Genomic DNA, 112,553 nt, shown 5'->3' with positions numbered 1-112,553 from the left:
GTTCCATGCGACGCGCATCTAGAAAACGTTCCACGCTGGCGAACCGGGCGATTGCCGCATCGGCCGCTCTGATCCTGGGCGGGGGTGGACTGCTCGCGGTGAATGTCTACGCATCCGCAGGTGAAGGCTGGTCCGACCCCGAACCGGCTCAATCCGGTCAGATCAAGGCCGCCGGTCAGCAGATGTCGACCATCGACTGTCCGGAGGTGGCGAACGGCCTGCCTCAGGAGATCCCCGATTCGGCACGCCAGGAAGTCGACCGGGAGCTGGCGGCTCTCGACTCCCAGATCACGGAGGCCTACCAGCGATTCGCCGATTCGAAGGAGCAGATCGCCCAGGACCCGAATCTCGCGCAGAACGCCATCCTCGGCCCGCTGAAGGACAAGCGGCTGGCCTCCATCGGCCGGATCGTCATCTCCATCGACCGTGCGGCCGAACGTCCCGAGGGCCTTGAGGGCCTGGCACCCTGCACGCTGCGCGCCGACGACAACGGAGGGGTCGGCGAAGACGGACAGGGTGACGCAGGCCAGGGCGACAACGCAGGTCAGGACGGTGACCAGGGCGGCGACCAAGCCGGCGACCAGGCCGGCGACCAAGGCGGCGACCAAGGCGGCGACCAGGCCGGTGACCAGGGCGGTGACCAGGGCGACGGCAACGCGGACGGCGAGCAGGACGGCGGCCAGGACAACGGAAACAACGGCAACGGCGGCCAGGCCGGCAACGGCCCCAACGCCGCCGACTTCGTCGACATCCAGTCCGTACAGCCGAACGTCCAGCAGCCCCGCAAACTGCGCGGCGCTTCCCGCGGCGAGTTCACCACCAACTGCGGGACGAACGAGAACGGGAAGTTCAACCCGGACAACGTCATCGTCGCCCCGGGTGTGAGCAACGGCGCGCACCACATGCACGACTACGTCGGCAACCAGGCCAACGACGCCTTCGCCAGCGACGACGACCTGGCCCGTGGCCAGACCACCTGCCAGAACCAGGGCGACAAGTCGACCTACTACTGGCCCGTCCTGCGTCTCCAGAACGGCCAGAACGAGAACGACGCCAATGCCGACGGCGGAGGCAAGGACAGCAACGTGGGAGAGATCCAGACTCCCACCGAGGTCACGCTGAAATTCGTCGGAAGCCCCGTCGGCAAGGTGACCGCGATGCCGCGCTTCCTGCGCATCATCACCGGTGACGCCAAGGCGTTCACCAACGGTGACGCCAATGCCAACGCGTCGTGGAGCTGCACCGGATTCGAGGACCGCCAGCTCAAGGACAAGTACCCGATCTGTCCGGAGGGCAGCCAGGTCGTCCGTACCTTCAACTTCCAGAGCTGCTGGGACGGACAGAACACCGACAGCGCCAATCACCGCACCCACGTGGCGTTCGCCCAGGAGAACGGTGCCTGCCCGAACGGATTCCGTGCGATCCCGCAGCTCGTGCAGCGGATCGTGTACGACGTCCCGCCCGGCCCGGGCTTCGCCGTCGACTCGTTCCCCGAGCAGCTCCACAAGCCGGGCACCGACCACGGCGACTTCATCAACGTCTTCAACAACCGGCTGATGAACAAGGTGGTGGCCTGTGTGAACGAGGGACGCCGCTGCACCTGATCCCTCCTGAGGGCGGCCGCCCCACCGGCCGCCCTCTCCGTCTGCGCGGTCAGCTCCCGTGACCGGAGTGCTTTTCCTCGTTCCCCCCACTGCCGCTCTCCCCGGAGTGGTGCGAGGAAGTCTCCACCGTCCCGCCGAGCCGGCCGCGCAGTGCTGTGACCACCTTCTGGTCGCCCACCGCGACCCACTTCCTGCCGACCAGGTACGACCCGCCGTAGTCCTTGGCCTCGTTGATCCACTCGCGCTGTCCGCGATCGGTCGCGAAGGTGGCCAGCACGTAGCGGCCGTCGCCGGTCTTGCAGTTCGCCTGGCGGAGCTCCTTCGCGTCCGTCTGGATGTTCGGCTCGCACTCCACCTTCCCGGCGAGCTGCTCCAGGCTGCCCTTCGCCGTTTCCGGCACCGGCTTCTCGTCGTCACCGCCCGCGCCGCAGGCCGTGGCGAGCAGGGCCAGAACGGCTATGGCGGAGGCTGCGTTTGCTGTACGTCGGCGTTGGTTGCGCATGCGCCCATCGTGCCCCGTTGGGCCACACGGTGGGGCGGATACGAACACATCGCACGCCCCGTTGCCGCGCCCCCTCCCCGTCATTAACGTGCGCCCGGTATGCCCCTGCCGTCCAGGTGCCCACCGGTCGACGCGCACGTGTCGACGCGCATGTGTCGACCCGTGCCGTGCCGTCCCGCCGTTCCGCGCCGTCCCGCCGTCCCCACCGAGGAGCGCCCACCGATGACCGACCGTCTGTCGCGCCGCACGCTGCTGGGCACCGCCGGAGCCATTGGCGTCGGAGCCGCGGTGGGCGGGCACACCTCAGCCATGGCCGCATCCCGCCCCCGCGCCACCGAGCCCATCGCGCCCTCCGAGCCCACCGCAGCCGCCCGCGCCGCCCTGGAGCGACTGCTCCCGGACCACGCCGGCCAGTTCCACCTCACCGCCCTCGACGCCGGTGGTCCCGACCGCTTCCGCGTCGACGGCGCCACCGACCGTATCGAGGTCGCCGGCACGAGTCCCGCAGCCGCGCTGACCGGCGTCCACTGGTACCTCAAGTACGTTTGCGGAGCGCACATCTCCTGGTCCGGCACCCAGCTCGGGCTCCCCCGGCGGCTCCCCGCGCCCGCCGCGCCCCTGGAACGCTCGGCCACCGTCCCGCACCGGTTCGCGTTCAACGACACCCACGACGGTTACACCGCGCCGTACGCCGACTGGCCGCGCTGGGAGCGGATGATCGACGTACTCGCCCTGCACGGCTGCAACGAGGTCCTGGTGACGACCGGCCAGGAGGCCGTCTACCACCGCCTCCTCAAGGACTTCGGCTACTCCGACACCGAGGCCCGGACCTGGCTGCCCGCGCCGTCCCACCAGCCGTGGTGGCTGCTCCAGAACATGAGCGCGTACGGCGGCCCGCTCTCCCCGGAGCTCATCGCGAAACGCGCCGCTCTGGGCCGGCGGATCACCGACCGCATGCGCGAGCTCGGCATGACACCGGTCCTCCCCGGATACTTCGGCACCGTCCCCGACGGCTTCGCCGCCCGCAACCCCGGCGCCCGCACCGTCCCGCAGGGCACCTGGCTGGGCCTGCGCCGCCCCGACTGGCTCGACCCGCGCACCACCTCGTTCGGCGAGGTGGCGTCGTCCTTCTACCGGCACCAGGACGAACTCTTCGGCCCCGTGCGGCACTTCAAGATGGACCTCCTCCACGAGGGCGGCTCGGCGGGCGACGTGCCGGTGGCGGAGGCCGCCCGCGCCGTCGAGACCGCCCTGCGGGCCTCGCGCCCGGGCGCCACCTGGGTGATCCTCGGCTGGCAGGCGAACCCGCGCCGCGAACTGCTCGACGCGCTCGACAAGAAGCACCTGCTCGTCGTGGACGGCCTGTCCGACCACGACGCCGTCACCGACCGCGAGAAGGACTGGGACGGCGCCCCGTACGCCTTCGGCACCATCCACAACTTCGGCGGCCGGACGACGATCGGCGCCAAGACGCACGCGTGGACCGAGCGTTTCACGGCCTGGCGCGACCGGCCGGGGTCCGCCCTCGTCGGCACCGCCTACATGCCGGAGGCCGCCGAGCGGGACCCGGCGGCACTGGAGCTGTTCTCGGAGCTGGCGTGGCGCCGGGAGGCGGTGGACCGGACACGGTGGTTCGAGGGGTACGCCGACCTGCGCTACGGGGGCCGGGACGCGGACGCGCGCGCCGCGTTCGCCGTGCTGCGCGAGACGGCGTACCGCACCACCAGCCGCGACGGCCGCCCGCACGACTCGCTCTTCGCGGCCCGCCCCGGGCTGACCGCGTCCTCCGGCACGGAGTACTCGGCGCACCGGCCCGCCTTCGACCCGGCGGAGTTCGACAAGGCGTTCGGCGCGCTGCTCGGCGTACGGGAACCGCTGCGCCGCTCGGACGCGTACCGCTACGACCTCACCGACCTGGGCCGCCAGGCACTCGCCCACCGCTCCTGGCAGCTGCTGCCGCAGCTCAGGTCGGCGTACGGGCGCGGTGACCTGGCCGCCTTCCGCGCGCTCGCCGCGCTGTGGCTCAAGCTGATGCGGCTGAGCGAGGACATGGCGGGGTCGCACCGGGCGTTCCTGCTCGGGCCGTGGCTGGAGGACGCGAAGCGCATGGCGTCCTCGCCGGCGGAGTCGGAGCAGCTGGAGCGGACGGCACGCGTCCTGATCACGACCTGGGCCGGCCGCTCGGCAGCGGACGGCGGGCGCCTCGCCAACTACGCCAACCGCGACTGGCAGGGCCTCATCGGCGACTTCCACCTGCCCCAGTGGCGGGCGTACCTGGAGGAGCTGGAGGACGCGCTGGCGGCGGACCGCGCGCCGAAGACCTTCGACTGGTACGCCGTCGAGGAGGCGTGGACGCGCGGGCGCACGGCGTATCCGCTGCGCCCGCCGAACGACGCGTACCGCACGGCCCGGCGCGTCCACGACGTGCTGGCCCGCGCCCCCTACCAGGGCGCGGTCACGGTCACCGCCGCCCCGGCCGCCCTGCCGCCCGGCGGCTCCGCGCTGCTCACCGCCGCCTTCCGCAACATGAACGGTCTGCGGGCGACCGGCCGTGTGGACTTCGCGCTCGCGGGCGTGGAGGCACGGCCGGAGGGACCGGAGTCGCTGGCGTCCGTGCCGGCGGCGGGCTCGGGGACGGCGTCGTGGCGTGCGAAGGCCCCCGCCGGACCGCCGGCCGCTCCGCTCACGCCGCTGCCGTACGAGCTGAGCACGTCGTACGGTCCCGAGGGCGAGCCACGGGTCACCTCCGTCCAGCGGGGCAGCCTGTACGTCGCCGGGCCGCTGGGCGCGGGCTGGCGGACGTACACGAACAACGGGGCCGTCTTCGGGCGGCTGGAGGACCGGTACGGGATCAACGGCGGCGGCGACGACCTGTGGAAGGCCACCGCGCAGTTCGGGGCGCTCTACCGGCAGGGGGCCCTGCGGGACGGGGGCGGTGTCGTGGTGCGGGTGGACGCGCAGGAGGTGACGGGCGCGTGGGCGCGGGCGGGCCTCGTGGTCCGCGACAGCCTCGGTACGCCGGGCGCCCCCGGGTTCCTCAACCTCGCGGTGACCCCGGCGAACGGTGTGGTGCTGTCGTACGACACGAACGGCGACGGCACGCTCGACACCTACCGGCGCGTCACCGGCGTCGGGGCCCCGGTGACGCTGCGGCTCTCGCGGGCCGCTGACCGGTACACGGGCGAGTACTCGGCGGACGACGGGGTGACGTGGCGGACGGTTGCCACGGTCGCGGTGCGGGGCGCGGCGGAGGGCGCCCAGGACGCCGGGATGTTCATGAGCGCGGCGCACGGCGGGAGCGGGGCGCGGGGGACGGTGGAGTTCAGCGGGTGGGGCACGTCCTGAGCGGTGCCGGGGCCGGCACTGGGATCTGAGGGCTGGGGGCCGGGAGCCGGGGAACCTCCCCCGGTTTCCGGAAGGGGCGGGCAGCGGACGGCGCCGCAGGCGGACCCGCACTCGCACGGCGTGCCCGCGAGGTGACCATCCGACGATTCGCTCGTTTTGCTGAACGTGCGCCCACAGGATGTTGTCATCAGCCGCCCTGTCACCGACCCCATCGATGTCGAGCAGGCCGAGGCCGCGCTCGTCGAACACTATCCGCGGCTCGTGCGGCTGGCGTACCTCGTGCTGCCGCCGCGGCTCGGCCGCAACCGGCGCGTGCTGACCGCCCATTCGCTCGCGCAGCGCTCGCTGCCGCGCGGCCGCACCCCCGGAGTCGCCGCCGGCCTCCCCCTGCCGCGCCGCGCCGGTGGCGCGTCGGCCGATCCGGGTTACGCGTACGTCCGCCAGCGGGTGCTGCGCCAGGCGCTGGAGGCCGGGCTGCCGCTGCGCCGCCGGGCCTGGCCGAAGCGGGCGCAGCTGCCGCCGCTGCTGCCGCAGGTGTGGGGGCTGCGGCTGTTCCCGCGCTCCGGCGGAGCCGACGAACTCGCCCTGGACCAGCGCCTTTCCGCGCTCAGCGGACCCGGCCGGGCGGCGTACGTACTGCGCGGCCTCGAGCGTATGCAGGACCCGGAGGTGGTGCAGACGCTCGCCGCCGCGGGTGCCGCCGACCCGCAGGCGGCGCTGGCCGAGGCGGACGGGGTCGAGGCGCCGGGCGGGGTGAGCGCGGCGGCGCTGCTGGGGTCCGGGGAGTTCGACCCGTGCTCCCTCCAGGCCCGGCCCACCGACCTGATGCGGCGCAGGCAGCACGCGAAGGCCGCGCTCGCCGCGACCGCCGCCGTGGTGGTGTGCGGGGCGCTGCTCGGCCTGCCGGGCGAGGGCTGGGGGCCGGACGGCGCCGCCGCGCCGGCCTACGTCCGCAACCCGGCCGCCGAGCGGGCCCTCGACCCGTCGAAGACCGTCCGGGTGGCCGCCGAGGTGTGGAAGCGGTCGTCCCGTACCGACTTCTCCGTCTGGCCGGCCCGCGGCAACCTCACCGACGACAACGCTCTGCTGCGCCGCGCCCTCGCCGTGTGGGCCAGGCCCGGCCCGTCGGTGCAGACCTCCGCGACCCCCGCCACGCCGGTGGGCCCGCCGATGGGCTCTCCGCACATGCTCTTCGCGGGCGATGTGGACCGGGCGCGCGTGGTGCTGCTGTACGACGGCCTGCGGGTGGTCCGGTACGCCGAGCCGCGCGACGGGGCGGCGGGCGCGGCGCTCGACTTCGCGCGCGTGGACGGCGCGGACGCGGCGGCGGCGAACGCGCTGGTGGTGGGCCGCACCGACGGCAACGTCCGGTACCTCACCGCTCCCTGGGTGCGCGAGGCGTCCGTACGGGATCTCCTCGATCCCACCGGGACCCCCGTGGCGCTGAAGCGCACGGCGGACGGGGTGACGGACCCGCTGACGAGCCCCGCGCAGGCCCGTGACTGCCGTTCCTGGGACGCGCTCGAACTGCGGGACGACGCGGGCCCGCGCCTGATGACCGACCTCGGTGAACTGGCACCCGCCCGGCTGACGTCGGGCCCGCCGTCGGCGCCGCGCGATGTGAGCGGACCGGAGGAGCGGGCGCGCTGGGCCCGTACGGCGTGCCTGCTGCCCGCCGTGCGTTCGCACGGCGTGCGCACCGTGAACTCCTGGACGTACGCCCAGCAGCCCCTCCCCGAGGGCAACGGCACCGCCGTCTGGCTGTGCACCCGCGCCGAGACGTGGCGCGGCACGGGCAGCCGGGTGCTGGCCCAGTTCCAGGCGCCGTCCGCGAAGCGGGGCGCACCGGGAGCGATCGCGGCGCGCGCCGAGCACTCGCCGGCGTGCGGGGTGCGCGATCCGCGGGTGCTGGCCGGGGTGCTGTGGAAGTCGAGGGGCGGGAACTGGTACGTGCTCGCCGCCGGAAGCGGCCAGTTCACGTCGGTCACCACCTCGGGCGGCGTGGAGGGTACGGCCCGCGGCAACCTGCTGGCGGTACCGGCGAAGGCGGGCGTACAGGCGGACCTGGAGGGACGGGTGGTGAGCGGGGAACGGGTGGGAGCGCTGAGGTAGGCGGACCCCGGCGGTACCGGACACCCGGCGGTACGGACACCCCCGGCGGTACCGGACACCGACCGGACGGCCGACGCGCTCGGGCGGCCCACGCGCCGGACCGCCCGCCGGAGAAACCCGTCGCACGACCCTGTTGCCAAGGTCGTACCCGTCAGTACATTGACGCCATGTCTAATACGCAGCAGGGTCCCGCACCGGCCGCGATCGCGTCCGAGCGGACGCCGCTCAAGGCCCGCGACGTCTCCTTCGAGTGGGACGGCACGCCTCTCCACTGGGTCCCGGGCGACCCGTTCACCACGCACACCATCAACGTGCTGCACCTGCTGCTCCCGGCGGGCGAGCGCTGGTTCGTGCACGTCTACAAGCAGGTGCTGCCGTACATCCGCGACGACCGCCTGCGCGAGGACGTCATCGGCTTCATCGGCCAGGAAGCCATGCACTCCCAGGCCCACGACGATGTACTCCCGCACCTGAAGGAGCTCGGGCTCGACCCGACGCCGTACACCGCGCAGGTCGACTGGCTCTTCGAGAAACTCCTCGGCGACCGCACCCTGCCGCCCGGCAGGGCCCGCAGGTGGTGGCTGATGGAGCGGGTCGCGATCATCGCCGCCATCGAGCACTACACCGCGTTCCTCGGTGACTGGGTGCTCAACGCGGACGAGCTGGACCGGCGCGGCGCCGACCCCACGATGCTCGATCTGCTGCGCTGGCACGGCGCGGAGGAGGTCGAGCACCGGTCCGTCGCCTTCGAACTCTTCATGCACGTCGACGGCGGCTACCGGCGCCGCGTGCGGACCTGGGCGACCGCCTTCACCGCGCTGGTCTTCCTCTGGCAGCGCGGTACGCGTTTCTTCATGGAGAACGACCCGACCCTCCTCGAAGGCAGGGCCACCCTCACCGACCTCGTACGGCGCGGCCGGCAGGGCGTGCTGCCCGCGACCGGGGACATCGTCCGCTCCGTCCCCCGCTACCTCAGCCGTACGTACCACCCCTCCCAGGAAGCCAGCACGGCCCAGGCCCTGGCCTACCTAGCGAACTCCCCTGCCGCCACCGGCCGGACCGCCACCACCGGAGGTGCCTGAGATGCCCCGCGTACGCACGATCGCCCTCGCCGCCGGTGCCGCCCTGCTGGCCCGGCGGGCCCTGCGCCGCCGCATCCGGCGCTCCCCGCTCTGGCCGATGCCCGCCCTGGAGAACCCCGTCTCCGGCGCCCGCGCCTCCCGCTCCCCCTCCGCCCTGCGCCTGCTCGTCACCGGCCGCAGCGCACCGGCCGAGGGCGTCGTCGAGCTGCACCTGGAGGCCCTCGACACGGCCGACCTCCCGGCCTGGGACCCCGGCGCGCACGTCGACCTGGTGCTGCCCTCCGGCCAGGTACGCCAGTACTCGCTGTGCGGCGACCCGGCCGACCGGAGCACGTACACCCTCGCCACCCGGCTCGTCGAGGACGGCCGGGGCGGCTCCCGCGAAGTGCACGAGCAGCTCCACGAGGGCTCGGAGGTGGAGATACGCGGCCCCCGCAACCGCTTCCCGCTGACCGGCGCCGCCTCCTACGTCTTCGTCGCCGGCGGCATCGGCATCACGCCCGTCCTGCCGATGCTGCGCGCCGCCGAGGCCGCCGGTGCGGACTGGAAGCTCCTCTACGGAGGCCGCAGCCGCGCCTCGATGCCGTACCTCGGGGAGATCGAGAAGCTGGCCGGGCCGGAGCGCGTGACGATCGTCGCCGAGGACGAGGACGGCCTGCCCGACGTACCGGCCGCCCTCGCGGGCATCGCCGGGGGCACGGCCGTCTACTGCTGCGGCCCCGAGCCGCTGATGGCCGCCGTGACCGCGGCCGTCCCCGCCGGATGCACCCTCCACCTGGAGCGCTTCGCCCCGGGTGCGTCCGCCGCCGGCGGTGCCTTCGAGGTGGAACTGCGGCGCACCGGCCGCACCGTGAGCGTCCCGGCGGGCGGTACGGTCCTGGCGGCGGTCCGCCCCGAGGTCCCGGACGTCTCGTACTCCTGCGAGCAGGGCTTCTGCGGTACGTGCCAACAGCGCGTCCTGGAGGGCGAGATCGATCACCGCGACGAGCTGCTGACGGACTCGGAGCGCGACGACTCCATGCTGATCTGTGTCTCGCGGGCGTACGGGGACCGGCTGGTGCTGGATCTGTAGCGGGCGGTGGCGGTTACGCTGCTCGTATGACGACCGGGGTGCGCCGAAGAATGGGCGTCGAGGAACGCAGGCAGCAGCTGATCAGTGTCGCGCTGGAGCTGTTCAGCCACCGCTCGCCCGAAGACGTGTCGATCGACGAGATAGCGGCCGCCGCGGGCATCTCGCGGCCGCTCGTGTACCACTACTTCCCCGGCAAGCAGAGTCTGTACGAGGCCGCGCTGCGGCGGGCGGCCGACGAGCTCGCCGGGCGGTTCGTCGAGCCGCGCGAAGGGCCGCTGGGCGTACGCCTGTTGCGCGTGATGGGGCGGTTCTTCGACTTCGTCGACGACCACGGGCCCGGTTTCTCCGCGCTGATGCGCGGCGGCCCGGCCGTCGGTTCGTCGACGACGAACGCCATGATCGACGAGGTGCGCCAGGCCGCGTACGAGCAGATCCTCGCGCACCTCGGCATCACCGACCCCCCGGCCCGGCTCGCGATGGTCGTGCGGTCGTGGGTGTCGCTCGCCGAGTCGACGGCGCTGATCTGGCTGGACGGGCGGGAGATCCCGCGCGCCGAGCTGGAGTTGCAGCTGGTGCACGACTTCGCGGCGCTGGCGGCCGTCAGCGCCGCGTACGACGAGGAGATGGCCCGCATCCTGCTGGACATCCTCGCGCTGGAGCCGGCCGACGGGCTGTTCGCCGATCTGATCGTGCGGCTGGCCGCGCTGACGCCGGGGGCGGCGGCGGAGGCCGTGCCCGGTCAGCGGCCCGTGTCGCCGTAGTGGACGGTGACGTCCTTGAAGCCGAGTGAGTGCAGCAGGCCCTGGAGCATGCTGGTGGTGTTCTTCTCGGCGCGGGCGGTCAGCTCGCTCTCCTCGGCGGCCTCCCCGATGTGACGTGCGGCGAGGCGGTTGACGGCGCGCTCGTCGGCCGGGTTGTCGGAGAAGAGGTCCCCGAGCCGGTCGAGCAGGCCGCGCTCCTTGGACACGGCGTACGAACGGTCCGGGTCCAGGGCCGGCTTGCCGAGCCGCGCGTGCGGCAGGCGCAGGGTGGCGGCGGTGCGGTCCTCGTTCACGGTGACCTGCCCCTCGCCCACCTTGCCGAGGTCGACGTACGCGCCCACCGTGCCGGCGCCCACGAACAGTGTGCGGGTGCCGCGCACGGCGTCCGGGAGGACCTTGGCGTCCTTCTCCAGGTCGACGACGACCTGGAAGTTGCCGGACGCCGCCTCGTAACGGCTCATGTCCTGGATGGACTTCAGGAGGGCGGGGCCGGACCGGTCGTGGGTCTCCTCGCCGAAGAAGTCGTCGAAGCCCGGCAGCAGACTGAGCCTGGTGCCGGCGAACAGCAGCGCCACCACGACCGCGAGCACGCCCGCGACCTTGGCCCAGCCGGGCAGGCCGGTGCGGCGCGGGGGCTTGCCGGGCCGCCGCTGTGCGGCGTCGGTGAGAGTCATGGGGTACGGATTCCCCCGTACCCCTTGGTCACTCAGCGCTTGACGTACGACGCCTCCAGGTCCCGTACTTCGGCGGACAGGTGCGGCTCCGCCGTCCCGTCGGCGGGCCGGACGTACTGGGCGACGAGGTCGAGGGCGGCGGCCGAGAGCTTCGCCTTCACCTCGGGTGTCCGGCCGGGCAGGAGGGCGATGCCTATGTGCACGAGGGCGTGGCCGGTGGCCTCGTCGGCGACCACGGTGTCGTCGGTGCGGCGAAAGCGCGTCTTGCAGGCGGCGAGCCGGGTGTCGACGATGTCGGCGACGAGCGGGTGGAGGGCGAGCGCGAAGCCGCGGCGGTCGAAGGCGTCCGCAAGGGAGTCGGAGTAGTCGACGGTGATCTGCGGCATGGCACACACTCCAGGTGGGGGCGCTCAGGTGCTGTCCCGGCCACCTTTACGGTGATCGGCATGACGACACAAGTGCACTTCCGGATGGCGGACGCCGGGGCCGGTGCCGACCTCGCCCGTCTCGTCAACCTCTACGACGGGGCCGCCCGATGGATGCGGAGCCGGGGCATCGAGCAGTGGCAGCCGGGCGGGAAGGACGAGGAACACTTCCGGCTGCGGATCAAGGAAGGGGAGGTGTGGCTGGCGGAGGCGGGCGGGGTGACGGTCGGGGCGTTCGAGCTGTGGTGGGACGACGAGCCCGCCTGGGGGGCCCGGCCGCCGGTCGCCGGGTACATACACCGCCTGATGAACGACCTCACGGCCGCGCCCCCGGGGCTCGGCCGTGTGATGCTCGCCCAGGCGGAGCGGCGGATCGCGGAGGCCGGGCGGGAACTGGCCCGGCTCGACTGCCTGACGTCGAATCCGCGGCTGCGGACGTACTACGAGGCCGCGGGCTACCGGGTGGTGGGCGAGCAGCCGGCCAAGGCCGGCGGGCCCGGCGGAGCTTCTTACGGGGTGACACTGCTGGAGCGGCGGCTCTGACTCCGGGCCCCGGCCCCCGCACGGGCCGGGGGCAGACCCCCGGCCCGTGCAGGCGCTCGTTACTCCTTGGTGAAGACGGCGACCGACCTGGCCGGAACCGTGAAGGTGCCGGTGGCCGGGTCGTACGCCGACTTCCTGACCGTCGCGTCCGCGCCCGCCGCCTGCACCGGGTGCAGGGCGTACGGCGTGTCCGCGAGGCCGGTGACCTGCTGCTTCTGCTGCGACGGGGTCGCGTTGAAGACCACGACCAGGTCGCCGGCGCGCATGGTGATCACGCCGGGTGTCTCCTCCTTGCCCGACAGGGGGAAGGAGACCGCCTTCTGCACCTGGTCCGCCGACGCGAGACTGAAGGTCTTCTCCGTCGTACGGATCTTCAGCAGGTCCTGGTACGCCGCCGCCGCGCCCTCGATGCCCCCGCAGTCCGGGGTCAGCGCCGGCGCCGTCAGCAGGGGCCTGGAGAAGGACCACTTGCTCTTGTTGTCGGCGGCGGGCGGCAGGCCCCGGCCGAAGCCGTTGCCGTCGCGGCAGTCCCAGTGGATCGCGTTGTACCAGTCGCCGCTGTCGTACGAGTTGCGGTCGAGCGACTTGGACCGGAGCAGGTCCGTGCCCGACTGGGACAGCGCCGGTCCCTGCGAGAGCGCCGCCGTCGCCATGGCCAGGACCTGCATGCGCGCACGGTCGCCCGCCGGGGTGGCGCGCGGCAGCTTGAAGGCGAGGGCGTCGTAGAGCGTCTCGTTGTCGTGGGCGTCGGCGTAGGCGAGGGCGTCGCCGGGGGCCTCCGCGTAACCGGCGGGTGAGCCGTTGTAGTCGACCTCGGAGCCCTTGACCGTACGTCCGGCGGTGTCGGTGAAGGTGTACGCCGCCAGGTTGCCCGTCAGGCCCACCTTGATCAGGTCCTGGTAGTGCAGGAGGCGGGCCTTCTGCTCGGCCTCGGTGCCGTTCGCCGCCGAGGAGTTGGGGTCGGTGTAGAGGCCGGAGGCGAAGCCCTGCACGCCCGGGTCCTCGTCGAAGGGCCCGCCGCCGCGCACCGCGTCACGGGCGCGGTCGGAGAAGGTGGCGATGCCCGTGCCGGCCATGTTCTTCTGGGTGGCCTGCTCGAAGCGGGCGTCGTCGGCGATCTCGCCGAAGTTCCAGCCCTCGCCGTACAGGACGATCTTCTTGCCGTCGACGCCGTCGCGGGCCACGGTCAGCTCGTCCAGCGCCTCGCGGACGGCCAGCATGTTCGCCTTCGGGTGGTGGCCCATGAGGTCGAAGCGGAAACCGTCGACCTTGTAGTCCTTGGCCCAGGTGACGACGGAGTCCACGACGAGCTTGCCCATCATGGCGTTCTCGGGCGCGGTGTTGGCGCAGCAGGTGGAGGTGGCCACGCTGCCGTCGGCCAGCAGCCGCTGGTAATAGCCCGGGACGATCTTGTCGAGTACGGACTTGTCCGCCTGGCCGGAGGCGACCGTGTGGTTGTAGACGACGTCCATGACCGTGCGCAGGCCGGAGTCGTTCAGGCCCTTGACCATGTGCCGGAACTCGACCGTGCGGCGGGTGCCGTCGGGGTCACTGGCGTACGAGCCCTCGGGGACGGTGTAGTGCAGCGGGTCGTAGCCCCAGTTGTACGCGTCCTTCGCCGCCGCCTTGGCGACGCACGCCTGCTGCTCCTCGGAGTCGGGCGCGTACACGGCGAGGTCGCAGGCGGGGCGCTGCTGGTCGGTCTTCTTCTCGGGAATGGTGCCGATGTCGAAGACGGGGAGGAGGTGGACGTAGGAGGTGCCGGCCTTCGCCAGCTTGTCGAGGTGCTTCATGCCCTTCGAGCCGCGGTCGGTGAAGGCGAGGTACTCCCCCGGGTGCTTCGCGGTGCGGTCGGCGACGGAGAAGTCCCTGACGTGCAGCTCCTGGATCTGCGCGTCGCGCAGCGGGGTCGCGGCCGGCTTCTTGAGCGTCGACCAGCCCTTGGGGGCCAGCTTCGGGTCGGTCAGGTCGACGACGAGGCTGCGGGCCGAGTCGGCGGTCAGCGCGGTGGAGTAGGGGTCGGTGACCTTGTTGGTGACGACCTTCTGGACGCTGGGCGCCCAGACCTTCACGGCGTACCGGTACGGCTTGCCCGTCCAGGACGCGGTGCCCGTGACGGACCAGACGCCGGTGCGGTCGTCGCGCCGCATGGGGACGGTGCGGCCGTCGAGTTCGAGGGCGACGTGCTGGGCGGTGGGGGCCCAGAGGGAGAGGGTGGGACGGCCCTTGCGGAAGACGGGGCCGAGGGACGCCTTGGTGGCCCCGGCGCTGTAGGTGTCGTCCAGTACGCCGGGCAGCTGCACGCCGGTGGCGGCGAGCAGGGCGCCGTTCGCGGCCCGCTGGGTGGCGATGATCTGGCCGCGCAGGGACTCGCGGACGCGGTCCCGGTCGCGCGGGTCGACGGTGAACGCCGGGTGGTCCTTGAGGTGAGGGTACTTCGCCTTCTGCGCGTCGGTGAGGGCGGCGGGGGTGAGCCGCAGCCAGCGCCCCTCGTCGGAGAGGGCCCCGTCGACGACGGAGATGCCGCCGCCACGGGCGTACACGAGCTGCTGGCTGGTGGCCTCGGTGGCCTTGACCTTCCAGACGACCGTGTCCTTGTCGATCCACTGCGCCTCGGCCTTGGTGAGGTCGAGCGAGGCCGCCCCGGCGCTCTGCGGCAGCAGGTACTTCGGCTGCCCCGCCAGCATCCACACCTCGTGCCCGAAGGTGGCGAGGTCGAGGGACTGGTCGCTGGGCAGGTCCTTCTCGTCGCCCTTGTGCAGGATGTAGCTGAGCGAGGTGGCACCGGCTGCGAGCGGGACCTCGTAGGTCACGCCGTACGCGTCCTTCTTCACCGGCATCAGCGGCTTCGACCAGTCGGTGGTTTCCTTCGCGCCGGCCCAGGTGTGCAGCCCCCAGCCGTCGTAGTCGCCGTCGGCGCGCTGGTAGTGGAGCACGGCCACGGACTTGTCCTGGGGCGGATAGGCACCTTCCGGCGCCTTGGTGGCCTGGCCGTCCTTGCCCTGCTCGATCCAGACCTCGCCGGTCTTCCCGAGGTCTACGGTGCGCTGCGGGCCGTCGGCCGTGCCGTTCTTCTCGACGGTGTACTCGAAGGACGAGGCACCCGGGGCGAGCTTGATCCACGCGAAGGCGCCGTAGGCGTCGCGGCCGGTGAAGGCGGCGGTCTTGTCGCCGGACCTGAGCTGCTGTCCGTCGTAGTCGCCGTCGGCGCGCTTGTAGTGGACGACGGCGTAATCGCGCTCGACGGCCGTCGGCGTACCAGGCGCGGGGGCCTGGCCGGCCGTCGTCGAGGCGAGCGCACTCGCGGTGCGGCCGGCGCGGTCGACGACGACCGCCTTGTAGCGCAGGGCGGTTCCCGCCGCGATGTCCCGGCCGAGGTACTGGGTGACCTTGTAGGGAGCGTGGTCGGCGGAGCCGAGCGTGCGCCACTTGCCGTTGCCCGTCTGGGCGGCGAAGACGACACGGTTCAGCTGCCCGCCGTCGACGTCCGCGCTGATCTCGACGGTGCCGGTGGCGCCCGCAGCCGGGGCCTTGAGGGTGAGCGCCGGCTCGGCCGCCGGAGCGGGGAGCGGCTGGGCGGCCCGCAGGACGACGGACGAGAGCGCGGGCACGGTGACGGTCAGCTTCCGGCCGGCGTCACTGCGTACCGCTTCGGAAGTGCCGTACAGCGCACGGAAACCGGTGTCCGCCGTGCCCACCGTCAGCTCGACGGTCTTCGGTGCGGGTCCGTTGTTGGCGGCGACGACGTACTCGGTGCCGCGCTCGGCGTCCGTACGGGAGAAGGCGTAGACGGAGTCTTCCGCGAGCAGTTGCCGCTGTACGCCGTCGCGCAGGGCGGGGTGGTCCTTCGTCAGCTTCGAGAGCTCGGCGATGGACGTGTACAGGGGGTGGGTGGTGTCGTACGCGTCGGAGGCGTGCGTACGGTCCGTGCCGAGCTGGTCGTCGTCGAGGTAGTCGGCCGTCTTCGACGCGAAGAGTGTCTGACGGGCGTCCTTGTCGCCGCCCGCGCCGGTGAAGCCCTGCTCGTCGCCGTAGTAGACGACCGGGTTGCCGCGCGAGAGGAACATCAGCTCGTTGGCGAGGCGGGCGCGCTTGAGCAGCTCGGCGTCACCGGCCTTCGGGTTGTCCTGCTTGAGGAACGTCCCGATGCGGCCCATGTCGTGGTTGCCGGTGAAGGAGACCTGCTCGTACGCGTTGGCCTTGTCGGTGGTGTAGCGGTAGTCCTCGCCGAAGACCTTGGCGAGCCGGCCGGCCGGCGCGCCCTGGGAGGCGTACGCGCGGGTCGCGTCCTGGAGCGGGAAGTCGAGGGTGGAGTCGAGGCGGCCCCGCGTGACGTAGGGCGAGGTGACCTCGGTGTCGGCGGAGTACACCTCGCCGAACATGAAGAAGTCGTCGCGTCCCCGCTTCTTCGCGTACGCGTCGAGGGCGGTGGCCCACTGGGTCCAGAAGTCCAGGTCGACGTGCTTGACGGTGTCGATGCGGAAGCCGTCGATGTCGAAGTCGCGGACCCACTTCCGGTAGATATCCGCCATGCCGTCGACGACCTCGGGACGCTCGGTCCACAGGTCGTCGAGCCCGGCGAAGTCGCCGTACTCGGAGCTTTCGCCCGCGAAGGTCGAGTCGCCCCGGTTGTGGTACATCGCCGGGTCGTTGAGCCAGGCCGGGACCTTCTTCTCGGCCGTGGCCCGCTGGGGCGTGTACGGGAAGGCGTCGGCGTCGGTGGCGGGGACGCCCTCGCGGTCGTCGAAGGGCCGGCCGGACCTGTCGAGGTAGGGGTACGCGCCCTTGGGACGGTAGCCGTACTTCTTCTCGGCGTAGTCGACGGTGTCGGCGGTGTGGTTGGTGATGACGTCGAAGAAGACCTTCATGCCCTTGGCATGGGCCTTGTCGATCAGGGTCTCCAGGTCGGCGTTGGTTCCGAAGTGGGGGTCGACCTGGGTGAAGTCGGTGATCCAGTAGCCGTGGTAGCCGGCGGAGGCGTCCTTGCCGGTGCCCTGCACGGGCTTGTTCTTGAAGATCGGCGCCATCCAGATGGAGGTGGTGCCGAGGTTCTTGATGTAGTCGAGCTTCCGGGTGAGGCCCTTGAGGTCGCCGCCCTGGTAGAAGCCCTTGTCGGTGGGGTCGTAGCCCGTTTCGAGGCGTGAGCCGGTGAGCCCGCCCCTGTCGTTCGACGCGTCGCCGTTCGCGAACCGGTCGGGCAGTACGAAGTAGAACTGCTCCCGGGTCAGGTCGTGCCGCGCGGGCTCGGCGGCGAGCGCCTTGTCCGACGGCGGGGCGGGCGGCTTCGCGGCGGCGGCCGGTACGGCGGGCGCGAGCGCGGCGCACAGCGCCACGCTCACGACGCCGACGGCCGCTCTTCGCAGGGGCGGGCGTATCACAGCGAGAACTCCTCGGATGTGCGGAGAGTGCGGGGAGGGGAGACGGGCGGGCGGTCAGCTGCGCCAGGTGTCGTTCAGCGTGACCTTGCCGCTCGCGGGGACGGTCGCCGTACGGTTGGCGCCGCTTTCCCAGGTGACGTTGCCGGAGGCGTCCTTGCGGATGTACTTGTACTCGAAGGACGTGCCGGCGGGCATGGAGACGTCGAGCTTCCACACCGGGTAGGCCGCCGGGTCGAGCTTGAGCGCGCCGGCGGTGTTCCAGTTGCCGAGTGCGGACTGGTTGCCGGTGACGTAGATGTTCTGGCCGACGGTGGTCGTGGCGTTGACGTTGAAGGAGGCGCCGGCGGAGACCGGCACCGGGTCGGTGCCGCCACTGCCGCACGTCCTGGCGTTCACGTGGAGTGCGACGGCGGTGTTGGCACCGAGGGTGGCCGTGAACTGGCCGGAGCCGTTGACCGTCACGGCGGTGTTGTGCTGGACGTTGCAGTAGGTGCCGGCGGCGAGCGAGGTCTGGAAGGTGCGGGTCAGCGAGGAACCCTCGTGGTTGATCGCGACGTACGCCTTGTCGCCGCGCCCGAACGCGATCTGGTCACCGCCGTTGTCCCACCAGTTCGTGACGCCCTGACCGCGCGCCACGTTCCGGAAGCCGACCATGCTCTTGATCTCGTTCCAGTCGTGCTGGCACTTCCACCCGTCGCTGTAACAGGCGTTCACGGTTCCGCCGTTGGGCGGTCCCGCGTCGTGGGCGGAGAACTCGTAGCCGGAGTGGACGTCCGGGGCGCCGTACGGCCAGGCGAGCATGAACACGCTGGCGAGCGTGTAGTTGGCGCCGTCCTTGTAGTTCAGGGTGTCGCCGCCGCGCTCGGTGTCGTGGTTGTCCACGAAGACCGCGGACCTGCCGCTCTCCATGAAGCCCCAGCCCTCGCCGTAGTTCTTGAGGTTGGCGAGGTTCTCGTTGTTGAAGACCTGCTTGAGGCCCCGGCCGTACCGGAACTCCTGCACGTCGCCCGAGCCCAGGTACTCGCCCGGGGAGACCGCCTCCCCGGCTCCGTGGATGGCCTCGTGCTTCCAGTACACGCCGGGGTTGTTCAGCCGCGTCTTGATGTTCGCGAGGTCGGCGGCCGGCATGTGCTTGGCCGCGTCGATGCGGAAGCCGTCGACGCCGAGCGAGAGCAGGTCGTTCAGGTAGGCCGCGATCCGGCCGCGCACGTAGTCCTCGCCGGTGTCCAGGTCGGCGAGCCCGACGAGCTCGCAGTTCTGTACGTTGCCCCGGTCGCCGTAGTTGGTGATGTTCGACCGGCAGTCGTCCATGTCCGCGCCCGCGTAGGTGCCGGGGTAGTTGTACTTCTCGTACGACGAGCCGCCGGTACCGGTGCCGTTGCCGGCCGCCATGTGGTTGATGACGCTGTCGGCGATGACCTTCACGCCCGCCGCGTGGCAGGCGCTGACCATGTTCGCGAACGCGGCGCGGTCACCGAGCCGTCCCGCGATCTTGTAGCTCACGGGCTGGTACGAGGTCCACCACTGGCCGCCCTGGATGTGCTCCTGCGGAGGGGATACCTGGACGAAGCCGTAACCGGCCGGTCCGAGGGTCCGCGTGCACTCCTTGGCGACCGAGTCGAACTTCCACTCGAAGAGGACGGCGGTGACGTCCTTGGTCCCGGGCGGTGCGGCCTGGGCGGACCCGGCGGGGCCGGCCAGTGCGCCGACGCCGGCCGTGAGGGCTAGGGCGAGCGCGGCAGAGAGAGGTCTGCGAGCCATTCTTTCCTCCTGCATGGGGGGAGGTGCGGGTGCGACGGTGCAGCCTCGCGCGGCAACGCGCCTTGCCCTCAAGGCTTGAATGTTCTTGCAGCAATAGTTGAAAACCTGCTGCGGGGCAGACCGTACGAGCCCTCACCTGCGGGGTCAACCCTTGTGACACACTCCGCTAACCTGCGGGAAATCCACCGGATTTCTTCTTGCAAGCTCTTTCGCAAGCAATTGCGAAGCTGCTACGTTCTCCTCGACTCCGGCTCGGCCGGCCGGGGGTCCCGGCAGGTCCGGGCCCCACGCGCCCGACCGGCCGGGTCGGGTACGACAGGGGGACCCCCCGGACCGTCGATTCCCCGCGGCCCTACCTGGGCAGGCCCGGGGTTCCCCTGCCGCCCCACCCCTCGCCGGCGGGCTCCGCTACGCGCGCTTCTGCGCCGTCGAGTCCCGGACCACCAGCTCCGGCTGGAACACGTACTCCGTGCGCTGGACCGGATTCCCGCCCAGCTCCTCCAGCAGCGCGCCCACCGCCGCGGTCGCCATCGCCTGCACCGGCTGGCGCACCGTGGTCAGCGGCGGATTGGTGAACGCGATCAGCTGCGAGTCGTCGAAGCCCACCACCGAGACGTCGTCCGGGACCGCCAGGCCGCGCTCGCGCACCGCCCGCACTACGCCGAGCGCCATCATGTCGCTGCCGCAGACGATGCCCGTACACCCCTTGTCGAGCAGCGCCCCGGCCGCGACCTGGCCGCCCTCGACGCTGAACAGGGTGTGCTGGACGAGCAGTTCGGCCTCGTCCCGCGGCGTGCGCAGGGCGCTGCCGAGCGCGTCGACGAAGCCTTCGCGTTTGCGCCGGGACGGCACGTACCGCTGCGGGCCGACCGCCAGGCCGATCCGCTCGTGGCCCAGCTCGGCGAGGTGGCCGACGGCCATCCGCATCGCGGCGTGGTCGTCCGGTGAGACGAACGGCGCGCTGATCGCCTCGTTGTAGCCGTTGATGAGCACGAATGGGACCCCGCGCGCCGCCAGGTCGGCGTAGCGCGCGGGGTCGGTCGAGAGGTCGGCGTGCAGCCCGGAGAGGAAGACGATGCCGCCGACCCCGCGCTCCACGAGCTGCTCGACGAGTTCGTCCTCGGTGACTCCGCCCGGCAGCTGGGTGCAGAGCACCGGCGTGTAGCCGTGGCCCGCCAGGACCTGCTCGACGACCTGGGCGAACGCCGGGAAGATCGGGTTGGTCAGCTCGGGCGTCACCAGCCCGATCAGCCCCGCGCTGCGGCGCCGCAGCCGCACGGGGCGTTCGTATCCGAGGACGTCGAGCGCCGCGAGCACCCGCTGACGCGTGGTGTCCGCGACGCCCGGCTTGCCGTTCAGGACCCGGCTCACGGTGGCCTCACTGACGGAGGCGTGCTCCGCGATGTGCGCCAGCCGCGGCGCGGGGACGGTCACACCGTCCACCACACCGTGGTGTCGGCGGGCAGGTCGAAGTCGCCGTCGGTGTACGTGACTTCGCCGCTGGCGAGCAGGATGCGGCCGGGAGCGGGGAGGCGTATCGGCGCACCCGTGGTGTTGACCGTGCAGACGAAGCCCTCGCGCGCGAAGGCCACCACTCCCTGCGGCGCGTCCAGCCAGGCCACGTCCGTGCCGGCTCCCAGGCCGGGGTGGTCGCGGCGTACGGCCAGCGCCGAGCGGTACAGCTCCAGGGTCGAGCCCGGGTCGCCGGTCTGCGTCTCGACGCTCAGCTCGCCCCAGCCGGCCGGCTGCGGCAGCCAGCTGCCGCCCGTACCGAAGCCGTAGGACGGCCCCCCGGCCGTCCACGGGATCGGCACGCGGCACCCGTCGCGGAAGCCGTCCTGGCCCTCGGCGCGGAAGAAGGACGGGTCCTGGCGGGCCTCGTCGGGCAGGTCGGTGACGTCGGGGAGCCCGAGCTCCTCGCCCTGGTAGACGTACGCCGAGCCGGGCAGCGCCAGCATCAGCAGCGTCGCCGCGCGGGCCCGGCGCAGACCGAGCCCGCGGTCGCCGGGGGTGCGGATCTGGGTGCCGAGACCGGGCGGGTTGGCGAACCGGGTCGCGTGCCGCGTCACGTCGTGGTTGGACAGCACCCAGGTGGCGGGCGCGTCGACCGGCCGCATCGCGGCGAGCGACAGGTCGATGACCTCGCGCAGCGCGGCCGCGTCCCACTCCGTGCCGAGGTACTGGAAGTTGAACGCCTGGTGCAGTTCGTCGGGGCGCACGTAGTTCGCCGTACGCTCCACCGTCGGGGTCCACGCCTCGGCCACGCCGATGCGCTCGCCGGGGTACTCGTCGAGGATCTGCCGCCAGGAGCGGTAGATCTCGTGGACGCCGTCCTGGTCGAAGAACGGCATGACGTCGTTGCCGAGCAGCTTGAGCTGGTCGTGGCTGCCGAGGTCCGGCAGACCTTCGGCCTTGACCAGGCCGTGCGCCACGTCGATGCGGAAGCCGTCGACGCCCATGTCGAGCCAGAAGCGCAGGATGGAGCGGAACTCGTCGGCGACGGCCGGGTGTTCCCAGTTGAAGTCGGGCTGCTCGGGCGCGAAAAGGTGCAGGTACCAGTCGCCGGGCGTGCCGTCCGGGTTCACCGTACGGGTCCAGGCGGGCCCGCCGAAGATGGACTCCCAGTCGTTCGGCGGGAGTTCGCCGTCCGTGCCCTTGCCGGGCCGGAAGTGGTAGCGCTCGCGCAGCGCGGAGCCGGGGCCCTCCTTGAGGGCGCGCTTGAACCACTCGTGCTGGTCGGAGGAGTGGTTGGGCACCAGGTCGACGATGATGCGCAGGCCCAGGTCGTGGGCGTCGCGGATCAGGGCGTCGGCGTCGAGGAGGGTGCCGAACATGGGGTCGATGGCCCGGTAGTCGGCGACGTCGTAGCCGGCGTCGGCCTGCGGGGAGGCGTAGAAGGGGCTGAGCCAGACAGCGTCGACGCCGAGGTCCCGCAGGTACGGCAGGCGGCGGCGTACTCCTTCGAGATCGCCCATGCCGTCGCCGTTGCCGTCGGCGAAGCTGCGCGGATAGACCTGGTAGATCACCGCGTCGCGCCACCAGCCGGTGCGCTCGTTGCCGAAGGCGGCGGCACTGGTGGGGGCGGTGGGAGCAGCGAGGTGCTGGGTCATGTCGTCCCTGGAAGTCATGGGGTGGGAGCGGCGCCGGGTCCTCGGTGCGGGTCCGGCGCCGCCGGCGTAAAGGAAGAGAGCGCTAGCCCTTGACGGCTCCCGCGGACACACCGGTCACCAGGTGGCGCTGGGCGAAGAGGAACACCAGCGCGGCCGGGATGGCGATGAGTACGGAGGCGGCGGCCATCGGGCCCCACTGGGCGCCGTACTGGTTGACGAACTTCTGGAGGCCGCCCGCGAGGGTCAGGTTCTCGTCGCCGACCATGAAGGCGGAGGCGTACGCCACTTCGCCCCAGGCGGTGACGAAGGAGTAGAACGCCGTCACCGCGATGCCGGGCTTGGCGAGCGGCAGGATGAGCCGCCAGAAGGTGCCGAACGGGGTGAGGCCGTCGACCTGGCCCGATTCGTCGATCTCGCGCGGGATGGTGTCGAAGAAGCCCTTCATCATCCAGGCGCAGAACGGCACGGCGATCGTGAGGTATGTGATCACGAGGCCGACCGGCTGGTTGAGCAGGCCCATGCTCGACATGATGTTGTAGATCGGCACGATCAGGACCGCGACCGGGAACATCTGCGTGATGAGCAGGGTCCACATCAGACCGCGCTTGCCGGGGAAGCGGAAGCGGCTCACGGCGTAACCGGTGGTGGCGGCGATGAAGACGCCGAGGACCGTGGTCAGGCCGGCGACGAGCAGCGAGTTCGCGAACCAGGTGAGGAACGGGGTGTCGTTCAGCAGGTTCGTGTAGTTGGTGAGCGTCGTGTCCTTGAAGAAGTCGGTGCTGGTCGCGTACGCCGGCGGCTTGAGCGAGGTCAGCAGGACCCACAGGACGGGGAACACGGCGATCACGGACGCCACGACGAGCGTGGCGTGCAGGCCGACCGAGGCCAGCGGGGAACGCCGGCCGCGCAGCGGGGCGTTCGCCGGGGCGAGGACCGCGGCGACCTTGGAGCCCGGGGTGGGGGTGGCGGTGTCGGTGCTCACCAGACATCTCCCTGCTTGCGGAGCACTCGCCGGTAGACCGCGGCGAAGAGCATCAGGAGGATCAGGATCAGTACGCCCCAGGTGGACGACTGCGCGAAGTCGCGGGGGCTGATCTCGAAGGAGAACTTGAACGCCTGGGTGACCAGGATCTGGGTGGCTTCGCCGGGTCCGCCGCGGGTGAGCAGGAAGATCACCGGGAACATGTTGAAGGTCCAGATCGTGCTCAGCAGGATCACGGTGGCGCTGACCGGGCGCAGTCCGGGCAGGGTGATGTGCCGGAAGCGCTGCCAGGCGTTGGCGCCGTCCATCTCGGCGGCCTCGTACTGGGCGCTGTCGATGGACTGGAGGCCGCCGAGGAGGGCGACCATCATGAACGGCACGCCGAGCCAGACGTTGACGGCGATGACCGAGATCTTCGCCATCGTCGGGTCGTTGAGCCACGGCACCGCGTCGATGCCGCCGCCGGCCAGGATCCGGTTCAGGAAGCCGCGGTCCTCGTTGTAGAGGAAGCGCCAGGCGAAGACGGAGACGAAGCCGGGGATGGCCCAGGGCAGGATCAGCATCATCCGGTAGAACGAGCGGCCCGCGATCCGCCGGTTGAGGATGTTCGCGAGGCCGAGGCCCAGCAGGAACGTGACGCTGACGCAGGAGACCGTCCACACCAGTGTCCAGCCGAGGGTGCCGAGGAACTGGTCACCGGTGAGCGCGTCGGCGTAGTTGTCGAGACCCACGAACTCGTACGTCGCGGGCATCTGGTTGACGCCGATGCTGCGTTCGACGTTGCGCTCGTTGGCGTCGGTCATCGACAGGTAGATGCCGCGGAACAGCGGATACCCGATGATCACGCCGATCACGATCACCACGGGGGCGACCATGGTCCAGGCGTACCAGTGGGTCGAGAGCGATCGCCGGAACGTGACCATGCCCCTGCCCTTGTCCGGATTTCTGCCAGCACCGCGGCCGGGGCCGCGGGCGACGTCGTCGCCCGCGGCCTCCGCCACCGACTGGCTGGTGTGGACAGCCATCAGTCGGCCTGCCTTCCTGTTACTTCCAGCCCTTGAGGAGCTTGCGGTACTGGTCGCCAGTGGTCTTGGCGCCCTTTTCCGGGGTCGTCTGGCCGGTGAGGACCTTGGTGTACTCGGTCACCAGCGGCGCGAAGAGGCTGCCGGTCTCCGGGATCCAGGGGCGCTCGACGGCCTTGTCGACGACCGGCTTGAAGAAGCCGACGATCTGGTTGTCCGAGACGCCCGGCTGGGAGTAGACCGCGGTACGAGTGGGGAGCAGGCTCAGCTCCTTGGCGACCAGCGCCTGGCTCTCGGCGGAGGTCATGTACTCGCTGAAGGCGTACGAGGCTTCCAGGTTCTTGGAGCCCGCGTAGACGGCGAGGTTGTGGCCGCCCTGCGGGGCGCCCTGGCCCTTGCTGCCGGCCGGGACGGTGGTGATGCCCAGGTTGGCCTTGTCCTTGAACTCCTTGCCGGCGAAGGTGTCGGCGACGGCCCACGGGCCGTTGATCATCATCGCGACCTTGCCGTCCTTGAACGCCGACTGCATGTTCTCCCAGCCGTCGGTGGCGTCCGTCTTGGCGGCCCCGGAGTCGACCAGGTCCTTCACGACCTTCAGGGCCTTGACGCCGGGCTCCTGGTCGACCGTGACGCTCTTGCTCTTGGCGTCGACCAGGTCGCCGCCCTCGCCGTACAGGAAGGAGAGGAACCAGTACGCGTCGTCGCCGCGCAGGTAGAGGCCGGTCTTGCCGGTCTTGTCCTTGATCTTCTTCGAGACGGTCTTCAGCTCGGCGATGGTCTTGGGCACCTCGACACCGGCGTCCTTGAAGATCTTCTCGTTGTAGAAGAGACCCATGGAGTCGATGACCTGCGGCACCGCGTACGTCTTGCCCTTGTACTTCGTGCTGGCCGCGGCCTGCGCCAGGAAGTCCTTGTCGTTCTTCAGGGCGGCCGTGCCGTCGAGCGGGGCGAGGTAGCCGAGGTCCGCGAACTCGGGGGTCCAGGCGACCTCGGAGCGGATCACGTCGGGGGCGCCGGAGCCGGACTGGGCGGCGTTCTTGAACTTGTTCTGCGCCTCACCGAACGGAACGTTGACGTACTTGACGTCGACGTCCGGGTGCTTCTTCTCAAAGCCTTCCGCCAGCTTCTTGAAGACCTTGTCCTCGCTGCCGACGGTGGAGGTGTCCCACCAGGTGACGGTGCCGGACAGCTTGCCCGAAGCCTTCTTGCCACCGGTTTCACCGCTGTCTCCGCCGCATGCGGTCGCCGCGAGCGCCAGGGTCGCGACCAGGGCGGTGGCCGTTATGCCACGTCGCATCTGAACTCCTTCAACTGCCGAACCGCTCCGTCGCGGCGCCGGGTCGTCGAGGAACGTAACAAGGATGCAAGGAGTCCGAAAGAGCTTGCGAAGATTTTCCGCAAGAGCAGCCGATCGTTACATCGGCGTGTCCTCACGGTTGCCGTCGAGCCCCTTGTCAGAGGGGGCGCACACGGCATATCGGGCTTGCGCGGGCACCTGCAAGCACTACCGCAAGGTCTTGCAGGGCTGTTACTTTCAAGGTGCACCAGCGTTGATCTCGTAGACAGACCAAGGACCGGCCCGCCCCCGTATACGAGAGGGATCTTCATGACGCAGGAGCTCGCACCCACCCGGACGGCACCGGAGCGCGGCTGGTGGCGCGACGCCGTCATCTACCAGGTGTACGTGCGCTCCTTCGCAGACAGCGACGGCGACGGCATCGGCGACCTGCGCGGCATCCGCGAGCGGCTCCCCCACGTGGCGGCCCTCGGCGCCGACGCGGTCTGGCTGACCCCCTTCTACGCGTCGCCGCAGGCCGACGGCGGGTACGACGTGGCCGACTACCGCACCGTCGACCCGCTCTTCGGCTCCCTCGACGACGCCGCGGAGCTGATCAACGCGGCGCACGACCTGAACCTGCGCGTGATCGTCGACATCGTCCCGAACCACACCTCCGACCAGCACGCGTGGTTCCGCGCCGCCCTGGCCGACCAGCAGGGCGGCCCGGCCCGCGAGCGCTACCACTTCCATCCCGGCAGGGGCGCGGCCGGGGAACTGCCACCGAACGACTGGGAGTCGGTCTTCGGCGGCCCGGCCTGGACCCGCACCCCGGACGGCGACTGGTACCTGCATCTCTTCGCGCCCGAGCAGCCCGACCTGAACTGGCACAGCCCCGAGGTGCACGAGGAGTTCGACTCGATCCTGCGTTTCTGGCTGGGCCTGGGCGTCGACGGTTTCCGTGTCGACGTCGCCCACGGCATGGTCAAGGCCGAGGGGCTGCCCGACATCGGCGCCCGGGAGCAGGCCAAGATGATCGGCTCCCAGGTCCTGCCGTTCTTCGACCAGGACGGCGTGCACGACATCCACCGCTCCTGGCGCCGGCTGCTGGACTCGTACGACGGTGAACGCATCGGCGTCGCGGAGGCGTGGGCCCCCTCCCCCGAGCGGCTCGCCCTGTACGTACGCCCCGACGAGCTGCACCAGGCGTTCAACTTCCAGTTCCTGAACTGTCCGTGGGACGCGCAGGCGATGCGCGCCGTGATCGAGACGTCACTCGCCGCGACCACCCTCGTCGGTGCCCCCACCACCTGGGTCCTGTCCAACCACGACGTGGTCCGCCACCTCACCCGCTACGGCGGCGGTGACGAGACCCTGGGGCTGCGGCGTGCCCGCGCCGCCGCGCTGCTGATGCTGGCGCTGCCGGGTTCGGCGTACCTCTACCAGGGCGAGGAGCTGGGCCTGCCGGAGGTCACGGACCTGCCCGACGAGGTCCGCCAGGACCCGTCCTTCTTCCGCACCGACGGCCAGGACGGCCTGCGCGACGGATCGAGGGTGCCGATGCCCTGGTCGGGCGACGTGCCGCCGTTCGGTTTCTCGCCCGACGGCGCGGCCCCGTCCTGGCTGCCGCAGCCCGACGCCTGGAAGTCGCTCACGGTGGAGGCCCAGACCGGGGACCCGCACTCCACCCTGGAGCTCTACCGCTCGGCGCTCGCCCTGCGCCGCGAGCTGCCGGGCCTGGGCGACGGGCCGATGACCTGGGAGCAGCCTCCCGGCGGCTATCCGGACGGGCTGCTCATGTTCAGCCGCCCCGGCTTCGTCTGCACCCTCAACACCACGCCCAGGCCCGCCGAACTCCCCACCCCCGGTCGCCTGCTGATCGCCTCCGAGGCGCCCGCCGAGGACGGCGCCACCGTCACCCTCCCGGCCGATTCGTGCGCTTGGTGGGCAATCTGACATGCGCCCGGTACAGTCCACTCCCATGACCGCACGGCTTGCCGACATCGCAGCCCAGGCGGGGGTCAGTGAAGCGACGGTCAGCCGCGTACTCAACGGCAAGCCCGGGGTAGCCGCGGCCACCCGCGAATCCGTACTTGCCGCGCTCGACGTCCTCGGATACGAGCGCCCCGTACGCCTGCGCCGGCGCAGCGCCGGACTGGTCGGCCTCATAACCCCCGAGCTCGAGAACCCGATCTTCCCGGCCCTGGCCCAGGTCATCGGCCAGGGTCTGACGCGTCAGGGCTACACGCCGGTCCTCGCGACCCAAACCCCCGGCGGCTCGACGGAGGACGAACTCACCGAGATGCTCGTGGACCGCGGGGTCTCCGGCATCATCTTCGTCTCCGGGCTCCACGCGGACACCACGGCGGACATGCAGCGCTACGAGCAGCTGCGCGCCCAGGGTGTCCCCTTCGTCCTGGTCAACGGCTTCTCGCCAAAGGTCCAGGCGCCCTTCATCTCCCCCGACGACCGCGCGGCGATGCGGCTCGCGGTCACGCACCTGGCGTCGCTGGGCCACACCTGTATCGGCCTGGCCGTCGGCCCGAAGCGGTTCGTTCCCGTACTCCGCAAGATCGAGGGTTTCCGCGCCGCGATGCAGGAGCGGCTCGGCCTCGGTCCCGAGCAGGCGGAGGAGCTGATCCAGCACTCGCTCTACACGCTGGAGGGCGGCCAGGCCGCCGCCTCGGCCCTGATCGAGCGGGGCTGCACGGCGGTCGTCTGCGCCAGCGACATGATGGCGCTCGGAGCGATCCGCGCCGCCCGCCGCCTGGGTCTCGACGTACCGCGCGACATCTCGGTGGTCGGCTTCGACGATTCGCCCCTCATAGCGTTCACGGACCCTCCGCTGACGACCATCAGGCAGCCGGTGACGGCGATGGGGCAGGCCGCGGTCCGTACGCTCCTCGAAGAGGTCGGCGGCACACCGGCACCGCACAGCGAGTTCGTCTTCATGCCCGAGTTGGTAGTACGCGGTTCAACCGCATCGGGCCCCCGCCCGTAGCGCGCAGCACGTGCATGCGTCACCCGACCGGAGGATGATCGGAAGGGTGGTGCTCATCTGGCAGACTCTCTCCCCATGGGTGACGCGACCGTGAAGACTTTGGAAGGCCGGACGGCCACCGACCCCTCACCCGTCGTGGACGAGGAGCAACAGGAGCAGCCTTCCGCACGGTCCGCTGCTCTGAGGAGGCTGCGCTCCCCGCGCCACCCGCGCATCTGGTTCGAGATCCTGCTGATCGCGGTCAGTTACTGGACGTACTCCCTCATCCGCAACGCGGTGCCGGAGCAGAAGGCCGCGGCCCTGCGCAACGCGGACTGGATCTGGCGGGCCGAGCAGAGCCTGGGCGTCGCCTTCGAGGAGACGGTCAACCGTGCCGTGAACTCGGTGACATGGCTGATCGTGTCGATGAACTACTACTACGCGACGCTGCACTTCGTCGTCACGATCGGTGTGCTGGTCTGGCTGTTCCGCTGCCATCCCGGCCGCTACGCCGCGACCCGCCTCGTCCTCTTCGCGACTACGGGAATCGCCCTGCTCGGCTACTACCTGTATCCTCTGGCGCCGCCGCGCCTGATGAACGGGCACGGCTTCATCGACACGGTCCTGGTGCACCAGACCTGGGGCTCGATGGCGTCCGGCAACTTCAAGAACATGTCGAACCAGTACGCCGCGATGCCCTCCATGCACATCGGCTGGTCCCTGTGGTGCGGCGTGACGATCTTCGCCCTGGCCTCCGTGCCCTGGGTGAAGGTCCTCGGCCTGCTCTACCCGACGGCGACCCTGGTGGTCATCGTCGCCACAGCCAACCACTTCTGGCTGGACGCGGTGGGCGGCCTGGTCTGCCTCGCCTTCGGCTACACCCTCAGCCGCACCTGGTACGGCTCGCTGCCGCACCGCCTCCCGAAGCTGGTCGCCGAGGACGCGTCCCGGCCCCGGACGGGCCGCCGCCGGGTGTGGCCGGCCAGGATGTAGTCCGGGGCCCATAGGACCACCGCACTCCGGACGGGCTTGATGCGCACCCGCGCCCCCGTCCGGTAGCGCGTATCGCGGCGCCTACCCGCCGTAGAACAGCTCCTCGGCCACCGCCCGCGCCCGACGCGTCGTGCGCCGGTAGTCGTCGAGCATGTCTCCGACATGGCCCGCCTCGTACCCCAGGTACCGCGCGACCGCACCCAGCTCGCGCCCGTCCGAGGGAAACGTGTCGCCCGGCCTCCCCCGTACCAGCATCACCGCGTTGCGCACCCGCGTCGCCAGTACCCACGCCTCGTCGAGGACCGCCGCGTCGTCCGCCGTCACCAGGTCCGCGGCGACCGCCGCCGCCAGCGCCTCACGGGTGCGGGTGGTGCGCAGGCCGGGAACCTGGGAGCCGTGCCGCATCTGCACCAGTTGCACGGTCCACTCGACGTCGCTCAGCCCGCCCCGCCCCAGCTTCGCGTGCAGGGTCGGGTCCGCGCCGCGCGGCATCCGCTCCGACTCCATGCGCGCCTTGAGCCGCCGGATCTCGCGCACCGCGTCGTCACCGAGCCCCGCCTTCGGGTATCGCAGCGGATCGACGAGCTCGACGAACCGCCGCCCGAGGTCCACGTCCCCGGCCATCGGCTCCGCGCGGAGCAGGGCCTGGCTCTCCCACACCAGCGACCACCGCCGGTAGTACGCCGCGTAGGAGGGGAGCGTACGCACCATCGGCCCGCTCTTGCCCTCCGGCCGCAGGTCCGCGTCGATCAGCAAAGGCGGGTCCGAGGTGGGCAGTTGGAGCAGCCGCCGCATCTCCGCCACCACCGTGTTCGCCGCCCGAGCGGCCTCCTGCTCGTCCGCCCCCTCGCGCGGCTCGTGCACGAACAGGACGTCGGCGTCGGACCCGTAACTCAGCTCGTGGCCGCCGAAGCGCCCCATCCCGATCACCGCGAACCGCGTCGGCAGCGTGTCCCCCCAGCGCTCGCGCACGGCGGCCCGCAGCGCCCCGGCCAGCGTGGCGGCGGTCAGGTCGGTCAGCGCGTTGCCGACCCGGTCCACGAGGGCGCCGGGGTCCTCCTCGGCCGGGCTCTCCTCGGTTCCGTACGATCCGATGATGTCGCCCGCGGCGGTACGGAACAGCTCCCGCCGCCGCACCCCGCGTGCCGCCGCCACCGCCGCCTCCGCACCGTCCGCGCGCCCGACCGCGGCCAGCACCTCCTGCTCCAGATGCGCCCGCCCGCGCGGCTTCAGCCCCTCGGGGTCGCCGAGCAGCGCCACCGCCTCCGGCGCCCGCAGGAGCAGGTCGGGAGCGAGCCGCCCGGCCGACAGGACCCGCGCCAGGTTCTCCGCCGCCGCCCCCTCGTCCCGCAGCAGCCGCAGGTACCAGGGCGTCTTGCCCAGCGCGTCGGACACCTTCCGGAAGCCGAGCAGCCCGGCGTCCGGGTCGGCGGAGTCCGCGAACCAGCCCAGCAGCACGGGCAGCAGCGTCCGCTGGATGGCCGCCTTGCGCGTCACGCCGGACGCGAGCGCCTCCAGGTGGCGCAGCGCGGCGGCCGGATCGGCGTAACCCAGCGCTTCGAGCCGCTGCCCCGCCGCCTTCGGGCTGAGCCGGATCTCACCGGGCGCGAGCTGGGCCACCGCGTCGAGCAGCGGCCGGTAGAAGATCTTCTCGTGCAGCCGCCGCACCACCCCGCGTGCCGCCGCCAGGCGCGGTTCAGCTCGACGACGGGATCGGTGCGCAGCCCGAGCGAGCGGCCGAGCCGCCGCAGATCGGCCTCGTCCTGCGGCACCAGGTGCGTGCGGCGCAGCCGGTACAGCTGGATGCGGTGCTCCATGGCGCGCAGGAAGCGGTACGCCTCGTCGAGCTGCACGGCGTCCGCCCGCCCCACGTACCCGCCCGCCGAGAGCGCCTTCAGCGCGCCCAGCGTCGAGCCCTGGTGCAGCGTCGCGTCGCTGCGCCCGTGCACCAGTTGCAGGAGCTGTACGGCGAACTCGACGTCCCGCAGCCCGCCGGGCCCGAGCTTCAGTTCGCGGTCGATCTGCGCCGCCGGGATGTTGTCGACGACGCGGCGGCGCATCTTCTGTACGTCGGGGACGAAGTTCTCGCGCTCGGCGGCCTGCCACACGAGGGGCGAGACGGCGGCGACGTACGCCTCGCCCAGCGCCAGGTCGCCCGCGACCGCCCGCGCCTTGAGCAGCGCCTGGAACTCCCACGTCTTGGCCCACCGCTGGTAGTACGCGAGGTGGCTGGAGAGCGTCCGTACCAGCGGCCCGTTGCGCCCCTCGGGCCGCAGATTCGCGTCGACCGGCCAGATCGTGCCCTCGATGTTCGTCTCCGAGCAGATCCGCATGAGGTGGGAGGCGAGCCGGGTGGCGGCGCGCAGCGCCTTGTCCTCGTCGGCCCCCTGCCCGCCCTGCGCCCCCTGCTTCTGCGGCCCGTCCGCCGCCTCGGCCACGAAGATCACGTCCACGTCGGAGACGTAGTTCAGCTCGTGGCCGCCGCACTTGCCCATCGCGACCACCGCGAGCCGGCACATGGCGGCGTCCTCCGGAGCGGCCGCGCGGGCGATTCCGAGTGCGGCGCGCAGGGTCGCCGTGGCCAGGTCGGCCAGTTCGGCCGCCGCCTGCGCGACGTCGGTCGTACCGCACACGTCGCGGGCCGCGATCGACAGCAGGCAGCGACGGTAGGCGACCCGCAGCGACACCGCGTCGTCGGCGCCGGCGAGGCACCGCTCGAATTCGGCGACGCCGGGGTGGAGATCCGCCGCCTCGTAGGTGACGAGCGCGTGCCAGTCGCGCGGATGCCGCGCCAGGTGGTCGCCGAGCGCCTCCGACGCGCCGAGCACCCCGAGCAGCCGGTCACGCATGGGCTTGGCGGTGACGAGGGTGTCGAGGAAGACGCGCCGCTCGGCGACGTCCTGCGCCTCCACGAGCCGTACGAGGCCGAGGAGCGCCAGGTCGGGGTCGGCGGTCGCGCCGAGCGCGTCGAGGAGCACCGGGTCGCCCCGTACGGCCCCCAGCTCGGGGGCGTCGAGCAGCCGTTCGGCGGCGGACGGGTCCGTGAAACCGTGCCGCAGCAGCCGTGTGAAGGTACTGCTCCTGCGTCCCGGCGCCGACATTCTGCCTCCTGCTCCGGCCGTCCCACGGTCCGTACAACCGTCCGGCAAGGTCCGGCTCACGAGCCTATCCGCAGGAGCAGCGGCACGGCCTCCGGCCCGGGCCGGGACCAGGGCGGACTGTGCGAAGAACCGAGACGGACTGTGCGAAGAACTGTGACCGAGAAGGCCAGTGAGATCCGCAACATCACGGGTTTCCGGGGCCGGTGAACCGGATCCCACGTGAAACCCTCTTCACTTCTGCTCCACAGTCACGCGCGATGATCAGCGCCGTCCTGGGCGCACCCCATCCCGTAGCCACATCTCGCACACCGAAAGCACCATTCCTATGCCGCCCAGGGCCCGTAATACCTTCCGCCTGCCGCGCCGCGCTCTGCCCAGCGTCGTCCTCGCGACGTTGCTGCTGACCGTGACGGGCATCCAGCTCGCCCGTCCCGCCGTCCCACTGGCGGCCACCGGCCCCAAGGCGGCCGGGACCGTGGCGGCCGGCCCGGCGGACAGGGCGGGGAAGGACGCGACGGCGGGCCGGGCCGAGCCGGTGCGCGCCGCCGGGGAGTCGGTGTTGCAGATCGTCTCCCACCCGGACGACGACCTGTTCTTCATGAACCCCGACCTCAGCCAGTCCATACGCACCGGCCACCGCCTGACCTCGGTCTACCTGACGGCGGGCGAGGCGGACGGCGTCAACTCCTTCCGCGGCGGCGCGAACGAGGGCGTCCCGCTGCCCGCCCCCGACAAGGCGCGCTACGCGGAGGCCCGGCAGAACGGCATACGCGCCGCGTACGCCGAAATGGCCACCGGCGACCGCACCAGCCCCTGGCAGCGCTCCGCGATCCGCACGGACGGCGGCGGCTGGGCCGAGCTCGACACGCTGAAGGCACGCCCCGAGGTCAGCCTGGTCTGGGTCCAGCTGCACGAGGCGGGCGCCAGCGCCGCGAACCGGCCGCACAGCCTGCACGGCCTGTGGGACGGCCGGGTGGCGGCCCTGGAGTCGGAGCTGTCGTCGGACACCCCGGTCACGGAGAACTTCTCGTACTCCAAGGACCAGGTCGTCCGGACCATCACCGGGCTGCTGGAGCGCTTCCAGCCGACCTTCGTGCGCATGCTCGACCCGACGAACGGCCGCGAGGCCACGCCGCGCATGCTGCCCGACCACCAGGACCACATGTACGGCGCCAGGTTCGCCCAGCTGGCGCTCACCGAGTACGGCAGGTCCGGCGGCCACCCGCACTTCACCGTCCAGAACTACCTGGGCTACCTCAACGGCAGCCTGCCGCACGTACTGGACCCCGACGCCGTGCGGGAGAAGCTGCACACGCTGAAGACGTACGCCTGGACGGACTACCCCGACAACTACTGCGACGCGGAGGCCGGCTGCGGCGACCGCAAGGTGGCGGGGCGCCCGACGGGCCCCGGCTGGGTGTACGGCATCCGCCACTCGCGCAACACCAGCACCTCGTGGCTCCAGAGCGGCGCCCGCGAGGGCGAACTGTGGGCGTTCTCCGTACTGGACACGCGCCTCGCCGTCTGGCACCGCGAGCCCGGCACGAAGGCCGGCTCCCGGCCTGCGTGGACCGGCCCGACGCTGCTCGGCGGGACCGGCCTGGACAGCGGGATCACCTCCGAGAAGCTGCCCGACGGCCGAATAGCCCTCTTCGGCACCCGCACGTCCTTCGACGGTCCGGCCGGCTACCGCCGCGACGTCGTCACCGCCGTGCAGAGCGCCGTGGGCGGGCCCTTCGGCCCCTGGCAGTCCCTCGGCCTGCCGCCGGCCGCCCACGCGGCCGGCTCCCTGGACATCAGCGCCCCGGCCGTGACCGTGGACCGCGAGGGGCGCGCGACGCTCTACCTCCGCGACGGCGGCCACGCGCTCAGCTCCCGGACGCAGCTGGCCAACGGAAGCTGGACTCCCTGGCGGTCGCTGGGCGGCTCGCAGGTCTTCGGCGACCCGTCGGCGGCCGTCGACAGCACGGGCCGCGGTTACGTCTTCGCACAGACCCTCACCTCGACCGTCGTCTGGACCCAGGACGCACCCGGCTCCCCCATGCGCGGCCCCCTGCCCACAGCCCTGCCCGCGACGCCGCTGCCGCCGACCGTCCGCCCCGACGGGGACGGCGTACGCCTGTACTTCCGCAAGCCCGGCTCCGGCGCCGTCCTCGCCACCCGCTTCTCCGTCGGCGCATCCCCCGGCGCGGTGACCGCGGCGGCGCCCACGGACGCGGTCACCGACCTGGGCGGCCGGGCCGGCTTCGGTCCGGTAAGCGCCTCGGGCGGCCTGCTGGCCGCGCGCGACGGCGCGGGCCGGCTCGGCACGGCCGAGCTTCCTCCGGGGGCGGCGGGCGCACCCCGCTGGAACCGCGGCGGCTTCCTCTTCGGCGGCGCGCCTGCCGCCACCACGGACACGGCCGGCAACCCCTGGGTCGCCGGTGTGGCACTGGACGGCCGCCTGTACTGGACGGGCAGGGGTGCGTCGGCCTGGCAGCCGGTGGGCCCGGCGCCGGTCACGACCGGGCCGGCGACGGACGTCCGCTGACGTCCCGATGAGTCCGGCTCCCGCTCGCGGTCTGCCCTCGGAAGACGTAGTGAAGACGTACCGAGGCAGAACAGACCGCGAGCGAGAGGCACGCACCATGGAGCACGAAGCCCCGCGCGACACACCGCCCGACACCCCGGGGGAAGCCCCGCGCGACACACCCGAGCCGCGTACCGACCTGGACGGCCGCTACAGCGAGGAAACCGCGACGGCGACGCCCTGGTCCGACGCGGTGGCGTGGCTGGAACGGGCCGAGCTGTTCTGGCTGACGACCGTACGCCCGGACGGCCGCCCGCACGTCACCCCGCTGCTGGCCGTCTGGCAGGACAACGCGCTGCACTTCTGTACGGGCCCGGCGGAACGCAAGGCGAAGAACCTCGCCACCAATCCGCACGTCGTCCTCACCACCGGCCAGAACACCTTGCGCGAGGGCTTCGACCTGGTGGTCGAGGGCAAGGCGGTGTGGGAGAGGGACGAGGCCCGGCTGCGGCGCCTGGCGGCGGCGTACGAGGCGAAGTACGGCCCGGACTGGCACTTCGACGTCCGGGACGGGGCCTTCCAGCACGACGGCGACCGCGCGGTGGTGTTCCGCGTCGCGCCCACCGCCGCTTTCGGCTTCGGCAAGGGCGTCTACAGCCAGACCCGCTGGCTCTTCTGACCGGCGGAATCCCTCAGGCCGCGCTGCCTTCGAGCACGCGCTTCAGTGTCTCCTCGTTCGCCGGCATCTCCTTGCGCACCTGCGGCCGCACGACGAGCGCAACGAGCAGCTTCCCGATCCCGTGCGCCTCGAAGTCGACGGACAGGGTCAGCCGCGACCGCTCGCCGTCGCCGAGCGGCTCGATCCTGCCGGTCACCTCTCCTCGTACGGGCCCGTCCACACCGTGCATGTGCCAGCTCCGCGGCGCTTCCAGCGCGTCGATCCGCATGGTCGTCGACATCTCCCGACGGCCCATCCGGCGGGTGACCACCACGCGCGATCCCACGGTCAGAGGCCCTTCGTCCACCTGGCGCACGGCCACCGCGCTCTCCTGCCATTCGGGGAGGTGCGAAGGGTCGGTCACGTAGGAGAAGACGTCCTCGGGCCGCCGCGCGATGTCGATGCTTTCCGTGATCGCGGACATTTCTCCCCCTTTCTGGCGCTTCTGGGGTACCTGGTGCCCTCACCCGAATGGTCCCACCCGGCGCAGTGCCCCGCCAGGTCCGGGCCGCACCACGGCCCCACCGCACCGGCTTTGCCGCCGGAGCGCCGACCGAGCTCCGGGCCGGCACCGTGGCGGTGCCGGCCCGGAGGGTCGCTCGATCAGAAAGTACGCGCTGACCTGCGGTTACAACACCGGCAGGTTCTTGCGGAGCTCGAAGGCGGTGACCTCGGAGCGGTACTCCTCCCACTCCTGCTTCTTGTTGCGGAGGAAGAAGTCGAAGACGTGCTCGCCGAGGGTTTCGGCGACCAGTTCGCTGCGTTCCATCAGGGCGATCGCCTCGCCGAGGTTCTGCGGGAGCGGCTCGATGCCCATCGCGCGGCGCTCGGCGTCGGACAGGGCCCAGACGTCGTCGTCGGCGCCCGGCGGGAGCTCGTAGCCCTCCTCGATGCCCTTGAGGCCGGCGGCGAGCAGGACGGCGTAGGTGAGGTAGGGGTTCGCGCCCGAGTCGATCGAGCGGACCTCGACCCGCGCCGAGCCCGTCTTGCCCGGCTTGTACATCGGGACGCGGATCAGCGCGGAGCGATTGTTGTGGCCCCAGCAGATGTACGACGGGGCCTCGCCGCCGGAACCGGCCGTGCGGGTCGAGCCGCCCCAGATGCGCTTGTACGAGTTGACCCACTGGTTGGTGACGGCGGAGATCTCCGCCGCGTGCTTGAGGAGGCCGGCGATGAAGGAGCGGCCGACCTTGGAGAGCTGGTACTCCGAACCCGACTCGTAGAAGGCGTTGCGGTCGCCCTCGAAGAGGGAGAGGTGGGTGTGCATGCCGGAACCCGGGAACTCGGAGAACGGTTTCGGCATGAACGTCGCCTGGACGCCCTGTTCCAGCGCGACCTGCTTCATGACCAGGCGGAACGTCATGATGTTGTCGGCCGTCGACAGCGCGTCGGCGTAACGGAGGTCGATCTCCTGCTGGCCGGGCGCGCCCTCGTGGTGGCTGAACTCGACCGAGATGCCCATCGACTCCAGCATGGTGATCGCCTGGCGGCGGAAGTCCATGCCGACGTTCTGCGGCGTGTGGTCGAAATAGCCGGAGTTGTCGGCCGGGGTGGGCCGGGTTCCGTCCAGCGGCTTGTTCTTCAGCAGGAAGAACTCGATCTCGGGGTGGGTGTAGAAGGTGAAGCCCAGGTCCGACGTCTTGGCCAGGATGCGCTTCAGTACGTACCGGGGATCCGCGAACGACGGCGAGCCGTCCGGCATCAGGATGTCGCAGAACATCCTGGCCGTGCCGGGGGCCTCGGCCCGCCACGGAAGGATCTGGAAGGTGCTGGGGTCCGGCTTGGCGATCATGTCCGACTCATAGACGCGGGCGAAGCCCTCGATCGCGGAGCCGTCGAAGCCGATGCCCTCGTCGAACGCCTGCTCAAGCTCGGCCGGGGCCACCGCGACCGACTTCAGGAAGCCGAGTACGTCGGTGAACCACAGGCGCACGAACCGGATGTCGCGCTCCTCCAGCGTACGGAGCACAAATTCCTGCTGCTTATCCATCTGGTTTCCTACCCATCCTTGCTGGTCAAGCCGCCTGCTCCCACGCCTCGGGCGCACGTCGGGGCACTTGAGCATCCCACCACACGGTTTCCAACACATTGCGGCCCCCGGGGCCGACATCCGGGGCCGTACGGGTGAACGCCCGTGTCCCGTCTCCCCGCCGCCTCCTCCATAGTGCCCACGGCACGCCGGAGCGGCCCCGGGCTCGGGCGTCGGCGGAGGAAAATCTGCCACGGCGGCAGCAGACATGCCACACTCGTAGTGTCCGCCCCGAGCGCTACAGAAGATGGTGCAAGTGACCGCGCAGTCCCATCGGACCACCAAGGCCGACCGCTTCGACGACGACGACTTCCCCGCCTACACCATGGGCCGGGCCGCCGAGATGATCGGCACCACCCCCGCGTTCCTGCGGGCCATCGGCGAGGCGCGGCTCATCACCCCGCTGCGCTCGGAGGGCGGCCACCGCCGTTACTCCCGTTACCAGCTGCGCGTGGCCGCCCGGGCCCGCGAACTGGTCGACCAGGGCACCCCGATCGACGCCGCCTGCCGGATCGTCATCCTCGAAGACCAGCTGGAAGACGCCCTGCGTATGAACGAGCAACTCCGCGAGCAAAATATCTGACGCGGCAGCTGTAGAAATTAAAGCGGCGTGCGTGGAGGGTTTATGGCGCCACGGCGGATGTGACGAAAGCCCCCTGGCGCGTCGGCCGCACCGTGCTACTGTTGATCTCAGTTGCAGTTGTGGTTCCCAAAACTTCAAGTGCTCCCGCGGCTCATCCGCTGCGGGCGCACTTTCGTATTTCCGGTGCTTTGTTCCGGACGGGGCAATCATCGCGGCAACGCGACTCGAAGTCCGCACAGGGCGGCCTTCGGCACTGCTCCAAAGGAGAATTGACATGGCTTCTGGCACCGTGAAGTGGTTCAACGCCGAAAAGGGTTTCGGCTTCATCGAGCAGGAGGGTGGCGGCGCTGACGTCTTCGCCCACTACTCCAACATCGCCACCCAGGGCTTCCGTGAGCTTCAGGAAGGCCAGAAGGTGACCTTCGACGTCACGCAGGGCCAGAAGGGCCCGCAGGCCGAGAACATCGTTCCCGCCTGACGCTGACGCGTACTACACGGACGGGGCCCGCACCTGAGGGTGCGGGCCCCGTCTCGTTGCTTTGAATCGTTGCCCCGACTCGGTCGCCCCTCCAGCGCGTCCGACTCATGAGCGGTCGGCCACGATTCTCGTCGCCCCGCCGCCTCCGCGCTTTCTTCGCGCGGAATGCAGCCACTTCGAAGCTCCCGGCCAAAAGGCTTCCAAACCTTTTCGACCGGCTTCATTTCGGCTTTTTAATTATCGGCTCGTTCTTGCGATTCCTTGCAGCAGTAACCCACGCGGTAACCGCTGCCCGGAATTCCTCGATACGTGCCCATCGAGGAGGGTTCAGATGAACCGCGCAGCACGCTCCAACGACCGTGACCGATTTTCCCGTACCCGCGCCGGCGGCAACTTCGCCGGCCGCACCAGCGACCGCGGCGAGCGCTTCCGCCCCGCGGCGCCCAACCGCTCCTCCGGCTCGTCGGGCCGGTCCCCCCAGCGCCGTTCCTCGGCGCCGCAGGGTGAGTTCGCCCTTCCGGTCGGCACCTCGCCGGCACTGCCGGCGGTCGAGGCATTCGACGAGCTGGACATGCCCGCGGCCCTGCTGACGGCGCTCACCGCCCAGGGCGTGACCGTGCCGTTCCCCATCCAGGCCGCCACCCTGCCGAACACGCTGACCGGACGCGACGTCCTGGGCCGCGGCCGTACCGGCTCCGGCAAGACGCTCGCCTTCGGGCTGGCGCTGCTGGCCAGGACGGCCGGCAAGCGCGCCGAGCCGCGTCAGCCGCTGGCTCTGGTGCTCGTACCGACCCGTGAGCTCGCCCAGCAGGTCACCGACGCCCTGACCCCCTACGCCCGCGCCGTGCGACTGCGTGTCGCCACGGTCGTCGGCGGCATGTCGATCGGCCGCCAGGCCGGCGCCCTGCGCACCGGGGCCGAGGTCGTCGTGGCGACCCCGGGCCGGCTCAAGGACCTCATCGACCGCCGGGACTGCCGCCTGGACCAGGTGAAGATCACGGTGCTGGACGAGGCCGACCAGATGACCGACATGGGCTTCATGCCGCAGGTCACCGAGCTGCTCCAGCAGGTCGCGCCCGAGGGCCAGACGATGCTGTTCTCGGCCACCCTCGACCGCAATGTCGACAAGCTGGTCCGCAACTACCTGACCGACCCGGTGGTCCACTCGGTCGACGCCGCACAGGGCGCGGTGACGACGATGGAGCACCACCTGCTGCACGTCCACCCGGCCGACAAGCAGGCCACGGCCACCGAGATCGCCGCCCGCGACGGCAAGGTGATCATGTTCCTGGACACCAAGCACGCCGTGGACCGGCTGACCCGGGACCTGCTGGCCAGCGGCGTACGGGCGGCCGCGTTGCACGGCGGGAAGTCGCAGCCGCAGCGCACGCGCACCCTCGACCAGTTCAAGAGCGGGCATGTGACCGTACTGGTGGCGACCAACGTCGCGGCCCGCGGCATCCACGTCGACAACCTCGACCTGGTCGTCAACGTCGACCCGCCGACCGACCACAAGGACTACCTGCACCGCGGCGGCCGTACCGCCCGCGCGGGCGAGTCCGGCAGCGTCGTCACGCTGGTGCAGCCCAACCAGCGCCGTGAGATGTCCCGCCTGATGCAGGCCGCCGGCATCACCCCGCAGACCGCCCAGGTCCGCTCCGGTGACGCCGAGCTGAGCCGGATCACCGGCGCGCAGGCCCCGTCCGGCGTTCCCGTCGTCATCTCGTCGCCGGTCCGGGAGCGCCCGGCCCGCAGCGCGTCCTCGCAGCGTGGCCGCCGCAGCGCTCCGGCGCAGGCGCGCCGCCGCTCGTACGGCGGCACCGGCGCCGGCAGCAGCGCGGGCAGCAGCCGCGGCGGCGCCGCGTAAGCACAGCGGCACGGTCCGACATCCGGTGCGGGCAGGCAGTGACTTCGGTCAGTGCCTGCCCGCACTGGCGTACCGGGCCCAGGCGGGCAGTACGAACCAGCACAGGACGAACCACAGCACGAGGCCGCCGACCAGCCACATCGCGGTGGTGTCGCGTACCGCGACGCGCAGGATCAGCAGCAGGGCCGACGCCATCGTGCACAGCATCAGCACCAGGCCGACGACGGTCAGCCGCGACGCCCACCGGACGGTCTGCGGCTTGATCCGGCGGCCGGTGACCAGCCGGTGGAAGGACACGGGTCCGACGAGCGCGCCCACCGTGGCGGCGCCGAGCACCACCGTGACGACGTAGAAGTCCTTGTCGGTCGCCGACAGGTCGGTGAAACGCGGCTGGAAGACGACGGTCAGCAGGAAGCCGAAGAGGATCTGTACGCCGGTCTGCGCGACCCGAAGTTCCTGGAGCAGCTCGGCCCAGAGCCGGTCCGCCCGCTCTTCCTCGGTCTCGTGGCGGCCCCGGCGGAGGTTGGTGTCCGGTTCCCGGACCCTTCCGCCCTCGCCCGTCCCGCCGCCGTCGGTCATGGCGAGGTCCCGGGCCCGCTCTCCAGACGCAGCTGGAGCTCCTTCTCCTGGTCGCCGGAAGCCGAGCCCTCCTCCTGGACCGCGAACGCCACCGCGAGCTGCTCGCGCACCTGGTCCACCGCGCGGTAGCCGCCCTGGAGCGTGACGGTGACGGGCGCCGTCAGCCGTGCGGGGGCGGCCTGTTCCCGTACGCCGAACACGTCGTAGGTGGCGCTCCACACCATCGGACGTCCGTTCACGCCGTTGTGCAGTTCCTCGTCGGCCTCACGGTCGGACTCGAAGGCGGTGCACAGGGCGCCGAAGACGGCGTTGGCGTCCTCCTTGGAGCTGCCGGTGAGTTCGACCAGGACCTGCGTTCCGGAGTGTTCCGTGCTGTTCACTGTGGGGCTTCTTTCTCTCGTCGTCGCCGATCCCCAGGCTCACCCGGCGGGATCGCCTGCGCGACCGGAGACAGCAGCGGGTACCCGCTCGCCCGGCCGTGATGCGTCGCCGCTCCGCTACGGGTTGTCGCTCCGTGACGGTCCGTGTGCCGTCGCACCCGCTGGGTACGCGGGTGAGGGGCCGCCCGGCCCACCGGGGATTGGGGAGAGAGCACATGACGGTGGCGAAGCAGAGCGTTCTCGTACTGGACTGCGCGGAGCCCGAGGTGCTGGCGGAGTTCTACGCCGGACTGCTGGGCGGGGAGGCCCGGACCGGGACCAACCCCGACTTCGTCGAGGTCGTGGGGCATCAGGGTGTCTTCATGGCGATCCGCAGGGACCACGGTTACGCGCCGCCCAGCTGGCCGCGCCCGGAGGACTCGCAGCAGGCGCATCTGCGGATCCTGGTCGAGCGAGGTGACATGGACGAGGCGGAGCGCGAGGCCGTGAGCCTCGGCGCGCGGCCCGTGGACACGAAGGACAACAGCGGGCCGCGCGACGAGCGCGTGTACTCCGATCCGGCCGGACACTCCTTCACGCTGGCGCACCGGTTCGCTCCGCGCTGACCCCGGGCCGCGGCCGGGCCGGGCCGGGTTCAGAGTTCGCGCAGGGCCGGCAGCAGCTCCTTCTCCGCCCAGTCGATGAACGGGCGCTGGTGCTCGCCGCCGACCTGGACCAGCGCGATCTCGGTGAAGCCCGCGTCGGCGTAGGGCCGTACCGCCTCGACGAACGCCCCGACGTCCGAGCCGCAGGGAATGGACTCGGCGACGTCCTCGGGCCGTACGAACCGGGTGGCGCCGGCGAACGCGGCCGGTCCGGGCAGCTCCGCGTTGACCTTCCAGCCGCCGCCGAACCAGCGGAACTGCTCGTGCGCCCGCTCGACCGCCGCGTCCCGGTCGGTGTCGAAGCAGACCGGCAGCTGCCCGATCCGGGGCTTTCCGCCGCCGCCGTGGCGGTCGAAGGCGTCGAGGAGTTCCCCCTTGGGCTCGGTGGCGATGACGAGGTCGCCCAGACGGCCGGCGAGTTCGCAGGACCGCTCGCCGGACACGGCGATGCCGATCGGCGGAAGCGGGTCGGGCAGGTCCCACAGGCGCGCGTTCTCGACGTCGTAGTGCGTGCCGTGGTGGCTGACGTCGCCGCCGGCGAACAGCGCGCGGATGATCTCCACGGCTTCCTCCAGCATCTCCAGGCGGACGTGGGCCGCGGGCCAGCCCCCGCCGACGACGTGCTCGTTGAGGTTCTCGCCGGAACCGAGCCCCAGCCGGAACCGGCCCTCCGCCAGCAACTGCACGGTCGCGGCCTTCTGGGCGACGACGGCGGGGTGGTAGCGGACCGTGGGGCAGGTCACGTACGTCATCAGGGGAATGCGGGAGGTGGCCTGGGCCGCCGCTCCGAGCACGCTCCACGCGTACGGGGCGTGTCCCTGCTCGGCCAGCCACGGGAAGTAGTGGTCCGACGTGACGGAGAAGTCGAAACCGGCGCGCTCCGCGGCGACCACATGGTCGACCAGTTCACGGGGCCCGGCCTGCTCGGTCATCATCGTGTATCCGATTTGCACCATGAACGTCGGGTTGCCGGTCGCCCCGGCGCAAAACATCCCCGCCTGCGAGGACAACGGGTTGCGGCCCGTGTGACGTACGGAGCGCCGTCGCACACTACGATTTCCGCCCATGGGGGGACGGCGGCAATCCCGCACCGGGCGCAACAGGCGCACCACACGTCCCACGGCGCTGCTGAGCGCCGTGGCGACGCTGCTCGCCGCGCTCTTCGTCTGCCTGGGTACGGGCCCCGAGCCCCGGGATCACCACGGGACCGGCGCCCCGGCCGCGGTCGCCGCGGAAGCCGTACCGGCGGCCGTACCGCCCGGCGCGTTCGCCGGCGCACCGGCCGCCCCGCACGTCCCGGCGCCGGACGCCGCTTCCGCGCGGGACGGGTCGGCGTACATCTGCCCGTACGACTCCCGCCACTGCGGCGTCTCCCCGCACCTGTCCCCCGCCGTACTCAGCGCGCCGCCGCCGGCCACTCCGGTGGCCGCGGAGCCGCAGCACCTCCCCCCGCCGGCCGCCGCCGATCCGGTACGCGGCCCCGGGGTGCTCCCGCGGGCGCCCGGACGCCATGTCCTTCAGGTGATGCGGACGTAGCCGGGCCGCCCGCACCCGGACCCGCATCAGACCCCCCTCCCAGCAGGCGAAGGACTTACACCATGGCTTCGAACAAGACCGCCAACGCGTCGCGCAAGGCCCGAATAGAGGAGATGCGCCGCGCCGAGCAGGCCCGCGAGCGCAGGAACCGGTTCCTCGTGATCGGCATCAGTACGGCCGTCGTGGCCGGCCTGGTCGGATTCGGCTCCTACGTCTTCCTCAAGGAGTCGGAGAAGAAGGAACAGAAGGTGGCCCAGGCCAAGGCCCCCGTGACGGACGAGAAGTCCTGGGACGCCAAGAAGCTGGGACGCAACCACGTCAACAAGGACGTCTCGTACCCGATGACACCGCCGGTGGGCGGCGACCACTCCCAGGTCTGGATGAACTGCGAGGGCGACGTCTACAAGAAGGAGATCCCCAAGGTCAACGCCGTGCACTCGCTGGAGCACGGCGCGGTGTGGGTGACGTACAACGACAAGGCGTCCGACGCGGACGTCAAGAAGCTCGCCGAGAAGGTTGGCAAGACCCCGTACTCGCTGATGAGCCCGCTCAAGGACCAGTCCGGTGCGCTCATGCTCAGCGCCTGGGGCAAGCAGGTGACCGTGGACAGTGCCGCGGACCCGCGGGTCGACCAGTTCTTCACGAAGTACGTGCAGGGCCCGCAGACGCCGGAGCCCGGTGCGGCGTGCACCGGCGGACTGGCTCAGTGATGACGCGTACGTACTGGGCCGCCGTCACGGCCGTCGTGCTCGCGCTGCTTTTCGCGGCGGGGGCCGTCACGGTCGCCGCCGGGAACGGGAACGAGGACGGCGGCCGTGGCGGTTCCCCGGCGTCCCGTACGCCCGCCGAGGACTCGGCGGACGCGGGCTTCGCGCGGGACATGTCGGTGCATCACCAGCAGGCGGTGGAGATGTCGTTCATCGTGCGTGACCGCACGAAGAACGAAGAGGTGCGCAGGCTGGCGTACGACATCGCCAACACGCAGGCGAACCAGCGGGGCATGATGCTCGGCTGGCTCGACCTGTGGGGGCTGCCGAAGGTCTCCGCCGGCGAGCCGATGGCCTGGATGACGAAGCCCGGATCGGACGGCGGCCACGGCGGGCACGGGTCGCACGGGACCCACGAGGTGCGTGACGGGTCGCTGATGCCCGGCATGGCGACCAGGACCGACCTGGCGAAGCTGCGGGCGGCGGACGGCAGGCAGGCGGAGATCCTCTACCTCCGGCTGATGACGGCCCACCACAAGGGCGGCGTCACGATGGCCCAGGGGTGCGCCGACCGGTGCGAGGTCGCCGTGGAGCGGTCCCTGGCGCAGGGCATGGTCGATGCCCAGGAGTCGGAGATCGCGCTGATGGCGGACCTGCTCAAGGCGCGGGGCGCGGCCCCTCGTCCGTGACCGGGCCGGGCCGTCCGGCGGAACCGGCCCCGGCGGCCGGTCCCGCCGCCCGGACCGCCCGGACCACCGCGTCCGGGCGGTCCAGCATCACCAAGTGGCCGCAGGGCTCGGCGACTTCGAAGCGGGCGCCGAGGGTGGCCGCGAGGTCCCGCTGACGTTCGAGCCAGCGCAGCGAACCGCGTCCGCCCCTGCCGTCGGACGCCGCGAGGACCGTGACAGGGATGTCTTCGGGCAGCGGGTGGCGGTCGCGCAGGGCGAGGAGTCCGGCCGCGACCGCGCGGTAGTGGGTGTTCTCCCGCAGCGCGCCGCGCAGGACGCGGGAGGTGCGGTAGCAGCGGCGTACGAGCGGCTCGGGCGCCGGGTCGCCGCTGCCGGGGCCCCGGCCGGCCGGGTGCGCCCGCCCCGCGCGCACCACCGCGCCGCGCGCGAGCGGCCCGAGCGCGGCGGGGAGCCCGGCGGCGCAGAGCGCGGCGGCGAGTGCCCGTGTCGCGGCGGTCCGCAGGCCGGGGGCGGCGGGCACGCGCGCGTGTTCCTCGACGCTGGAGTCGACCAGCACGACCGAGGCCGTACGCGCCGGATACAGGCGGGCGAACGCCTCGGCGTGGAACCCGGCCACGGAGTGCCCGACGACGGTGACGGGGCCCCGGCCGCCCGCGCCGTCCGGGCCCAGCGCGTCGAGGATCGCGGCGATACGGTGCGCCTCGCCTTCGGCGCTGGGGGGCGTGGCGGCGGGGGCCGGGGCGCTCAGGCCGTGGCCGGGGCGGTCGAAACGGACGACCGTGCGGAAGGGCGCGAGCAGCTCCACGACGGGATCCCAGTCGAACCAGCTCATGCCGAGGCCGGCGCTCAGCACGCACACCGGGCCGCAGCCCTCCACGACCACGTGGTGCGGGGTGCCGCTGATGTTGAGGAAACTCCCGGTCGAGGTCATTCGTACAGCTTCTCGCGTGCCACTGACCACGCCAGCAGGCCGAGCCAGAGCGCCGCGAGGAGCACTTGGAGCCGCTGCCCGGCGCCCAGGAGCCAGGTGCCGTTCCCGGACTCGAACGCGGCGATGGAGGAGAGGGTCCACGCGGTGGCGGCGAGTTCGGCCGCGGCGAGGGCCGGTCCGGTACGGGCGAGGAGCGAGTGACGGCCGTGGCGGCGGGCCGCGACGGTGAGCGCCACGACGGCGACGACCGCCGCGGTCGACGCGATGCTGCTGCTCCACGCGTGCGCCGCGTGGGTGGCCGGGACGAACCCGGCCGCCTCGCGGGCCGCGCACGCCGCGTCCACGGTCGGCGCGCAGCTCAGCGGCAGCCGGGAGTCGGCGGCGGTCGCGGCGCCGAAGAGGGCGAGCGCCGCCCAGCCCGTGCGGTCCCATAGCCCGCGCGGACGGTACCTGACGAGGGCGCCGAGCGCGCCCGCCAGTACCAGCAGGCCCGCGATCAGGTCGGTGGTCCGGAAGAGGCCGCCGAACGGCCTTCCCGCAGCGGCGAGTTCGCTGACGTACGTACGCAGGGGGTCGAGGCCGGTCGCGAGGACGGCTTCCAACACCCACGCGGAGTACACGACGGCGCCAGCCGCCAGAAGGACGGCGACCGGCCGGGTACCGCGGAGAGACGCAATCGGCATAGTGGGGTGAACGCTACTTCGGGACCACGGACCGCGGCACGGCGGTGGCGGGGATGAGAGGGGACACACAGAGCGCGGCCGCCACGGGCGGCGACGCCGACGGGCCGACGCGGAGCCGGTGACCGACGGCAGCGGCCGCCGGAAGGTCCTCAGCGGCAAGCTGCTCCGCCGGCCGACGCGGCCGATCCACCGACTCACCGATCCACCAGCACATCGCGTCAGACAGACGATTAGACTGAGTCCGTGCCTCAACTACGCCTCGCTCTGAATCAGATCGACTCGACCGTCGGCGACCTGGCGGGCAACGCCGCATCGATCGTCCGCTGGACCCGGCACGCCGCCGAGCAGGGCGCCCACCTCGTGGCCTTCCCCGAAATGGCGCTCACCGGGTACCCCGTCGAGGACCTCGCGCTGCGGTCGTCCTTCGTCGAGGCGTCGCGGGAGGCCGTGCGCGCGCTCGCGGTGCGCCTCGCCGAGGAGGGCTTCGGGGAGATCCCGGTCGTCGTCGGTTATCTCGACCGCTGCGAGAAGGCCCAGCCGCGCTACGGCCAGCCGGCCGGGTCCCCGCAGGACGCCGCCGCCGTGCTGTACGGCGGCAAGGTGGCGCTCTCCTTCGCCAAGCACCACCTCCCGAACTACGGCGTCTTCGACGAGTTCCGGTACTTCGTGCCGGGCGACTCGATGCCCGTCATCCGCGTGCACGGCGTCGACGTCGCCCTCGCCATCTGCGAGGACCTCTGGCAGGACGGGGGCCGCGTGCCGGCCACCCGGTCCGCCGGGGCGGGACTGCTGGTCTCCATCAACGCCTCGCCGTACGAGGTCCACAAGGACGACAGCCGTCTCGAACTCGTGCGCAAGCGCGCCCAGGAGGCGGGCTGCACGACGGCGTACGTCGCGATGATCGGCGGCCAGGACGAACTGGTCTACGACGGCGATTCGATCGTCTGCGACAAAGACGGCGAAGTCGTCGCGCGCGCACCCCAGTTCTCGGAGGGCAGCATGCTGCTCGACCTGGACCTGCCGGCGGCGCTGCCGGTCGGACAAGCGCCGACCGGAGTCGTGGACGACGGACTGCACATCGACCGCGTGATCCTCTCCGAGGAGCCCGTGCCCTCGTACGAGCCCGAGCTGACGGGCGGTTACGCGGAGCGCCTGGAGGACGAGGAGGAGGTGTACTCGGCGCTGGTCGTGGGCCTGCGCGCGTACGCCGCCAAGAACGGTTTCGGCAAGGTCCTGGTCGGGCTCTCCGGGGGCATCGACTCGGCGCTCGTGGCGGCGATCGCGTGCGACGCGCTGGGTGCGCAGAACGTGTACGGCGTGTCCATGCCGTCGAAGTACTCCTCGGACCACTCCAAGGACGACGCGGCGGAGCTGGCGCGGCGTACCGGGCTGAACTACCGGACCGTCGCGATCGAGCCGATGTTCGACGCCTACATGGACGCGCTCGGGCTCACCGGGCTCGCCGAGGAGAACCTCCAGTCGCGGCTGCGCGGCACGACGCTGATGGCCATCTCCAACCAGGAGGGACAGATCGTGCTGGCGCCGGGCAACAAGTCCGAGCTGGCGGTGGGGTACTCGACGCTCTACGGCGACTCCGTGGGCGCGTACGGGCCGGTCAAGGACGTCTACAAGACGTGGATCTTCGCGCTGGCGAGGTGGCGGAACAGGGCGGCCGCCGAGCGGGGCCAGACGCCGCCGATCCCGGAGAACTCCATCTCCAAGCCACCGAGCGCGGAGCTTCGGCCGGGTCAGGTGGACACGGACTCGCTGCCCGACTACGAGGTCCTCGACCGGATCCTGGAGTTGTACGTCGACAAGGACCAGGGCCTGGAGGCGATCGTGGCCGCCGGCTTCGACCGGGCACTGGTCACGAAGACGCTGCGGATGGTGGACACGGCGGAGTACAAGCGCCGTCAGTACCCGCCGGGCACGAAGATCTCGGCGAAGGGCTTCGGCAAGGACCGCCGGCTGCCGATCACCAATCGGTGGCGCGAGTCGGGGTGACGGAGGGGACGGCCGACGGGGCTCCCCCGCCGGCCCTCCCCCGAGGCCGGGGTCATACCTCCGGTCCCGGGGAGACAGCCGCCGTCAGCCCACCGTGTCGCGTGCCGGTTCCCGGGACGCCGCACCCGAGGCCACCACGCGCGAGCGGGACGATCCGGGGCCCCGGTCCAGCAGGCCGGCCGTCACCGCGATGCCCAGGCCCGCCACCGCCAGCACCGCTCCCACCAGCGTCGGGGACATCCAGCCCCAGCCGGCCGCGATCGCCGTGCCGCCGAGCCACGCGCCGCCCGCGTTGGCCAGGTTGAACGCCGAGTGGTTCGAGGCCGACGCCAGCGTGGGCGCCTCCTTGGCCTTGTTCATCACCAGCATCTGGAGCGGCGTGGTGGTCATGAAGCCCACCGCGCCGAGCACCACCACGGTGACCAGCGCCGCCCACCGGACGTGCGCCGTGAAGTTGAAGGCCACGAGCACCACCGCCAGCGCGGCCAGTGAGCCGTACAGGGTGGGGCGCAGGGCGCGGTCGGTCAGCGGGCCCGCGGCGAGGGCTCCCAGCGTCATGCCGATGCCGAAGAGGGCCAGGACGACGGTGACCGAGGACTCGCCGAAGCCCATGACCTCGGTCGTCATCGAGGCCAGGTAGGAGTACACCGCGAAGACACCGGCGAAGCCGAAGACCGCGGTGAGCAGGCCGAGCAGCACCTGACGGTCGCCGAGGGTGCGCAGTTCGCGGCGTACGCTCTGCCGCGCGTCCACCGGGACGTACGGCACCAGCCGGGCCAGCGCCGCCATCGCGACCAGCCCGATCACGGCCACCACCAGGAACGTCGCGCGCCAGCCGAGGTGCTGGCCGAGCAGGGTGGCGGCCGGTACGCCGACGATGTTGGCGACCGTGAGACCGAGGAACATCGTCGCCACGGCCCGTGCCTGCCGCCCGTCCGCGACCAGTCGCGCCGCGACCACCGCGCCGACTCCGAAGAACGCGCCGTGCGGCAGCCCGGCGAGCACCCGTCCCGCCACCAGCCAGCCGAAACCGGGGGCCAGGGCGGAGGCGAGGTTGCCCACGGTGAAGAGGGCCATGAGGAGCAGCAGCATGCGCTTGCGGGGAATGCGGGAGCCGAGCGCGGTGAGCAGCGGGGCGCCGACGACCACGCCGATCGCGTACGCCGCGACCAGGTGGCCGGCGGTGGGCACCGAGGTGCCCAGGTCGTCCGCGACGTTGGGCAGCAGGCCCATCATCACGAACTCCGTGGTTCCGATGCCGAAGGCGCTGACGGCCAGGGCGAACAGGGCTATGGGCCGGGGCGGCCGGGGCATGAGGGACCTTTTCCGTGGGCGGGGCGGCGTGCTCGGGTACGGGGACGGCGCACGTGCGGTACGCCGATTAGGTTCCCGTACTGAACAAAGTCTCTCAGGTGAAGTATTCCGCCGCGTGAACGCCGGATTGCGGGCGGGCGTGCGCCGGGCTCAGATCTCCACGCGCGCCGCGATCGGCAGGTGGTCGCTGCCCGTGTCCGCCAGCGCCCACGACGACACCGGTGTGATGCCCTTCACCATGATCTGGTCGATCCGCGCCATGGGGAACGACGCCGGCCAGCTGAAGCCGAAGCCGTCGCCCGCCGCGCCCTGCGTGGACCGCATCTGCGAGGTGACGGCGTTCAGGGCCCGGTCGTTCATGGTGCCGTTCAGATCGCCGAGGAGGACGACCTTGCCGACCGGCTCGCGGGCGATCGCCTCACCCAGCGCGTCCGCGCTGTCGTCGCGCTGGCCGGCCGTGAACCCGGCGTTGACCTTGACCCGTACCGAGGGGAGGTGGGCGACGTACACCGCGACGTCGCCCGCCGGGGTCGAGACCGTCGAGCGCATCGCCCGCGTCCAGCCCATCTTGATGTCGACGGGCCCGGTGTCGCTCATGGGGTACTTGCTCCACAGGCCGACCGTGCCCTGCACCGAGTGGTACTTGTACGTGTCGGCCAGCGCGCTCTCGTACGACGGGACCTCGCTTGCCTTGAGCTCCTCCAGTGCCACCACGTCGGCGCCGGAATCGGCCAGCTTGCGGGCCGTGCCCTCGGCGTCGGGGTTGTCGGCGTTGACGTTGTGGGTGGCGACGGTGAGGTTCCCGCCGGGGCCCGCCTTGTCGGTGAGCAGGCCGCCGAAGAGATTGAGCCAGACCACGGCCGGCAGGAGCAGGGCGACGAGCGCGGTCGCCGAGCGGCGCAGCAGAGCCGCGGCCAGCAGAAGCGGAATACCCAGGCCCAGCCAGGGGAGGAAGGTTTCGGTAAGGCTGCCGAGGTTGCCGATCTTGTTGGGAATCTCCGCGTGGAAGATCATCAGCAGGGTGAGCAGGAGCGCGCAGAGCGCGAGGAGGATGCCGCGCCGCCAGATGCCGCGATCGTGACGCAGGCTTTCGAGGCGACGCCGGATCCGGGATCCGGGACGCTCAGGCCCTGAGCTGACGTTCCCCGTGTCCGTCATGTACGCCTGCGTCATTCCGCTGCCCTCACTGACTGCCTTGCCCGTGCACACCGCCGCGCCCCCGGGTCTGACCCTAGGGGATGGCCGGTGTCTTTCCCCGCCGTCGCCACACGACGGCCGTACTGCCACGAGGACGACGGTGCGGCGTGAGGGGTTCCGGTCCGGGCGCGTCACGGGACCCCTGTAACGAAACGCGCACAAACCAGCCAGTGTCCGAGGACGGCGGCGAGCCCCCACTTCCCGTGAGCACCGCCGGGATGCCACCATGGACGTGGTCCGGGGACGCCGTCAGGGCGCCTCGAGATTTCGAAGGAGCCGTTGGTCATGACGCTTCAGGCTGCCCAGAAGACTTCCGCCGACAGCAGCAAGGCGCTGTACGGCGGCAAGGGCACTCGCCGCATCACCGTCCACGACATCGCCGCCGCCAAGGAGCGCGGTGAGAAGTGGCCCATGCTCACCGCGTACGACGCGATGACCGCGTCCGTCTTCGACGAGGCCGGCATCCCGGTCATGCTCGTCGGCGACTCCATGGGCAACTGTCACCTCGGATACGAGACGACCGTGCCCGTCACGATGGACGAGATGACGCTGCTGTCCGCCGCCGTCGTACGGGGCACCAGGCGCGCCCTCATCGTCGGCGACCTGCCCTTCGGCTCGTACCAGGAAGGCCCGGTCCAGGCCCTGCGCAACGCGACCCGGCTGATCAAGGACGCGGGCGTGGGCGCGGTGAAGCTGGAGGGCGGTGAGCGCTCGCACGCCCAGACCGAGCTGCTGGTGAAGGCCGGCATCCCGGTCATGTCGCACCTCGGCCTGACTCCGCAGTCCGTGAACACCATGGGTTACCGGGTCCAGGGCCGCAGTGACGAGGCCGCGCACCAGCTGCTGCGGGACGCGAAGGCGGCGCAGGACGCGGGCGCCTTCGCTGTGGTGCTGGAGCTCGTACCGGCCGAGCTGGCCGCCGAGGTGACGCGCTCGCTGCACATCCCGACCGTCGGCATCGGCGCGGGGCCCGACACGGACGCGCAGGTCCTCGTGTGGACCGACATGGCGGGTCTGACGGGCGGCAAGGTGCCGCGCTTCACCAAGCAGTACGCGAACCTGCGGCAGACCCTCGGGGACGCGGCGAAGGCGTTCGCCGGCGATGTCGTCGGCGGAACGTTCCCGCAGGAGGAGCACACCTTCCACTAGGACTCACCGAGCCACTGCCGCACCACAGACAGCCCGCCGACATCCCCCATCGGCGGGCTGTCGGCGTGTCCGCCGCCGGTAGGCGCGGGCGTCGTCCGCGGGGGGCCGGCGGGCGATTCTGTCAGTGGTCTGTCGGCGGTCTGTCAGTGGTCTGTCGGCGGTTTGTCAGTGGCAGCTGTTCTGATAGTCGGCATGACGCGATTCGACAAGAGGCCCACAGGCGGCGCGGCCAACGCCGTCGAGGTAAGGGGGCTGGTCAAGCACTACGGCGAGACCAAGGCACTGGACGGCGTGGACCTGGACGTACGGGAAGGCACCGTGCTCGGAGTCCTCGGGCCCAACGGCGCGGGCAAGACCACTCTCGTACGCTGCCTGTCCACCCTGGTCCAGCCCGATGCCGGCACGGCCTTCGTGGCCGGGTACGACGTGGTGAAGCAGCCCCGGCAGCTCCGCCGCACCATCGGGCTGACCGGGCAGTACGCCTCGGTCGACGAGAAGCTCGCCGGCTGGGAGAACCTGTACATGATCGGGCGGCTGCTCGATCTGTCCCGCAAGGACGCGCGGCTGCGGGCGGACGAGCTGCTGGAGCGCTTCTCGCTCACCGAGGCCGCGAAGAAGCCGGTGATGCAGTACTCCGGCGGCATGCGGCGGCGCCTCGACCTGGCGGCGTCGATGATCGGGCAGCCCGCCGTGCTCTACCTGGACGAGCCGACGACCGGACTCGACCCCCGTACCCGCAACGAAGTGTGGGACGAGGTGAAGCGGATGGTGGGCGAGGGGGTCACCGTCCTGCTCACCACCCAGTACATGGAGGAGGCCGAACAGCTCGCGAGCGAGCTGACGGTCATCGACCGGGGCCGCGTCATCGCGGGCGGCAAGGTCGACGAACTCAAGGCGAAGGTCGGCGGCCGCACCCTGGAGGTCCGCCCGTCCGACCCGGCGCTGCTGCCGGCCATGGCGCGGGCGCTGCGCGAGGCGGGGCTGGACGGCATCGCGGGCTCGCAGGTCGACGCCGGCGAAGGGCTGCTGTACGTACCGATCCTGAGCGACGAGCAACTGACGGCGGTGGTCGGCCTGCTGGGGGCGCGGGGATTCGGCATCGCGCACATAGGGACCCATCTGCCCAGCCTGGACGAGGTGTTCCTGGCCATCACGGGCGAGAAGACGAGCGACGCGGCGGCCGGAACGGTCGGGACCGCCGCCGACGACAAGCGCGAGGAGGTCGCGGCATGAGCGCGGCGACAGTGACACCGCCGGCGACGGAACAGACGCCGGCGCCGGCGCCCGTGAAGGCCCACGACGGCGAGGGCCGGATCGGGCTGCGGGCCAATCTGCGGCACATCGGCGCGCTCGCCCGCCGCAACACCCTCCAGATCAAGCAGGATCCGCAGTCGATGTTCGACGTCCTGCTGATGCCGATCGTCTTCACCCTGCTCTTCGTCTTCGTGTTCGGCGGCGCGGTCGCGGGCAACGGCAAGCAGGACGAGTACGTCAGCTACCTGGTCCCCGGCCTGATGGCGATGATGGGGCTGAACGTCTCCATGGCGGTCGGCACCGGCATCAACGAGGACTTCCAGAAGGGGGTCATGGACCGGTTCCGTACGATGCCGATCGCCCGGTCCTCCGTCCTCATAGCGAAGATCGTCGTCGAGGTCGGCCGGATGATGGTCGCCTTCGCGATCCTGCTGGCCGTGGGCTTCATCCTGGGCATGTCGGTCGAGACGTCGCCGCTGCACGTGCTGGCGGCAATCGGGCTCTCGCTCGCCTTCGGAGCCTCACTGATGTGGGTCTTCATCCTGATCGGGCTGTCCGTGAAGACGGCGCAGGCCGTTCAGGGCATGGCGATGCTCGTGCTGATGCCGTTGCAGTTCGGCTCCTCGATCTTCACCCCGCCGTCCACGATGCCGGGCTGGCTGCGGACCTTCACCGACTACAACCCGCTGTCGGCTCTGGCCGACGCTGCGCGCGGGCTGTTCATCGGCGGGCCTGTCGCCCGCGACGTGTGGATGGTGCTGGTCTGGGCGGCGGTCATCACGCTGGTGACGGCTCCGCTCGCGATCTCGAAGTTCCGAAAGAAGACGTGACGTCGGACCGGGGGCCGGGTCCCGGGTCGTGAGATCCGGGACCCGAAGCCCTCGGGTCCGGCGCTCGTTGGCGGATCGCGTCAGGGGGCCACGAGGGCGGCGGCCTGATCGAGAGTCAGGCCGCCGCCCTCGGCGTATGCCGCCTCGTAGGCGGCGTCGCCCAGCGCGGCGCGGGCCGCCGCCTCGGCGTCCGCCAGGGCCTCCCGGTCCTGCGCCGTGACGAAGTGACCGGGCGGCAGCAGCCCTGCGTACGCGCCGACCAGCCGCGCGGCGGCACGGGCCCGGGCCGGGCCGCCCAGCCCGGCCAGCGCGCGGGCCGCCGTCATCAAGTGCACTGCGGGCATCTGCGGGGCGACCATCCGGGAGAGCGGCTCACGGGCACGCTCCAGCGCCTCACGGGCCTGGCGGAGCGCCTCGTCGTACCGGCCGTCAAGGTTGTCCATCCAGGCCAGCAGGCCGATGACGAACCCTTCGAAGATCGCGAGGTTGGGCCGGTTGAAGGAGCGGCGCATCAGCTCCAGTTGTTCCCGTCCCTCGGCGGTACGGCCGGTGCGGCCGAGCCGCATCGCGAGGAAGAGGCGGGCGGCTGGCTCCGACTCGTGCCCCTGGTGTTCGACCCTGGCGAGGACGTCGCGCAGCATCGCCTCGGCCTCCTCGCCGTCGCCCGTCTCCCCCAGTACGCCCGCGAGCCGGGCACGCAGCAGCAGCACCTGCGTCTGCGCGCCGAGCAGATCCGCGTGACCGATCGCCGCGCGGTAGTCCTCGGCGGCGAGGGCGAACTCACCTTTGCGCTCACGTGCTTCGGCGCGCGCGGCCATGGCCTCGGCCGCGCCCCACGCGTCGCCGATCCGGGTGAAGATCTCCAGGCTCTCGTCGGCGTCGCGGCTCGCGTCGCCGGCCCAGTCGCTCCGGTTCGCGAGGAGGTTGGCCCGCAGCTGGAGGGCCATGGCCAGCTCCCACACGTAGCCGTACTCGCGGCAGGCGGCGACGGTCTCGTTCGCGACCTCGTACAGCTGGCCGGGGCTGCCGGTCAGCATGATCGCGTAGAGCCAGTGCGTCCCCGGCATCCGGCAGGTCTGCGGCAGGCCCGGCCGGTACACCTCGGTGACGCGGCGAAGCCACGCCGCCGCCTCTTCCGTGGTCCACTGGTCGAGCTCGTGGTTCATGCTCGCCAGGTGGATGAGCCTGGCCCCCCGTCTGGCCTCCAGCAGTTGCTCGTGCGCCATGGGCGGCGGCGCGTCCGTACACCGCTCGTGCAGGGCGGGGGCGGGGACGGACGGCGGGGCGAAGGGGTCGGGGCCGAGTGCGGCGGCGGCACCGGACCAGTGGCGGGCGTCGGCGCGCAGGCCGCGGATCGTCCAGTACCAGGCGAGGGAGAGGACGAGGCAGAGTGCCTCGTGCTCGTCGCGGGCGGCGACGGCGCGGCGCAGGGCGGTGCGCAGGTTCTCGTACTCGACCTGGAGGCGGCTCATGCAGGCGAGCTGTTCCCGGCCGCGCAGCAGGGGGTCGGCGTGGCGCACCAGCTCGCGGAAGTGGACGAGGTGGCGGCGCTCGGCGGTGGGGCGCTCGCCCGCCTCGTCGAGGCGCTCCGCGGCGTACTCCGCGACGGTTTCGAGCAGGCGGTAGCGCATCGCGCCGTCGCCCGAAGGGGTCGCGACCACCAGCGACTTGTCGACGAGCGAGCCGAGCAGGTCCAGCGCGTCGGGGCCGATCACGGCTTCGGCGGCGGCCAGGTCGCAGCCGCCCGCGAAGACGGACAGCGCCCGCAGGGCCGCCCGTTCCTCCTCGTCCAGCAGGTCCCAGGACCAGTCGACGACCGCGCGCAGCGTCTGCTGCCTCGGCAGTACGGTGCGGCTGCCGCCGGTCAGGAGCCGGAACCGGTCGTCGAGGCGGTCCGCGATCTGGCGCGGGGTGAGCATCCGCAGGCGGGCGGCGGCCAGTTCGATGGCCAGCGGCAGTCCGTCGAGGCGGCGGCAGATCTCGGCGGCGGCGGCCGGGTCGTCGTCGGTGCGGAAGCCCGGTTTCGCCGCGGCGCCGCGTTCGGCGAACAGGCGCAGCGCCATGGGGTCGGGAAGCGGTTCCACGAGCCGGACGATCTCGCCCGGGACGCCGAGCGGTTCGCGGCTGGTGGCGAGTACGGTCACGCCGGGGCAGCGGGCCAGCAGTTCCTCCGCGAGGCGGGCGGCGGCGTCGATGACGTGCTCGCAGTTGTCGAGCAGGATCAGCATCTGACGGCGGGCACAGTGCTCGACCAGGCGTACGAGCGGATCGTCGCCGTGCCGGTCCGCAGCCCGCAGCTCCTCGGCGCCGGCGCCCCGCAGCACTGTCTCGCGCGCGCCGAGGGCGACGAGTACGGCTTCGGGCACGGTGTCGGGGTCGTCGACGGGGGCGAGTTCGGCGAGCCACGTGCCGTCGCGCCAGGCGCCGTCGGCGGCCTCGGCCGCCTCCTGCGACAGCCGCGTCTTTCCGGCGCCACCGGGGCCGAGCAGGGTGACCAGGCGGGCCCGGCCGAGGTCGGCGGTGATGGCGGCGATGTCGCTCTCGCGGCCCACGAAGGACGTCAGTCGAGCACACAGGTTGCCGTGCGCGGAGGCCCTTTCGGGTGCGGGGGCCACGTCGGGCGCCGGGGCTCCGGGGCGGGGGTGTGGGGACGGCGGCCTGCGGGGCGGTGGTGGGCTCGTCCCAGGGGCCGGGGGCGGGCGCGGCCAGCAGTTCGGCGTGGAGTGCGCGCAGGCTCGGGGAGGGGTCGGTGCCGAGGCGGGACACCAGGTCGCGGCGCAGTTCGTCGTACGCCGCCAGAGCCTGCGCCGTACGCCCGGTGTCCCGCAGAGCGCGCAGGCGGAGGGCGTGGAGGTGTTCGTCGAGCGGGTGGTCGTCGCAGAGGGCCGCGAGCTCCGGCAGCGTCTCCTCCGCCCGGCCCAGGGCGAGCAGGGCGGTCAGGCGGGCGCGGCGGGCCGCGAGGCGGCGGGTCTCCCAGCGGGCCGCTTCGGCGGAGCGGTCCGGGAGGCCGGCCAGGGCCGGGCCGTGCCACAGGCCCAGCGCCTCGTCGAGCAGCTCCGCCGCCTTGGCCGGGGCGCCGTGCTCCAGGGCCGCCGCGCCCTCCCGCGCCAGCCGCTCGAAGCGGTACAGGTCCACGTCCTCCGGGGCTGCGCACAGGCGGTAGCCGCCGTCGGCCGAGGCGATCGCCGCATGGCCGAGGGCCCGGCGCAGGCGGCCGATCAGTGCCTGGAGGGCGCCGGTCGCGTCGGCCGGCGGCTCGCCGTTCCACACCTCGTCGGTGAGGGCGCCGGCCGTGACCGTACGGCCGGGACGCAGCGCCAGGACCGTCAGCAGGGCACGCAGCCGCGCTCCGCCGACGGCGACGGGCGTGCCGTCGTCGCGGAGTGCTTGCGTGGGGCCGAGGATGCGGTAGCGCACGGCCCTATTGTCCGGGAAGCGCGGACGCCGGGCCGCCGTGACCGTCGCCGGGTGTCTCCAGCTCGACCAGAACGCCCGTCTCGTCGTGCCGGTAGCCGCGGCCGTCACGGTCCGGCCGGGTCTCGTTGCCGAACCAGTCGGGGCAGGTGCCGACCGGCCGCAGCCACCGTTCGCCGGCCACCGGTTCGTACGAACGCGAACCGGCGTGCGTCTCGGTGTACCCCTCGGTCACGATGCGGATGGAGCGGACCGTCCCGGTGGTCTCCGGGACGTCCCGAGGTCCGGGTCCGTGCGTCTCGACGGCGAGGAGTCCGACGACGGGCCCGGGGCGGGCGGGCCACTTCCCGTGGTCGGGGCCGGCGCGGAGAGCGATGACGCCGGGGCCGCCCACCAGCCGGGCGTTTCCCGCCACCGGCTCCAGCTCGCTGTAGCTTTCCTCCCACCCGTCCGGGAACGTCGGATCCTCCGGCGTGCGCAGCGACAGCCGCCACCGCACTTCGTCGCCGACCGAGAACGGCTCACCGCAGCATTCCATCTGCCAGTCGTCGTACAAGATTCGCCAGAGCGCCATGCGTGCAGCTTCGCCGGAACTACCACCGCCGCGCGAGACGTTTTCGTAGTCCCGCTGGGTAGGTAGACCTGCTGTCCGGCCCGCGCCCACCCCTGGAGATCCGCACATGACCACCGCCCTCACCCGTCGCGACCGGCGGATCAGTCCCGTGTTCCTCGGGATCGTCGCCGTCATGGCGGTCTCCGGCTGGGCGGTGTGGACGGAGTTCTCGGGTAGTACGGGCTTCGCCGTCTTCCTGTTCGTCACGTCCGCGTGGATCGTCTCGCTCTGTCTGCACGAGTACGCGCACGCCCGCACCGCTCTCCACAGCGGGGACATCTCGGTACAGGCAAAGGGGTATTTGACCCTCAATCCACTCAAATACACGCACGCACTGCTCAGCATCGTGCTGCCGGTGCTCTTCGTGATCATGGGCGGCATCGGCCTGCCGGGCGGCGCCGTCTTCATCGAGCGCGGCCGCATCGAGGGCCGCTGGAAGCACAGCCTCATCTCGGCGGCGGGGCCGCTGACGAATGTGCTGTTCGCGGTCGTCTGCACCGCGCCGTTCTGGCTGGACGCGCTGGACGGCGTGCCGGACCCGTTCCGCTACGCGCTCGGATTCCTCGCCCTGCTCCAGGTCACGGCCGCGATCCTGAACTTCCTGCCGGTGCCGGGGCTCGACGGATACGGCGTGATCGAGCCCTGGCTGTCGTACCGGATCCGCCGCCAGGTCGAGCCGCTCGCGCCGTTCGGGCTGCTGCTGATCTTCGCCGTCCTGTGGATTCCCGAGGTCGGCGGGCTGTTCTTCGACGCGGTCGACGCCGTGCTGCGGGGCCTGGGGGTCGACGACTGGCGGACGGGCCGGGAGTACTACCAGTTCTGGGAGGGCGAGCCGGAGACCGGGGCGCCGGTCAGCCCCTGACGGGGGTTCCCCGGCCCGCCTTCGCCTTGCGTACGTAGTACCAGGCCATGTTGGAGGCGACCCCGGCCAGCAGGACCCACACGATCCCGAGCCAGCTGCCCTGGACGAAGGACACCACCGCCGCGGCCACGGCGAGGACGCAGACGACGAAGGCGTACAGAGCGAGGCGGGGCATGGGGGGCGGCTCCTGTCCGGGTGCGAATGCTTCCGGTCCAGTGTCCACCATGCCCCGATCGTGCTTATACGTCGGTCACTCGCAGACCCGCGTGCGCCTTGTAGCGGCGGTTCACCGAGATCAGGTTGGCCACCAGGGACTCCACCTGGTGGGCGTTGCGCAGCCGGCCGGCGAAGACGCCGCGCATGCCGGGGATACGGCCCGCCAGAGCCTGCACGATGTCGGTGTCGGCGCGGGTCTCGCCCAGCACCATCACATCGGTGTCGATCTCCTCGATCGCCTCGTCCTGGAGAAGGACCGCCGACAGGTGGTGGAAGGCCGCCGTCACCCGCGAGTCCGGCAGCAGGGCGGCGGCCTGCTCGGCGGCGCTGCCCTCTTCGGGCTTCAGGGCGTACGCGCCCTTCTTGTCGAAGCCGAGAGGGTTCACGCAGTCGACGACGAGCTTGCCACTCAGCTCCTCGCGCAGCGCTTCGAGCGTCTTGGCGTGACCGTCCCAGGGCACCGCGACGATCACGATGTCGCTGCGCCGCGCGCACTCCGCGTTGTCCGCGCCCTCCACGCCGAGGCCCAGCTCGTCGGCGGCGCTCCGCGCCCGCTCGGCGGCGCGCGAGCCGATGATCACCTTCTGGCCGGCCCTGGCCAGGCGGTACGCGAGGCCGCGCCCCTGGTCGCCGGTCCCGCCGAGCACGCCGACGACGAGGCCGGACACGTCGGGCAGGTCCCACGGGTCCTTGGCGGCCTTGGCGGCGGGCTTCTGGGCGCCGTCCGCGCCGCCGGTGCTGCCGGTGCTGTTGTCAGTGGAAGTCATGGGGCGACCCTACTTGCAGGTAGCACGCTCGTACGGGTGAGGCGGACGCATTCGCGGGCGACCCGAGCCGGGGTGCGGCAGGATGCGGCGGCATGGATGCCGTGCGTGTCGCCCTGCTGCGTGAAGTCCTCGACGGGACCGAGTGGTTGCCGGCCGCGCGACGGTTCGCCGGGGCGCTGCGGTCGTCGGTCGTGCCGCAGGGCGGCGGGCTGCTGCTGGTCGGGACCGACGTGTACGAGCCGTGGCACCTGGCCGCGCACCTGGTCGACGAGGCGGCGTGGTCCGGCCTGCCGGAACTGAATCCCACGCTCGTACGCCACCGGGTGCGCCCCGGGGAGCCGGCGCACCTGTCGGTGGGGCTGGGCAGGATCGAGGCGGCGGGGCGGGGCGAGACGCTGCTCGTGGTGGCGCCGGAGCGGCCGGGGGCGGGGCTGCTGGAGCGGGTGCACGACGCGCGGCGGGCCGGGGCGACCGTGCTGTCGCTGGACGGAGGGGACCGGGAGATCCACGGGCTGGCGCACGAGGCACTCTCGGTCCCCGGCGACGGGGACGTGGACCTCGACACGGTGCAGCACCTGGTGAGTGCGGCGGCGGGAGAGAACAGCCTGCCCGCGCCCCGGGGGCCGCGCCGTCTCCGGGACCGGCTCTCCCGCCTGGCCGACCAGCTGACGGCGCCGCCGCCGGGGCGCTGGTAGGAGGACCCGGGGGTACGGCGCCGCCCGGGCGGTGGCAGTCCGGCACCCGCCCGCACCCTCCGACGCCTGCGCCGTCGGGCCGGGGGGAGAGACGCGGCGGCGGGGGCCCCGTACAGGCGCCGTCGGGCCGCCGGCCCCGTACGAGGTGCCTCGTGACGGCGGCCCGTACCGGCCGCCTCACGACAGCGGCCCCGTAGAAGCCGCCGCAGCGCCGCAGCCCCGTACGAGGCGCCCTCAGGACAGCGGCCCCGCCGCGGGCCGCCTCAGGCGTCTTCCCCGCCCTGCTGCGGGCCGTTCTTGTCGTGCCACTTCGGGTCCGTCTCCCACTGGAGGTTGCGATCGGCCGCGGTCTCCATGGCGTGCTGCGCCTCCTGACGCGTCGCGTAGGGGCCGAAACGGTCCTTGGCCGGGCACTCGGGCCCCTCCTCGACCTTCTTGTGCTCCAGGCAGTAGAACCATTCGCCCGGCTTTCCGGCCGTGCGCTTCTTGAACAGGGCCATCGTCGGCTCCTTCCTCTGTCGCCATGCTGCCCGATGGCGGCTGGATACACTCGCTTGCATGTCTGGCCAGTCGCTGCTCGTACCAGGGGAGCTCTCTCCCCCCCGTTCCGTTCCCGGCAACATCCGGCGTCCCGAGTACGTCGGGAAGCCGGCGCCGACGCCGTACACCGGCCCGGAGATCCAGGATTCCGACACCATCGAGCGGATGCGCGTCGCGGGCCGTATCGCCGCGCAGGCGATGGAGGAGGCCGCCAAGCACATCTCGCCCGGTGTGACCACGGACGAGCTGGACCGGGTCGCCCACGACTTCATGATCGACCACGGTGCGTACCCGTCTACCCTCGGATACCGCGGCTATCCGAAGTCGCTGTGCAGCTCCGTCAACGAGGTCATCTGTCACGGCATCCCCGACTCCACGGTGCTCCGCGACGGCGACATCGTGAACCTCGACGTGACGGCGTACATCAACGGCGTGCACGGCGACAACAACGCGACGTATCTCTGCGGCGACGTCGACGAGGAGTCGCGGCTGCTCGTCGAGCGCACCCGCGAGTCGCTCGCCCGCGCCATCAAGGCGGTCAGGCCGGGGCGCCAGATCAACGTCATCGGGCGGGTCATCGAGTCGTACGCCAAGCGCTTCGGGTACGGGGTGGTGCGTGACTTCACGGGGCACGGCATCAATTCGTCGTTCCACTCCGGGCTGATCGTCCCGCACTACGACAGCCCGCACGCGACGACGGTGATGCAGCCCGGCATGACCTTCACCATCGAGCCGATGCTCACGCTCGGTACCCACGACTACGACATGTGGGAAGACGGCTGGACGGTCGTGACCAAGGACCGGAAGCGGACGGCTCAGTTCGAGCACACGCTGGTGGTGACGGAGACCGGCGCGGAGATCCTCACGCTGCCGTGAACCGGTCGGCGCGGTAGCGTTTTTACCGACAGGTCGTCGGGAACTCATTGACTTAGGCAAGCCTAAGTAGGAAGATCGGCGGTGGCGGCTGCGCGTGCTGCCACCGCACGTCCTCCTTTCCCGTACCCCTCGGTCCCCGGAGGTCCGCCTTGGACGCAACCGTCACAGCCGCAGCCACTGCCCAGACGCCCTTCTCCACGCTCATCCGAGTCGCCTCGCACGAGCAGCACACGGAGGCGGAGACCTCGTCCTTCATGAGCGACCTGCTCGGCGGGAAGCTGCCCGTTGACGCGTACGCGCGCTACACCGAGCAGCTGTGGTTCGTGTACCGGGCGCTGGAGGAGGCCGCGGAGTCGCTCGCGGACGACCCGGTCGCGGGACCGTTCATCCAGCCCGAGCTGATGCGTACCGCCGAGCTGGAGCGGGACCTCGCCCACCTGCGCGGCGCCGGCTGGCGTGCGCGGGCCGTGCCGCTGCCCGCCACCGCGGCGTACGCCGCCCGCGTCGCCGAATGCGCGCGCGACTGGCCGGCCGGGTACGTGGCGCACCACTACACGCGCTACCTCGGCGACCTGTCCGGCGGCCAGATCATCCGCGACAAGGCGGAGCGGACGTGGGGCTTCGAGCGCAAGGGCGACGGTGTGCGCTTCTACGTCTTCGAGGACATCTCCAACCCGGCCGCCTTCAAGCGGGGTTACCGCGAGCTGCTGGACCGGGTGAACGCGGACGACCTGGAGAAGCAGCGCATCATCGACGAGTGCAAGCGCGCCTTCGACTTCAACGGCGCGGTGTTCCGCGAGCTGGGCGGCGAGTTCCCCCTCAGCGCCTAGGCGAAACCGGCGGATTGCGGGAAGCCGGCGGACCGGGCGAAGCGGACCCGGCCGCCGATCTCGATCGTGGCGCCGGGGCCCGGAGCCGTCAGGATCTGGGAGCCCCGGCCCTGCGTGATGTTCAGCGCGCGGCCCAGCTCGGCGGTGAGCAGCAGCGCCGCGGCGCCGGTCGCCTCGTCCTCCACGATGCCGTCGTCGCGGCGCGGGAACGCCCGGGCGCGTACCCGGCCCGCCGCCTCGTCCTCCCAGGCCCACGCGTACAGCCAGCCGTCGCCGGGCGGCGGCGCGGGCAGTGCGTCGACCTCGGCGGCCGACGCGTACCGCTGGAGACGGCGCGGCGGCGCCCACTCGGGGCGGGCCGTGATCCAGGTGAACTCGCCGTCGTGGCGCGCCCATACCTCCCCGGCCGGCGGGTTGACCACCTCCAGGTCGAGCAGCCAGGCGGCGCCGACCAGCGGGTGTCCGGCGAAGGGCAGGCGCAGGCCCGGGGTGTGGATGTCGACGACGCCGCGTTCCGGGTCGTCGACGAACACGGTCTCGCTGAAGCCGAGTTCGGCGGCCAGTGCCTGTCGGGACGCCTCGTCGGGGTACGTACGTCCGTCGCGTACGACGCCGAGGGCGTTGCCGTGGCGTCCGTCCGGACCGCAGAAGACGCGCAGTACGTCGAGTTCGTTCACGGAGGCATTGAAACACCGGCCGCCGCGGCCAGGTCACGGTGTGGCCGCTGTACCTGATCCCCGCGCTCGTGCCTTCCCCGTCCCCGGTAGGGTTCCGGAAGTCGGTGGGGACGAAGACACAGAAGGCAGCGCATGAGCAGGCTGGGCAGGCGGAGCACGCTGAGGCGGCTGGGAACGGCGCTCGCGACAGCGACGGCGCTGTCGTTGACAGCGAGCGGTTGCGTGACAGTGCACGGCGAGCTGGAAGTCGTACCGGCGGCGACGGAGTCCGAGGCCGCGCAGGCTCTGAAGGACTTCACTGCCGCGTACAACAAGGCGGACAAGGCGTACGACCCGGCCCTCGACGCGGGGCGGGTCACCGGGCCACTCGGCGCGATCAACCAGGCGGGGCTCAGGGCACGTCAGGTGCAGAGCCCGCAGGGGAACCCGCGCCACGAGCCGCTGGAGCTGACCGACGCGAAGTACGCCATCCCCAAGAAGGCGGGCTGGCCCCGGTGGTTCGTCGCGGACACCGACAGCAACCGCGACCGGGACGAGGCCAAGCTCGACACGCGCTGGCTGCTGGTGTTCGTACGCGGTGGGGCCGACCAGCTGTGGGAGGTCTCGCACCTGTCGGTGCTGACGCCGGACGAGATGCCCGCGTTCAAGAAGGACGAGGACGGCTGGGCGGAGCCGGTACGGCCGGACGCTCCGGATCTCGTCGTGCCGCCGAAGGACCTGAGCGTGCAGTACGCGTCGTACATGCAGGACGGCAAGCCCGAGAACTTTGCGCCGGGGCCGCACACTTCGGCCGTACGCCAGACGCGTCAGAAGTCGGCGCGACAGCTTGGGCGGGTCGTCCAGTACCGCGACCAGCGCCTGGACGCCGGGGCGTTCGCGCCGCTGGGGCTGGTCACGGAGGACGGCGGGGCGACGGTTTTCTTCGCCACCCGTCAGTTCGAGCAGCAGACCGTGGCCCGGGGGGTCCGGCTGGACCTCAACGCCGACGTACGGGCGTTGATGACCGGCACCGCGCGGACCAGGCTGACGAAGGAGCGGGTGTCCAGCCAGGTCGCACAGGTGCCGCCCAAGGGCGAGCAGAAGGTCACGGTGCTGGCCCGGATCCAGGGCCTCACGGGCGCCAAGGGCTCCTGACGGCGCCGGGTCCCGATGCGGCCGGGCCTCTCTGCCGCCGAGTGCCTGTACCGCCGGCTCCTGATACGCCAGGTCCCGATGCCGCCGCCTTCCGGGGCGGCCGGTCGCTCAGCGGCCCAGGGGCCAGGCCACCGCGTGGTGATCGTCCGGGTCGTCCTCGCCGACGTACCGCGCGCAGGCGTCGGTCAGGGTCTCCAGAAGGGTCAGCGGGTCGGGCAGCGGGTGTTCGAGGCCGCGGACCCAGCTGACCGCGTGCTCGCCGGGGAGTTTCGCCGGCGGTACGAGGACGTAGCTGCCGCGGCAGTGCCAGCGCAGCCCCGGATGCTCGTCCATGGTCTCGGGATGGCAGTCCAGCTCGCACGGCCACCACTCGTCCTCGTCGTCCGGGGTCCCCCGGGTGGCGGTGAAGAAGAGCAGGCGGGCGTCGTCGCCGTTGCTGCCGCCGAACTCGGCGACCGGGCCGACGTCGACTCCCGCCGCGAGCAGCCGCTCCAGCGCGCTGCGGCCCGCTTCGAGGGGGACGTCGAGTACGTCGTGGACCATGCCGGTGGCGGTGATGAAGTTCGCCTGCGGCTGGCCCTCCGCCCAGCGCTTGATCTGCGCCGCGTCGGTCGTCGACTGCGTCTGCCAGGCGAACGAGACGGGGTGGCGGGCGGGCGTGGGACAGCCGACGCGTTCGCACGAACATCGGTATCCGGCCGGGTACGCGGCAGGGGCGAGCGGCAGACCCGCGGCGGCGGCGGCCAGGAGCAGGGCCTCACGGCTCTCGGCCAGGCCGTCCGCGTCGGTGGCCTTCGGGCGGCGGCGCAGCCACTGGGGAAGCCTGCTTTCCACTGTCTGCCTGCTCTCTGTGCCGCGATAGCGGCCGAAGTCGGCGCCCATTCAACCCCTCACCTCAGCGTTGCGCTGTCCATGCTGCCACCATCCTGCGCCTCGGGTGGCCGCAGTCCCCATCCGGGGTACATGGGCCGATACCACAGCGGCGGTTCGATTGGCGCCTTTGCCCCGATAAATGACCTCGCGGTGAACGCGCGGCGAACGTGGTGAGCGAACTCACCCGAGGCGGCGGCAGGGCGGCGGCGTGGGGCCGGCCCGGTCCGGCTCAGCGTGCCGCGAGGCCGCCGAGCGCGTAGTCGACGATCGCGTCGGCGTACGCGTGCGTGAGCGGGAGCGTGCGCAGGAGCCAGCGGTGGGCGAGCGGGGCGACGAGGAGTTCGAGGGCGATGCGGGGGTCGATCCCGGCGCGTACGTCGCCGGTCTCCTGCGCGGCGCGCAGTCGCTCGACGTACAGCTGGAGCTGCGGTTCGAGCAGCTTCTCGACGAACTCCGCGCCCAGCTGGGGGTCGACCACGCCCGCGGCGGCGAGGGCGCGGGAGGGGGCTTCGTACTTGGGGTCGACCAGTTCGTCGACGGTCGCGCGCAGGACCGTCCTGAGGTCGGCCGCCAGGTCGCCGGTGTCCGGGATCGCGTAGTCGCCCGCCTCGGTGCCCGCCGCCCGGGCGGCCTGTTCGCCGAGGTCGATGAAGGCTTCGAGCAGGACGGCGGCCTTCGAGGGCCACCAGCGGTAGATCGTCTGCTTGCCGACGCCGGCGCGGGCGGCGATGCCCTCGATCGTGGTCCTGGGGTAGCCCACCTCGCCGACGAGGGAGAGGGCGGCTTCGTAGATCGCACGGCGGGAGCGCTCGCTGCGGCGCGTGGAGTCGGGGTCCGGGGCCGCCGGGGCCGCCGGGGGCGCCGGTGGTCCGCGGGGCGCTGGGGGGCTGTGCGGCGCTGGAGGTGCGTGCGGTACGGGGAGTTCCGGTCTCGGCCATGGGTCCAATCTACCAGCGCGGCGAGACGTCACGTCTCGTTGAGTGAATCCGGGCTGACCACTCGGGAACCACCCGATCGGTTCACTGCGGTACGGCTCCGTTCGGCGGACCATGGCTGCACACGCACACTCCGTGCCCCTGCCGCCGCTCGTGAGGAGCCCTCATTGCCTCGTGACGCCTCGCCCCGCCGCTACCTGATGTGCCCCCCGGAGCACTTCAGGGTGACTTACTCCATCAATCCCTGGATGGACCCCGGAAAGCCGGTCGACCTGCCGCTGGCCCTCGCCCAGTGGGAGGACCTGCGCGACCGCTACCGGAGCCTCGGCCACACCGTCGAACTCCTCACCCCCAGGCCGGGCCTGCCCGACATGGTGTACGCGGCCAACGGCGCCACCGTCATCGACGGGCGGGTGCTCGGCGCCCGGTTCGCGTACGCGGAGCGGACCCTGGAGGCCGAGGCGCACCTGGAGTGGTTCCGTGCCCACGGATTCACCGAGATCTGCGAGCCCGCGCACATCAACGAGGGCGAGGGCGACTTCGCGGTCACGTCGTCGTGGATCCTCGCCGGGCGCGGCTTTCGCTCCAGCCCGCTCTCGCACGACGAGGCGCAGGAGTTCTTCGGCCGCCCGGTCATCGGCCTGGACCTCGTCGACCCGCGCTACTACCACCTGGACACCGCACTGGCCGTCCTCGACGACCGTGACGACGAGGTCATGTACTACCCCGGCGCCTTCTCCCCCGGCAGCCGGGCCGTCCTCGCCCGGCTCTTCCCCGACGCGATCATCGCGGAGGAGGCCGACGCGGCGGCCCTCGGGCTCAACGCGGTGAGCGACGGGCGGCACGTACTGCTGCCGCAGACCGCGCTCGGGCTCTTCGCCCCGCTGCGGGCACGCGGGTACGAACCGGTGGGGATCGACCTCGGGGAGCTGCTCAAGGGCGGCGGCAGCGTGAAGTGCTGCACACAGGAACTGCGCGGCACCGGGCACGTTCCGTCCCAGTGAGCGACCGCGGGTCCCGGATGCGACCGGCCGGGCCATGCCGCCGCGTGGCCCGGCCGTCGACGCAAGGGAGGAATTTTAGGACAACTTGACACATATCGCCCACCCGAGAAAGGTGGATCGGGGAGGTGCGACAGTTCGAACGCTCTGCCGCACGGCATGTGAAAACAGACTGGCGGCTGAGCTGAACATGGCAAGCATGACGATGAGGAAGCGGCTCGGAGCGGCAGTTGCCGCTGGAGCCGCAGCGTTCGCAATGGGCCTCGGCGGCGCGGGGATCGCCGAAGCCAAGATCCAGCCGGTCGACGTTTCCTGTACCAACCCGTCCGGTAATGAGCCCGGTGGCCAGCAGCCGACCTGCAAGGGCGGCGCGCACACGCAGGAGACCGAGAACCGGAACCCCTCGGGCCACGCCCCGCCAGGACACAACTGACACCCGACGATCCATCGATCGGGAAGAAGGTGGAAACCCTTCCCTGAACCTCCAGGCGGCGGATCAGCGCTCAGCGGCGCTCGGTCCGCTGCCCTTTTGCCGTCCGGCTTCCGGCGGGGGCCACGCGTCGCCCCAGTCGACGTCGCGGGCGGCGCGGTAGAGGTCGCCGTGGCGCTTCTTGGTGACCGTCTCGCGGGTGAGTTCCTCCGGCTTCGCGCACAGTTCCAGCAGGACCATGCCCTTGCGGATCTGCGGTCTGCGGATCACGCGGTTGGCCGCCGGGTCCGCGTCCACCCCGTCGCGCACGGCGGCGACGTAGCTGAACTTCTCGTCCTCGTACGGCAGCGAGCCGCCCTTGACCTGGCGGTGGAGAGAGGAGCGGCTCACCCGCGCCGAGAAGTGGCACCAGTCCGTGCCGGGCTCGATGGGGCAGGCGCCGCTGTGCGGACAGGGGGCGGCGACGCTCAGGCCGGCGTCGATCAGCTGCTGCCTGGCCTCGATGACGCGGAGGTAGCCGTCGGGGGTGCCGGGTTCCACGATCACGACGGCCTGCGCGGCGCGGGCGGCCTCGGTGACGAGCGAGGCGCGGTCGGCGGGGGTGAGTTCCTTCAGGACGTACGAGACCGTGACGAGATCACTGCTCTCGATCCGGAGCGCCGATCCGATACGAGAGCGCTGCCAGGCCGCGGCGCGCAGGGCGGGGGACCCGGAGAGTTCGGCCAGTTCCCGGCCGAGCGCGAGGGCCGGCTCGGCCCAGTCGACGACCGTACTGGCCGCCTTCTCCTGCCACGCCTCCGCCACGGCCCACGTCGCCGCGCCGGTACCGCCGCCGATGTCCGTGTGCGTCGCCGGGGTCCACTCCGGGGCCGCGTCGCGCAGCGCGGCGAGCGCGGAACGTACCGCCTCGAAGGTGGCGGGCATCCGGTACGCGGCGTACGCGGCGACGTCCGAGCGGTCGCGGAGCACGGGGGCACCGGTGGGGGTGGTCCCCCGGTAGTTCGCGATCAGCCGCTCGACGGCCTGCGCCGCCTGCTTGGGCGGCAGCCCGTCGAGAAGTCCGGCGAGTGCGCCGCGCAGGGCTTCCGCGGTGGGGAGGGTGGAGTTCACTGTCGAATTTTAGGCACTTTCGGAGTACGTCGCGGACGTCCCGGTCGGGCCGCGGCGGCGTGCGGCTGAACTGATGTCCCGCCAGAGCCGGTTGCTACGCTGACGCCCTTGACTTGACCCTCGGGGGGACCATGGGACAGCGGGTCGTACGTGTGGCTCTGGTGGCCGGTGTGATCGTCCTGGCGCTACTGCTCCTGCTGGCCACGTGCGGTGGCGACAGCGGCGGCGACGGGAAGCGTAAGCCGCCCGGGGCGCCGGAACCCGCGAAGAGGACAAGCGCGGCGGCCGGGCCGGCGACGCGGCTCGACGTTCCGCCGGCGTACACCACCACGCGGGGCTGGGAGGTCACCGGCGCGTCCGTGGAGCACGCGGTCGCGAAGGGCGCGGGACGCGTGGGGTTCCTGGAGCGCGTGTCCGCGACCCGCTTCCGGCTGCGGACCGTCGACGCGGCGAGCGGCAGGACGCGGTGGACGGGCGACGCGTGGCAGCCGTTGTCCGATCCGGCGCACTTCCCCCGGCTGCTGACCGTGGCCAAGGACGGCCGCGAGTTCTTCGTGACCTGGTCGTACGGCAGGGTCGGCGAGGACGCGCTGACGGCCGCCGACATGATCGTGGCGCTCGACGTGTACGACGTGGAGAACGGCACGCAGCGTCGGGTCGAGCTGCCGTGGGCGCAGCCGCCGACCGTGAACGGGACCGGCCCCGGCATCCTCGTCAGCGACGGCGGCGCCCTGAGCGCGGTCGTCGATCCGGTGACGGGCCAGGTGACCCGCTTCACCCCGCAGGACCTCCGCCACCCGAAGGGCTGCGGGGACTGCCGGGTGCAGACGCAGGTGCGGGCGGTGACGGACAAGGGGCTGCTGGTGAGCGGCCGCCGGGAGTTCTGGGTACGGGGCGGCTGGCACAGCCGCAAGACCGCGCCCGGCGGGACGGACGCGGCTTCGGGGGTGCCGACGGCGGTGGCGGACGGGCGGGTTCTCGCCAAGTGGCGCAAGAAGCGGGGCAGCGAGGGCGCGGCCGACTACGACGTGTGGGCCGTGCACGACGCGACGACGGGGAAGGTGCTGGCGAGGGCCGAGTGCCGGAAGCCGGCCATAGAGCCGGGTACGTACCCGCCCGCGGCGGTGGCGCCGGAGGGACGGTACATGGTGGCGGGGAGTCTGGGCTTCGACCTGGAGACAGGGGCCGGGCACTGCTTCGAGGAGGCGGACGGCACGAAGCCGCTGTCGCTGACGGTGGTGACGGACACGGGCATCGCGTACGGCACCACGGCGACGCGCACGCCCGTGTCGGCCGACCTCCCGACGTCCCGGCCGACGGCACTGCCGGCGAACGTGCACGTCCCGGCGGTGGAGGTGGCAGCCACGGCCCTGTTCCCCTGGACGGACCGCAAGGACCGCCACCACCTCATCGCGTACGCGCGCCGGGACTGAGAGCGGGGGCGGTCCGGGGGACGCGAGCGGTCGGCGGGCCGGGAGCCGCCCGCGCCGGGGCGCCCGGTCCTCCTCCGCGCCGTCACCGGCGCGCGGTGCTGTGGGAGGGTGGTCACGTGAATCTGGAGGACCTCGTCCGGCTGCGCCGGGCCCGTGACCGGATGGACCGCGACTACGCCCAGCCGCTCGACGTTCCGGCGCTGGCGCGCGACGCCCTCATGTCGTCGGGCCATTTCTCCCGCAGCTTCCGCGCCGCCTTCGGGGAGTCGCCGTACAGCTATCTGATGACGCGGCGGATCGAGCGCGCCAAGGCGCTGCTGCGGCGGGGCGACCTGACGGTGACGGAGGTCTGCTTCGCGGTCGGCTGTACGTCACTGGGTTCGTTCAGCTCGCGGTTCACCGAACTGGTCGGCGAGAGCCCGAGTTCGTACCGGGCCCGCCGCCATGACGACGGCGCCGCCGTCCCCGCCTGCGTCGCCAAGATCTACACGCGACCGGTCAGGAATGGAGAAGCGAAACGCGAGCCCCCGCCCGTAACGTGAAACGCATGGACATCACGCTTTCGCAGTGCTTCATCGCCGTCCACCACCACGACGAGGCCCTCGCCTTCTACCGGGACGTCCTCGGCATGGAGGTGCGCAACGACGTCGGGTTCGAGGGGATGCGCTGGGTGACCGTCGGCTCGCCGTCGCAGCCCGATGTGGACATCGTCCTCGAACCCCCGCTCGCGGACCCCAACGCCTCGGCCGCCGACAAGAAGGCGATGGCGGAACTGCTCGCCAAGGGTCTGCTGCGCGGCGTCATCTTCAGGACCGACGACGTCGACGCCACCTTCGAGCGCATCAGCGCGGCGGGCGGCGAAGTGCTCCAGGAGCCCGTCGACCAGCCGTACGGCGTCCGCGACTGCGCCTTCCGCGATCCCTCCGGCAACATGCTGCGCTTCAACCAGCCCCGCAAGCGATGAGCTCCGGTCCCGTGCGCGTGCGCCGGGCGCTACCCCGACCAGGGAGACCGCGAGGCGGCCCCGCCCCACAGATGGAGTCACGATGAGCAGGGCCACGAAGACGGGTACGCCGTCGCCCGCGCCGCACGTTGCCGACAGCCACGATCTGATCCGCGTACTCGGCGCGCGCGTCAACAACCTCAAGGACGTCAGCGTCGAGATCCCCAAGCGCCGGCTGACGGTGTTCACCGGCGTCTCGGGCTCGGGCAAGAGCTCGCTGGTGTTCGGCACGATCGCCGCGGAGTCGCAGCGGCTGATCAACGAGACCTACAGCGCCTTCGTGCAGGGCTTCATGCCGACCCTCGCGCGGCCCGAGGTCGACGTGCTCGAAGGACTGACGACCGCGATCATCGTCGACCAGCAGCGGCTGGGAGCGGACCCCCGTTCCACCGTGGGCACCGCCACCGACGCCAACGCGATGCTGCGCATCCTCTTCAGCAGGCTGGGCAAGCCGCACATCGGCCCGCCCAGCGCGTACTCCTTCAACACCGCCTCGGTCCGGGCGAGCGGCGCGATCACCGTCCAGCGCGGCAACAAGACCAAGGCCGAGAAGGCGACGTACGAGCGCACCGGCGGCATGTGCGTGCGCTGCGAGGGCCGGGGCTCGGTCTCCGACATCGACCTCGCCCAGCTCTACGACGACACCAAGTCGATCGCCGAAGGCGCGTTCACCATCCCGGGCTGGAAGTCCGACAACGTGTGGACCGTGGGGATCTACGCCGAGTCGGGCTTCCTCGACCCGGACAAGCCGATCCGCGAGTACACCAAGAAGGAGATGCAGGACTTCCTCTACCGCGCGCCGACCAAGGTGAAGGTCAATGGTGTCAACCTCACCTACGAAGGGCTGATCCCCAAGATCCAGAAGTCGTTCCTGTCCAAGGACAAGGAGGCGATGCAGCCGCACATCCGGGCCTTCGTGGAACGTGCGGTCACCTTCACCACCTGTCCCGAGTGCGACGGCACCCGGCTCAGCGAGGGGGCCCGGTCGTCGAAGATCAAGAAGATCAGCATCGCCGACGCCTGCGCGATGGAGATCCGGGACCTGGCCGTATGGGTACGCGGTCTCAAGGAGCCGTCGGTGGCGCCGCTGCTCACCGCGCTTCGGCAGACTCTCGACTCGTTCGTGGAGATCGGCCTCGGCTACCTCTCGCTCAACCGGCCGTCGGGCACGCTGTCGGGCGGCGAGGCGCAGCGCGTCAAGATGATCCGCCACCTCGGCTCCTCGCTCACCGACACCACCTACGTCTTCGACGAGCCCACCATCGGCCTGCACCCCCATGACATCCAGCGGATGAACGACCTGCTGCTGCGGCTGCGGGACAAGGGCAACACGGTCCTCGTCGTCGAGCACAAGCCGGAGGCGATCGCGATCGCCGACCACGTGGTCGACCTCGGCCCCGGCGCCGGAACGGCCGGCGGCACCGTCTGCTTCGAGGGCACCGTCGAGGCGCTGCGGGCCGGCGACACCGTCACCGGCCGCCACCTCGACGACCGGGCCACCCTCAAGGAGACGGTACGCGAGCCCACCGGCGCGCTGGAGATCCGGGGCGCGACGGCGAACAACCTGCGCGAGGTAGACGTCGACATCCCGCTCGGGGTGCTCTGCGTGGTCACGGGCGTCGCCGGTTCCGGCAAGAGCTCGCTGATCCACGGCTCGATCCCCGCCGGGGCGGGTGTCGTCTCGGTCGACCAGGCGCCCATCCGCGGTTCGAGGCGGAGCAACCCGGCGACGTACACCGGGCTGCTCGACCCGATCCGCAAGGCGTTCGCCAAGGCCAACGGCGTCAAGCCGGCTCTGTTCAGCGCCAATTCCGAGGGCGCCTGCGCCAACTGCAACGGCGCCGGCGTCATCTACACCGACCTGGCGATGATGGCCGGCGTCGAAACCGTCTGCGAGGACTGCGAGGGCAGGCGTTTCCAGCCGTCGGTCCTCGAATACACCCTCGGCGGCCGGGACATCAGCGAGGTGCTCGCGATGTCGGTGACCGAGGCCGCGGAGTTCTTCGCGGCCGGCGAGGCGAGTACACCGGCCGCGCACCGGATCCTCGAGCGGATGGACCAGGTGGGACTGGGCTATCTCAGCCTCGGCCAGCCCCTCACGACTCTCTCCGGCGGCGAGCGCCAGCGGCTCAAGCTCGCCACGCACATGGGCGACAAGGGCGGCGTCTACGTCCTGGACGAGCCGACCACGGGCCTCCACCTCGCCGATGTGGAGCACCTGCTCGCCCTGCTCGACCGCCTGGTCGACGCCGGCAAGTCGGTCATCGTCATCGAGCACCACCAGGCGGTCATGGCCCACGCCGACTGGATCGTCGACCTCGGCCCCGGCGCGGGTCACGACGGCGGCAAGGTCGTCTTCGAGGGCACGCCCGCCGATCTCGTCGCCGGCCGCTCCACCCTCACCGGCGAGCACCTCGCGGCCTACGTCGGCGCCTGACGGGGGGCGTGCGCGGACCTGTGGGGCGAGTCCTCCCCCTGTGGGAAGTCGTCCCACGGGTCGGACTCGTCCCGTCCGTCGGGCCGTCGGGCCGTCGGGCGGCACGCCGCCACCGTCCGGCCGGTGCTGTCACACGAACAGGGTTCGCCGCCACGGCCGGCACATCACCGCGAAGCACGTCAGGGACGCCAGGGCGCAGCTCAGTTGGACCACTGCCATCGGGACCGCCGTCGCCTCGCCCGCGATGCCCACCAGGGGGGACGCGATCGCGCCGATCAGGAAGGACGACGTACCGAGCAGGGCGGACGCCGAGCCCGCCGCGTGCGGGGTGCGCATCAGTGCCAGGGCGTTCGTGTTGGGCAGGGCGAGGCCCATCGACGACATCAGGACGAAGAGGCCGGCGGCGACCGGTATCAGCCCGGTCTCGCCGAAGACCCCGGTGGTCATCAGGAGGAGGGCGAGGGAGGCCAGCGCGATGAGGGACAGGCCCGTCGCCAGGACCTTGTCCATGCTGACCCGGCCCACCAGCAGTTTGCCGTTGATCTGGCCCACCGCGATCAGGCCGACCGAGTTGATGCCGAAGAGCAGGCTGAAGGTCTGGGCGGAGGCGCCGAAAATCTCCTGCACCACGAAGGGGGAAGCCGCGATGTACGCGAAGAGGGCCGCGAAGGCGAGGCCGCCGGCCAGTACGTAGCCGGTGAAGGCGCGGTCCGCGAGCAGGCCGCGCATCGTACGGAGCGCTTCGCCGACGCCTCCCCCGTGCCGCCGGTCCGCCGGAAGTGTCTCGTGCAGCCACTTCCACACCACCAGCGTCAGCAGGACACCGACGGCGGTGAGGACCACGAAGACGCCCCGCCAGTCGGTGAGGCGGAGCACCTGGCCGCCAATGACCGGCGCGATGACCGGCGCCACCCCGGAGATCAGCATCAGCGTGGAGAAGAACCGGGCCATCTCCACACCGTCGTAGAGGTCACGGACGACAGCGCGCGCGATCACGATGCCCGCCGCCCCCGCGAGCCCCTGGAGCAGGCGGAAGGCGATCAGGAGCTCGATGGAGGGAGCGAAGGCGCAGATCGCGGTGGCCACGACGTACACGAGCATGCCGAGGAGGAGCGGCCTGCGGCGGCCGAACCGGTCGCTCATCGGGCCGACGACGAGCTGCCCGAGCGCCATGCCGGCCAGACAGGCGGTCAGTGTGAGCTGCACGGTGGCGGCGGGCGCGCGCAGGGATTCCGTGACCTCGGGCAGAGCCGGGAGGTACATGTCCATGGAGAGCGGGGGCAGCGCGGTCAGCCCGCCGAGTACGAGGGTGACGAGAAGGCTCGCGCGACGGGCCGCGGGGGCGGAGCCGGCCGGGGCTGGGGACGGAGTGGAGAGCGGGGGCTGAGTTGCCGGTGGGGCCGGAGATGCGGGTGATGACGGAGTCGAAGCTCCCGATTTGTCCCCAGCGCCGGATATGTGACCTTGCGTCGACTGGCCTGTCTCCGGCATTCGCATCTCCATTTCGTTGAATCTGCACCTATGCTCTCAGCTCGTCCAGAGTGGTCGAGACCTTTTCCCCGGGGGCTGGGATGCGCAAGGAAACCGTACGGTGGGGCGTGCTGGCCACGGGCGGCATCGCGTCGTCGTTCACCGCGGACCTGCTGGCGATGCGGGAGACCGACGGCGCGGAGGTCGTCGCGGTGGCTTCGCGCACGCTCGCGACCGCGAAGGCGTTCGCCGAGCGGTTCGGGATACCCAGGGCGTACGGAAGCTGGGCGGAGCTCGCCGCGGACGAGGACGTCGACGTCGTGTACGTCGCGGGCCCGCACTCCGCGCACCGGGCCGCCGCCGGCCTGTGCCTGGAGGCGGGCCGGGCGGTGCTGTGCGAGAAGGCGTTCACGCTCAACTCCCGCGAGGCAGAGGAACTGGTCGCCGCGGCCCGGCACCACGACCGCTTCCTGATGGAGGCGATGTGGATGTACTGCAACCCGGTCGTCCGGCGCCTCGCGGAGCTGGTCCGGGACGGCGCGATCGGCGAAGTGCGCACCGTACAGGCCGACTTCGGACTCGCCGGGCCCTTCGCCCCCGAGCACCGGCTGCGTGACCGCGCGCTCGGCGGCGGGGCGCTGCTGGACCTCGGCGTGTACCCGGTGTCGTTCGCGCACCTGCTGCTGGGCGAGCCCGACCGCGTACAGGCGGACGCGCTGCTGTCGCCCGAGGGCGTGGACCTGAACACCGGCATGCTGCTCGGATGGGACGCGGGCGCGACGGCGCTGCTGAGCTGTTCCCTCACCGCCGACACCCCCATCACGGCGGCCGTGACGGGGACGAAGGGCCGGATCGAGCTGGGCCGCGGCTTCTTCTACCCCGACCGGTTCGTACTGCACCGGAACGGGGCGGAGCCCGAGGAGTTCACCGCCGGGGTCGACAGCCGTCACAGCCTCCGGTACGAGGCCGCCGAGGTGATGCGCTGCCTGCGGGCCGGCGAGAAGGAGTCGCCGCTCGTCCCGCTGGCCGGCAGCCTCGCCGTCATGCGGACGCTCGACGCGGTGCGCGACCGCGTCGGCGTCCGCTATCCGGCGGACGAGGCGTGACACGGTTCAAGCGGGTTTCAGACCCGGGTTTCCCGCCTCCGTCACCAGCGACGCCGCCGTCGTGACCGGCGCGCCCGGCGTCGTGACCGCCGACACCGTACGGAAGTCCGCGCGCGCCGCGTCGCCGCCGAGCGTGACCGTCGTGTAGCCGCGCCTGCCGCCGCAGAACTTCAGGTGCGCGTTGCCCTGCATCAGGCGGTCGTAGTTGGCGGGCCGCTGCGCCCCGTCCTTGCCACTGGACACGGACGTGGTGATGAACTCGGTGCCGACGGTGCGCGAGTCCGGGTCCTCGAAGTCCTTCTTCAGGTCGAAGGCGTGGGCGACGTGGACGTCACCCGTGAGCACCATGAGGTTGTCGACGCCCGCCGCCTCCGCCCCGTCGAGCACCCGCCTGCGCGAGGCCGGGTAGCCGTCCCACGCGTCCATGCTGACCTTGGGGTCGCCCACGGTGCGCCGCCGGGAGAAGGTGACCTGCTGCGGTACGACGTTCCACAGCGCCCGCGACTCGCGCCAGCCGTCGATGAGCCACCGCTCCTGCTCCGCGCCGGTCATGGTGCGCGACGGGTCCTCGGACTCGGGGCCGGGGAGCTGCCAGCCGTCGCCGTACGCCTGGTTGGAGCGGTACTGGCGGGTGTCGAGGATGTCGAACTGCGCGAGCCGCCCGAAGTGCAGCCGCCGGTAGAGCCGCATGTCGGCCGCGTCGGGGCGCTGCGGGGCGCGCAGCGGCTGGTTCTCCCAGTAGGCGCGGTACGCCGCCGCCCTGCGCAGCAGGAACTCCTCGGGCGGTACGTCGTTCTCCGGCGTCCCGCCCGCGTAGTTGTTCTCCGTCTCGTGGTCGTCCCAGGTGACGACGAAGGGGTGGGCGGCGTGCGCGGCCATGAGGTCCGGGTCGGACTTGTAGAGGGCGTACCGCAGCCGGTAGTCCTCCAGCGTGACCGTCTCGCGGTTGAAGTGCGCGGGCAGGCGGCGGTCGGTGTAGGCGCGGGCGCCGCCCACGCCGTTGACGGCGTACTCGTAGAGGTAGTCGCCGAGGTGGAAGACCACGTCGAGGTCTTCCTCGGCCAGGTGCTTGTACGCGGTGAAGTAGCCGTCGTGGTACGCCTGGCAGGAGACGGCCGCGAGCCGCAGCTCGCTGATGCGGGCGCCGCGTGCGGGAGCCGTGCGCGTGCGGCCGGCCGGGCTGGTCCAGTCGCCCGCGCGGAAGCGGAACCAGTAGACGCGGTCGGGGTCCAGCCCGCCGGCCTCGACGCGGACGCTGTGGGCGAACTCGGGGTGCGCGGTGACGTGGCCGCGCCTGACGGTCCGGCGGAAGCGGGCGTCGTGCGCGAGTTCCCAGCGCACCTGGACGCGGGCGCGCGGCAGGCCGCCGTCCGGCTCGTACGGCTTGGGGGCGAGTCTCGTCCACAGGAGCACGGACCCGGGGAGCGGGTCTCCGGACGCTACGCCGAGGGTGAAGGGGTCGTCGGTGATCCGCTTCGCGTCGAGCTCCGCCGCCTGGGCGGTGCCCGGGAGGTTTGTCGCGAAGGCGAGCGCGGCGGCGGCCCCGGTGACGGTGAGGAACCTGCGGCGGTGGATGTGCCGTGCTGCTGCCCTGAGCTCCTGGTCATGGCCCGATGTGCTGGTCATCTGCCCCTCCCCTAACGGCTGTTGTCAGAGGTATTGGAGTGGTACGGGGCGTCGCCACGCTTTCATGTACGTGTCACGTACGCTGCTGGGCCATGAACCCTCAGACGAAAACCGCCGTCGTGACCGGAGCGGGCTCGGGCATCGGCCGGGCCGTCGCCCTCGCCCTGGCGGGGGCGGGCTGGTCGGTGGCGCTGGCCGGACGGCGTGTCGCGCCCTTGGAAGAGACCGCGCAGGAAGCGGGCGGCGAGACCTTGTGCGTACCGGCGGACGTGTCGCTCCCGGCCGACGTGAACGCCCTCTTCGCCGCCGTGCGGGAGCGTTACGGACGCGTCGACCTGCTCTTCAACAACGCGGGCACGTTCGGGCCGCGCGGTGTGCCGCTGGAGGACGTCGGGTACGAGGAGTGGCGCGCGGTCGTCGATGTGAACGTGACGGGTGCCTTCCTGTGTGCGCAGGCGGCGTACCGGCAGATGAAGAGTCAGGACCCGCAGGGCGGCCGGATCATCAACAACGGCTCGATCTCGGCGCACGCGCCCCGGCCGCACTCGATCGCGTACACCACCACCAAGCACGCCATGACGGGCCTGACCAAGTCCCTGTCGCTCGACGGGCGGCCGTACCGGATCGCGTGCGGCCAGATCGACATCGGCAACGCGGCGACGGACATGACGGAGCAGATGCAGGCCGGCATTCTCCAGGCGAGCGGCGAACTGATGGCGGAGCCGGTGATGGACGTGCGGGACGTGGCGCGCACGGTGCTGCACATGGCGGAGCTGCCGTTGGAAGCGAACGTGCAGTTCGCGACGGTACTGGCGACGGCGATGCCGTACGTCGGACGAGGCTGAGGAAGCCGGGGGCACGCCGGGGCGCCGGGGTACACCGCGCCACGCCGGGGACACCTGGGGCGGCACAACCCGCGACTCGCGGTGGACGGATCACGGGAACACCGGGGGCACGCCCGCCGTTGGCCGCCTTATAAAGTCATTCACAGACACCGAGGTCCTGCGCTACACCGCCTTCTCCACCGACCCGGAGGGCGGTAATCCGGCGGGCGTCGTCCTGGACGCGGCCGGGCTCGACGACGCGGACATGCTGGCCGTGGCCGCCGAGGTGGGCTACAGCGAGACGGCCTTCCTCACGCGGGAGCTGGAGCCCGGACGGGCCTTCACCGTGCGGTACCTCAGCCCGCAGGCCGAGGTCCCGTTCTGCGGCCACGCGACGGTCGCCACGGCGGTGGCTCTCGCCGAGCACCACGGCCGTCCCGGCGACCTGGTCTTCGAGACGCGGGCCGGCACGGTCCCGGTGACGGTGACCACGAGCGCCGACGGCACGTACCGGGCCGCCCTCACCAGCGTCGAGCCGCACACCGAGGACGTGGCCGGGGCCGACGTGGCGGAGGCGCTAGCCGCGCTGGCCTGGCCCGCCGCCGACCTGGACCCCGCGTTCCCGCCGCGCGTCGCGTACGCGGGTGCCCGCCACCTGGTCCTGGCGGCCGCGACGCGCGAGCGGCTGGCGAAGCTGTCGTACGACTTCGAGCGGCTGGCCGCGCTGATGCGCCGGATGGACCTGACGACGGTGCAGCTGGTGTAGCGCGAGGACGCGACGACGTTCCACGTCCGCGACCCGTTCCCGGTGGGCGGCGTGGTCGAGGACCCGGCGACGGGCGCCGCGGCGGCGGCCTTCGGGGCGTACGCGCGCGAGTGCGGGCTGGTCCCCGAGGAGTCCGTACTGACCCTCCACCAGGGGGACGACATGGGACGCCCAGGGGTGCTGACGGTCGAACTCCGCGCGGGCGAAGGGCGGATCAGGGTCGGCGGCGCGGGCGCGCGCATCCCGGAGCAGGCGGCCGACGGCCCGAACGTGTGAACGCCCGGCCGGACGGGGCCATTTCGCGAGGTGCACCCCTATACTCCAGTTCTCTTCACCATTCACACACACGGAGTGCACCTTGCGCATACATGTCGCCGCCCTTGCCGTAGCGGCAGGCTCCCTGCTCCTCGCCGCCACCCCCGCCCAGGCGGCCGCGCACCAGGGCGGACTGCACCTCGGCAAGATCCAGTACGACAGCCCGGGCAGTGACACCCGCACCAACACCTCGCTGAACGCGGAGTGGGTGGAGATCCACAACAACACCCGCTCGGCGATCCAACTCCAGGGCTACAAGCTGAAGGACAACACGGGCTACACGTACACCTTCGGTTCGTACCGGATCGGCGCGTACAAGACGGTCCGCGTCCACACGGGCAAGGGCACCAACACGGCGGCCCACCGCTACTGGGGCCGGGGCTCGTACGTCTGGAACAACACCAGCGACAAGGCCCGCCTGATCAAGCCGAGCGGCACCCAGCTGGACTCCTGCGCCTGGACCACCAGCAACAACGGCACGAAGTACTGCCACTGACGCACCGCGGGGCAGGCCCGGCGGTACGTCAGGCCTGCCCCGTCTCGAAGCGGGCGATCTTCCCGCCGTCCACGACGAAGTTCCAGGCGGTACGCATCTCGCCCCAGGTGTCGTTGCGGTACCGGACGACCAGGGACCGGCCGCCCGCCTCCTCCGACTCGACGACCATCCGGCCGCCCGAGGAGAAGATCTCCCGCTCCGTCCACTCGGCGAGGTCGCGCTCCGTCCCGTCGTCGGCCATGGTCGCCCCGGGCGCGAGAACGTCCCGGAACGCCTCACGGTCGTTGGCGTTGACCGCGGCGACGAACGCGCGTACGGCCGGCTCCGAAAGCTGATCGGCGGTCATGACCACGGGAAGACTCCTCGGCTCGCTGGGACACCCCCGTCAAGGATGCGCACGCTTGCCGTCCCCCGCATCCGCGGGGACCACCACCGCCGCCGGTGACGGGCGGGGGCGGGTGGGGCAGACGAGTCGGGCTGTACGCCGGGTTCTGTGCCCCGGGACCTCGCGGTCGTCGGGGCGACGGCCATCCATCTAGGACCGGCGTTGCCGCCGGCCTCGTGCGGTCTACCCGCGGACTCGGGCGGGCAGCCCTCGATCGTCCGCGCAGGGCCGCCTCGCGACGGCCCCTCTTGACCTTGCTCCAGGTGGGGTTTACCTAGCCGCCTGAGTCACCTCAGGCGCTGGTGGTCTCTTACACCACCGTTTCACCCTTACCGGGAACCGAAGTCCCCGGCGGTCTGTTTTCTGTGGCACTGTCCCGCGGGTCACCCCGGGTGGCCGTTAGCCACCACCTTGCCCTGTGGAGCCCGGACGTTCCTCGGGGAGATCCGGAGATCTCCACGCGGCCGTCCGCCCGGCTCGTCTGCCGTGCCGACCATGCTACCCGCCAGGACCTCCCCGCTCAGACGAAGGCCGCCGCCTCCAGGTCGAACCCGAAGGGGCCGGGGAGAGTGAGGGCCTTGCCCACGCCGCCCGCCCGACGGACCACGGTTGACCCTGCCGCAGCGTCAGGGTTTCTACTGAGGGCATGCGGATCGGAGAACTCGCCGCGCTCGCCGGGGTCACCCCGCGGGCCGTGCGGCACTACCACCATCAAGGGCTGCTGCCGGAGCCCCCTCGGCGGCCGAACGGGTACCGGGTGTACGGGGTGCGGCACGCCGTAGTACTGGCGCGGATCAGGCGGCTCACCGAGCTCGGGCTCGGGCTCGACGAGGTGCGGGACGTCCTCGCCGACGACGCGGGGGCCGAGCTCGCCGTCGTCCTGCGTGAACTCGACGACGACCTCGCGCGCCAGGAGACGGAGATCCGGCGGCGGCGGGAGCGGCTCGGGGAGCTGCTCGCGCAGGCCGAGGCCGGGACGCTGCCCGCCGAGGGGCCCCTCCCGCCCGCGCTGGCCGGGCTGCTGGGCGCGCTGCCGGTCACCGATTCGCCATCGGCGGCGAAGGACCGGGCCCACCTGACCCTGCTGGCCGGGGACGGGCGCGGCGACGCGGTCCTGGAGGCGCTCGCGCCGGTGACCCAGGACCCCCGGGTACCGGCGCTGTACGAGCGGCTCGACGCGCTCGCCGACGCCCCGCTCGGCGACCCCCGTATCGGGCCGCTCGCCGACGAGCTGGCGGCGGCCGTGCCGGACGCCGTGATCGCGGCGATCCCGGCCGAGGGGCCCGTCGCGGCGGCCGGTGCGTACGGGGACGCCATGCTCGCGGACTTCGCTCCCGCCCAGGCCGCCGTCGTACGACGGGTGATGGAGCTGCTCGCGGAAAGGATGCGGCGATGACGGGGCGGGGGGCCGTGGGGGTCCTCGTCGCGGGGGCCGAGATCGCGCTGGTCACGTGCCTGGTGGCCGGGGTCCGCGTGCCGCCGCCGGTGGTGGTCGCCGCCGAAGCCGTGGTGCTCGTAATGCTGCTGTGGCAGGGCCCCCGGGTGTGGCGGCTGTACGCCGACGAGGGCTGGGCGGCGGTGCGCGCCGCCGCGCCGGTGCGTCTCCTGCGGCTCGTCGGCCACGAGCTGCGGGCCCTGCACAGCCTCGCGCTGTGGGTGGCCCGGCGGCGGCACGGGGTCGGCAGGCCGGGCGCGTACGCGGCGCCGTACACCGGGCCGCAAACGGCGATGATGTACGGCCTTCTCTTCGTCGCCGTCGTCGAGACGGTGATGCTGGCCCTGCTCATCCCGTGGCCGGCGGTGCACGCCGTCGTGCTCTTCCTGGACGTCTACACGGTCGTCCAGATCCTCGGACTGCACGCCGGCTGCGTCACCCGGCCGCACGTGGTGGCGGCGGACGGTTCGCTGCGCATCCGGTACGGCGGGTTCTACGACGTGCGCGTACCGGCCGCCGCCATCGGTTCCGTACGCGTCGACCGGCGCCACTCCGACGCCAAGGAGGACGGCGTACTCGGCCTCGGCGTGGGCGGGCAGACGACCGTGCTGGTGGAACTGACCGAGCCCGTCTCCTACCTGCGGCCGCTCGGGGCGCGCGCCGAGGCGCGGGCCGTGCGTTTCCACGCCGACGACCCGCGCGCGCTCGTCGCCGCCGTCACGCGGGGGCGAACACCACCTTCGCCGATCCCGGGTCCGCCTGTGTGAGCCGGACCCTGATGCGCTCCCCCAGCGGGAGTTCCCCTTCGCCGCCCTCGACCCGCCCCACGACCGCCACGTCCTCCAGATGTACGGTGCCGACGGCCCGGTCGCCCTCCTTCACGTCGACCACGTGCGCGTTGAACACATCGCCCACCCGGTCCTTCAGCAGCGCCGCCTCGACGATGTCGACGCACTCGCGCTCGACCGTCCCGGCCAGCCGCGTCCCGCGCGCCATCTCCTGCGGGAGGCGGGGCAGCGCGTCCCGTACCCACTGCGGCGGCTCCTCGCCCGCGACGGCGGCGACGCACAGCTCGCCCGCGTAACGGTCGACGAGGCGGCGCAGCGGGGCCGTGCAGTGCGTGTACGGGGCCGCGACCGCCGCGTGGACCGCCGGTACGGGCACCTCGCCGTTGGTGAAGACGGTGTAGCCCGCCCCGCGCAGCAGCGTCGTGCACTCCTGGAGGAACGCGGCGTGCGCGGCCTTCGTCGGGTCCAGCGAACGGACGATCCCGGCGTACGACGTGTGGTGCGGCCACTCGATCCGCAGCGCCTGCGCCGACCGGCGCAGGCGGGCCACCTCGCCGAGCGGGGCGGCGGGCAGGGTGCGCAGGACGCCGGTGCCGCTGGCGGTCATCAGGTCGGCGGCGACCATGCCGGTGAGGAGGGAGATCTGGGCGTTCCAGCCGTCGGCGGGCAGCGGGGCGCGGAAACCCGGGAAGTACGAGTCGCCGCGCTCGACGATCTCCTGCTCCGGGACGTTCAGCGAGATCCCGCCGCGTTCGCGCTCCAGCGCCTCGCGCAGCAGTCCGATGTCGCGCAGCAGCGCGACCGGCTCCTCGGCGGTGCCCTCGTCGATCCGCTGCTGGACGCCGGAGTAGTCGAACCTGGCCCGGCTGCGTACGAGCGCACGCCGCACGTCGACCGCTTCGGTGTGCCCGTGCTCGTCGAGGTCGACGCGCCACAGCAGAGCGGGCCGGGTCTGGTCCGGGAGCAGGCTCGCGGCGCCCTCGGACAGCCGCGGCGGGTGCAGCGGGATCTTCCCGTCCGGGAAGTACAGGGTCATCACCCTGCGGTGCGCCTCGGCGTCGAGCGCGCTGCCCGGCGCGACGAAGGCGGCGACGTCGGCGATCGCGTAGTGCACGCGGTAGCCGCCGCCTCGGCGGGCCAGGTGCATCGCCTGGTCGAGGTCGACGGAGCCCGGCGGGTCGACGGTGAACAGCGGGATGCCGGTCGCGTCGTACCCGGGCAGCCGGGGGGACTTCGCGGCTTCTTCCGCTTCCGCGAGGACCTCGGCCGGGAACTCCCGCGGCACGTCGAGCGTGGTGCGCAGGGCGCGCAGGGCTGCCCGGAGGGGCGCCTCCGGTGCGCCGGTCACATGGATATGGCGGCGGGGCATGGTCCGAGCGTAGGCCGGGTGGGGCCGGGCGGCATGGCGGGAGCGGCTTACCCTGGCGTTTCGCCTGTACGTATCCGAAGGAGTTCCGCCGTGCTCGTGCTCTTGCCGCCGTCCGAGGGAAAGGCCGCCGGCGGTTCCGGCGCGCCCCTGAAGCCGGAGTCCCTCTCGCTGCCGGAGCTGGCCGGGGCGCGGGCCGCGGTGCTGGACGAGCTGGTGGAGCTGTGCGCCGCCGACGAGGAGAAGGCGCGTGTGGTCCTCGGGCTGAGCGAGGGGCTGCGCGGCGAGATCGCCAAGAACACCGGGCTGCGGACGGCGGGAGCGCGGCCGGCCGGGGAGATCTACACCGGCGTGCTGTACGACGCGCTGGACCTGGCCACCCTCGACGCGGCCGCGCGCCAGCGGGCCCGGCAGTCGCTGCTGGTGTTCTCCGGGCTGTGGGGCGCGGTGGGCATCGGCGACCGGATCCCTTCGTACCGGTGCTCCATGGGCGTGAAGCTGCCGGCGCTGGGAGCGCTGGGTGCGTTCTGGCGCGAGCCGATGGCCGCCGCGATGCCGGCGGCCGCCGGGAAGGGGCTGGTGCTGGACCTGCGGTCGTCGGCGTACGCGGCGGCGTGGAAGCCCAAGGGGGACGTGGCCGGGCGGACGGCGACCGTGCGGGTGCTGCACGCGCGGACCGACGCGAACGGGGTCGAGAAGCGGTCCGTCGTCAGCCACTTCAACAAGGCGACGAAGGGCCGGATCGTACGGGACCTGCTGGTGGCGGGAGCGGCTCCCGCCGGCCCGGCGGAGCTGGTGTCGGTGCTGCGTGATCTCGGGTACGTCGTGGAGGCGTCGGCACCGGAGAAGGCGGGGAAGGCGTGGGCCCTGGACGTGGTGGTGACCGAGATCCACTGAGCGTTGCAGGATACGCAACGCGCGTTGCGTAGTGCGCCTCGCGGCGGCACGATGGCGGCATGACTTCCGTGCTCGACCTCGCGCCCGTCGTCCCTGTCGTTGTCCTGGAGGACGCCGCCGACGCGGTGCCGCTCGCCCGCGCACTGGTCGCGGGCGGGCTGCCGGCGATCGAGGTGACCCTGCGGACGCCCGCCGCGCTCGACGCGATCCGGGCCGTCGCGGCCGAGGTGCCGGACGCGGTGGTCGGCGCCGGCACGGTGATCTCCCCGGCCCAGGTGGCCGACGCGGTGGCGGCCGGGGCCCGGTTCCTGGTCAGCCCGGGGTGGACGGACGCGCTGCTGGACGCGATGGCGCTGTCCGGGGTCCCGTTCCTGCCGGGGGTTTCCACGGCGTCGGAGGTGGTGGCGCTGCTGGAGCGCGGCGTGACGGAGATGAAGTTCTTCCCGGCCGAGGCGGCGGGCGGTACGTCGTACCTGAAGTCGCTGGGCGCGCCGCTCCCCCGGGCCCGCTTCTGCCCGACGGGGGGCATCACCCTTGCGTCGGCGCCCTCGTACCTGGCGCTGGCGAACGTCGGCTGCGTGGGCGGCACGTGGATGCTGCCGCCGGACGCGCTGGCCGCGAAGGACTGGGGCCGGGTGGAGACCCTGGCCCGGGAGGCGGCGGCCCTGCGCAGGTAGGGCCCGCGTGGGGCCCTTCCCCGCCCCGCTGCTTCCCGGACCGGGGCTGCGCCCCGGACCGCCCGGCACAGCGCGGCCGAGCCCGACGGCTCACCGCAGGTGCGACGTGTCGTTCAGCAGGCGCAGCGACGCGTTGCCGTCCGCGTAGTACGCCACCGCCGACAGTGACGCCGCCGAAAGCTCCATCCGGAACAGCGACTCGGGCGGCGCCCCCAGCGCCAGGCGTACCAGCGTCTTGACCGGCGTCACGTGCGTGACGACCAGGATCGTGCGGCCCGCGTAACGGGCGATCAGCTTGTCCCGGGCCGTCGACACCCGCCGCGCCACCGTCGCGAAGCTCTCGCCGCCGCCCGTGGGTGCCGCCTTGGGGGAAGCCAGCCAGGCATTCATGTCGTCGGGGTAGCGCTCGCGGACCTCGGCGAAGGTCAGGCCCTCCCACGCCCCGAAATCCGTTTCGCGCAGGCCCTGCTCGACGTGTACGTCGAGTCCGAGCCGCGCCGCCACTGCGTCCGCCGTCTCACGGCAGCGCCGCAGCGGGGAGCTGACGATCTCCTGGACGGTGCCGCGCGCCGCGAGGGTCCTGGCGACCGCCTCGGCCTGGCGGCGGCCGACCGCCGACAGCTCCGGGTCCGAGCCACCGCTCCCGGAGAACCGCTTCTCGGGGGTGAGCGCGGTCTCGCCGTGGCGCAGCAGCACGAAGGTCGAGGGCGTGCCCAGGTCCGCGGAGGCGCCCCAGCCCACGGCGGGGGTGGCGGGGACGGGCTCGGCCTCGGCGGCGTCCGGCAGAGCCAGCGGCTCGGCCACCGCCCGGCCCAGCGCCGCCCGGGCCTTCGCCGCGCCGGCCACCGCGTCGCCCACCACCCGCGGCGGGGCGGAAGCACGGGAGGCGAGGTCGGCGGTGGAAGCCGAGGGCTCCCACTTCTTCCCCTTCTTGCCCGCGTCCATCGCCTCGTTGGCGAGCCGGTCGGCGTGCTTGTTCTTCTCCCGCGGGATCCACTCGTAGGTGACCCGCACGCGCGGGAAGACGGTCGCGGCCTCGGCCGCGAGCGGCTTCATGTCGGGGTGCTTGATCTTCCAGCGGCCGGACATCTGCTCCACGACGAGCTTGGAGTCCATCCGGACATGGACGGTCGCGTCGGGCGCGAGCGCGTGCGCGGCGCGCAGCCCGGCGATCAGGCCCTTGTACTCCGCGACGTTGTTCGTGGCGACGCCGATGTACTCGGCGGCCTCGGCCAGCGTCTCCCCCGTCTCCGGGTCGAGGACGACCGCGCCGTAGCCGGCGGGGCCCGGGTTGCCCCGGGAGCCGCCGTCGGCCTCGACGACGAAGCTGCGTCCCACGGCTACAGGCCGGACTCGGACGTACGGACCAGGATGCGGCGGCAGTTCTCGCACCGCAGCACCGTGTCGGGGGCGGCGGCCCGCACCTCGTTGACCTCGGTGATGTTGAGCTCCAGCTGGCAGCCCTCGCAGCGGCGCTGGTAGAGGCGGGCCGCGCCGACGCCGCCGGACTGGACGCGGAGCTTCTCGTACAGCTTCAGGAGGTCGGCGGGGATGGTCGCGGACGCGACCTCGCGCTGCTTGGTGACCGTGGCGACCTCGCCGTCGATCTGCTGGGTGGCGGCGTCGCGGCGCGCGGTCGCGTCGTCGACCTTGCCCTGGACGGAGGAGACGCGCTCGGTCAGCTCGGCGACCCGCTCCTGGATGGACTCGCGGCGCTCCATGACTTCGAGGACGACGTCCTCCAGGTCACCCTGGCGCTTGGCGAGCGAGACGATCTCGCGCTGGAGGTTCTCCAGGTCCTTGGGCGACGAGACGGCGCCCGAGTCGAGGCGCTGCTGGTCGCGCACGGCGCGCTGGCGGACCTGGTCGACGTCCTGCTCGGCCTTGGTCTGCTCGCGGCTGGTGTCGCTCTCCTCGGTCTGCGCGGCGACCAGCAGGTCGCGAAGCTGCGCGAGGTCCTTGGTGAGCGATTCGATCTCGGCGTGCTCCGGGAGGGAGTTGCGCCGGTGGGCGAGCTGGGACAGGCGCAGGTCGAGGGCCTGTACGTCGAGGAGACGGATCTGGTCGGCGGGCGCGGCGTTCAGTTGGGGGCTCCAGAAGGATCAAAGGGGGCGCGCGAAGCGCTCGTCGGAAGGGCGGAAGTGGGGGCGTGGTGGGAGGTCCAGGGGTCGGTGACCGTCTTCGAGACGTGGACGCGCAGGTCCCATCCGTGACGGTCCGAGATCTCGTCCAGCTGGGCGGCGGCCTGCTCGCACCAGGGCCACTCAGTGGCCCAGTGCGCGGCGTCGATCAGCGCGAGGGGAGTCTGTTCGCGGGCCTCGGACGCCGGGTGGTGGCGCAGGTCGGCCGTGACGAAGGCGTCGACGCCCGCTGCCCGTACGTCGGCGAAGAGGCTGTCGCCCGAGCCGCCGCTGACGGCGACCCGGCTGATGAGGGCGTCTGGGTCACCGGCCACGCGGATGCCCTGCGCGGTGGCGGGCAGCCGGGCGGCGACACGGGCGGCGAAGTGGCCGAGGGTGGCCGGGGGATCGAGTTCGCAGACGCGGCCGAGACCGCGGCGGCCGGAGGAGTCGGTGGGGTCGGGGACCAGCGGTCCGGTGACCCGCAGGTCCAGCGCTCCGGCGAGGGCGTCGGAGACCCCGGGGTCGGCGCTGTCGGCGTTGGTGTGGGCGACGTGCAGCGCGATGTCGTTCTTGATGAGGGTGTGCACGGCGCGGCCCTTGAAGGTGGACGCCGCGACCGTCGTCGTCCCGCGCAGGTAGAGCGGGTGGTGGGTGACCAGCAGGTTCGCGCCGAGCTTCACCGCTTCGTCGACGGTCTCCTGGACCGGGTCGACGGCGAAGAGGACCCGGGTCACCTCCGCGTCGGGTTCGCCGCAGACCGTGCCGACCGCGTCCCAGCTTTCGGCCCGCTCGGGGGGCCATAGGGCGTCGAGTGCGGCGATGACTTCAGACAGACGGGGCACGCAGACAGGTTACCTGCGCCGCGTGCCCCACCCACCATGGCGTGGGTGGCCCGCTCGGCCGGCCCCCGTTACTTGACCAGGTACGTGCGCAGGTCGTCGAGGACCCGGTCGGCGGCGGTCACGCCGAGGCCCAGGTACCAGGTCTCGTCGGGTACGTCCTTGGCCCGGCCGTTCTTCACGGCGCCGAGCTTCTTCCAGAGGGCGTTGTCCTCGGCCTTGTCCCGGCTGGTGGCGCCGGGGTCGCCGTAGACGCCGGTGAAGATCCAGTCGGCGTCCGCCTCGTCGATCTTCTCGGGGCTGATCTCGGCGGCCAGGTCGTTGACCCGCTGGTTGGCCGGCCGCGGCAGGCCCGCGTCCTGGAGGATGGTGCCGATGAAGGACGCCTTGGCGTACAGGCGGATCTTGCCGGGGAGGTAGCGGACCATCGAGACGGTCGGCTTCTCCTCGCCGATGTCGGTGCCGAGCCGCTTCGCCTTCTTCTCGTACGCGGCGAGCGCGGTCTCCGCGTCGGCGCTCTTGTCGAGGGCCGCGGCGTTGAGGAGGTAGTTCTCCTTCCACGTGAAGCCCGGACGGATGGAGAAGACGGTCGGTGCGATCGCCGACAGTTCCTTGTACTTGTCGGCGGCGCGCAGTTGGCTGCCGAGGATGAGGTCGGGCTTGAGGGCCGCGATCGCCTCCAGGTTGAGGCTGTTGATCGTGCCGACGCTCCTGGGGGTGCCGGCGTCCTTCTTGAGGTAGCCGGGGATGCCCTCGTCGCCCTCGGCGGGCGCGTAGCCGACGGGCTTGATGCCGAGCGAGACGACGTTGTCGAGCTCACCGACGTCGAGGACGACGACTCGCTCGGGCGCGGCCTTCAGCTCGGTCGTGCCCATGGCGTGGGTGAGGGTGCGCGGGAACTGGCCGGCCTTGGCGTCCGTACCGTACGCGGCGGTCTTGGCGGCGGCGTCGGCGAAGTCCTTGCCGCCCTGCGCCACGGCCTTCTTGTCGCCGCCCTTCGCCGCGTCGCTCTTGGCGTCGGTGTCGCCGCTCCCGCAGGCGGTGAGGGCGAGCGCGGCGGCCACGGCCAGGGAGACAGCGGTGGCACCGCGGCGTCGTACGGACATCAAGAGCTCCTGACAGGGGCGGTTAGGTTCGCCTTACTTTATCGACATGGGGACATCTCCCAGCACACCGGCCCCCGCGACCTCAGCGGAATCGGACGATGGCCACCCTTATGTGTGAAGTGGGCGGTCTCGTGTTGTTCGGCAGGAAGTGCGAAAACTAGCTTCGTCAGCCGGAGGTGATGGCCTGATGACGGCCTGTGCCATCGAGACCGCGGCCGACGGTGACGCGGTGCGCGAGGCGGTGTTCACGATCGCCGCCGACGGTTCCTACGCCGCGCGGCTGGCGGGCGAGGGCGACGCGCGGTTCCCCGAGCGGTGGACGCTCGGCGGACCCGAGCCCTACGCCGTACCGCTGCCCGCCGACCAGCCCGAGGAGCCGGACACCGGGCTCCTGCCGCTGACGGACGGTCGGGTGCTGATCCACCGGCGCCACGGCGGCGCCTCGCACGCCTTCGGCGGTGGCGAAGGGCGGCACTCCTTCTCGCTGCTGTATCCGACGGGGCCGCGGACCGGGGAGCTGCCGGTGGGGGCGGTCGAGTGCGAGCGGCTGGAGCTGTTGCCGCCTGCCCCGGACGGCTCGTGCGCGTACGCCCTGTCCGTCGGGGAACGGTCCACGACGGTGTGGCTGGTGGCGGGCGGCGCCTTCGGGCCCGAGTACGTCGCCGAGATCGCGGGGCGCTGCTCGGGAGGCGTCTGGCTGGACCGTACGGGACGGATGCTCGCCCTGGACCGGGAGAGCGACGGGGTGACGAAGGCGGTGGCGGTCGACCTGGAGCGGGGCGGGGAGGTGACGCCGCTGCTCCAGATCGCGGAGGGCAGCAACGACCGGCTGCTGCTGGCCGATCCGGACAGCGGGCTGCTGCTGATCCGGTCGGACGCGCCGGGGCACGACCGCCTGGGGTGGGGAGTGCTGGGCAGCATGCGGCCGGTGCGCTTCCCGGAGTGCCTGGGCCCGGCCGGTCTCACGGTGACGCCGTTCGCGGTGCAGCCGGGGCAGGTTCTGACGCCGGAGAGCTGCGCGGTGGCCCTGCGCGTGGACGGGACGGCGGGGAGCTGGGTGGGGGTGTGGCGTCCCTCGGGGCGGCGGCTGCATCACCTCCCGGCGCCGCAGGGGTGGTTGCCGGGTGCGGGGCTCTGGACGCCCGAGGGGGTGCTGCGCCTGCCGTACGCGACGGGGGCGGTGCCGTGCGGGGTGGCTCGGATCGAGGCCCCCGCGGATGCGGTGATCACGGAACCCGCACAAGTGGAACGCGCAGGTGGGGAACCATCCGCGGCTCCTGACACTCCTGTGGTGTGCAAGCCCGTACCGCTCCAGCAGGCGCCACTGACCGGGCGCGGAGCACGTGATTAGATCTTGTGCGGGGCTACGCGGTCGTTGCGGCTGAACGCCGGTGGTGACGGCGGGGCGGGCCTTGCACCACTGAAAGTGATCGCAGCGATTCCAGGGGATCTCCCAACATGTCTGAAGCCCGAACCGACACGACCCAGACGCGACCGCGGCCTTCGGCCGCCGAACGGGACGACGCCGGCCACCGCTCCGGCAAGCACCGCGGGGGTGCGGCCACGACGGAGGACTCCAGCGCCCCGGCCCAGGGCCGCCACCGCCGGGCGTAGCACCGGAGTTCCCGGCCGGGGGCGGGCCGCCGCGGCCCGCCCCCGGCCACTTCGGATCGTGCGGCGATCGGCGGCGGGAGGGCGGGAGCAGCCCCCCGGCGCCCTCATCCCCGCTTCAGGCCCAGTACCTCCGTGGCGGCGAAGGTCTCGTTCGGGGGGCGGTCGTCGAAGTACGGCGCGAGCCGCTCCGTCAGCTCCTCGTACGAGAACGCCTCCTTCGCCGTATCGAACTTGGCCGCGACCCTGGGGCGTTCCATGACCGCGACCATGCCGCCGTGCACGACGAGCAACTGGCCGTTGACCTTCCCGGCGGCGGGCGACGCCAGGTAGCCGACCAGCGGGGACACGTGCTCGGGGGCCAGCGCGTCGAGTTCGCCGCCGGCCGGCTCCGCGAAGCCCGCGAACACGTCGGCGGTCATCCTCGTCCGCGCGCGCGGACAGATCGCGTTGGCCGTCACGCCGTACTTTCCCAGCGCCAGCGCCGTGGACGTCGTCAGCCCGACGATCCCGCCTTTCGCCGCCGCGTAGTTGGGCTGGCCTGCCGAGCCCGCCAGGAACGCCTCCGACGACGTGTTGACGATCCGGCCGTAGACCGGGGCGCCCGCCGCCTTGGAGCGGGCGCGCCAGTGTGCCGCCGCGAAGTGCGTGGTGTTGAAGTGGCCCTTGAGGTGGACGCGGATCACCGAGTCCCACTCGTCCTCGGTCATCGAGAAGATCATCCGGTCGCGCAGAATCCCGGCGTTGTTGACCAGGATGTCCAGCTTGCCGTACGTGTCGACGGCCAGCCGGACGAGCGCGCCCGCCTGTTCGTGGTCCGCCACGTCGCCGAGGTGGGCCACCGCCCGGCCGCCGGCCGCCCGGATCTCCGCGGCCACCTCCTCGGCCGGGGCCGCCGACGCCTCGCCCGATCCGTCGCGCCCCGGCTGCCCGTAGTCGTTGACGACGACGCTCGCGCCGAGCCGGGCCAGTTCCAGGGCCTCGGCGCGGCCGAGCCCGCGGCCCGCGCCGGTGACGATCGCGCACAGGCCGTCGAGCGGCAGCGCTCCCGGTGACAGTGACATCCGCCGCCCCCTCAGATCTCGATGCACGTGCGCAGGGCCTCGCCCGTACGCATCTGGTCCAGGGCGTCGTTGATCCCTTCCAGCCGCACCCGGTGGGTGATCAGGCCCTCCAGGTCGATCCGGCCGGCGCGCCACAGCGCGATGGCCCGCTCGTACGACCTCAGAACGTCACCGCCCCCGTACATGGACGGCAGTATCCGCTTCTCGTCGAAGAACAGCTCGAACATGTTGAGCTGGAAGAAGTCGTCCATCGCCCCCGCGCCCACGACGCACAGGGTGCCGCCGCGCCGCGTCGTCTCGTACGCGGTCCGGGCCGTGGCCGACCGGCCGACGACCTCGAAGACGTAGTCGAAGCCCTCGCCCGCGGTGACGCGCTGCCTGGCGTCGGCGAGTCCGTCCGGCGAGACCGCTTCCGTGGCTCCGAACCTCAGCGCCGACTCGCGCCGGGAGGCGACCGGGTCGACGGCGACGATCTGGGCCGCGCCCTGGACCCGCGCGCCCTGGATCGCGGAGATGCCGACGCCGCCGCAGCCGATGACCGCGACCGACGAGCCGGCCTCCACGCGCGCGGTGTTGATGGCCGCGCCCAGGCCCGTCGTCACGCCGCAGCCGATCAGCGCGGCGATCTCGTACGGCAGGTCGTCGGGTATCGGGACGGCGCAGCCCGCGTCGACCACGACCTCCTCGGTGAAGGTGCCGGTCCCGGCGAAGCCGAAGACGTCACCGCCGGGGCGCTTGAAGTTGGGCGTGCCCGCGTTCATGAGCCCGGCCAGGCACAGGTGCGTCTGGCCGCGCCGGCACGACGGGCAGGCGCCGCACGCGGGCAGCCAGCAGACGAGGACCCGGTCGCCCCGGCTCAGCGTGGTGACGCCGTCGCCCACGTCGACGACCTCGCCCGCGCCTTCGTGTCCGGGGACGAAGGGCGCGGGCTGCGGCAGTACGCCGCTCATCGCGGAGAGGTCGGAGTGGCACAGGCCGGTGGCCCGGACGCGGATCTTGACCTTGCCGGGCCCGAAGCCCACCGCCTCGACGTCGTCGAGGACTTCGAGCTTGTCCTGCCCTATCTCGTGCAGTACGGCTGCGCGCACGGTACGGCTCCCTTCACGAAGTTCAGGTCAGGTGTGTACGACGGTGGTGTCGGCCAGTACCGGCGCGTCGTCCCGCTCCACGGCGGTGACCGACACCTGGACGCGCCCCGGCGACTTCCACATCCGCAGGCGCAGGGTCTCGCCGGGGAAGACGACCCCGGCGAAGCGGGTGCTGTACGCGCCGACGCGCGTGACGTCGCCGCCGAGCACCGTGTCGACGACGGCCTTGAGCGTCATGCCGTACGAGCACAGGCCGTGCAGGATCGGCCGGTCGAAACCGGCGAGCTTCGCGAAGTCCGGGTCGGCGTGCAGCGGGTTCCAGTCGCCGGAGAGGCGGTAGAGCAGGGCCTGGTCCTCCCGTACCTGCCGCAGCTCCTCGGTGTCCGGCGCGCGGGTCGGCTGTTCGGTGCGGGCGGAGGGGCCGCGCTCGCCGCCGAAGCCGCCTTCGCCGCGTACGAAGATCTGGGTGTCGCTGGTCCACAGCGGCCCGTCGGCGTCGGCGGTCTCGGAGCGCAGCACGATGACCGCCGCCTTCCCCTTGTCGTACACCGCCTGGACCCTGGACGTCTGCACCGCCTCGCCCCGGACCGGGATCGGCCGGTGCAGCTCGATGCTCTGGCCGCCGTGCAGGACGTGGGCGAGGTCCACCTCGATGCCGGGCGCGGAGAGTCCGCCGGCCATCGCCATGCCGGCGCCCGCGACGGTGGCGAAGCTCGGCAGGACGTGCAGGCGGGATTCGAGGGTGTAGCGCAGTTCGCCGGGGTCGGTGGCGGGGGTGCCGGCGCCGAGGCCGAGGTGGTAGAGCTGGACGTCCTTGTGGTCCCAGGCGATCTCGGCGCTGCGGGGTTCGGCGGCGACGGCCTTTGCGGCATCGATGGGCATGGGGATGCTGCTCCTTGATGGATGGAAGACCTCGGTGCGGCCGTCCGCACCGTCGGTCGCACCGAGGTCGTACGGGACCGGCCGCGGACCGCCCGTTCTAGAACGCGTTCTAGGCCGATGGGGCCTATGTATAACGCACCCCCCGGCAGTTGTGAAGACACCGTGCTGACACATCGTCAGATGAACTCCGGCGCTCCGGGGGGCGGGCGCGGGACGCCGGGCCGGGACCGGGTTCGACAGCTCACCCGAACGCGTGCGGTCTCGCGCGTGTACGCCTCACGGACCCGGTCCGGGGCATAGGCTCCGACCGGCCCGCCGGTCCCGACCTCGAATCTGGAGCCACCCGTGATCAGAGTTCTCCTCGCCGAGGACCCGGGCATGACGCGCGGGGCTCTCGCCCGGCTGCTCGGCCTGGAGGCGGACATCGAGGTCGTCGCCCAGGTCGCGGCGGGCGACGAGATCGTGGACGCCGCCCTGGTCTCGCGCCCCGACGTGGCGCTCCTGGACATCGAGCTCCCCGGCCTCAGCGGCCTCGACGCCGCGGCGCTGCTGCGCGACGAGGCGCCGGACTGCCGGGTCGTCATCCTCACCACGTTCGCACGGCCCGGCTACCTGCGGCGGGCGCGGGAGGCGGGGGCGGCGGGCCTGCTGGTCAAGGACGGCCCGGTGCGGGACCTGGCCGCGACGATCCGCCGGGTGCTGACCGGCGAGACCGTCGTCGACCCGGCCCTCGCCGCCGCCGACGCCGGTCCGGGCCCTGGCCCGCTCACCGCCCGCGAGTGAGGCGTGCCCGCCTTACGTCCGCTGCGTACGGCGCGGCAGCCAGACCAGCATCAGCACCGCTCCCGCGAGCAGTGCGCCCGCCCCGACCCTGAAGGCGAGGGCGTAGCCGGCCGTCAGCGCCTCCGGGGTGGCGTCGCCCGCCGTCCGCGAGGCCGCGACCGTCGACAGCACCGCGAGGCCCAGCGCGCCGCCCATCGTGCGCGAGGTGTTGATGAGCCCGGACAGCAGTCCGGCGTCGCCCGCCCCGCCGCCGGATGTCGCGAGGGAGGCGAGCGGGGTCGACGCGAGTCCCGCGCCGACCATCATCACGATGCCGGGCCCGAGGACGGCGGTGAGGTACGACCCTCCGGCGCCCATCGTGGACTGCCACGCCATACCGCCGGCCGCCACCAGCGTGCCGGTGATCGCGACCCGGCGCGCACCGGCCCCGGCCATGAGGCGCGGGGCGAGCTTGGAGCCGAGCACGATGGCCAGCGAGCTGGGCACCAGGGCGAACCCGGCGCCGAGCGGGGTGTAGCCCAGGACGTTCTGTACGTACAGCGTCATGAAGAACCACATGCAGAACAGCGCGGAGCCGTTCACGAACATCGCGGCGTTGGCCGCCGAGACGGCCCGGACCCGGAAGAACTTCAGCGGCATCAGCGGCGCCTTCGTCCGCGCCTCCACCGCCACGAAGACGCCGAGGAGCGCGAGTCCCGCGGCCAGGGGCACGAGGGTGGCCGCAGCCGTCCAGCCCTCCGCCTCCGTCTGCACGATCCCGTACGCGAGGGTCGCGAGCCCGGCGGTGACCAGCAGCGCGCCGGGCAGGTCGAGCCGCCGGCCGTCCCTGGCATGGCTCTCGGCGAGCCACAGGGCGGCGGCCGCGAGCACCAGCGCGCCGACCGGGACGTTGATCAGCAGGACCCAGCGCCAGGACAGCGCGTCCGTCAGGGCGCCGCCGACGAGCCCGCCCGCCGCACCGCCGCCCGCGCCGACGGCCGACCACGTCCCGATGGCACGCGTCCTGGCGGGCCCTTCGGGGACGGCCGAGGTGAGGATGGTGAGCGTCGCGGGAGCGAGCACCGCCGCGCCCAGCCCCTGTACGGCGCGGGCGGCCAGCAGCTGCCAGTCCTCCTGGGCGAGCCCGCCCGCGAGGGACGCGGCGGTGAACAGTCCGAGCCCGGTCAGGAAGGTCCGCTTGCGGCCGAACAGGTCGGCGGCCCGCCCGCCGAGCAGCATGAAGCCGGCGAAGGCGATCGAGTAGGCGTTGACCACCCATTGCAGGCCGATCGCGCTGAGCCCGAGGTCGGCGCGCATGGAAGGCAGCGCGACATTGACGACGGACACGTCGAGGACCACGAGGAACTGGCCCGCGCAGGCGGCGAGTACGACGACCCACGTGCGGGACGGCTTACGGGCGGCGGGTATCCGGATCTTGGCGGAGGAAGAGGAGGCTTGGACCATGGCTGTCATGCTCGCAGCAACAATGTGCCCCGTACATCCGCGTGGGGGCGCACGGACGCCTCCGGGCACACCTCCACGCGCGGCGCGGTCCTAGTCGGTGTCCTTACGCCACGTCTTGACGGTCGTCTTCGGATTGGACGCGGAATTCGACGTGTGCGCCACCAGGCAGCGGTACTGCTTGCCCAGGTAGGCGACACGATCATTCGCCGCGTACCGCCGGTTTACTTTCCACTCCGAGAAACCCGCTGCCATGTGATGACGCCCTTTCAAGGGTCCGGCTCGCTGCCGGCCCGCCGGAATTCTCCCACGGCCCGGGCCTCACGCTCCCCGCAGCAGCGTCACCACCGCCGCCCCGCCCAGCCCGATGTTGTGCGCCAGCCCCACCCGCGCGCCCTCGACCTGCCGGGCCCCCGCCTCGCCCCGCAGCTGCCAGGTCAGCTCCGCCGCCTGCGCGAGGCCGGTCGCCCCCAGGGGGTGCCCCTTGGAGATCAGTCCGCCGGAGGGGTTGACGACCCAGCGGCCCCCGTACGTCGTCGCGCCGCTCTCCACGAGCTTGCCGGACTCGCCCTCCCGGCACATGCCCAGCGCCTCGTACGTCAGCAGCTCGTTGACGGAGAAGCAGTCGTGCAGCTCGACCACGTCGACGTCCTCGATGCCGAGGCCGGACGCCCGGTACACCTGGAGCGCGGCGGCCCGCGACATCGGCCGGCCGACGACGTCGATGCAGGAACCGGACGCGAAGGACTCCTCGGTGTCGGTCGTCATCGCCTGCGCGACGATCTCGACGGCCCTGTCGTGCAGGCCGTGCCGGACCAGGAAGCGCTCGGACACCACGAGCGCGGCGGCGGCCCCGTCGGACGTCGGGGAGCACTGGAGCCTGGTGAGCGGCCGGTGGATGGTCTTGGCGGCGAGGATCTCCTCCACCGTCCACACGTCCTGGAACTGGGCGTTCGGATTGTCCGCCGAGTGCCGGTGGTTCTTGGCCGCGACCGCCGCGAGCTGCGCCTCGGTCGTGCCGTACCGCTCCATGTGCTCGCGCGCCGCGTTGCCGAAGATCTGCGCGGTGGGCGGCGTCATCTCGAAGCCGTGGGCGGCGGCCATCACACCGTAGTGACGGGCGACGGGCGAGGTGGCGAAGTCGCCGCCGTCCGAGCCGCCGCCCAGCGCCCCCCGCTTCATCTTCTCGAAGCCCAGCGCCAGCACGCAGTCGCTGACGCCGCCCCCGACGAACTGCCGCGCCGTCATCAGCGCGGTCGAGCCCGTCGCGCAGTTGTTGTTGACGTTGTAGACGGGGACGCCGGTCAGCCCCAGTCCGTACGCCGCCCGCTGGCCGGCGGTCGACGGCTGGAAGCAGTACCCGGCGACCACCTGCTGGACCTCGTCGTACGTGATCCCGGCGTCGGCCAGGGCCGCGCCGCCGGCCTCCTTCGCCATGTCCCAGTACTGCCAGTCACGGCTCTCGGGCTTCTCGAACTTCGTCATCCCGACACCGACGACGTACGCCTTCGTGCTCACGGCACAGCTCCCCTCAGTCACGCGGCAGGCCGAGCAGACGCTCGGCGACGACATTGAGCTGGACCTGGGTCGTGCCTCCCGCGATCGTCAGGCAGCGCGACATCAGGAACCCGTGCACGGCCCGCTCCCCGGCCCCCTCGCGCACGGCCCCCTGCGGGCCGAGCAGTTCGAGGGCCAGTTCGGCGACCTTCTGCTGGTGCTGTGTCTGGACGAGCTTGCGCACGCTCGCGCCCGCGCCCGGTTCCAGACCCGACACCTGCTGGGTGGTGGTACGCAGCCCGATGCAGGCGAGGGCGTGCGCCTCGGCGGCGAGCGCGCCGATACGCACCCCGTACGCGGCGTCGAGTCCGGCGGACGCCGCTATCAGCGCTTCGAGTCCGGTGTCGAAGGCGACCTGGTCGGCCATGTGGACCCGCTCGTTGCCCAGGGTGTTGCGGGCGACCTGCCAGCCGCCGTTCACCTCGCCGACCACCGCGTCGTGCGGCAGAAGCACGTCGTCGAAGTACACCTCGTTGAAGAGCGAGTCGCCGGTGATCTCCTTCAGCGGCCGGATGTCGATGCCGCCGGACGCCTTCGGGCCGGCCTTCATGTCGACGACGAAGTACGTCAGCCCCTTGTGCTTCGGGGCGTCCGGGTCCGTGCGGGCGAGCAAGATCCCGTAGTCCGCCCACCGCGCCCCGCTCGTCCACACCTTCTGCCCGTTGACGCGCCAGCCGTCCGCCGTCCTCTCCGCCCTCGTCCGCAGCGACGCCAGGTCCGACCCGGCGTCCGGCTCGGAGAAGAGCTGGCACCACAGGGTCTCGCCGCGCAGCGTCGGCCCCAGGTAGCGCTCCTGCTGTTCCGGCGTCCCGTACGCGAGCAGCGAGGGCACGACCCAGGTGCCGATCCCGAGGTCGCTCACCTTCACCCCGGCCTCGCGCGTCTCCCGCTGCACGGCGAGCTGCCGCACAGGCCCGGCCCCCAGTCCGTACGGCGGCGGCAGGTGCGGGGCCGCGTATCCCGTCGGCGCGAGGGCGCGGCGGGCGGCGGCCGGGTCGAGGCCGCGCACGCCGCTGATCGCCTCGCGCGCCTGCCGGCGGTACGCGTCCGCTTCGGGCGGCAGTTCCAGCCGCAGCTCGCGCCGCGCGCCGCCCACCGCGAGGCGTGCGGCGCGCTGCCGGTGTGCGTCGCCCGAGCCGAGCAACTGGCGCGCGACCAGCGCCCGGCGCAGGTAGAGGTGGGCGTCGTGTTCCCAGGTGAAGCCGATGCCGCCGAGGATCTGCACGCAGTCCTTGGCGCAGGTGTACGCGGCGTCGAGCGCGGCCGAGGCGGCGAGCGCGGCCACCAGGTCGGCGGCATCGGTCCCGGCGGCGCGGGCCGCGTCCCAGACGAGGGCCCTGGCCTGTTCCAGCCGTACGAGCATGTCGGCGCAGAGGTGCTTGACCGCCTGGAACTGCCCGATGGGACGCCCGAACTGTACGCGCGTGCGGGCGTGTTCGGTGGCGGTGTCCAGCGCCCACTGGGCGACGCCGCACGCCTCGGCGGCGTACAGCACGGCGGCGAGGCCGGGCACCGGGTCGCCGCCGTCCCCGAAGACGAGCCGGCGGTCGGCGGGCACGGTGACGGCGTGTGCGGTGACCTCGGCGGTGGGCCGGGCCGGGTCGGCGCTCTCGTGGGTACGGACGACCAGATCCCCGGCGTCCACGGCGAACCACCCGTCACCGGCGGCGAGCACGAGGACGTCCGCCTGCCCGCCGCCGAGGACGGGCGGAGCCGTCCCGTCGAGCCGGTAGCCGCCGTCGACGGGGGTGGCGGTGAGCGTGCCCGCGCCGAGCGCCACGGCCCCGATGCGGGCGCCCGCCGCCAGCGCCGCGACGAGCGGCTCCTGTCCGCCGCGCCGCAGCACCTCCGAGGCGAGCACGCTCGGCAGGTACGGGCCCGGCAGCGCGGCGCGGCCCGTGGCCTCCAGCACGACGGCGAGGTCGAGCAGCGCGCCTCCCCCGCCCCCGCACTCCTCGGGCAGGTGAAGCCCGAGCAGGCCCTGCTCGGCCGCCCCGTCCCAGTACGCGGGCCGCCGTTCCGCCGCCCCGCCGGTCACAGCCCCGTCGAGCACCTTCCGCACGGCCTCGGGCGGCACCGCCCGCGCGAGCCAGCGGCGTACGGAGTCCGCCAGGTCGCGATGCTCTTGCGTGATTCCGATACCCATGCGCGGCAGACTAGAACACGTTCCAATCTGACGGAAGGTCAGAAACGGACGGAAGAATCGATACGGCTACGTCCGTTCGAGTGGCAGGGACATCACGGGCCATCTACGTGGGCAACGGACAGAAGGCACCAAAACCTGCCAAGCAATGTCAGCGCCAACGTCAACGAATGGAACTTCATGCGACTCCGCAGCACCCTGGCCGCCACTGTCGGCGCCTTCGCACTCGTACTGACGCTGCCCACCTCCGCCAACGCGGCCGACGGCATCTTCACGTACCAGTACGCCGACCAGTCCGGCGTGCTGACCAACCCTCCGAGCGGGGAGTGCATCACGCTCCCGGAGGTGGCCGACGAGCAGGTCCTGCCGGCCCATACGCCGGGCAACGCGACGGACGCGGTCGCCACCGTCTACGCGGGCTCGGAGTGCACGGGCCCGCAGTTCGACCTCCGCGCCCACACCGGCCACGGCTCCGACCGCCTCAAGGTGCGCTCGGTCGTCTTCCACTGAGCACAGCGACTTCCGCCCCGGTCCCCGCGCTGTGCGCCTGCGCGGGGACCGGGGCGGAGCTGTACGGCGACGATCCTCAGAGACCGCCCTCGGCGGCGGCCGTGACGAATGCCGCGAAGACGGCGGGAGCGACGGCGAAGGCGGGGCCTTCGGGGTTCTTGGAGTCGCGGACGGCGACACGGCAGGGCTGAGCGGCGACCTCGACGCAGTGGCCGCCGGTATCACCGCTGTACGACGACGCGCGCCAGGCGGTGGCGCCGAGGGGGGCGCACTCGATGCACTCGCCGCCGGAGCTGCCGCTGTAGGACGACTTACGCCACTGCGCGCCCGTCAGGTCCCGGCTGCTGCCCATAACGTTCCTCCATTACACGAGCGATCAGTGCCGCTGAGTCCTCCGGGGAGAGGGCTGCGGCCTGCAAGCGAGCGTATCCGAGTGAACGCTCCCTGATCACTTGCGGGTTGGCGGTCATGTGGCCCGAGTCGTAGCTCTCGGCGTAGAGGAGATCAGGGTCGTCATCGAAGCGCAGGAGAGTGAACGATCCCATCATCCCCGCATGTTGGCCCGTCGAGAAGGGCAGCACCTGAATCTGGACCCATTGCCGGTCGCTGAAGCGCAACAAGTGCGCAAGTTGGTTCCGCATGACCTCGCGGCCACCGATCTCCAGGCACAGAACCGACTCGTCCAGCACCACCCACAGAACCGGCGGTTGCACTCGCTCCAGGATGCGCTGCCGCTCCATTCGGGCCGCCACCATCCGGTCCAGCTTGCTGGAGTAGTCGACGCCCAGGATCGCCGTTGCGTACTCCTTCGTCTGAAGCAGTCCGTGCACCACCTGCGCCTGGTACGAGGAGATGTACGCCGCCCCGCGCCTCCATCTCCGCGTACGCCTGGAACCAGTGCGGCAGCTGGCTGCGCAGTACCAGGCCCACCAGCCGCGAGAACGTCCCGCCCGTCCCGAGCGCCGCGTCCATCCGCTCCGAGAAGTCGCGGGTCGGCACCTTCCGCGCCGTTTCGACCTGGCCGATCAGCGAGCCCGTACAGAAGACGATGTCGCCGAGCTGTCCCTGCTTGAGCCCGGCCGCCTCTCGCAGGCGGCGCAGTTCGGAGCCGTAGTAGTCCAGCGGCGACGCGCTGGGATCGAGGTCGCGGATGTTGACCATGCGGCGGCCACCCCCAAGTTCACGCCGTGCGGCGTTCGTTTCGGTCGGTAGCCGAGCGTAATCGCGCCACCGCACTCTGGTGACATGAATCACGCAACTGACCACTCACCAGCGCACCTTGCCACCGGCTACCGCATGGGCTTCACCGTCGGTGAGCATTCGGCACGGCACCTGCGGCGCATCGTGCGGACGTTTCTGGCCCGCTGGGACATGGCGGAGCTGACCGACGCGGCCGAACTGGCCCTCACGGAGCTCGTCGCCAACGTCGTACGGCACGTGCCGGGCCGGCACTGCACGCTCCTCATCCTGCGCCGGCCGGGCGGACTGCGGGTGGAGGTCGCGGACCGGTGCCCCGGCCCGGCCCGTACGAGAGACGGCGAAGGGGGTGAGCTCGCCGAGGGCGGGCGTGGGCTGCTGCTGGTGGAGGCCGTGACCGACCGCTGGGGCACGGTGCCGGCGCCGGGGGGCAAGACGGTCTGGTTCGAGTGCGATGCGAAGCCCTGTTCAGGCCCGCCTACGATGTGACCGCCCAGTACACGCCGTCCGTACGACCGGAGGACCCCATGGCCGCCGCCGCGCCCAAGCCCGAGACGCTCGCCGCCTTCGAGGCCGCCAAGGGCTTCATGCCGGTACGCGAGGGCCTCGCCCTGTACGCCGCCGCCGTCGAGGCCGGGGCGCTCGGGCTGCCGCTGGTGGAGATCGGCACGTACTGCGGGCGGTCCACGATCCTGCTCGCCGACGCCGCCCGCGAGGCCGGCACGGTCGCCGTGACCGTCGACCACCACCGGGGAAGCGAGGAGCAGCAGCCCGGCTGGGAGTACCACGACCCGACGGTCGTGGACCCGGAGGTCGGCCTGATGGACACCCTCCCGACCTTCCGTCGCACGCTGCACAAGGCGGGGCTCGAAGAGCACGTGATCGCGGTCGTCGGGCGGTCGCCGCAGGTCGCGGCCGTATGGGGCGGCAAGGTCGGCCTGGTCTTCATCGACGGCGGCCACACCGACGAGCACGCGGGCGGCGACTACGAGGGCTGGGCGCCGCACGTGGCCATCGGCGGGCTGCTCGTGATCCACGACGTCTTCCCGGACCCGGCCGACGGCGGCCAGGCCCCGTACCGCGTGCACCAGCGCGCGCTCGCGTCCGGCGCCTTCACCGAGATCTCGGTCACCGACTCGCTGCGCGTCCTGCGCCGCATTGCCGCGGGTATCTGACCGGCCCGGATAGCATCGGCCGGGTGTCGTACGACAGCCAGCCCCCCGCTCCCCCCGCCCCTTCCCGCCGCCCCGGCCGCCGGAACCTCACCGTCGCGGTCGCCGCGCTCGTACCGACCGCCCTGGCGGGCTGGCTCGTATGGCAGGCGACGAGCGGCCCCGGTGACAGCGACGCGCCGAAGGTGCGTCCGCAGCCGGGGCAGAGCCAGAGCCGGTCCGCTTCGTCGCCCGCCGACGCGAAGCCGTCGGCCACCACGCAGCCACCGGCGGCGACCCCTTCCCCGACCGGGAAGGACGGGAAGCCGGCCGGCACCGGACCGCTCGCCGGCAAGGTCGTGGTGGTCGACCCCGGCCACAACCCGGGCAATTTCCGTCATACACGCGAAATCAACAAACTGGTCGATGTCGGCACACACCGCAAGGAGTGCGACACCACCGGTACGTCCACCAACGGCGGCTACACCGAGGCGTCGTTCACCCTCGACGTCTCGCGCCGCCTGCGCACCCTCCTCGAAGAGCAGGGCGCGACGGTCAAGCTGGTGCAGAACGAGGACCGCCCGTACGGTCCGTGCGTGGACGAGCGGGCCCGTATCGGCAACGAGGCGAAGGCCGACGCCGTGGTCTCCGTGCACGCCGACGGCTCGGCGGTCGGCAACCGAGGCTTCCACGTGATCCTGCCCGCCCTGGTGAAGGGCGGCTCCGCGGACACGACGAAAATCGTCGCCCCCTCGCGCGATCTGGGGACGCGCATCGCGGGCAAGTTCGTCCAGGCGACCGGAAGCGCTCCGTCCAACTACGTAGGGGACGGGACGGGATTGGACGTACGCAAGGACCTCGGCGGGCTCAATCTGTCGACCGTGCCCAAGGTGTTCGTCGAATGCGGCAATATGCGTGACCCGAAGGACGCGGCTCTGCTGACGGACGGGAGCTGGCGCCAGAAGGCGGCGCAGGGCATCTCCGACGGCATCGGAAGTTACCTCAAGGGGTAGGTCCGATACCCGGGGGCCGACCTCCCGGAGGGGACGATACATTCATCCGTACGATGGGGAGCTGCCCCCGAGCTTCACACTGTGCCGCCCCGACGAGTCGACCCACTAAGGACCTTCAAAGTGAACATCCGCTCCCTCACTCGAGGCGACGGCGTGGTGATCGGAGCAGCGGTGGTGCTGTTCATCGCCTCGTTCCTCGATTTCAAGTCGTACGAGAAGCCGGCTTGCTCGGGCAACTTCTGCCCTCCGGCCGTCGGCTCCTTCAACGCCTGGGACAGCCTGGGCCTCCTGATGAGCATCTACCTCGCGGGCGTCATCGCGGCGGCGCTCATCGTGGTGTCCCGCTCCCTGCCGCAGCAGCGCAAGATCGCCGGCATCGACCTCGGACAGTTCGGCGTCGCGTTCGCCGTCTTCGCGGCGTGGACCGCGTTCTGGACGATCGTCGACGGCAGCGACTCGGGCCCCGGCCAGATCCTCGGCCTGCTGGCGGTGCTGATCCTCGCCGCCGGCGCCGTCGCCGCCCCGCTCGTCCCCGCGCTCAAGGCCCCGCTCATGGGCGCCCCGAAGCCGCAGGTCGCGCAGCCGTACGGCGGGCAGCCCGGTCAGCCGGGCCCCGGTGGCTATGGCTACCCCGGCGCCCAGCAGCAGCCGTACGGCGGCCAGCCGGGCCAGGGTCAGCAGCAGCCGTACGGCGCGCAGCCCCAGCAGGGCCAGCCGCAGGCGGCGCAGCAGGCTCCGGCGCAGGCGCAGCAGGCCGGTGCGCCCGCTGCCGCCGCCGGGGACTTCGCGCCGTTCTGGTTCGCGGTTCCGGTCGCCCGTCCGCTGTACGCCGAGGACGGTTCGCCGACGCCGATCGCCGAACTCGCGCCCGGCACCTGGTACCTGGCGGTGGAGCAGCGCGGTTCCGGTCTGGTCGCCCAGACGCAGGACGGCCGCCGCGGCGTCCTGCCGGACACGACCGGCATCCAGCGCGGCTGACGCCCCGCGACGCGACTCCGACGGCCCCTCGCCCCTTCCGGGCGGGGGGCCGTTGTCGTACAGTCGACCGGGCACGGAACTGACGTAGCGTCAGGTACTCGACAGCCGTCGCTCCGGAGGGATTCAGGGATGCGCCTCGGACTCGCTCTCGGCTACTGGGGCCGCGGCCCGGACCCCGGCCATCTCCCCCTGGCCCAGGAGGCGGAGCGCCTCGGATACGACTCGGTGTGGACCGCCGAGGCGTGGGGCTCCGACGCCTTCACGCCGCTCACCTGGCTCGCGGCGCACACCTCCCGCATCCGGCTGGGCACCGCCGTCGCGCAGATGGCCGCCCGTACGCCCACCGCCACGGCCATGCACGCCCTGACCCTCGACCACCTGTCCGGCGGCCGGATGATGCTCGGGCTCGGTCTTTCCGGTCCGCAGGTCGTCGAGGGCTGGTACGGGCGCGCCTTCCCCGCCAGTCCGCTCACGGCGACGCGCGAGTACGTCGACACCATCCGCCAAGTGCTGGCCCGCGAGGCGCCGGTGGAGGTGGACGGGCGCTTCCATCCCCTTCCGTACCGGGGTGCGGACGCCGTCGGCATCGGCAAGGCACTCAAGCCCATCACGCATCCGCTCCGGTCCACCCTCCCGGTCCTGCTGGGCGCGGAGGGCCCGAGGAACATCGCCCAGACGACCCGTATCGCCGACGGCTGGCTGCCGCTCTACTGGTCGCCGATGCGCACCGGCGTGTACGCACGGTCGCTGGCCGGGCTTCCCCCCGGCTTCATGGTGGCGCCGATGGCTCGGGCGAAGGTCTGCGACGACGTGGCCGAGGGCCTGCTGCCGGTCAAGGCGATGCTGGGCTTCTACATCGGCGGAATGGGCCACGCGGCCCGCAACTTCCACGCGGACCTGATGGCCCGCATGGGCTTCGAGGAGGAGGCCCGCCGGGTGCAGGAGCTTTTCCTCGCCGGACGCAAGGAGGAGGCGGTGCTGGCCGTGCCCGACGCGTTCGCCGACGAGATCTCCCTCGTGGGCCCGCGTGAGCGGATCGCGGAGCGCCTGGAGCTGTGGCGCGCGGGGCCGGTGACCGACCTGCTGGTGACGGCCCCGGACCCGCGCACCCTGCGGGTGCTGGCGGAGCTGAACGGCTGACGGCCGGTGCTCTCACTCACCCCGCGCCGCTCAACAGCCCGCTTTCAGCCGAACGTCGCCCGCTCCAGCCAGAAGTCCAGCAGTGCCGCGTCGCCCAGCACCTCCACCCGGTCGCTGCCGGGCGGCAGGCGGCGGTAGAAGACCTGGAGCACGTCGGTGAGCGGGCCGCGCAGGGCGACCGTTGCCTTCTCGTGCGCCCGGCGCCAGGTGAAGCCGTCCTCGCCGAACTCGATCAGCCACTCCGCGCCGGGCACGTCCGTCGCGTGGAGGTGCAGGGAGCGGCCGGCGCCGCGCAGTTCGTTCGCCTGCTCGTCGGCCCCCGTGGACTGCGACCACGCGACGAGCTCCAGCCACTCGTCGATGGTGTCCGCCGCGATGCCGGGGTCGAGTTCGAAGACGATGCCGGCGGCGATCGCCGCGTCGGCGCGGTGCACCACCGTGTCGTGGGTCTGGCGGCGCGCCCAGAACGCCGCCCTGTTGTCCCCGTTCCAGGTCCACACCTTGGCGTCCGGGCCGGCCGCGCGCAGGGTGTCGGCCGTCTTCTGCGCGCCCTCCTCCAGCCACGCGTCCAGAGCGGCCGGTTCGGCGTCGCCGGGGCCGGTGTGTCCGGGCACCATGTCCTCGGGCACGTCCTGCGAGGACTTCGTCCGTACGATCGTCTCGACCCAGCGGTGCGCGCCGCCGACGTGCCGCGCGAGGTGGCCGAGAGTCCATCCGGGGCAGGTCGACACCTTCGTGCTCAGGTCCGCGCCGACGAGCACGGCCCGCAGCAGGTCGGTCTGGCGGACGATTTCTTCGCAGTAGCGGGTGTGATCCAGGTCGTTCATGCGGGCACTCTAGTGAACCCGCGAGCGGAACGGCCCCGTTTCACCGGGCGTAAAACGGCAACACGTTCGACATGTCCCCCCGTCATCGCAGTGGAAGCAACCAGGCAGCGACGATCATCATCGTCATCGCCGACATCATGGCCGTGATACTCGGTCTGTGGATCCTGATGTACCTGCTGGACGCCAACCGCGCGAACGACCTGGTGAACTTCGTCCAGGACGCCGCCCGCTGGCTCGCCGGCTGGTCTCACGACCTGTTCACCTTCGACGAGGCGTGGGCGCGCGTCGTCGCCGGCTACGGACTGGCGGCGATCGTGTACCTCTTCGTCGGTCACGCCCTGGCCAACGTCCTGCGCCGCCACTGAGCCCGCCGGCCCCGGGGCGGGGCCGGCGGCCGGGCGGTCAGCAGCAGTCCGGGTCCAGTCCGAGCGGCAGCCGTTCGCCGCTGAAGACCGCGGTGGTCGCCTCGTCGCCTCCGAGGGCGGCCACCGCAAGCAGCAGGGAACCCGCCGTCCAGGTGGTGAGTTCCTCGGGCCACACGGCCCGGTTGCCCTCGAAGACGTACCCGGTCCAGTACATGCCGCCCGGTGCGCGCAGGTGCTGGATGGACTGGAGGATCTCCAGCGCCCGGTCCGACTCCCCCATGACCCACAGGGCGAGGGCGAGCTCACAGCTCTCGCCGCCGGTCACCCAGGGGTTCGGGAGTATGCAGCGCACGCCGCGGCCGGGGACGACGAAGCTGTCCCAGTCGGCCTCGATGCGGGCCTTGGCCTCCGGGCCGGTGATCGCGCCCGCGAGGATCGGGTAGTACCAGTCCATCGAGTAGCGGCTCTTGTCGAGGAACCGCTCGGGGTGGCGCTGGATGGCGTGCCGCAGCGCGCCGACCGCCAGCTCCCAGTCAGGCTGCGGCTCCTCGCGCTGCTCGGCGACGGCGAGGGCGCAGCGCAGCGCCTGATGGATGGAGGAACTGCCGGTCAGCAGGGCGTCGTTGACGGGCGTGCCGTCGTCCTCCCGCTTCCAGCCGATCTGGCCGCCGGGCTGCTGGAGCGCGAGTACGAACTCCGTCGCCGCGTAGACGGCGGGCCACATGCGGTCGATGAACGCGTCGTCGCCAGTGGCGAGGTAGTGGTGCCAGACACCGACGGCGATGTACGCGCAGAAGTTCGTCTCGCGGCCGCGGTCGGTGACGCGCTCGGCGTCCCCGTCGTCGTACGCCGCGTACCAGGAGCCGTCCGCGTTCTGGTGCCGGGCCAGCCACTCGTAGGCGCGGGCGGCGGCGTCGTGCTCGCCCGCCGCGTCGAGCGCCATGGCGGCCTCGGTGTGGTCCCACGGGTCGAGGTGGTGGCCCCGGAACCACGGGATGGCGCCGTCCTCGCGCTGTGCGGCGAGGATGCCGGCCACGGTCTCGGCGGCCTCCTCGGAGGTGAGGACGCCAGGCAGGACGAGGTGTTCCGTACGCTCGGGAATGGTCACTTCGCGTCCGCCGCGACCGACGTGGCCGGCAGGTGGGGCTTGGTCGCGTACGCCACGAAGCTCTTGCCCACCAGGGGGTTCAGCGCCTGCTCGGCGAGGCGCGTGGCGAGGGGTTTCTTCATGATGTCCCAGACCAGCAGCTTGTGGTACGCGCGGACCGGCAGCGCCTTGTCGTTGTCCACACCGAACGCGCACTTGAGCCACCAGTACGGCGAGTGCAGCGCGTGGGCGTGGTGCGTGCCGTACGGCTTGAGGCCCGCTTCGCGCATCCTGCCGAGCAGCTCGTCGGCCTTGTAGATGCGGATGTGGCCACCCTCGACCTCGTGGTACGCGTCGCTGAGCGCCCAGCAGATCTTCTCCGGCCCGTAGCGCGGCACGGTGACAGCGATGCGCCCGCCCGGCTTCAGCACGCGGACCATCTCGGCGAGCACGCCCTTGTCGTCGGGGATGTGCTCCATGACCTCGGAGATGATCACGACGTCGAACGAGGCGTCGGGGAAGGGGAGGTTGAGCGCGTCGCCCTCCATGGCGGTGGCGGTGGCGCCCGCCGGGGCCTCGCCGGCCTCCTTCATGGCGGCGAACCACTTGGCGACCTCGCGGATCTCCTCGCCGTTCTGGTCGAGGGCCACCACCTGGGCGCCGCGCCGGTAGCACTCGAAGGCGTGCCGGCCCGCGCCGCAGCCCAGGTCGAGCACGCGATCGCCCGGGGCGAGCGGGAAGCGGGAGAAGTCCACGGTCAGCACGGGGTCTGCCCTTCCGGATGGGGGTGGTTACGGCGCCGGGTCACCGGGCACGCATGGCGGGGGCCGCGGGGCGGCGGGGGTCTGCGGGCACCGCGCGGTCGGCGGCGCCTGCTTCAGCGGGGTCTCACCGGGCTCCCCCGCGCACCGCGCTGTGCGCCGTGCTGTGGGCGAGCCGCTCGCGGTAGAGCTCGGCGGTGCCCTGGGCGGCCCTGGCCCAGGTGAACTTGTCCAGTACCCGCTCGCGTCCGGCCGCGCCGAGGCGCCGGCGCAGCGCGGGGTCGCTCAGGAGCCGGCCGAGCGCGGCGGCCAGCGCGCCCGCGTCGCCGGGCGGCACGGCCAGGCACGTCTCGCCGTCCGCCCCCGTGACCTCGGGGATCGCGCCGCCGGTGGTGGCGACGAGCGGGGTACCGGTGGCCATGGCTTCGGCGGCGGGCAGCGAGAAGCCCTCGTACAGGGAGGGGACGCAGGAGACCTGGGCGCTGCGTACGAGGTCGACGAGCTCCTGGTCGCTGATGCCCTTGACGAACTCGACGGTGCCCCCGAGCCCGTACCGCTCGATGGCCTGGGCGACCGGCCCCTCCTCGGCGCGCTTGCCGACGACGACGAGGTGGGCGTCGGGCTGCTCGGTGCGGAGTTTGGCGAGGGCCTCGACGAGGTGGACGAGGCCCTTGAGCGGTACGTCGGCGCTGGAGGTCGTCACGATGCGGCCGGGGATCTCCGCGACGGACGGGTCGGGCGACCAGAGGCCGGTGTCCGCGCCGATGTGCACGACGCGGATCCGGTCGCGGCGTACGCCGAGGTGTTCGACTATCTCCTCCTGCGAGGAGCCCGAGACGGTGAGCACGGAGGGCAGGCGGCGGGCGACGCGCTTCTGCATCCGTGTGAAGCCGTACCAGCGGCGCACGGAGGCGCGCTTGAGGCGGCTGGTCGCGGCATCGAGGTCGAGCCGCCGGTCGACGGTGATGGGGTGATGGATGGTGGTGACCAGGGGGGCGCCGAGGTCGCCGAGCAGTCCGTAACCGAGCGTCTGGTTGTCGTGGATGACGTCGAACGCGCCCCGGCGGGCGCTCAGGTGGCGCCTGGCGCGCAGCGAGAAGGTGAGGGGCTCGGGGAAGCCGCCGGTCCACATCGTCGCGACTTCGAGGGCGTCGATCCAGTCGCGGTACTCGTCGCGCTTCGGCGTCCGGAAGGGGTCGGGGCTGCGGTACAGGTCGAGGCTGGCCAGCTCGGTCAGCGGTACGCCCTCGTCGAGTACGGGATAGGGCTGGGAGCCGAGGACTTCGACGCTGTGGCCGAGACGGGCGAGCTCGCGGGAGAGGTGGCGTACGTAGACGCCCTGGCCCCCGCAGAAGGGGTTGCCCTTGTACGTCAGGAGCGCGATGCGCAGCGGACGGTCGCCCTGGACCGGGTCCCCCGTGTGGGGGCCCGCCTCTATGGCCTCAGCGGTCACTCTCGGCCCCCTTCTCGCTGCTCTTTCACCGGAGCGTAGCCGGGAGCGTAACCGCTGGCGCTAACCTAGAACAAGTTTCAGTATCGATCGGTCCACACACATCCGACGACGTCTGAATCTACCGGCAGGTAGCGCGACCGTGAGCGCCGGATCAGGTGATTCGCGCCACGACCGGCTCCCTGCCATGCTGTGCCACCCGGGGGTCCCGGTCCCCCACGCCCGGCGTACGGACAAATGCCATGGAATGGGACGCATGACAGCGGAAGTCAAGCCCTCGTCGCCGCCTCTGACGGAACGCCAGGAGGCGCGCCGCCGCCGCATCCTGCACGCCAGCGCCCAGCTCGCCAGCCGGGGCGGCTTCGACGCGGTGCAGATGCGCGAGGTGGCCGAGGCCGCCGGTGTCGCACTGGGCACGCTGTACCGCTACTTCCCGTCCAAGGTCCACCTGCTGGTCGCCACCATGCAGGACCAGCTCCACCACATGCACACCACACTGCGCAAGCGGCCCCCGGCGGGCGAGACCGCGGCCGAGCGCGTCGCCGAGACGCTGATGCGCGCCTTCCGGGCCCTCCAGCGGGAACCGCAGCTGGCGGACGCCATGGTGCGGGCGCTGACTTTCGCGGACCGCAGCGTC

At 72.0% G+C, this 112,553-nt stretch carries 98 protein-coding genes, 1 other RNA gene and 6 pseudogenes (1 of these 105 cut by a window edge); 53 read left to right on the top strand and 52 right to left on the bottom strand.

The genetic code is table 11. From position 1 onward, the window contains the following. Positions 1-5: 5 nt before the first annotated feature. Positions 6-1,604, top strand: a complete 1,599-nt coding sequence (locus AS594_RS24570; protein ID WP_069935376.1) for a DUF1996 domain-containing protein — start codon at positions 6-8, stop codon at positions 1,602-1,604. A gap of 49 nt (positions 1,605-1,653) precedes the next feature. Here AS594_RS24570 and AS594_RS24565 read toward each other — a convergent pair whose 3' ends face one another. Beyond that, positions 1,654-2,106: a hypothetical protein gene (locus AS594_RS24565; RefSeq protein ID WP_069935375.1), complete on the bottom strand. Its 453-nt coding sequence runs from the start codon at positions 2,104-2,106 to the stop codon at positions 1,654-1,656. A 222-nt stretch (positions 2,107-2,328) separates the two neighbouring features. Between AS594_RS24565 and AS594_RS24560 the strand changes: the two genes are divergently transcribed. From AS594_RS24560 to AS594_RS24540, 5 genes are all read left to right on the top strand, one after another. Beyond that, the gene (locus tag AS594_RS24560; protein ID WP_069935374.1) at positions 2,329-5,451 is read left to right on the top strand and encodes an alpha-N-acetylglucosaminidase; all 3,123 of its coding nucleotides are present in this window, start codon (positions 2,329-2,331) and stop codon (positions 5,449-5,451) included. Between the two features lie 156 nt (positions 5,452-5,607). Beyond that, the gene (locus AS594_RS24555) at positions 5,608-7,563 is read left to right on the top strand and encodes a hypothetical protein (protein WP_069935373.1); all 1,956 of its coding nucleotides are present in this window, start codon (positions 5,608-5,610) and stop codon (positions 7,561-7,563) included. A 167-nt stretch (positions 7,564-7,730) separates the two neighbouring features. Continuing rightward, entirely contained in the window at positions 7,731-8,645 is a 915-nt protein-coding gene (locus tag AS594_RS24550; protein WP_069929037.1) for a metal-dependent hydrolase, read from the top strand. A gap of 1 nt (position 8,646) precedes the next feature. Continuing rightward, the gene (locus tag AS594_RS24545) at positions 8,647-9,717 is read left to right on the top strand and encodes a PDR/VanB family oxidoreductase (RefSeq protein ID WP_069935372.1); all 1,071 of its coding nucleotides are present in this window, start codon (positions 8,647-8,649) and stop codon (positions 9,715-9,717) included. A 26-nt stretch (positions 9,718-9,743) separates the two neighbouring features. Beyond that, entirely contained in the window at positions 9,744-10,478 is a 735-nt protein-coding gene (locus AS594_RS24540) for a TetR/AcrR family transcriptional regulator (protein WP_069935371.1), read from the top strand. Here AS594_RS24540 and AS594_RS24535 read toward each other — a convergent pair. Together AS594_RS24535 and AS594_RS24530 are read right to left on the bottom strand one after the other, a co-directional pair. Next, complete coding sequence (locus tag AS594_RS24535; RefSeq protein WP_069935370.1) at positions 10,457-11,152, bottom strand: DUF4230 domain-containing protein; 696 nt, start codon at positions 11,150-11,152, stop codon at positions 10,457-10,459. The genes AS594_RS24540 and AS594_RS24535 overlap by 22 nt on opposite strands. A gap of 32 nt (positions 11,153-11,184) precedes the next feature. Next, positions 11,185-11,538 (bottom strand): 5-carboxymethyl-2-hydroxymuconate Delta-isomerase, encoded by a 354-nt coding sequence (locus tag AS594_RS24530; RefSeq protein WP_069935369.1) that lies wholly within the window; start codon positions 11,536-11,538, stop codon positions 11,185-11,187. A gap of 60 nt (positions 11,539-11,598) precedes the next feature. On the opposite strand from AS594_RS24530, the gene AS594_RS24525 reads away from it, so the two are divergent. Further along, complete coding sequence (locus AS594_RS24525; protein ID WP_069935980.1) at positions 11,599-12,120, top strand: GNAT family N-acetyltransferase; 522 nt, start codon at positions 11,599-11,601, stop codon at positions 12,118-12,120. Between the two features lie 59 nt (positions 12,121-12,179). Here the strand turns inward: AS594_RS24525 and pulA are convergent, their stop codons facing one another. From pulA to AS594_RS24490, 7 genes are all read right to left on the bottom strand, one after another. Further along, positions 12,180-17,498 carry a pullulanase-type alpha-1,6-glucosidase gene (gene pulA / locus AS594_RS24520; protein ID WP_069935368.1) on the bottom strand — a complete coding sequence of 1,773 codons (5,319 nt, stop codon included), beginning with the start codon at positions 17,496-17,498 and terminating at the stop codon, positions 12,180-12,182. A 54-nt stretch (positions 17,499-17,552) separates the two neighbouring features. Next, entirely contained in the window at positions 17,553-19,259 is a 1,707-nt protein-coding gene (locus tag AS594_RS24515) for a carbohydrate-binding module family 20 domain-containing protein (protein ID WP_069929031.1), read from the bottom strand. Between the two features lie 408 nt (positions 19,260-19,667). Next, positions 19,668-20,705 carry a LacI family DNA-binding transcriptional regulator gene (locus AS594_RS24510; protein WP_069929030.1) on the bottom strand — a complete coding sequence of 346 codons (1,038 nt, stop codon included), beginning with the start codon at positions 20,703-20,705 and terminating at the stop codon, positions 19,668-19,670. Continuing rightward, a complete protein-coding gene (locus tag AS594_RS24505) occupies positions 20,690-22,369 on the bottom strand; it encodes a glycoside hydrolase family 13 protein (protein WP_069930755.1) in 1,680 nt (559 codons plus the stop codon). The genes AS594_RS24510 and AS594_RS24505 overlap by 16 nt, the downstream gene beginning before the upstream one ends. Positions 22,370-22,451: 82 nt before the next feature. Next, positions 22,452-23,351, bottom strand: coding sequence for a sugar ABC transporter permease (locus AS594_RS24500; protein ID WP_420877832.1), 900 nt, complete (start codon positions 23,349-23,351; stop codon positions 22,452-22,454). After that, a complete protein-coding gene (locus AS594_RS24495; RefSeq protein ID WP_069929029.1) occupies positions 23,348-24,376 on the bottom strand; it encodes a carbohydrate ABC transporter permease in 1,029 nt (342 codons plus the stop codon). The genes AS594_RS24500 and AS594_RS24495 overlap by 4 nt, the downstream gene beginning before the upstream one ends. Before the next feature lie 19 nt (positions 24,377-24,395). Continuing rightward, positions 24,396-25,670: an extracellular solute-binding protein gene (locus AS594_RS24490; RefSeq protein ID WP_069929028.1), complete on the bottom strand. Its 1,275-nt coding sequence runs from the start codon at positions 25,668-25,670 to the stop codon at positions 24,396-24,398. Between the two features lie 309 nt (positions 25,671-25,979). Between AS594_RS24490 and AS594_RS24485 the strand changes: the two genes are divergently transcribed. The 3 genes from AS594_RS24485 to AS594_RS24475 all read left to right on the top strand — a co-directional run bounded on the left by AS594_RS24485 (position 25,980) and on the right by AS594_RS24475 (position 29,622). After that, positions 25,980-27,605, top strand: a complete 1,626-nt coding sequence (locus AS594_RS24485) for a glycoside hydrolase family 13 protein (RefSeq protein WP_069929027.1) — start codon at positions 25,980-25,982, stop codon at positions 27,603-27,605. Positions 27,606-27,630: 25 nt separating this feature from the next. Then, positions 27,631-28,650 carry a LacI family DNA-binding transcriptional regulator gene (locus AS594_RS24480; RefSeq protein ID WP_069930753.1) on the top strand — a complete coding sequence of 340 codons (1,020 nt, stop codon included), beginning with the start codon at positions 27,631-27,633 and terminating at the stop codon, positions 28,648-28,650. 75 nt (positions 28,651-28,725) lie between these two features. Further along, positions 28,726-29,622 carry a phosphatase PAP2 family protein gene (locus AS594_RS24475; protein ID WP_069929026.1) on the top strand — a complete coding sequence of 299 codons (897 nt, stop codon included), beginning with the start codon at positions 28,726-28,728 and terminating at the stop codon, positions 29,620-29,622. A gap of 81 nt (positions 29,623-29,703) precedes the next feature. On the opposite strand, the gene AS594_RS46275 is transcribed toward AS594_RS24475, so the two are convergent. Together AS594_RS46275 and AS594_RS46270 are read right to left on the bottom strand one after the other, a co-directional pair. Then, entirely contained in the window at positions 29,704-31,311 is a 1,608-nt protein-coding gene (locus AS594_RS46275) for a bifunctional [glutamine synthetase] adenylyltransferase/[glutamine synthetase]-adenylyl-L-tyrosine phosphorylase (protein ID WP_240509283.1), read from the bottom strand. Between the two features lie 44 nt (positions 31,312-31,355). Then, a pseudogene (locus AS594_RS46270) lies at positions 31,356-32,471 on the bottom strand ([protein-PII] uridylyltransferase family protein); the annotation flags it as partial. Positions 32,472-33,048: 577 nt separating this feature from the next. On the opposite strand from AS594_RS46270, the gene AS594_RS24465 reads away from it, so the two are divergent. Both AS594_RS24465 and AS594_RS24460 read left to right on the top strand, forming a co-directional pair. Further along, the gene (locus AS594_RS24465; RefSeq protein ID WP_069929024.1) at positions 33,049-35,253 is read left to right on the top strand and encodes a PIG-L family deacetylase; all 2,205 of its coding nucleotides are present in this window, start codon (positions 33,049-33,051) and stop codon (positions 35,251-35,253) included. Between the two features lie 97 nt (positions 35,254-35,350). Then, positions 35,351-35,911, top strand: coding sequence for a pyridoxamine 5'-phosphate oxidase family protein (locus tag AS594_RS24460; RefSeq protein WP_079144419.1), 561 nt, complete (start codon positions 35,351-35,353; stop codon positions 35,909-35,911). 13 nt (positions 35,912-35,924) lie between these two features. On the opposite strand, the gene AS594_RS24455 is transcribed toward AS594_RS24460, so the two are convergent. Beyond that, a complete protein-coding gene (locus AS594_RS24455; RefSeq protein WP_069929023.1) occupies positions 35,925-36,374 on the bottom strand; it encodes an SRPBCC family protein in 450 nt (149 codons plus the stop codon). A 204-nt stretch (positions 36,375-36,578) separates the two neighbouring features. Beyond that, positions 36,579-37,940, bottom strand: a complete 1,362-nt coding sequence (locus tag AS594_RS24450; RefSeq protein WP_069929022.1) for a glutamine synthetase family protein — start codon at positions 37,938-37,940, stop codon at positions 36,579-36,581. 295 nt (positions 37,941-38,235) lie between these two features. Here AS594_RS24450 and AS594_RS24445 point away from each other — a divergent pair, with 295 nt between their 5' ends. The 3 genes from AS594_RS24445 (at position 38,236) to AS594_RS24435 (ending at position 40,907) form a co-directional block, all read left to right on the top strand. After that, on the top strand, positions 38,236-38,562 hold the full coding sequence (locus tag AS594_RS24445) for a MerR family transcriptional regulator (RefSeq protein ID WP_420877831.1): 327 nt from the start codon (positions 38,236-38,238) through the stop codon (positions 38,560-38,562). A gap of 274 nt (positions 38,563-38,836) precedes the next feature. Next, a complete protein-coding gene (locus AS594_RS24440) occupies positions 38,837-39,040 on the top strand; it encodes a cold-shock protein (RefSeq protein WP_028811307.1) in 204 nt (67 codons plus the stop codon). A 331-nt stretch (positions 39,041-39,371) separates the two neighbouring features. After that, positions 39,372-40,907: a DEAD/DEAH box helicase gene (locus AS594_RS24435; RefSeq protein ID WP_069929020.1), complete on the top strand. Its 1,536-nt coding sequence runs from the start codon at positions 39,372-39,374 to the stop codon at positions 40,905-40,907. Between the two features lie 48 nt (positions 40,908-40,955). Here the strand turns inward: AS594_RS24435 and AS594_RS24430 are convergent, their stop codons facing one another. Both AS594_RS24430 and AS594_RS24425 read right to left on the bottom strand, forming a co-directional pair. Beyond that, positions 40,956-41,486 (bottom strand): DUF6328 family protein, encoded by a 531-nt coding sequence (locus AS594_RS24430; RefSeq protein WP_069929019.1) that lies wholly within the window; start codon positions 41,484-41,486, stop codon positions 40,956-40,958. Further along, complete coding sequence (locus AS594_RS24425) at positions 41,483-41,866, bottom strand: hypothetical protein (protein WP_069929018.1); 384 nt, start codon at positions 41,864-41,866, stop codon at positions 41,483-41,485. Before AS594_RS24425 ends, AS594_RS24430 begins: the two co-directional genes overlap by 4 nt. Before the next feature lie 215 nt (positions 41,867-42,081). Here AS594_RS24425 and AS594_RS24420 point away from each other — a divergent pair, with 215 nt between their 5' ends. Beyond that, positions 42,082-42,471, top strand: a complete 390-nt coding sequence (locus AS594_RS24420) for a VOC family protein (protein ID WP_069929017.1) — start codon at positions 42,082-42,084, stop codon at positions 42,469-42,471. A gap of 29 nt (positions 42,472-42,500) precedes the next feature. On the opposite strand, the gene AS594_RS24415 is transcribed toward AS594_RS24420, so the two are convergent. After that, a complete protein-coding gene (locus AS594_RS24415) occupies positions 42,501-43,466 on the bottom strand; it encodes an LLM class F420-dependent oxidoreductase (protein ID WP_069935367.1) in 966 nt (321 codons plus the stop codon). Between the two features lie 109 nt (positions 43,467-43,575). Between AS594_RS24415 and AS594_RS24410 the strand changes: the two genes are divergently transcribed. From AS594_RS24410 to AS594_RS24400, 3 genes are all read left to right on the top strand, one after another. Beyond that, positions 43,576-44,046, top strand: a complete 471-nt coding sequence (locus AS594_RS24410; RefSeq protein ID WP_069929015.1) for a hypothetical protein — start codon at positions 43,576-43,578, stop codon at positions 44,044-44,046. Positions 44,047-44,108: 62 nt separating this feature from the next. Beyond that, positions 44,109-44,756 carry a DUF3105 domain-containing protein gene (locus tag AS594_RS24405; protein WP_069929014.1) on the top strand — a complete coding sequence of 216 codons (648 nt, stop codon included), beginning with the start codon at positions 44,109-44,111 and terminating at the stop codon, positions 44,754-44,756. Then, positions 44,756-45,442 carry a DUF305 domain-containing protein gene (locus AS594_RS24400; RefSeq protein ID WP_069929013.1) on the top strand — a complete coding sequence of 229 codons (687 nt, stop codon included), beginning with the start codon at positions 44,756-44,758 and terminating at the stop codon, positions 45,440-45,442. The genes AS594_RS24405 and AS594_RS24400 overlap by 1 nt, the downstream gene beginning before the upstream one ends. Here AS594_RS24400 and AS594_RS24395 read toward each other — a convergent pair. Both AS594_RS24395 and AS594_RS24390 read right to left on the bottom strand, forming a co-directional pair. Then, entirely contained in the window at positions 45,411-46,373 is a 963-nt protein-coding gene (locus AS594_RS24395) for an alpha/beta fold hydrolase (protein ID WP_079144420.1), read from the bottom strand. The two genes, AS594_RS24400 and AS594_RS24395, sit on opposite strands and share 32 nt — an antisense overlap. Beyond that, a complete protein-coding gene (locus tag AS594_RS24390) occupies positions 46,370-47,056 on the bottom strand; it encodes a DUF998 domain-containing protein (RefSeq protein ID WP_069929012.1) in 687 nt (228 codons plus the stop codon). Before AS594_RS24390 ends, AS594_RS24395 begins: the two co-directional genes overlap by 4 nt. A gap of 243 nt (positions 47,057-47,299) precedes the next feature. Here AS594_RS24390 and AS594_RS24380 point away from each other — a divergent pair, with 243 nt between their 5' ends. Next, positions 47,300-49,060 (top strand): NAD+ synthase, encoded by a 1,761-nt coding sequence (locus tag AS594_RS24380; protein ID WP_069929010.1) that lies wholly within the window; start codon positions 47,300-47,302, stop codon positions 49,058-49,060. An 84-nt stretch (positions 49,061-49,144) separates the two neighbouring features. On the opposite strand, the gene AS594_RS24375 is transcribed toward AS594_RS24380, so the two are convergent. After that, a complete protein-coding gene (locus AS594_RS24375) occupies positions 49,145-50,374 on the bottom strand; it encodes an MFS transporter (RefSeq protein ID WP_069929009.1) in 1,230 nt (409 codons plus the stop codon). Positions 50,375-50,524: 150 nt separating this feature from the next. Next, positions 50,525-51,547, bottom strand: coding sequence for an endonuclease/exonuclease/phosphatase family protein (locus AS594_RS24370; RefSeq protein ID WP_079148747.1), 1,023 nt, complete (start codon positions 51,545-51,547; stop codon positions 50,525-50,527). A gap of 309 nt (positions 51,548-51,856) precedes the next feature. Here AS594_RS24370 and panB point away from each other — a divergent pair, with 309 nt between their 5' ends. The 3 genes from panB to AS594_RS24355 all read left to right on the top strand — a co-directional run bounded on the left by panB (position 51,857) and on the right by AS594_RS24355 (position 54,804). Next, positions 51,857-52,720 carry a 3-methyl-2-oxobutanoate hydroxymethyltransferase gene (gene panB / locus AS594_RS24365; RefSeq protein WP_028811293.1) on the top strand — a complete coding sequence of 288 codons (864 nt, stop codon included), beginning with the start codon at positions 51,857-51,859 and terminating at the stop codon, positions 52,718-52,720. Between the two features lie 192 nt (positions 52,721-52,912). After that, a complete protein-coding gene (locus AS594_RS24360) occupies positions 52,913-53,953 on the top strand; it encodes an ATP-binding cassette domain-containing protein (protein WP_079144422.1) in 1,041 nt (346 codons plus the stop codon). Further along, positions 53,950-54,804 (top strand): ABC transporter permease, encoded by an 855-nt coding sequence (locus AS594_RS24355; protein ID WP_069929007.1) that lies wholly within the window; start codon positions 53,950-53,952, stop codon positions 54,802-54,804. Before AS594_RS24360 ends, AS594_RS24355 begins: the two co-directional genes overlap by 4 nt. Positions 54,805-54,884: 80 nt before the next feature. On the opposite strand, the pseudogene AS594_RS24350 reads toward AS594_RS24355, so the two are convergent. Beyond that, positions 54,885-58,221, bottom strand: a pseudogene (locus AS594_RS24350) (AfsR/SARP family transcriptional regulator). A gap of 4 nt (positions 58,222-58,225) precedes the next feature. Next, positions 58,226-58,792 carry a DUF6578 domain-containing protein gene (locus AS594_RS24345; protein ID WP_069929006.1) on the bottom strand — a complete coding sequence of 189 codons (567 nt, stop codon included), beginning with the start codon at positions 58,790-58,792 and terminating at the stop codon, positions 58,226-58,228. Between the two features lie 106 nt (positions 58,793-58,898). Between AS594_RS24345 and AS594_RS24340 the strand changes: the two genes are divergently transcribed. Then, on the top strand, positions 58,899-59,693 hold the full coding sequence (locus AS594_RS24340; RefSeq protein WP_069929005.1) for a site-2 protease family protein: 795 nt from the start codon (positions 58,899-58,901) through the stop codon (positions 59,691-59,693). Here AS594_RS24340 and AS594_RS24335 read toward each other — a convergent pair. Together AS594_RS24335 and npdG are read right to left on the bottom strand one after the other, a co-directional pair. Beyond that, the gene (locus AS594_RS24335; RefSeq protein ID WP_240509086.1) at positions 59,683-59,919 is read right to left on the bottom strand and encodes a hypothetical protein; all 237 of its coding nucleotides are present in this window, start codon (positions 59,917-59,919) and stop codon (positions 59,683-59,685) included. The genes AS594_RS24340 and AS594_RS24335 overlap by 11 nt on opposite strands. Positions 59,920-59,932: 13 nt before the next feature. Then, on the bottom strand, positions 59,933-60,676 hold the full coding sequence (npdG, locus tag AS594_RS24330; RefSeq protein WP_069929003.1) for an NADPH-dependent F420 reductase: 744 nt from the start codon (positions 60,674-60,676) through the stop codon (positions 59,933-59,935). A gap of 92 nt (positions 60,677-60,768) precedes the next feature. On the opposite strand from npdG, the gene AS594_RS24325 reads away from it, so the two are divergent. Further along, positions 60,769-61,371, top strand: coding sequence for a hypothetical protein (locus tag AS594_RS24325; protein WP_069929002.1), 603 nt, complete (start codon positions 60,769-60,771; stop codon positions 61,369-61,371). 263 nt (positions 61,372-61,634) lie between these two features. Here the strand turns inward: AS594_RS24325 and AS594_RS24320 are convergent, their stop codons facing one another. Beyond that, a complete protein-coding gene (locus AS594_RS24320; RefSeq protein ID WP_069929001.1) occupies positions 61,635-61,871 on the bottom strand; it encodes a hypothetical protein in 237 nt (78 codons plus the stop codon). A gap of 58 nt (positions 61,872-61,929) precedes the next feature. Between AS594_RS24320 and map the strand changes: the two genes are divergently transcribed. Together map and AS594_RS24310 are read left to right on the top strand one after the other, a co-directional pair. Further along, entirely contained in the window at positions 61,930-62,787 is an 858-nt protein-coding gene (gene map, locus AS594_RS24315) for a type I methionyl aminopeptidase (RefSeq protein ID WP_069929000.1), read from the top strand. Between the two features lie 149 nt (positions 62,788-62,936). Beyond that, positions 62,937-63,617 carry a biliverdin-producing heme oxygenase gene (locus AS594_RS24310; RefSeq protein WP_069928999.1) on the top strand — a complete coding sequence of 227 codons (681 nt, stop codon included), beginning with the start codon at positions 62,937-62,939 and terminating at the stop codon, positions 63,615-63,617. On the opposite strand, the gene AS594_RS24305 is transcribed toward AS594_RS24310, so the two are convergent. Next, complete coding sequence (locus AS594_RS24305; protein WP_069932229.1) at positions 63,614-64,294, bottom strand: PhzF family phenazine biosynthesis protein; 681 nt, start codon at positions 64,292-64,294, stop codon at positions 63,614-63,616. The genes AS594_RS24310 and AS594_RS24305 overlap by 4 nt on opposite strands. 132 nt (positions 64,295-64,426) lie before the next feature. On the opposite strand from AS594_RS24305, the gene AS594_RS24300 reads away from it, so the two are divergent. Beyond that, positions 64,427-65,428, top strand: coding sequence for an SCO2278 family lipoprotein (locus tag AS594_RS24300; protein ID WP_069928997.1), 1,002 nt, complete (start codon positions 64,427-64,429; stop codon positions 65,426-65,428). Between the two features lie 108 nt (positions 65,429-65,536). On the opposite strand, the gene AS594_RS24295 is transcribed toward AS594_RS24300, so the two are convergent. Both AS594_RS24295 and AS594_RS24290 read right to left on the bottom strand, forming a co-directional pair. Next, a complete protein-coding gene (locus tag AS594_RS24295) occupies positions 65,537-66,310 on the bottom strand; it encodes a bifunctional DNA primase/polymerase (RefSeq protein WP_069928996.1) in 774 nt (257 codons plus the stop codon). Positions 66,311-66,530: 220 nt separating this feature from the next. Continuing rightward, a complete protein-coding gene (locus AS594_RS24290) occupies positions 66,531-67,094 on the bottom strand; it encodes a TetR/AcrR family transcriptional regulator (protein ID WP_069930750.1) in 564 nt (187 codons plus the stop codon). Between the two features lie 282 nt (positions 67,095-67,376). Here AS594_RS24290 and ddaH point away from each other — a divergent pair. Together ddaH and AS594_RS24280 are read left to right on the top strand one after the other, a co-directional pair. Then, a pseudogene (gene ddaH, locus AS594_RS24285) lies at positions 67,377-68,240 on the top strand (dimethylargininase); the annotation flags it as partial. A gap of 196 nt (positions 68,241-68,436) precedes the next feature. Next, positions 68,437-68,670 (top strand): hypothetical protein, encoded by a 234-nt coding sequence (locus tag AS594_RS24280; protein WP_240509084.1) that lies wholly within the window; start codon positions 68,437-68,439, stop codon positions 68,668-68,670. Positions 68,671-68,733: 63 nt separating this feature from the next. On the opposite strand, the gene AS594_RS24275 is transcribed toward AS594_RS24280, so the two are convergent. Next, entirely contained in the window at positions 68,734-69,777 is a 1,044-nt protein-coding gene (locus AS594_RS24275; protein ID WP_069928994.1) for a small ribosomal subunit Rsm22 family protein, read from the bottom strand. A 131-nt stretch (positions 69,778-69,908) separates the two neighbouring features. On the opposite strand from AS594_RS24275, the gene AS594_RS24270 reads away from it, so the two are divergent. The 4 genes from AS594_RS24270 to AS594_RS24255 all read left to right on the top strand — a co-directional run bounded on the left by AS594_RS24270 (position 69,909) and on the right by AS594_RS24255 (position 74,650). Further along, the gene (locus AS594_RS24270) at positions 69,909-71,210 is read left to right on the top strand and encodes a hypothetical protein (RefSeq protein WP_176742700.1); all 1,302 of its coding nucleotides are present in this window, start codon (positions 69,909-69,911) and stop codon (positions 71,208-71,210) included. Positions 71,211-71,326: 116 nt separating this feature from the next. Beyond that, a complete protein-coding gene (locus AS594_RS24265) occupies positions 71,327-71,752 on the top strand; it encodes a helix-turn-helix transcriptional regulator (protein WP_069928993.1) in 426 nt (141 codons plus the stop codon). Between the two features lie 5 nt (positions 71,753-71,757). Continuing rightward, the gene (locus AS594_RS24260) at positions 71,758-72,174 is read left to right on the top strand and encodes a VOC family protein (RefSeq protein ID WP_069928992.1); all 417 of its coding nucleotides are present in this window, start codon (positions 71,758-71,760) and stop codon (positions 72,172-72,174) included. Between the two features lie 82 nt (positions 72,175-72,256). After that, positions 72,257-74,650 (top strand): ATP-binding cassette domain-containing protein, encoded by a 2,394-nt coding sequence (locus AS594_RS24255; RefSeq protein WP_069928991.1) that lies wholly within the window; start codon positions 72,257-72,259, stop codon positions 74,648-74,650. 129 nt (positions 74,651-74,779) lie between these two features. Here the strand turns inward: AS594_RS24255 and AS594_RS24250 are convergent, their stop codons facing one another. Next, positions 74,780-76,141: a multidrug effflux MFS transporter gene (locus AS594_RS24250; protein WP_069935365.1), complete on the bottom strand. Its 1,362-nt coding sequence runs from the start codon at positions 76,139-76,141 to the stop codon at positions 74,780-74,782. 80 nt (positions 76,142-76,221) lie between these two features. On the opposite strand from AS594_RS24250, the gene AS594_RS24245 reads away from it, so the two are divergent. Beyond that, entirely contained in the window at positions 76,222-77,226 is a 1,005-nt protein-coding gene (locus AS594_RS24245) for a Gfo/Idh/MocA family protein (RefSeq protein ID WP_069928989.1), read from the top strand. A gap of 6 nt (positions 77,227-77,232) precedes the next feature. Here AS594_RS24245 and AS594_RS24240 read toward each other — a convergent pair whose 3' ends face one another. Then, on the bottom strand, positions 77,233-78,852 hold the full coding sequence (locus AS594_RS24240) for an alkaline phosphatase D family protein (protein ID WP_069935364.1): 1,620 nt from the start codon (positions 78,850-78,852) through the stop codon (positions 77,233-77,235). A 92-nt stretch (positions 78,853-78,944) separates the two neighbouring features. Between AS594_RS24240 and AS594_RS24235 the strand changes: the two genes are divergently transcribed. The 3 genes and pseudogenes from AS594_RS24235 to AS594_RS24225 all read left to right on the top strand — a co-directional run bounded on the left by AS594_RS24235 (position 78,945) and on the right by AS594_RS24225 (position 81,253). Beyond that, positions 78,945-79,697, top strand: a complete 753-nt coding sequence (locus AS594_RS24235) for an SDR family oxidoreductase (RefSeq protein ID WP_069928987.1) — start codon at positions 78,945-78,947, stop codon at positions 79,695-79,697. A gap of 130 nt (positions 79,698-79,827) precedes the next feature. Continuing rightward, positions 79,828-80,718 (top strand): annotated as a pseudogene (locus tag AS594_RS24230) (PhzF family phenazine biosynthesis protein). 82 nt (positions 80,719-80,800) lie between these two features. Beyond that, on the top strand, positions 80,801-81,253 hold the full coding sequence (locus tag AS594_RS24225) for a lamin tail domain-containing protein (protein ID WP_069928986.1): 453 nt from the start codon (positions 80,801-80,803) through the stop codon (positions 81,251-81,253). A gap of 28 nt (positions 81,254-81,281) precedes the next feature. Here the strand turns inward: AS594_RS24225 and AS594_RS24220 are convergent, their stop codons facing one another. Together AS594_RS24220 and rnpB are read right to left on the bottom strand one after the other, a co-directional pair. Continuing rightward, entirely contained in the window at positions 81,282-81,599 is a 318-nt protein-coding gene (locus tag AS594_RS24220; RefSeq protein ID WP_069930747.1) for a nuclear transport factor 2-like protein, read from the bottom strand. A gap of 118 nt (positions 81,600-81,717) precedes the next feature. Continuing rightward, positions 81,718-82,118: RNase P RNA component class A (gene rnpB / locus AS594_RS24215), an RNA gene on the bottom strand. A gap of 166 nt (positions 82,119-82,284) precedes the next feature. Between rnpB and AS594_RS24210 the strand changes: the two genes are divergently transcribed. Then, positions 82,285-83,034, top strand: a complete 750-nt coding sequence (locus tag AS594_RS24210) for a MerR family transcriptional regulator (RefSeq protein ID WP_069928985.1) — start codon at positions 82,285-82,287, stop codon at positions 83,032-83,034. Further along, entirely contained in the window at positions 83,031-83,840 is an 810-nt protein-coding gene (locus tag AS594_RS24205; protein ID WP_069928984.1) for a hypothetical protein, read from the top strand. The genes AS594_RS24210 and AS594_RS24205 overlap by 4 nt, the downstream gene beginning before the upstream one ends. On the opposite strand, the gene AS594_RS24200 is transcribed toward AS594_RS24205, so the two are convergent. Further along, complete coding sequence (locus AS594_RS24200) at positions 83,791-85,230, bottom strand: RNB domain-containing ribonuclease (protein ID WP_069928983.1); 1,440 nt, start codon at positions 85,228-85,230, stop codon at positions 83,791-83,793. The two genes, AS594_RS24205 and AS594_RS24200, sit on opposite strands and share 50 nt — an antisense overlap. Positions 85,231-85,320: 90 nt before the next feature. On the opposite strand from AS594_RS24200, the gene yaaA reads away from it, so the two are divergent. Together yaaA and eda are read left to right on the top strand one after the other, a co-directional pair. After that, on the top strand, positions 85,321-86,124 hold the full coding sequence (yaaA, locus tag AS594_RS24195) for a peroxide stress protein YaaA (protein ID WP_069928982.1): 804 nt from the start codon (positions 85,321-85,323) through the stop codon (positions 86,122-86,124). 59 nt (positions 86,125-86,183) lie between these two features. Next, positions 86,184-86,801: a bifunctional 4-hydroxy-2-oxoglutarate aldolase/2-dehydro-3-deoxy-phosphogluconate aldolase gene (gene eda / locus AS594_RS24190; protein WP_069935363.1), complete on the top strand. Its 618-nt coding sequence runs from the start codon at positions 86,184-86,186 to the stop codon at positions 86,799-86,801. A 90-nt stretch (positions 86,802-86,891) separates the two neighbouring features. On the opposite strand, the gene AS594_RS24185 is transcribed toward eda, so the two are convergent. The 4 genes from AS594_RS24185 to AS594_RS24170 form a co-directional block, all read right to left on the bottom strand. After that, complete coding sequence (locus AS594_RS24185) at positions 86,892-88,139, bottom strand: bifunctional RNase H/acid phosphatase (RefSeq protein ID WP_069935362.1); 1,248 nt, start codon at positions 88,137-88,139, stop codon at positions 86,892-86,894. 2 nt (positions 88,140-88,141) lie between these two features. Next, on the bottom strand, positions 88,142-88,885 hold the full coding sequence (locus tag AS594_RS24180) for a CT398-like coiled coil hairpin domain-containing protein (RefSeq protein ID WP_079148745.1): 744 nt from the start codon (positions 88,883-88,885) through the stop codon (positions 88,142-88,144). After that, positions 88,882-89,766 carry a Nif3-like dinuclear metal center hexameric protein gene (locus AS594_RS24175; protein WP_069928978.1) on the bottom strand — a complete coding sequence of 295 codons (885 nt, stop codon included), beginning with the start codon at positions 89,764-89,766 and terminating at the stop codon, positions 88,882-88,884. Before AS594_RS24175 ends, AS594_RS24180 begins: the two co-directional genes overlap by 4 nt. 68 nt (positions 89,767-89,834) lie before the next feature. Beyond that, on the bottom strand, positions 89,835-90,869 hold the full coding sequence (locus AS594_RS24170) for an ABC transporter substrate-binding protein (RefSeq protein ID WP_069935361.1): 1,035 nt from the start codon (positions 90,867-90,869) through the stop codon (positions 89,835-89,837). 187 nt (positions 90,870-91,056) lie between these two features. Between AS594_RS24170 and AS594_RS24165 the strand changes: the two genes are divergently transcribed. After that, positions 91,057-92,220, top strand: a complete 1,164-nt coding sequence (locus AS594_RS24165) for a hypothetical protein (RefSeq protein WP_069928976.1) — start codon at positions 91,057-91,059, stop codon at positions 92,218-92,220. A 107-nt stretch (positions 92,221-92,327) separates the two neighbouring features. Further along, positions 92,328-92,483: a hypothetical protein gene (locus AS594_RS44760; protein ID WP_167368043.1), complete on the top strand. Its 156-nt coding sequence runs from the start codon at positions 92,328-92,330 to the stop codon at positions 92,481-92,483. A gap of 104 nt (positions 92,484-92,587) precedes the next feature. Here the strand turns inward: AS594_RS44760 and AS594_RS24160 are convergent, their stop codons facing one another. The 3 genes from AS594_RS24160 to AS594_RS24150 are packed head-to-tail and all read right to left on the bottom strand — an operon-like array spanning position 92,588 to position 95,514. Beyond that, the gene (locus tag AS594_RS24160) at positions 92,588-93,544 is read right to left on the bottom strand and encodes a 3-oxoacyl-ACP reductase (protein WP_069928975.1); all 957 of its coding nucleotides are present in this window, start codon (positions 93,542-93,544) and stop codon (positions 92,588-92,590) included. A gap of 11 nt (positions 93,545-93,555) precedes the next feature. Next, positions 93,556-94,632 (bottom strand): Zn-dependent alcohol dehydrogenase, encoded by a 1,077-nt coding sequence (locus tag AS594_RS24155; RefSeq protein WP_069928974.1) that lies wholly within the window; start codon positions 94,630-94,632, stop codon positions 93,556-93,558. 27 nt (positions 94,633-94,659) lie between these two features. After that, a complete protein-coding gene (locus AS594_RS24150; RefSeq protein WP_069935360.1) occupies positions 94,660-95,514 on the bottom strand; it encodes a MaoC/PaaZ C-terminal domain-containing protein in 855 nt (284 codons plus the stop codon). A 345-nt stretch (positions 95,515-95,859) separates the two neighbouring features. On the opposite strand from AS594_RS24150, the pseudogene AS594_RS24145 reads away from it, so the two are divergent. After that, a pseudogene (locus AS594_RS24145) lies at positions 95,860-96,294 on the top strand (response regulator); the annotation flags it as partial. Positions 96,295-96,309: 15 nt separating this feature from the next. Here the strand turns inward: AS594_RS24145 and AS594_RS24140 are convergent. The 4 genes from AS594_RS24140 to AS594_RS24130 form a co-directional block, all read right to left on the bottom strand. Continuing rightward, on the bottom strand, positions 96,310-97,749 hold the full coding sequence (locus tag AS594_RS24140) for an MFS transporter (RefSeq protein WP_079148744.1): 1,440 nt from the start codon (positions 97,747-97,749) through the stop codon (positions 96,310-96,312). Between the two features lie 81 nt (positions 97,750-97,830). Continuing rightward, the gene (locus AS594_RS41275) at positions 97,831-97,992 is read right to left on the bottom strand and encodes a carbohydrate-binding protein (protein ID WP_079144427.1); all 162 of its coding nucleotides are present in this window, start codon (positions 97,990-97,992) and stop codon (positions 97,831-97,833) included. Between the two features lie 66 nt (positions 97,993-98,058). Continuing rightward, complete coding sequence (locus AS594_RS24135; protein ID WP_079144428.1) at positions 98,059-99,255, bottom strand: lipid-transfer protein; 1,197 nt, start codon at positions 99,253-99,255, stop codon at positions 98,059-98,061. 13 nt (positions 99,256-99,268) lie between these two features. Then, the gene (locus AS594_RS24130) at positions 99,269-101,440 is read right to left on the bottom strand and encodes an acyl-CoA dehydrogenase family protein (RefSeq protein WP_069935358.1); all 2,172 of its coding nucleotides are present in this window, start codon (positions 101,438-101,440) and stop codon (positions 99,269-99,271) included. A gap of 177 nt (positions 101,441-101,617) precedes the next feature. On the opposite strand from AS594_RS24130, the gene AS594_RS24125 reads away from it, so the two are divergent. Then, positions 101,618-101,947 (top strand): hypothetical protein, encoded by a 330-nt coding sequence (locus tag AS594_RS24125; RefSeq protein WP_069935357.1) that lies wholly within the window; start codon positions 101,618-101,620, stop codon positions 101,945-101,947. 76 nt (positions 101,948-102,023) lie between these two features. Here the strand turns inward: AS594_RS24125 and AS594_RS24120 are convergent, their stop codons facing one another. Together AS594_RS24120 and AS594_RS24115 are read right to left on the bottom strand one after the other, a co-directional pair. After that, on the bottom strand, positions 102,024-102,299 hold the full coding sequence (locus AS594_RS24120) for a DUF397 domain-containing protein (RefSeq protein WP_069935356.1): 276 nt from the start codon (positions 102,297-102,299) through the stop codon (positions 102,024-102,026). Continuing rightward, positions 102,259-103,108 (bottom strand): annotated as a pseudogene (locus AS594_RS24115) (helix-turn-helix domain-containing protein). The gene AS594_RS24120 and the pseudogene AS594_RS24115 overlap by 41 nt, the downstream one beginning before the upstream one ends. A gap of 84 nt (positions 103,109-103,192) precedes the next feature. On the opposite strand from AS594_RS24115, the gene AS594_RS24110 reads away from it, so the two are divergent. The 5 genes from AS594_RS24110 (at position 103,193) to AS594_RS24090 (ending at position 107,426) form a co-directional block, all read left to right on the top strand. Next, positions 103,193-103,633 carry an ATP-binding protein gene (locus tag AS594_RS24110; protein WP_069928968.1) on the top strand — a complete coding sequence of 147 codons (441 nt, stop codon included), beginning with the start codon at positions 103,193-103,195 and terminating at the stop codon, positions 103,631-103,633. A 38-nt stretch (positions 103,634-103,671) separates the two neighbouring features. Next, positions 103,672-104,319 carry a class I SAM-dependent methyltransferase gene (locus AS594_RS24105; RefSeq protein WP_069935355.1) on the top strand — a complete coding sequence of 216 codons (648 nt, stop codon included), beginning with the start codon at positions 103,672-103,674 and terminating at the stop codon, positions 104,317-104,319. Between the two features lie 23 nt (positions 104,320-104,342). After that, complete coding sequence (locus AS594_RS24100) at positions 104,343-105,308, top strand: N-acetylmuramoyl-L-alanine amidase (RefSeq protein ID WP_069932238.1); 966 nt, start codon at positions 104,343-104,345, stop codon at positions 105,306-105,308. A gap of 120 nt (positions 105,309-105,428) precedes the next feature. Beyond that, the gene (locus AS594_RS24095; protein ID WP_069928966.1) at positions 105,429-106,286 is read left to right on the top strand and encodes a DUF5336 domain-containing protein; all 858 of its coding nucleotides are present in this window, start codon (positions 105,429-105,431) and stop codon (positions 106,284-106,286) included. Positions 106,287-106,415: 129 nt separating this feature from the next. Then, positions 106,416-107,426 carry an LLM class F420-dependent oxidoreductase gene (locus AS594_RS24090; RefSeq protein WP_069928965.1) on the top strand — a complete coding sequence of 337 codons (1,011 nt, stop codon included), beginning with the start codon at positions 106,416-106,418 and terminating at the stop codon, positions 107,424-107,426. A 44-nt stretch (positions 107,427-107,470) separates the two neighbouring features. Here the strand turns inward: AS594_RS24090 and AS594_RS24085 are convergent, their stop codons facing one another. Continuing rightward, positions 107,471-108,253 (bottom strand): maleylpyruvate isomerase family mycothiol-dependent enzyme, encoded by a 783-nt coding sequence (locus AS594_RS24085; protein ID WP_069928964.1) that lies wholly within the window; start codon positions 108,251-108,253, stop codon positions 107,471-107,473. A 71-nt stretch (positions 108,254-108,324) separates the two neighbouring features. Here AS594_RS24085 and AS594_RS24080 point away from each other — a divergent pair, with 71 nt between their 5' ends. Further along, a complete protein-coding gene (locus AS594_RS24080; RefSeq protein WP_069928963.1) occupies positions 108,325-108,618 on the top strand; it encodes a hypothetical protein in 294 nt (97 codons plus the stop codon). Between the two features lie 37 nt (positions 108,619-108,655). Here the strand turns inward: AS594_RS24080 and AS594_RS24075 are convergent, their stop codons facing one another. From AS594_RS24075 to AS594_RS24065, 3 genes are all read right to left on the bottom strand, one after another. Then, a complete protein-coding gene (locus AS594_RS24075; RefSeq protein ID WP_069935354.1) occupies positions 108,656-109,726 on the bottom strand; it encodes a prenyltransferase/squalene oxidase repeat-containing protein in 1,071 nt (356 codons plus the stop codon). Continuing rightward, on the bottom strand, positions 109,723-110,469 hold the full coding sequence (locus AS594_RS24070) for a class I SAM-dependent methyltransferase (protein ID WP_069928961.1): 747 nt from the start codon (positions 110,467-110,469) through the stop codon (positions 109,723-109,725). Before AS594_RS24070 ends, AS594_RS24075 begins: the two co-directional genes overlap by 4 nt. 124 nt (positions 110,470-110,593) lie before the next feature. Continuing rightward, on the bottom strand, positions 110,594-111,919 hold the full coding sequence (locus tag AS594_RS24065) for a glycosyltransferase family 4 protein (RefSeq protein WP_069935353.1): 1,326 nt from the start codon (positions 111,917-111,919) through the stop codon (positions 110,594-110,596). A gap of 253 nt (positions 111,920-112,172) precedes the next feature. On the opposite strand from AS594_RS24065, the gene AS594_RS24060 reads away from it, so the two are divergent. Beyond that, positions 112,173-112,553, top strand: partial view of a TetR family transcriptional regulator gene (locus AS594_RS24060; RefSeq protein WP_069928959.1) — the 5' portion only. It continues 252 nt past the right edge of the window; only the first 381 of its 633 coding nucleotides appear in the window; it begins with the start codon at positions 112,173-112,175; its stop codon lies off the right edge, out of view.

This window comes from Streptomyces agglomeratus, assembly GCF_001746415.1.
Taxonomy (GTDB): Bacteria; Actinomycetota; Actinomycetes; order Streptomycetales; family Streptomycetaceae; genus Streptomyces; species Streptomyces agglomeratus.
Note: the sequence above shows the minus strand (reverse complement) of the source record. Positions and strands in the feature narration are given on the sequence as shown.

Excerpts from the sequence above, each read along its gene's own strand:
- AS594_RS24570 (WP_069935376.1), top strand. The coding sequence starts at position 6 with ATGCGACGCGCATCTAGAAAACGTTCCACGCTGGCGAACCGGGCGATT.
- AS594_RS24565 (WP_069935375.1), bottom strand. The coding sequence starts at position 2,106 with ATGCGCAACCAACGCCGACGTACAGCAAACGCAGCCTCCGCCATAGCC.
- AS594_RS24560 (WP_069935374.1), top strand. The coding sequence starts at position 2,329 with ATGACCGACCGTCTGTCGCGCCGCACGCTGCTGGGCACCGCCGGAGCC.
- AS594_RS24550 (WP_069929037.1), top strand. The coding sequence starts at position 7,731 with ATGTCTAATACGCAGCAGGGTCCCGCACCGGCCGCGATCGCGTCCGAG.
- AS594_RS24545 (WP_069935372.1), top strand. The coding sequence starts at position 8,647 with ATGCCCCGCGTACGCACGATCGCCCTCGCCGCCGGTGCCGCCCTGCTG.
- AS594_RS24540 (WP_069935371.1), top strand. The coding sequence starts at position 9,744 with ATGACGACCGGGGTGCGCCGAAGAATGGGCGTCGAGGAACGCAGGCAG.
- AS594_RS24535 (WP_069935370.1), bottom strand. The coding sequence starts at position 11,152 with ATGACTCTCACCGACGCCGCACAGCGGCGGCCCGGCAAGCCCCCGCGC.
- AS594_RS24530 (WP_069935369.1), bottom strand. The coding sequence starts at position 11,538 with ATGCCGCAGATCACCGTCGACTACTCCGACTCCCTTGCGGACGCCTTC.
- AS594_RS24525 (WP_069935980.1), top strand. The coding sequence starts at position 11,599 with ATGACGACACAAGTGCACTTCCGGATGGCGGACGCCGGGGCCGGTGCC.
- AS594_RS24515 (WP_069929031.1), bottom strand. The coding sequence starts at position 19,259 with ATGGCTCGCAGACCTCTCTCTGCCGCGCTCGCCCTAGCCCTCACGGCC.
- AS594_RS24505 (WP_069930755.1), bottom strand. The coding sequence starts at position 22,369 with ATGACCCAGCACCTCGCTGCTCCCACCGCCCCCACCAGTGCCGCCGCC.
- AS594_RS24495 (WP_069929029.1), bottom strand. The coding sequence starts at position 24,376 with ATGGCTGTCCACACCAGCCAGTCGGTGGCGGAGGCCGCGGGCGACGAC.
- AS594_RS24490 (WP_069929028.1), bottom strand. The coding sequence starts at position 25,670 with ATGCGACGTGGCATAACGGCCACCGCCCTGGTCGCGACCCTGGCGCTC.
- AS594_RS24485 (WP_069929027.1), top strand. The coding sequence starts at position 25,980 with ATGACGCAGGAGCTCGCACCCACCCGGACGGCACCGGAGCGCGGCTGG.
- AS594_RS24480 (WP_069930753.1), top strand. The coding sequence starts at position 27,631 with ATGACCGCACGGCTTGCCGACATCGCAGCCCAGGCGGGGGTCAGTGAA.
- AS594_RS24475 (WP_069929026.1), top strand. The coding sequence starts at position 28,726 with ATGGGTGACGCGACCGTGAAGACTTTGGAAGGCCGGACGGCCACCGAC.
- AS594_RS24465 (WP_069929024.1), top strand. The coding sequence starts at position 33,049 with ATGCCGCCCAGGGCCCGTAATACCTTCCGCCTGCCGCGCCGCGCTCTG.
- AS594_RS24460 (WP_079144419.1), top strand. The coding sequence starts at position 35,351 with ATGGAGCACGAAGCCCCGCGCGACACACCGCCCGACACCCCGGGGGAA.
- AS594_RS24455 (WP_069929023.1), bottom strand. The coding sequence starts at position 36,374 with ATGTCCGCGATCACGGAAAGCATCGACATCGCGCGGCGGCCCGAGGAC.
- AS594_RS24450 (WP_069929022.1), bottom strand. The coding sequence starts at position 37,940 with ATGGATAAGCAGCAGGAATTTGTGCTCCGTACGCTGGAGGAGCGCGAC.
- AS594_RS24440 (WP_028811307.1), top strand. The coding sequence starts at position 38,837 with ATGGCTTCTGGCACCGTGAAGTGGTTCAACGCCGAAAAGGGTTTCGGC.
- AS594_RS24435 (WP_069929020.1), top strand. The coding sequence starts at position 39,372 with ATGAACCGCGCAGCACGCTCCAACGACCGTGACCGATTTTCCCGTACC.
- AS594_RS24430 (WP_069929019.1), bottom strand. The coding sequence starts at position 41,486 with ATGACCGACGGCGGCGGGACGGGCGAGGGCGGAAGGGTCCGGGAACCG.
- AS594_RS24420 (WP_069929017.1), top strand. The coding sequence starts at position 42,082 with ATGACGGTGGCGAAGCAGAGCGTTCTCGTACTGGACTGCGCGGAGCCC.
- AS594_RS24415 (WP_069935367.1), bottom strand. The coding sequence starts at position 43,466 with ATGGTGCAAATCGGATACACGATGATGACCGAGCAGGCCGGGCCCCGT.
- AS594_RS24410 (WP_069929015.1), top strand. The coding sequence starts at position 43,576 with ATGGGGGGACGGCGGCAATCCCGCACCGGGCGCAACAGGCGCACCACA.
- AS594_RS24405 (WP_069929014.1), top strand. The coding sequence starts at position 44,109 with ATGGCTTCGAACAAGACCGCCAACGCGTCGCGCAAGGCCCGAATAGAG.
- AS594_RS24400 (WP_069929013.1), top strand. The coding sequence starts at position 44,756 with ATGACGCGTACGTACTGGGCCGCCGTCACGGCCGTCGTGCTCGCGCTG.
- AS594_RS24395 (WP_079144420.1), bottom strand. The coding sequence starts at position 46,373 with ATGACCTCGACCGGGAGTTTCCTCAACATCAGCGGCACCCCGCACCAC.
- AS594_RS24390 (WP_069929012.1), bottom strand. The coding sequence starts at position 47,056 with ATGCCGATTGCGTCTCTCCGCGGTACCCGGCCGGTCGCCGTCCTTCTG.
- AS594_RS24375 (WP_069929009.1), bottom strand. The coding sequence starts at position 50,374 with ATGCCCCGGCCGCCCCGGCCCATAGCCCTGTTCGCCCTGGCCGTCAGC.
- AS594_RS24370 (WP_079148747.1), bottom strand. The coding sequence starts at position 51,547 with ATGACGCAGGCGTACATGACGGACACGGGGAACGTCAGCTCAGGGCCT.
- panB (WP_028811293.1), top strand. The coding sequence starts at position 51,857 with ATGACGCTTCAGGCTGCCCAGAAGACTTCCGCCGACAGCAGCAAGGCG.
- AS594_RS24360 (WP_079144422.1), top strand. The coding sequence starts at position 52,913 with ATGACGCGATTCGACAAGAGGCCCACAGGCGGCGCGGCCAACGCCGTC.
- AS594_RS24355 (WP_069929007.1), top strand. The coding sequence starts at position 53,950 with ATGAGCGCGGCGACAGTGACACCGCCGGCGACGGAACAGACGCCGGCG.
- AS594_RS24345 (WP_069929006.1), bottom strand. The coding sequence starts at position 58,792 with ATGGCGCTCTGGCGAATCTTGTACGACGACTGGCAGATGGAATGCTGC.
- AS594_RS24340 (WP_069929005.1), top strand. The coding sequence starts at position 58,899 with ATGACCACCGCCCTCACCCGTCGCGACCGGCGGATCAGTCCCGTGTTC.
- AS594_RS24335 (WP_240509086.1), bottom strand. The coding sequence starts at position 59,919 with ATGGTGGACACTGGACCGGAAGCATTCGCACCCGGACAGGAGCCGCCC.
- npdG (WP_069929003.1), bottom strand. The coding sequence starts at position 60,676 with ATGACTTCCACTGACAACAGCACCGGCAGCACCGGCGGCGCGGACGGC.
- AS594_RS24325 (WP_069929002.1), top strand. The coding sequence starts at position 60,769 with ATGGATGCCGTGCGTGTCGCCCTGCTGCGTGAAGTCCTCGACGGGACC.
- AS594_RS24320 (WP_069929001.1), bottom strand. The coding sequence starts at position 61,871 with ATGGCCCTGTTCAAGAAGCGCACGGCCGGAAAGCCGGGCGAATGGTTC.
- map (WP_069929000.1), top strand. The coding sequence starts at position 61,930 with ATGTCTGGCCAGTCGCTGCTCGTACCAGGGGAGCTCTCTCCCCCCCGT.
- AS594_RS24300 (WP_069928997.1), top strand. The coding sequence starts at position 64,427 with ATGAGCAGGCTGGGCAGGCGGAGCACGCTGAGGCGGCTGGGAACGGCG.
- AS594_RS24295 (WP_069928996.1), bottom strand. The coding sequence starts at position 66,310 with ATGGGCGCCGACTTCGGCCGCTATCGCGGCACAGAGAGCAGGCAGACA.
- AS594_RS24280 (WP_240509084.1), top strand. The coding sequence starts at position 68,437 with ATGACGATGAGGAAGCGGCTCGGAGCGGCAGTTGCCGCTGGAGCCGCA.
- AS594_RS24270 (WP_176742700.1), top strand. The coding sequence starts at position 69,909 with ATGGGACAGCGGGTCGTACGTGTGGCTCTGGTGGCCGGTGTGATCGTC.
- AS594_RS24260 (WP_069928992.1), top strand. The coding sequence starts at position 71,758 with ATGGACATCACGCTTTCGCAGTGCTTCATCGCCGTCCACCACCACGAC.
- AS594_RS24255 (WP_069928991.1), top strand. The coding sequence starts at position 72,257 with ATGAGCAGGGCCACGAAGACGGGTACGCCGTCGCCCGCGCCGCACGTT.
- AS594_RS24250 (WP_069935365.1), bottom strand. The coding sequence starts at position 76,141 with ATGCCGGAGACAGGCCAGTCGACGCAAGGTCACATATCCGGCGCTGGG.
- AS594_RS24245 (WP_069928989.1), top strand. The coding sequence starts at position 76,222 with ATGCGCAAGGAAACCGTACGGTGGGGCGTGCTGGCCACGGGCGGCATC.
- AS594_RS24240 (WP_069935364.1), bottom strand. The coding sequence starts at position 78,852 with ATGACCAGCACATCGGGCCATGACCAGGAGCTCAGGGCAGCAGCACGG.
- AS594_RS24235 (WP_069928987.1), top strand. The coding sequence starts at position 78,945 with ATGAACCCTCAGACGAAAACCGCCGTCGTGACCGGAGCGGGCTCGGGC.
- AS594_RS24220 (WP_069930747.1), bottom strand. The coding sequence starts at position 81,599 with ATGACCGCCGATCAGCTTTCGGAGCCGGCCGTACGCGCGTTCGTCGCC.
- AS594_RS24210 (WP_069928985.1), top strand. The coding sequence starts at position 82,285 with ATGCGGATCGGAGAACTCGCCGCGCTCGCCGGGGTCACCCCGCGGGCC.
- AS594_RS24205 (WP_069928984.1), top strand. The coding sequence starts at position 83,031 with ATGACGGGGCGGGGGGCCGTGGGGGTCCTCGTCGCGGGGGCCGAGATC.
- AS594_RS24200 (WP_069928983.1), bottom strand. The coding sequence starts at position 85,230 with ATGCCCCGCCGCCATATCCATGTGACCGGCGCACCGGAGGCGCCCCTC.
- eda (WP_069935363.1), top strand. The coding sequence starts at position 86,184 with ATGACTTCCGTGCTCGACCTCGCGCCCGTCGTCCCTGTCGTTGTCCTG.
- AS594_RS24170 (WP_069935361.1), bottom strand. The coding sequence starts at position 90,869 with ATGTCCGTACGACGCCGCGGTGCCACCGCTGTCTCCCTGGCCGTGGCC.
- AS594_RS24165 (WP_069928976.1), top strand. The coding sequence starts at position 91,057 with ATGACGGCCTGTGCCATCGAGACCGCGGCCGACGGTGACGCGGTGCGC.
- AS594_RS44760 (WP_167368043.1), top strand. The coding sequence starts at position 92,328 with ATGTCTGAAGCCCGAACCGACACGACCCAGACGCGACCGCGGCCTTCG.
- AS594_RS24160 (WP_069928975.1), bottom strand. The coding sequence starts at position 93,544 with ATGTCACTGTCACCGGGAGCGCTGCCGCTCGACGGCCTGTGCGCGATC.
- AS594_RS24150 (WP_069935360.1), bottom strand. The coding sequence starts at position 95,514 with ATGCCCATCGATGCCGCAAAGGCCGTCGCCGCCGAACCCCGCAGCGCC.
- AS594_RS24140 (WP_079148744.1), bottom strand. The coding sequence starts at position 97,749 with ATGACAGCCATGGTCCAAGCCTCCTCTTCCTCCGCCAAGATCCGGATA.
- AS594_RS41275 (WP_079144427.1), bottom strand. The coding sequence starts at position 97,992 with ATGGCAGCGGGTTTCTCGGAGTGGAAAGTAAACCGGCGGTACGCGGCG.
- AS594_RS24130 (WP_069935358.1), bottom strand. The coding sequence starts at position 101,440 with ATGGGTATCGGAATCACGCAAGAGCATCGCGACCTGGCGGACTCCGTA.
- AS594_RS24125 (WP_069935357.1), top strand. The coding sequence starts at position 101,618 with ATGCGACTCCGCAGCACCCTGGCCGCCACTGTCGGCGCCTTCGCACTC.
- AS594_RS24120 (WP_069935356.1), bottom strand. The coding sequence starts at position 102,299 with ATGGGCAGCAGCCGGGACCTGACGGGCGCGCAGTGGCGTAAGTCGTCC.
- AS594_RS24110 (WP_069928968.1), top strand. The coding sequence starts at position 103,193 with ATGAATCACGCAACTGACCACTCACCAGCGCACCTTGCCACCGGCTAC.
- AS594_RS24105 (WP_069935355.1), top strand. The coding sequence starts at position 103,672 with ATGGCCGCCGCCGCGCCCAAGCCCGAGACGCTCGCCGCCTTCGAGGCC.
- AS594_RS24090 (WP_069928965.1), top strand. The coding sequence starts at position 106,416 with ATGCGCCTCGGACTCGCTCTCGGCTACTGGGGCCGCGGCCCGGACCCC.
- AS594_RS24085 (WP_069928964.1), bottom strand. The coding sequence starts at position 108,253 with ATGAACGACCTGGATCACACCCGCTACTGCGAAGAAATCGTCCGCCAG.
- AS594_RS24080 (WP_069928963.1), top strand. The coding sequence starts at position 108,325 with ATGTCCCCCCGTCATCGCAGTGGAAGCAACCAGGCAGCGACGATCATC.